We start from the raw sequence: 115,343 nt of genomic DNA, 5'->3' as shown, positions 1-115,343 counted from the left end.
CGCTGTTCCGTCTGCACGATCCCGGGCGCAGGGGCCACCTGTATAAAGCAGTCCAGTATATCTTTTACCCCGAAGTTATTCAGGGCACTGCCAAAGAAGAGCGGGGCCGTGCCTCCCGAAAGATAATCTTCCCTGATAAACTCGGGATACACCCCGCCGATTAGTTCCAGCTCTTCCGCCAGACGGGCGGAGTGCGGGGCGATATGTTTCTGAAACAAGGGGTCTTCGAGGTCGCGGAACTCCAGCAGCTTGCCAATAACCTGTTTGCTGCTGCTTTCGAAAGAACGAAAGGTTTGGTCGAAGCGATTGTAAACACCCCTGAAATCAGGACCCATACTTACAGGCCAGCTAAGGGGGTGGACACGGATTTCCAGTTCCTGCTCAATTTCATCAAGCAGTTCAAAGGGGTCCAGGGCCGGACGGTCCAGTTTGTTGACAAAAACCATAACCGGGGTTTCTCTCATCCGGCATACATTCATCAGTTTTCTGGTTTGCGCCTCTACTCCTTTGGCTGCATCGATCACAATAATAACACTGTCTGCAGCCGTCAGGGTCCTGTATGTATCTTCGGCAAAATCCTCGTGGCCGGGAGTATCCAGGATGTTTATTTTTTTACCACCGTATTCAAAGCCCATCACGGAGGTGGCCACAGAGATTCCCCGCTGCTTCTCAATCTCCATAAAATCGGAGGTGGCTGTTTTCTTGATCTTATTGGATTTTACGGCTCCGGCCACATTGATGGCTCCGCCAAAAAGCAGAAACTTCTCGGTCAGGGTGGTTTTACCTGCATCCGGGTGACTAACAATGGCAAAGGTTCTTCGCCTTTCTATCTCTTCTTTTAACTTCATCATTGAAAATGATGGCCAAAGATAATAATTCCTATTTTTGAGCACCCATTAAAACCAATATAAATGGACGATAAAAAGAAAGCAGGTCGCTATTTACGGATCCAAAGGCAACTGGAAGGACTGCTTCCCAAAACAGAGGATCCCCTGGCCAGGATGGCCACCATCTGTGCAGTATTGCATCATAAGATGGATGACTACTTCTGGACAGGGTTTTACCTGTACAAATCAGACAGATTGATTGTTGGACCCTACCAGGGTCCGGTGGCCTGCCAGGAACTGGAGAAGAATAAGGGAGTATGCTGGGCTTCCCTGAATGCCTCTGCCCCTGTTGTGGTTCCGGATGTCCATACCTTCCCCGGGCATATCGCATGCGACTCCCGGTCCAGATCCGAGATCACCCTGCCGGTCTTCAATCAACAGGGAGAGATCACAGCCATCTTTGATGTGGATTCGGACCGACCGGCTTCATTTAATAGTGTCGACCAGCTTGCGCTTACCAGGATATTGGGATTGATCCATAAAGCATTCTGAATGGAGCCTATGGGGCCAACTCCCTGATCTTGGCCTTAATTTTTTCTACGGAGTAAGGCTTGGTGACCAGCTCATCAAAGCCGGCATCGGTATAGTCTTCGAAGAACATATCCGGATTATGAGCGGTAAGTGCAATTACCGGAATGGCATTCAGGGGCGAAGGCAGTTCCTCCCGGATATACCGGGTTGTTTCCACGCCATTCATCACCGGCATCTCAATATCCATAAATACCACGTGAATCACCTGGTTCCTGAGAATTCCAATAGCCTCCTCCCCGTTCTCGGCTTGTACAGCTTCATTTCCGGTTAACTTAATGAGTTCGGAAAGCAGGTAGCGATTGGTATAAATATCATCAACGACCAGGATTCTAAGCATAGTCAGGTGCATTTCAAGAGTGACGGTAAAAATAGAAAATAATAACTAAATTTAGTGCTTACTGCAGCAGTGGATGATAGAACTGGATAAAAAGGAGATGATCATCCGTTACAGTGCAATTGCTTTTGTGCTGGGAGCGGTCCTGACAATCATCCAGTACGCTTTGCTGCTTTATGCCCGTGACGCAGTCTTTTCATTCCGTCTGATAGCCAGTCTGCACAACGATCTGCCTCTTCTCTATCTGCTCGACCTGCTTGCCCTTCCGTCTCTGTACTTCGGTGCCCGCATAGCCGGCTGGTGCTTTAAGCAAATGGATACGCTTGCACAAAGGATCCGGCAGGAAACAGCAAAAAATGAGGAGTTCAGGCAATTCACCAATGCGCTGATTGCCTGAGATCTTAAAAGCCAGATGGAGTTGAATCTTACCGATCAAAACCTGTCCGATACTTTGAATGAACTGAAGGCTTCGCTCTTAAGAAACCGGGAACTGGAACGCCAACGACGCCTGGATGACCGGCAGCGAAACTGGATATCGGAAGGGCTGGCCAGATTCGGGGATATCCTGCGTGAGCACTCTCTGGATATGGAGAGCATGACCTATGCCGTGATTTCGGGTCTGGGTAAAGCGAATCCCAACTTCCTTCTTATAGAACCCCTGATCTGGAATGACCAGGTATTCGGGATCATTGAAATGGCCTCGTTTAACAGACTGGAGGAGTATAAAATCCAGTTTGTGCAGCGTGTGGCAGAGAATCTGGCCACCACCATCAGCACCATGGAGAGCAACCTGAAAACAGAACAGCTCTTGAAAGAGACCCGGGCCCAGGCAGACCAGCTCCTCATTCAGGAAGAGCAGGTCAGACAAAACATGGAGGCCCTTAAGCTGGCCCAGGAGAAGGCGGCCAGGCAGGCCGAGATCTTTATCAGTTTCACCAATACGGTGAACCATACCCTGATGCGAGCCGATTACAATGCGGACGGCATTTTACTCTATGCCAATACGAGGTTCCTGAAAAAGATGGGATATGCCGGGAACAGAGAGCTTCAGGGAAAGCATATCTCCACGTTTATCCATGATAAGGACCGCAAGTGGTTTGATTCACTCTGGGAGGAATTATCAAAAGGGGGAAGGCACTTTGAAGGCTATATGAAGCATGTGACCAAAATGGGCCAGGACCTTTGGAGTATGGCCACATATACCTGCGTAAGGCAGGATGACGGGAGTGTGGAGAAGATTCTATTTCTGGCTATTGATTCCACCGAACAGAAAAAGCAGGACCTGGATTATGAAGGGCAGATCGAGGCCATCGACCGCCTCAATGCCAAGGCCGTCTTCTCTCCCGACGGAAAGCTTCAGTCAACCAACAGCCTGTTTGGCGAATCCCTGAAATACTCCATCATGGAGCTGGCCCGGATGAACGTTTTCGATTTCTTCTCCACGGCCGAGCAGGAACGATTCAGCGAGATCTGGGAGAATGTGATCCGGGGGGAAGCCTTCCAGGGACAGTTAAAGATGATTTCCAAGTTTGAAGAGGAGTTATGGTTCAGGGCCACCTTCCTGTCCGTGAACGATATGTACGGAGAGGTGGAGAAAGTGATCTACCTGGCCAGCGAGATCTCCAAAGAAAAGGAAATGGAGTTTGCTTCCAGGAAGCAGCACAAGAAACTGATCCGCCAGGAGGAAGAATTGTGTCTGGCCACCCTGGACTTAAAAAAGAAGCTTGAAGTAAGCAGGCTTCAGAGAAAACAGGAACTGCTAAGGTTTGAAAAGGAGCTGAAACAGTATGTTCATGTGCTGGAGGAGCTTCCCTACAGTCTGATCACCATAAACAATATGGGATTCGTTCGATTCTTCAACAGGCATGCTAAGAAGCGCTGGAAAATGAGACAGAAGGAGGTTCTTGACAGCCGGGTTGAAAAACTGTTCCTTGCCGGAAAATCCTCGGAAACCATTGCCGGATTTATCGATCCTGCCAGAAAAAAAGCAACGGGAATATTCAAAGACCAGGAGCTTCAGCTACCCGGAAGACCAGGTGAGAAAGTAAATCTGATGGTGATCAGCACAGACCTGGAGGATGAACTCCTCCACTCACTCCTTATTCTGCCCTGATCCGGGAAATAATCTCTTTGGAGTCAGGTTTTTTCCAGGGTGGAACATGCCCCGCCAGTGGCCCTCCCTCGTCGATCAGGCAGAAGAAAGCAAGAGAGCAGAAACTCAGTCAGTTGTTTCGGACAGGTCTCATGTTCGGTGGACTTTTACTCTTCCTGAAACAAGCGATGACAACGCTTGTTTATAATATTCTTTTAAATTTGATCAAGCATACTCATATGATCAGTCAGTTCGAGATTATCATTACCGGAAGAGTCCAGGGAGTTGGATTCAGAGCTGCCGCCAGAAGAGAGGCCCGGGCCATGCAACTGAAGGGTTGGGTAGAGAACCTGCCTGGTGGAACGGTCAGGGCAGTGATCTGCGGAGAAAGGGAACCTTGTACCCGTTTTATAAACTGGTGCAGGGAAGGAAGCGCTTATAGCTGGGTGGAAGGAATTGAACTCAGGGAGATGAAACCGGAACAACTGGGCCCATTCACCATTATCTATTAAAAGGATGCTTTTTCAGATGGATTCAAAATCCTGAGACATAATCCAGCCTTCTCGTCCGTCAATAAGCTTAATGTTCTGCCAGCCGGACACTTCTTCCTTGACCTTAATTTTTGTTCCCTCATGCAAAACAAACAGTTCTGTTCCACTGGTGCTGGGAGAGCTTCGGACAACCACCGATGGCGCCAGGATAATGCCTGTATCCGGACTGATAATATCGCGATGTCTCGATAGCGCAGAGGAGAAGGCGATAAGAAACAGCAGCAGAGCAATAAGACCACTGATGAAGCCGGTTTTTTTTATACTCATGTTTCTGGAGAACAGGAATATCAGAAGACCGGCAAGGATGATCGTAAAAAACACCAGGGCCAGGAGACTCCATGTCAGCTCAGGAAAAATCCGGACAAACCATCTGATCCACATACCAATAAACAGGCTGGGCACCTCTTCAAATGCATCCATGCGATATTGTGAAACAAAATCCAGGTTGTGAAGGGCATCTTCGTGAGCAGGCTCCATTTTTAATGCTTTCTCATAATAGAGAATGGCGTGACCGATACTGTTTGCGCGATAGGCTGCATTGCCCATATTGTAATACAGATCGGCTGACTCAAATCCGCTAAGGATCACGGCATTATATTCTTCCAGAGCCGATTCGAACAATCCTTGCTGATACAGGTCATTGGCATGGTCAAACAGCGAGTCTGTATCTGCCTGTTCCAGTTGAATCTCTGGTATATCGCTAAGAAAAATGGTATCTCCGGAGGCTTTCAGAAAAGAGCTCCAGAAAAACGTTAAAATGATAAATATGGATCCCCGTTTCATTTCAGACTGTTTTCAAGATTCTTGATCAATTGTGCAGCATCCTTGTAAAGGCTGCTCATATCACTTCTTTCAGAGGTGGGTGCAAACCTTGAGAATTCGCTTTCCTCCAGAATTCGGAGCAATTCATTTTGCTGTGCCTGTGGAACCTTACGTTTTGTAATTTGTTCCAGAACCACCTCCCTGGAAAGTCCGGAGGTCTCTATATTCATTTTATGAGAAAGGTAGCCCCAGATGGCTTTCCCGATTTCTTCATAGAATCTGTCCGGATCATCCGCTTTTCTGAAGCGATCCGCTTTCTTCAAACCGGCACGGGCCAGGCTGCCGGCTTTCCGGTTGCGTACCAGGGATAAATCTGCATTTCTGCGGGCTATCAGGCGAATCAGGATTATAAGCAACACTGTTAGCAGAAGGGAAAGCGGATAGAACCATCTGTACCAGACCGTTCCAAACAAAGAGCTGTTCACCTTGCTAAACACCGGGCTAAGTCGGGAAATATCCCGGATATCCGTTCCCAGATTCCTGACATTTTCCCGGACCACGCCCGGCGCATATACCTCCCCGGTATTATCATCAATCTCCCCCTTGAGCACGTTGAAACTGAATTCTTCAGTTAAGGTGGTTTTGTAAGACCCTGTAAGGGGATCAAACCATGCAAATTGCACCGGGGCAATCCTGAATCGTCCCGCATGCCGGGCAATGATGGGATATTCAAAAGTGACCGAACCGGAAATACGGTTCCCGGCTGTGCTGATCTGGAGAGACCGGGTCACATCATACAGGTCATGATCCGGCGGAAGGTTTACTTCCGGCTCACCCATCAGGGGAATATTACCAGCTCCGCTGACAGTGATTTTCAGACTCAGAGCCTCATTGACTGAAATCTCGCTGGCGGAGAGCTCAGCTTTCATGTCGAATTCACCCACCGCACCCGTAAATCCCACAGGCGCTCCTGCTGGTAAAGGTTTCACATGGATCTTTACCGGAAGAGTTGCCAGGGTGACAGGCACATCCTGATAGCTGTTAAAGAAGGGGTCGTCGAAAAAAGCATCTATGGGATTGTTACTTCTCTGACGCTCCACTCTTTGCTGAATCATCCAATCAGATGTATAGGGAGCAATTTCCAGATCGCCCGATTTCTGAGGGATCAGGATATGACGGTGTATAACCTGGCTTACGTATACCTGTCCGTTGATCTCCTGCTGCGCCGCATTCGCATCGGGTTCCAGGCTTTGCTTGTAAAAACCTTCATAAGGCAGATCACTGGCAGCCGATCCGGGCCTGGTATTTATCCGGGTGAAGATCTTTAAGCCGGAAACAAACTGCTCCCCGATATAGACCTCTTTTTTGGAAGGGATCACTCTCAGGAACACTGGCTCATCCGATGACGAATTCACCTCTGCCCCATCCTCAGTACTTTCCCGGCCAGCCTGTCCTGCAGATCCCTGCGCAGCACCGGTTCTGCCAGTAGTTACCGTAATTTCCACTTCATTGGTGAGGTATTCCTTTCTGCCCACTTTGAGAGCAAGGGCCGGAATGGTAAATGTGCCTTCCTGAACCGCCCTGAATACGTAGGTGTAAGAGACCAGGGTTTTCTGAGTCATCTTCCCGTTGATCCAGTTTGAATGAGACGAGTAAGATGAATATGGTCCGGCCAGCAACTCGAAATTATCGATGGCAGGCATCCTGACTTCGGCCCGTTCAGATCCCTCGATCACATACTGGAACTGCTCGCCCACCTGTACTGGCGATGGTGCCGATGCAGTGAATACAACATCCTGGGCAATCAGCAGCATGCTGAAAAAAGTAAGCCCGGTTACAAATGCCATTCTGTTTTTACCCATGATCTGAAATTACCAATCCTTTTCTGTTTTTACCTTGGCTGCCGCCGCTTTTTTCTCATCCACCTTCTCCTTCACCTCTTTTTCCTGCTGCTGAATAGCATTCAGCAAGCGCTCTGCATCCTCTTCGGATATCTCTCTGGGTTGAGTCTGCGGCTGGTCCCGGTTCTTTTCCTGATCCTGTTCTTGCTGGTCCTGGTTCTTTTCCTGGTCCTGTTCTTGCTGGTCCCGGTTCTTTTCCTGCTCCTGCTGTTGCTGGTCCTGTTCTTGCTGGTCCCGGTTCTTCTCCTGCTCCTGCTGTTGCTGGTCCTGGTTCTTTTCCTGCTCCTTTAACTTCTCCATGGCGTAAGCCAGGTTATACCTGGTATCCTGGTCAGCAGGATTTTTCCGCAGGCTGTTTTTATAGGCTTCAATGCTTGGAGCATACTGCCGGGATTCGAGGAGACTATTCCCGATATTGTGCCAGATCTGAGCCAGCTTTTCATCCTCACCTGTCTCCTGAAGCAAGGATTCGAACTGATTGACCGTCTCTTCAAATTTCTGTTGCTTATATAAGGCGGCACCCGTGTTAAATTCTGCTTCATAAGACTCCTGGTTGATACTCTCAGCTTTGCGAAACTGAACTTCAGCTTCTTCGAACTCGCCATCACCGTAAGCCCGGATACCATCACGAATCACCTTTCGTTCATTTTGCCCGTAGACAAGAATAAACGCCGTCAGCATCACCAATGTCAGAACAGATCTTTTCATACTGCTTTATTTTTCGTCTGTTTTAAACAAATTCAGTCGCAAAAGCAGCCAGCTTCTCCTGGAACGAAGAAAGAATTCGAGCACCAGGAAAAGGAGGGCAAAACCGGCAAAGTATTGAAAACGTTCGGCAAACTCAGCAAACACCCGGGTTTTCAGTTCAGCCCTTTCCAGCTTATCCAGTTCATCAATTAAATTGTTGATCCGGTCGCCTGGTATATAGGCTCCGCGGCCCTCCTGGGCCACCTCCTTCAATAAGCTTTCATTTAGCTTGCTTACCACCACATTCCCGTCGCGATCCCTCCTGGTGGCCTTGCTGCCGGGAGAAAGAGGTACTGGAACCCCGTTGGGGTCTCCCAAACCAACCGTATATACCTTAATCCCCTTTTCTGCGGCTTGAGCCGCCTCCCCCACGGCATCATCCTCATGATTCTCACCATCTGTGATAACCACTATGGCCTGGTTGGGCACACCCTCTCCGGTACGAAGCTCTCTCTCTTCCGTGGAAAATGAACGGGCGGCCAGATAGATGGCCGAACCAATGGCGGTGCCCTGTTTAGAAACCATATCCGGACCTGCTCCTGAGAGAAACATCTTTACACTGGGATAATCATCCGTGATGGGGATTTGTGTATAGGCTTCACCTGCAAAGACAATCAGCCCGATCTTATCATTGGACATGCGATCCACCATCCTGTTAATCATTTGCTTGGACCGCTCAAGCCTGGAAGGCAAAACATCTTCGGCCAGCATACTGTTGGATACATCCAGGGCAATAATAACCTCCCGCCCCTTGTGCTCCACTTCCTGCAGTCTCGATCCTATGCGGGGTCCGGAGGCAGCAATGATCAGCAGCACCGTACCCGTGAACAGAAGGATGAATTTCCAGTGCTGTGCCCAGACAGAAGTGTCCGGCATCAACTCCCTGAGCAAGTCCTGGTCTCCCATTCTGCGCAATGCGCGTTTGCGGTGCTGCCAGAAAAGTATATAGCCAAGAATCATTAGACCCGTGGCCAGCAGGACCCATAATATTTCCTTATGTGCAAACTGGATCATCCTTAGGGTATTGTTCTGAAAATGGTATATCTGAGTAAGATTTCAGCTAACAGCAGAATCAGGGCTGCCAGCAGGAAAGGGAAATACTCTTCTTTTTTCTTGCTGAACTGTTTTACATCCAGCCGGGTCTTCTCCAGCTGATCAATCTCCTGGTAAATCTCCCGTAGTTTGTTATTATCTGTCGCCCTGAAATAACTTCCTCCCGTAGTTTCAGATATTTTCCGGAGAACCTCTTCATCTATCTCAACTGGTACATCCCTGGTAAGCGTCCTTCCGAACATATCCTGAGCCGGAACAGGGGCTGTGCCTTTGGAGCCCACGCCAATGGTATAGACCCTGATATCAAAACCCGCTGCGATTTCTGCTGCTGTTACGGGCCCCACGTCCCCACTGTTATTAACTCCATCGGTCAGCAGAATGATTACCTTGCTTCTCGCTTTGCTCTCTTTGATACGATTCACTGCAGTAGCCAGTCCCATTCCAATGGCAGTCCCATCTTCGATCACTCCAAAGTCTATCTCGTTCAGGAAGTTTACGACCACCGCCCTGTCTGTGGTCATAGGGCACTGGGTAAAACTCTCACCTGCAAAAACGACCAGTCCAAAGCGGTCATCCTGCCTGGCATTCACAAATTCAATCCCTACATTTTTTGAAGCCTCCAGCCTGTTGGGCCTGAAATCCATGGCCTGCATGCTCCCCGACACATCCATACAGAGAACAATATCTATTCCTTCCGTGGTAACCTGTTCCCACTGGTTGGACGACTGTGGCCTGGCCAGCACAACAATGATCAATGTAACAACAGCCATTCTGAGAAAAGCCAGGAGATGCCTCAGCCAGATCCTGTAAGATCCGAGGCGTTCGTCCAGGTTTTCAAATCCGGATAATTTCATGGGTGCACTTCCTTTTCTTCCTCTCCAGAGATACCAGGCCAGCATCAAAGGGATCAGCACCAGGGCATAGAAGAAAGCCGGATATGCAAATTCAATACTGCTCATGGACGGTCTTCTTGTTTTTCTTCCTGACGATAAAAAAGCGGATAGGTTTTCTGTACAAAAAAATAGACATTGTTCAGATGCGTCTGATTATCTAAAGGAAGGGGATCCTCTCTGGCAAATTTAACCAGGTCGGCAAGCTCCAGCAATTCACTGAGCATCTCTTCAAGCAGCTTGTCTTCCAGATTGACCTTTCTGAAGGCGTAAAGTATCTCCTCTGTGGTGCTCTCCATGGCCGCAATGCCATATTGCCTCTCAATATACCGCCTGGTGATCTCCGTCAGTCTGGTATAATACTCTTTTACCAGGCCCCTGGCCCATATCTTCTCATTCTTCAGTCTGTCCAGCTCCCTGAATGCAATAATATGGGCAGGTTCCTGCGACTTTTGCATCTGCCCTTCCGGATCCTTCTTCCTTTTTAAAAAACGCAGCAGCAGCCAAACGACTGCCCCGACAAGCAACAGTCCTCCCAATCCTGCAGCTGCCCAGGGAAGCACTTCTCTCAGGGTGAGCGGCGTATTGACAGGAGGTTTGATGGGCTTAATCTGCCCGGCAGTGTCTACCTCCGGTGCATAAACACGGAGTACTAAAGGCATGCTTCTGGCCGTATCGGGCAAAGCACCCCTCATATAGATAACCTCCTGCGAAGGCACCATCTGCAATCCCGGTTCGAATACCGTTATCAGATAGCTTTGCTCCACCACCTTTCGGTCCCCCGACACTATGGTATCTGAGGAGAGCGGGGATAGCACTTCCAGGGCACGGTTCAGAGTATCTGAAATTGCAGGCAGAATAAAATCCACCGCACTATCGGCATCAACACGAAGGGTATACTCGATCTGGTCCCCGATCATTAGCGAGTCCCTGCTAAGCAGCGATTGCACCCTGATGAGCTGCCCCTCCGCCGGCAGGTTCAGCAGCAGGAACAGACTGCTTATCAGAAGTCCTTTGCTTTCTCTTATGGCCCTTACAATAAACATATCAGCGTTGTTTAAACAGGCCTATGAGGGGTTTTACATAGTCTTCACCCGTGCGGATCGATACCGAGTCCACACCGGCCCTTGAAAATATCTCCTTCATCATTTCCCGATGGCTCTCCCACTTTATGGCATAACTTTCCCTTAATTTCCGGCTGGAGGTATCGATCCAGCGTTCCTTACCCGTTTCGGCATCCAGAACCCTGAGAAGACCAACTGCCGGAAGTGAAGTTTCACGTCTGTCGTAAACATGGAGGGCTGCTACATCGTGTTTATTATTTGCAATCTGCAGGGAGCGGGCGTATCCCTTGTCCCTGAAATCGGAAATAAGGAAAGCTGTACACCGTTTCTTAATGGCATTGGTCAGGAATCTAAGACTCTCCGAGATATCGGTCCCCTGGCTTTCCGGTTTGTATTCGAGCAGTTCACGGATAATCCTCAGTATGTGTTTCCTGCCTTTCTGAGGCGGGATAAACTTTTCAATCCGGTCACTGAACAGGATCACTCCGATCTTATCATTATTCGCTATGGCAGAGAAGGAGAGAACTGCAGCGATCTCCGTGATCAGTCCGCGCTTCAATAGTTCCTGCGTGCCAAAATCGCCGGATCCGCTTACATCGATCAGCAGCATCACGGTCAACTCCCGCTCCTCTTCAAATACCTTTACATAGGGGTGGTTGAAACGGGCGGTCACATTCCAGTCAATGCTTCTGATATCGTCGCCATACTGGTACTCTCTCACTTCAGAAAAGGTCATGCCCCTGCCCTTGAAAGCGCTGTGATACTCCCCGGCAAAAATCTGCCGGGAGAGGCCCCGGGTCTTGATCTCGATTTTCCTTACCTTCTTTATAAGATCTTTTGCTTCCACCTATTATTTCCTTGCTTCTCTTACAGTAAAATACCATTCCTGCCGTGTCAGCGTTACATATATCATATCACGCTTCAGTTTATAGGCCCATTCCAATTCCCCGGTCTTTTCATATACCCCGTTTAACTCTTCTAGTACCTCATCAAATTCCCCGTAGTCACATACCAGCTTAGTACTCTTACAAATATCCTCCTTATTAAAATAGAGGATCCAGGTTCGCGTTTTAAGTCCGTTTACAAACTTCAGATAGTTGAACTGCTGGTTTACTACCGAATGGTCTTTCCTGAACTCCTTATGCTTGTTTTTCACCAGTACACGCACCTCCTCCTTGCTCAGTCCGATCATGGATTGCCCCTCTATGTTTCCGGGTGAAAACCACAGGAAACTGGCAAGCAATAAGATGTATGGGGAAAGGCTTCTCATAAGATGATCCGTTTAGGGCACCTCCACATGATTAAGAATCTCAGAGATGATATTCTCCGTGCTAATATTCTCCGCCTCGGCTTCATAGGTCAAACCAATACGGTGCCTCATCACGTCATGACAGATCGCCCGGATATCTTCCGGAACCACATAACCCCTTCGTTTTATAAATGCATATGCCTTTGCGGCCCTGGCCAGATTGATACTGGCTCTTGGAGAACCACCGTATTGAATCAGCGGCACAAATTGTGCCAGTCCGGCTTCCCTGGGTTCGCGGGTGGCAAATACAATATCCAGGATATAGTTTTCAATTTTCTCATCCAGATATACTTCCTTCACCACCTCGCGAGCCTTCATGATATCGGATGGCTTTAAGATGCTGCTGGCAACAGGAAACTCACTGGCAAGATTTTCCCTTACAATCAGCCGCTCCTCTTCCCTTCCGGGATAATTGACCACCACCTTCATCATAAACCGGTCCACCTGCGCCTCCGGCAAGGGATAGGTTCCCTCCTGCTCAATGGGATTTTGAGTGGCCATCACCAGAAAGGGGCGTTCCAGTTTATAGGTGGTGTCCCCGATGGTCACCTGCTTCTCCTGCATGGCTTCCAGCAAGGCGCTCTGCACCTTGGCCGGGGAGCGGTTGATCTCATCGGCCAGGATCAGGTTGGCAAAAACAGGACCTTTCTTCACCACAAATTCCTCCTTTTTCTGACTGTATATCATGGTACCCAACAAATCGGCCGGCAGGAGATCGGGAGTAAACTGGATTCTGCTGAATGAAGCGTCTATGGTTTGCGAAAGTGTACTGATGGCCAAAGTCTTAGCCAGTCCGGGAACCCCTTCCAGAAGGATATGTCCGTCGGAGAGCAATCCGATAAGCAGGCGGTCAACCAATCCCTTCTGTCCGATAATTACCTTCTGGATCTCCAGGGTAATCAAGTCCACAAATTCACTCTCTTTCTTTATCCGTTCGTTGAGTTCTTTAATGTTTATGTCCTGACTCATATGATGGATTCTTTTATGTTAATAATCATATTGTTAATCCTGTCCCATTCGCGGAGAACAAAAATAGCAGCGAAATTTACCAATCGAAAGGAAGTGGGGGTTAAAAAATGTTAAGAAAAGGGTAAATTTATCCACGGAACAACGATGCATGAGCAGGTATTTTATACATATGGCCTATGACGGCAGTGATTATTACGGCTGGCAGATACAGCCCGATAAACCCACGGTGCAGAAGGTGCTTGAACATGCCCTGTCCATATTATTAAAAAAAAAGACAGCTGTAACCGGCGCCGGGCGGACTGATGCTGGCGTTCACGCCACATACTTTATGGCCCACTTTGATCTGAAGCCGGAGATGCTTATAACCGGGTCCGGCTCTTCGGCCGATCCCGATCCATCGTCTGATCGCTTCCTCTTCAAACTGAACCGTTTTCTTCCTCCCGATATTGTAGTCTATAAGATTTTTCCAGTCCAGGAGGATATGCATGCCCGTTTTTCAGCCCTATACCGGACCTATCAGTACCATATTTCATCCATAAAACCGCTTTTCCAGCGGAATTACTGTCATTATGTCTACGGAGAGCTGGATACGGAGTCGATTCGACACTGCTGTCAAATAATCCTCGAAAACTCTGACTTTACAAGTTTTGCAAAGTTGCACACGGATGTGAAAACGAATAACTGCAAGCTGATCCGTGCCTTATGGAATGAGGTGGAGAATGGTTATGTATTTGAAATAACAGCAGACCGTTTCCTTCGGAATATGGTAAGATCCTTAACGGGCACCCTTCTGGACGTAGGCCTTGGAAAACTGGATGCAGATGCTTTTAAGAAGATTGTGGAGGCAAAGGATCGTGGTAAAGCAAGCTCGTCTGCTCCGGCACAGGGACTGTTCCTGGTGGATATCGGATATCCGGGCAATCGATTTTCCTAGCCTGGCAGGCCGTATTGCAGCGTTTATTCCCTCTTTATCCTGGCAGTGATGATTTCCTGACCATCTTCCTCACGGGTGGCCAGGAAAACTAGCTCACCACGCTCTGTTACGGTTCCTTCTAAGCGAATAAGGTCCCCGAACAAGGCTTCATGATTAAAATTGATCTCCAGTTCCCGAATCTCCTGCTCCGCGTTTTCAGCAGTGCTTAAGGCATCCATGCACCACTCCATATACTTGACGTTATTCACGTGACCAACAATATCCAGGTCGGAGAATACCACTGCATGCTGCTTCAGGAAGCTTAGCTCACCTGGGACAGCGATTTTATCCAGGGCTTCCTCAAACATCCTCTCATCATGGATAATGAGCTTAAACTGTTCGAGCATCTCCCTGGGCCGTACCAGCCGGTGTGTATCCAGATCCAGGATCAACCAGGCGGTGCTCGCCTTTCCGATCAATTCCCCCTGGCTGTCGGTCACCCTGAAGTCCCTGAGGGCAAACAGCCTCTCAGCACCACTTGGCCAGGTCTCCAGTTTTATTTGTTCATTCCAGACCGGATAGCGCTCCATACAGATCCGCATCCTTGAAAGCACCCAGGTGGTCTTTCTGCGCTTCATGTCATCATATCCCAAACCCAGATCACTGGCATGATGATAGGCCACTTCCTGGAAAAAATTGGCCATAGTGGTTAACCTGGCCTGTCCTTTCGGATTCAGATCATAGGATGAGATGTGAAACTCCCTGGAAAATGTAATTGCCATTATTGATTCTCCTCGCAGCTTGCTGCGAGGAATCATCGATTAATTGTTTATTTTAAATGTGCTCGCTTACCCCGCAGCAGAGCTACCTTTAGATTTACAACAAATATAAGATACTAACTTCTGATAATGTTAATGATGATGAAAAAGGGGGGTCAAGCGATCCCGTTCCATATCTTCCAGGATGCTTCGGCCTGGAAGATCAACATTTGATGACCATTTACAATCCTTGCCCCCTGCTTTTCTCCTTTGATCAGGAACAGGGTCCTGGCCGGATTATAGACCAGGTCAAACAGGAGGTGCTCAGGACTCAGAGCCCGGTAAGGGATATCCGGATAAGTCTCCGGGCCGGGATGCATCCCCAGGGGAGTGGTATTCACAATCAGGGGTGTTGCGGCCACCCGTTCTTCATCCAGTTCCCTGTAAGTGATGCAGGCCTTACCGGATGTCCGGCTTACGAGGGTGCAGCCGATGCCCAGTTGTTCAAGCACATAAATAACTGCTTTTGAGCTCCCCCCTGTCCCTAGCACCAGAGCCCTGGTATGGTGTGGTTTCAGATACTCTTCCAAACTTTGCCTGAAGCCTGTAACATCCGTATTATCGCCAATCAGTTCCATTCCACCCCTGTTTTTTCTGAAGGAAATGGTATTCACCGCCCGGACTGACTCTGAGGTAGGGCTCAGCGTATCGAGGAACGGGATAATTTCCTGCTTGTAGGGGACAGTCACATTCAGGCCCGAAAGGCCAGGTTCCCTGTGCAACAACTCCTTGAAATCTGCAAGTTGTTCCAGGGGGAAATTCCGGTAGTCAGCGTCGATGCCCTCCTGGTGAAATTTTTCCCGGAAGTAGGAAGCTGAAAAACTGTGTCCAAGTGGATACCCGATCAGTCCATACCGTCTCATGGGTCTGTTTTTCTGTTCCTTGCCAGTCCCATCTCGATAAACAGGATCAGCGAAACCCCGGTAGCAGCCAGGAGCAGCGCCATCCACAGCTGATCCCCGGCATTTCCTGCTGAGGGCAGGATATTCGTTTCTATCAGCGGTTTTAATACTCCCTCCACTTCAATGTATTCCAGAGTCTCCTTCCAGGGCCAGATTTTATTTAAGGATCCGATCATAAAGCCCACCAGCAGGGCAAAGGTCACATCGTGATACTTGCGGAGCAGCCACGAGAGCAGGTTTGCAAACAGGATCAGTCCGCCAACAGCACCCAGACCCAGTAAGAGGAGGTTGAGAATAATGCCTTCGTTCACCGCAGAAAGCGCAAAGGAATATTTGCCCAGCAGCAGCAGGATAAAACTTCCCGATATGCCCGGAAGGATCATGGCACAACTGGCCAATGCGCCTGAAAGGATCACAAACCAGGGAGCCTCCGTGGTGGTGGCGGGCGTGACACTGGTGATGATGAAAGCAATAGCGGTGCCTCCAGCCAGTGCGATAAACATGGGATACTTCCAGTGACTGATCTTCCGGGACACCACATATGAAGAGGCCAGGACCAAACCAAAAAAGAAGGACCAGATCAAAACAGGCTGATGTTCCAGAAGATATTCCAGAAGCCTGGCCAGAGACAGCACCGAGAGGAATATCCCGGCAAATACCGCCAGCAGGAAATTTCCGTTGATCTGCTTCCAGAAAGCACGCCAGCGCCCGGTGAAGAACAGTTTGATTGCATCCAGGTTTATCCCTTTGATGGAGTTTATTAACTCTTCGTAAATGCCGGTAATAAATGCAATGGTTCCCCCCGATACCCCAGGCACCACATCAGCTGCCCCCATGCCCATTCCCCTCAGTACAAGGAAGAGGTACTTCGTTGAGTTTTTCTTCAAAACGCTACTGTTTTCTGGAATGAAACAATTCCGGCAATACATCAAAGAAGGTATCTCCACGCATGCCACAACGCAGAGCTTCGAGCGAGACGACCTCATTGGGGGCAATATTCCCCAGGTTCACATTGGCCCCAACCAGCTGAATAAACATGGTCTGCTGGGCTTTGCCGGGTGCTTCCCACAGTACATCATTCACCGAAATTTCTTTTATAATGTCATCGATCAGGGCTCTGTTTGCCGATCCGTCGGACTGGTATATGCCTATGGTGCCACTCTCCCTGGCTTCAGCAATTACTTTCCAGGCTCCAGACTCCAGTTCGGTTTTCATATGAGATACCCAGATCTCGTTGGAGAGCTCCACCCCTTTTATTTTACTTCCGATTTCGGAAAGCACTTCGAAATCCTTCGCCAGCGTTGCAATACACTCCAGTTTCTCCTCGTGTTCCATTTTAATGGTTCCGTCTGAGACCTCCACATGGCCAAGTCCCGACTCTGAAACAAACTTTCTGTAGGCATCAAATTCGCCCCTCACAAAGAACATTTCAAAAAGAGTTCCCCCGAAATAGGGTTTGAGTCCGGCCGACTGGTACAGTTTTACTTTTTCTTTAAGATCGCGGGTGATCAGTGCAGTTCCAAAACCAAACTTAACCAGATCGGTAAAGGGGGCACTGGATTGAATAAAGTGTTCGGATTCTTTCAGACTAAGACCTTTGTCCATCATCATGGTAAGGCCATAATCGCGATTCCCCGAGGTTCGTTCAGGGAGATGTGTAAGTGGAAAATTCATTTGAGCTTTACTTTTTATACTGTTGGATAATACGCTCTACCTGGGTTTCTCTTTCCCCTTCAGGGAAAAAGTAGGAAAATTCTGATTCCAGATCACCGTCTGCTGAAAGAGCCTCTTCCAGAAACTTAACTGAAAGCTCCGTCTCTCCCTGCTTCAGATGGCATACGGCCATCTTCAGCCTGATCCCCGGATCCTCGGGATGATGCACAAAAGCTTCTCTCAAAAAGCCCAGTGCAAGCTCGTACTCTCCTTCCTTCATAAGCAGTCCGGTCAGGGCGATCCAGGCTTCCAGATCATTGGCATCGCTGTGAGTCACATAGGTGTAACACTTGATAGCCTCCTCGCTCAGCCCTGCATCTTCATTGGCATAACCCAGGTTGATCCAGTAATCCAGGTTTTTGTTATCAAATTCAATGGCCTTCAGTATGTAGGTAATGGCCTCCTGCTGTTGTCCCATCCGATGGTAGATCATACCGGCTCCAAACCACCCCTCCGGATCGCTGTTATCCAGCTCTATAACCTTACGAAAAGCTCCCAGAGCATCCTCCAGGCGGTTCATCTGTTCAAAGCAATCGCCCATGTAGCAGTAAGCCTGTGTGTTATCAGGCTCCACCCCCAGAAAATCCTTGTATGCCTCAATCGCTTTTTCATATTTACCTGCATTCACCCAGACACTGGCCTTATTGAAATAGGAGGAGGCATAATCGGGATTAATGGCAATGGAAAAATCATAGGCATCCACGGCCTCTTCAAAGTGTTCCATCTTATGAAAGACAATACCCATATTGTACCAGACATTATCCGAATAGGGATCCAGGTCCAGGTACTGCTGATAATATTTCAGACTCTCATCAAACTTATGAAGGCGGTCGTAAAAGTATCCCAGGTCATAGAGCACAGATAGATTTTCCGGCTGCTGGTGGTAGGCCTGGATCAGGTACTTAACGGCCTGTTCAAAGTGTCTGACATTCTCGTATGCAATGGAGATGTTGATAAGGGCCTCAAAGATATCACCACCGGATAGTTCCAGCCCCCTGTCAAACTGAGCTTCGGACTCTTTCAGCTTGCCGGTCAGACAAAGTGCCGTTCCCTTCAGAAAATAGCGCTCCGCATTGTTTTCCTCCCAGACCGGGATCTCCTCCAGGAGCGCTAGCGCCTTTTTGGGCTGGCCCTGCTCAATAAAAATATGGATAAACTTGTATTTAATTTCCACCGAGGCCGGATGCTGCCGTGTACCCAGATTTGCTGCTTCACGAGCCTCTTCATACTGAAAGTCGTCCAGATAATAATCGATAATCTGTTCGAATTCCTCCACATCAAAAAAGATTGGCTGTGCACCGCTCCTCATATCTTCATACTTCCTCAGCAGCACCTGGAACTCTTCATTTTCAAATACTTGTTCCATGTTATCGCTCATCTACATCCACAATTTGAAGAGGTAAAGATAAATGTTATTTATAATATATGCAGAAGCAAGGCCCTCAGATTCAATAAACAACTTTCATGCTCCGAAAGTTGCCGTGTATTAGCATCTTCTTCAAAAACTGATTAAATTCAACACAAAATGCACTTACATGCGATCCGGACACTTTCTGAACACAATCCTTTTTGCTTTATCCGCAGTCCTCCTGTTTTCCTGCTCCATAGAAAAAAGAGATTCTTCCCCCAAAGGCTCAGAGCTCACGATTATAAGCCACAATGTCTGGTATGGATTTACCCAAGTTCCTGACAGAAAGGAGAGCTGGATGGCCTGGATACAGGCACAGGATCCGGATATTGTGTTCCTGCAGGAGCTGAACCACTTTACCCCTTGCAAACTGCAGAACGACGCCAGGAGCTATGGCCATCCTTACAGTGTATTACTCAAGGAGGACGGTTTCCCCACCGGGATCACTTCCCGGTATCCCATAGAAGAGATTCAGCGGATCACTGCAGGTTTTCATCATGGCTTACTGCGGGTCAAAATAAAGTGGGTTTATTGCTATGCCATTCATCTACATCCCTCTGACTGGGAGATTAGGAATCGTGAAATCCAACAGATCATAGAAGATATCCAAACACTTCCGGCAAACTCAAGCCTGATTCTGGCGGGTGACTTCAATACTTTCTCTCCCCTGGATTCGGTTTATTATTCACACGGGAGGCTGGAATCATTTTTCGCGGAGCGGGATTCGCTCTACAAGGAAAATAACCTGAAAGCCGGAATGCTCGATTATTCAGTGATCCGGAAGCTCATGGATACCGGGCTGGTGGACCTGGAGGCAGGAAGGCGAAAGTCCGGCTACCGCTTTTCCGGCAGTTTCCCGACGCAAATAGAAAAGGAGGGTGAGCACGGGGATCAGCGCAGGCTCGACTATATTTTTGTTTCTGAAGACCTGGCCCGCCATGTGGGCAGGGCTGAAATTATCAGCTGCGATTCAGTTCAGATCCTGTCCGATCACCTGCCGCTTATTGCAGAATTAGGATTCAAATAAATACATGGCGCATTTCTGGCATAAAAGCAGTATTTTGTATCAAATAAAAACTGGAACGGATGAAAACAGACTGGCTTAAAACCCTGATCCTATCGATTTCACTTGTAGTTGCCGGATTCTTTGTAGGTAACATGCACAAAACCGGGAAGAAATATGATCGTTTTGTTCAGGTAAAAGGCTTATCACAGCGGGAGGTGAAAGCAGATCTGGCTGTCTGGCCGATCAACATCACCCTCACTGCCAATGACCTCAGGTCTCTCCGGAGTGAGATCGAAAAACAAAACAAGGAGGTACACAGCTTCTGTATTGATCAGGGATTTAAACAGGGGGAACTGACAAAAGGCAGCACCAATATCAGCGATACCAGGGCCGACCAGTATAATTCCAATTATCAGAACAACGAATTCAGATACCTGGCAAAATCCGAATTTACGGTCAGAACCAACGATATTGACAAGCTTCAAAAAGCGCTTTCGGAATCCCTGGAACTTATGTCGAAAGGGATTTTGCTTGGATCTAAAAACACCTGGAGGCCCATCGAGTATATATTTACCGGTTTAAACGAACTCAAGCCTTCTATGATTGAAGAGGCTACCATAAATGCCAGGGAGGTTGCAGAAAAGTTTGCCCGTGATTCCAACTCCGGGGTCGGAGAGATCAGGATGGCTAGGCAGGGGCTGTTTACCATAAACGACCGGGACGAAAACACGCCACAGATCAAGATCGTCCGGGTGGTTTCAACCATTGATTTCCAGCTGGAAGACTAGCATGAGACTTTTTATTAATTCACAGATTCTGAGCCTGAGTTTTCCCTGGGCTGTTTCGGCCCAGGAATTCACTGGTGAACTTGAGCAGATCATCGAAGTATATAAAATGCCAGGCTGGAAATAAAACATCCAAGGATAAACCATTGAGCAATATGAAAAAATTAAACCTGAATTTCGTGCTGGCTGTTATGGCACTCAGCACCGGAAGTTGTACCTTTAAAGAGATGAATTTTGATCATTTTCCATCCCTGACCATATCCAATGAAAAAGTGGAGATGAAAATTTATCTTCCGGATCCGGAAAATGGTCTGTATCGAGCCACCCGCTTTGACTGGTCAGGGATAATCGGCAGTGTGAAGTACCAGGGACATGAGTATTTCGGGTACTGGAAAGAGACCCACGACCCCCTGTTTCATGAAGATCTGACCGGACCGGTGGAGGGGTATATCAAAGCGGGACTGGGCTATGACGAGGCAGAACCGGGGGGGAAGTATGTAAGGATCGGCGTCGGAGTTATTGAGAAGCCGGATGAGGAAAGCTACAATTTCAGGAATTTTTACAATTTGCTTGACTCCGGGAAGTGGACCGTGGAACATGGTGCCGACTGGATCTCCTTCAGGCACGAGTTAATCAGCGATATAGGCTATAGTTATGTATACCACAAGATAATCAGGCTGAAGAGTAATGGGTTTTCCATGGAACACAGGCTTCAGAATACAGGGACAAAAGGGATCGAGACTGACCAGTTCAATCATAACTTTTTTATGATTGACGGCGAGCCAAGCGGAAGGGCCTTCAGCATCAGCTTCCCCTACCCTGTTTCCACCAGTGACGATGCTCTGGGTTTTGCTGAAATCCGGGAAAATGAATTAAGATTTATCAGGGACCTGAAAGGTGATGATTCCTTCTTCCTCTTACTTGAAGGTTATGGCGATGAGCTGTCTGATCATCAGGTTACCGTGCAAAACCATAAATCAGGAGCGGGTGTCACTTTTACGGTGGATAAGCCGCTGCATCGCATGGCATTCTGGGCATGCCGTACCACCCTGAGCCCGGAGAACTCAGTCTGGCTTTCTGTCAAACCCGGCGATACAGAGGAGTGGAAATCCGAGTACACACTTTTTGTGAAATAGTCGCCAGCCTTATGAAGTAATCATGAAAAAAAGAAACATCCTTCAACTCCGGCTTACTCTCTCAGTAATGGCTTTGTTACTGCTATCTTGCCCCTCGCTGTGCGATACCGTCAGGGTCTTCTTCCCGGATGGACAGTTCAGCAGGGATGGTCATGGCTATAACAAAGATCTTCTGCTTCCGTCAGGCATTTCAATACAGACCATTTAGTAAACTAAACTATGAAAAGGAGAACATTTATCAGAAACTCTGTAATGGGGGCAACGGCCCTGGCTACGAACCCCTTGATAGCAAACAGCAAGGAAGAAAAGGAACTGAAAATATCCCTGGCTCAGTGGTCCCTGCACCGGAGTTTCCGCAGAGGAGATCTGGATCCGGCCGACTTTGCCTCCATTTCTATGGACAAATATCAGATCGATGCCGTTGAATTTGTAAATGGTCTCTACCCGGGAAAGGCCAAGGATGAGGCCTTCTGGAACAGAATGAAAGTGCGTTCTGCAGATGCGGGGGTCAAAAACCTGGTTCTGATGGTCGATGATGAAGGAGACCTGGGGGCGGCCAGTGAAAAAACGCGACTGAAGTCGGTGGAAAATCATTATAAATGGGTCCATGCAGCAAAACTGCTGGGTTGTCCGATCATGCGTGTGAATGCCTTTGGTGATGCCGACCGGGAAATATACCGGATGGCCATCATGGATGGAATGTCGAGACTGGCCGATTATGCAGCAAAGGCCGATATCAGCATTGTGATTGAAAATCACGGTTTGTTCAGCTCCGATGCCGCCCTGATTGCAGGGATCATTGAAGAGGTGAACCGGCCCAATTTCGGGGCCTTCCCTGATTTCGGGAACTGGTGCCTGTCGGCCAAATGGGGATCCACACAGGGTGAGTGCGACCGGGTTTATGACAGGTATCAGGGAGTTGCCGGACTGCTGCCTTATGCCAGGGCGGTAAGCGCCAAATCATACAACTTCAATGAAAAAGGCGAGGTTACGAAAATAGACTATTACAGGATGATGAAGATTGTCAAGGAGTCCGATTACCGGGGCTACATCGGCATCGAGTATGAAGGAACAGAGAAGAGTGAGCATGAAGGGATCCTGCTAACTAAAAAACTGATGAAAAAGGCCTGGGAACTGGCATAAAAAACACTTTGAATATGAAAAATGCAATTTTTCTGCTGACCTGGTTGATCGCAGCCGGATGTAGTTCTGCAGTCAATTCCGAAAAAGCAACGGAAGCGGCCTTCCTTGAATTTCAAAAACCTGAAGAGAATCCCGTTCTGGGGGCCGATTCCACCTATACTTTTATTTGTCCCATTAAGAATGAGAGGGTGCAATGGCAGAAGGCGGATGTGTTCAATCCTGCTGCCATCGTGAAAGACAATAAGATACAGGTGCTTTTCAGGGCCGAGGACAACCCGGATGCGATTCTGGGTGGAAGAACCTCCAGAATTGGTCTGGCGAGCAGTGAGGATGGCCTGAATTTTGAAATATATCCCACGCCGGTACTCTATCCCGACAGTGGTGAATTCATGCAGTACGATTATCCCGGAGGATGCGAGGATCCCAGGGTGGTTGTCACTGACGACGGTCTTTACGTAATGGCTTACACTTCCTGGAACCGGGAAGTGGCCAGACTCAGCATCGCTTTCTCCAGGGATCTTGTGCACTGGGAGAAAAAGGGCCCTGCTTTTGCAAAGGCATATGAAGGCAAATTCCTGGAACACTGGTCCAAATCAGGATCCATAATTACCCGGCTTGAAGGTGAAAAGCAGGTGGTGACAAAAATCGATGGAAAGTACTGGATGTACTGGGGAGAACAGTTTATCAACCTGGCCTGGTCGGAGAACCTCTCTGACTGGTATCCCGGTCTGGATGAGGAAGGTGAACTGGCCGCAATTATTGAAACCCGCCCCGGGTTCTTCGACAGCAACCTGACAGAGTGCGGTCCGCCGGCAGTCCTGACAGAGGAAGGTATTGTCCTGCTGTACAATGGCAAAAATTCCGAGGGTGAGGATGCCTCTCCCGATCTGCCCAGAGGCAGCTATACGGTTGGGAAGATTGTCTTTGATCCGCTTCAGCCGGGAAAAGTGCTTTTTCGCTCAGATACCTGTCTGTTAAAACCCACTCTTCCCCATGAGCTGAGCGGACAATATAAATCGGGAACCACCTTTGCGGAAGGGCTGGTCTGCTTCCGCTCAAAATGGTTCCTGTATTATGGAACAGCCGATTCGTACGTGGGCGTGGCCATTGAAGACTGACACTAAAAAACCCGAACAACTTACCAAAGGAAATCAGAACATGAAGAGAATTCTATGCACCGGCGTTATTATTTTTACCGTGATACTGAGCATGAGTCTTGCTGCCCAGGAGATCCCCCTTCCGGAACATCCCCGCCCCGACTTTCAGCGTGACAACTGGATAAACCTGAACGGTATCTGGGAATTTCAGTTTGACAGTCTGGATACCGGCATGGAAACAGGCTGGCATGAGCGGCCCATGTTCACGGATAAGATCATGGTTCCCTTTCCCTGGGGATCGCAATTATCGGGTGTGGAAAACAAGGCCCACATGGCCTGGTACAGCCGGCGCCTGGATATTCCTGAAGAATGGAACGGACGAAGGACTTTTCTCATTATCGGCGCGTGCGACTGGCTTACCAAAGTGTGGATCGATGGAGAATTTGTGGGTGAACACCGGGGCGGGTATACTCCTTTCGAATTTGATCTCACTGAATTTACCACCCCGGGGCAGGCTCACCAGCTGGTACTGAGGGTGGATGACAGCCCGCAGCCTTTCAAACTGGAGGGCAAGCAGGGCTACGGAGAAGCCAAAGGAATCTGGCAGACCGTCTATCTGGAAAGCCGGGGGGCCATTGCCCTGAAGAGGATACATTTTACTCCCGATATCGATAAGGGCTCCGTAAAGGTATCTGCCCTGCTGGACCATCCGGCAGAGGAGGATTTGTTTATCAATCTTACTTTCCCCAATCAGGACATACCAGGGATGATCACCTCACCGAAAATCGGGAAAAAAATGCAGGAGGTGGAGTTTGAATTCAGCATTCCCAATCCCCAGCTCTGGGAACTGGAAAATCCTTACCTCTATGAGCTGAAGGTTCAGCTTCATAATAACCAGGGCATATTTGATGAGCTCTCCAGCTATTTTGGAATGAGAAAGATCAGTATTATGGATCTGCCCGGCACACCCTTTCCCTATGTGGCGTTGAATAACAGACCAGTCTATCTCCAGCTGAGTCTTGATCAGGCCTACCATGCCGAAGGCTTCTACACCTATCCCAGTGACGAGTTTATGAGAGACGAAATCATCAGGTCCAAGAAGATCGGTCTTAACGGTAACCGGATCCATATTAAGGTCGAAATACCCCGTAAGCTTTACTGGGCGGATAAACTGGGACTGCTGATCATGGCAGATGTACCCAATTTCTGGGGAGAACCCGATGAAAAGGCAAAGGAAGAATGGGAATATGCCATGCGGGAAATGATAGCCCGGGACTATAATCACCCCTCCATCTTCTCCTGGGTTCTTTTTAATGAAACCTGGGGGCTGTTTACGGGAGAAGGAAAAGAACGGGCCTATCTTCCTGAAACTCAGCAATGGGTCAGGGAAAAGTATGAGGAAGCCAAGCAGCTAGATCCCGGCAGGCTTATAGAGGATAATTCGCCCTGCAACTATGATCATGTGGTGACCGACCTCAACACCTGGCACGCCTACCTGCCTGGATACAGGTGGCGTGAATTTCTCGATCATGCAGTGGAAAATACCTATGTGGGTTCTGAGTGGAACTTCATCGGGGGGAATACCCAAACGCATGTTCCCATGTTTAACAGCGAGTGTGGAAACGTATGGGGCTACGATGGAAGTACCGGGGATGTGGACTGGAGCTGGGACTATCACATCATGATGAATGAATTCAGAAGGCACCCTAAAGTAGCCGGATGGCTCTATACGGAACATCACGATGTGATCAATGAGTGGAACGGATATTATAAGTATGACCGCAGCGAGAAGTTTCCCGGATTCAATGAGTTTATCCCGGACATGGAGCTACGGCACCTGCATAGTGAAGTATACCTCTCCACCGGATCTGAATTGTGCAAATCCGTCAGACCGGATGGTCTTGAAAAGGTACCACTCTACCTGTCCGTAATGACAGACCAGGTTCCTCCCGATCACTTTATCCTGGACTATGAACTGTCGGGGTGGGATTCGCACGGGAAATTCAGACATCTTCTGTTAAAGAGCGAAATACTGGAATCCATCCCCTATTTCAATGGCGAGGTAACACCACTCTATGTGAGAATGCCTCAGACTCCGGGGCTGTATCACCTTACTCTCAGGCTGCGTGATGAAAATGCCTATATCTATCATCTTAATTTCACCAGTTTCTTGGTGGAAGAAAGGGATGAACGGGATGCTGACAGTTCTGTAAAGAGGGGCGCGATTACCTTTGAACCTGCCTCCTTCAGCGAAGCCCGATGGTCCGATGGCCAGTGGAATATTCTAAATGGTTTAAAAGTGAACGGGGCAGGGAAAGGCTATTTCTCCTATGAGCTTCCCATCCCTTCGGAAATGAAGCTGCAGGAAGTTAAAAAGCTTACCCTGGTGTTTGAAGCCTCAGCAAAAAAACTGCATGGAAAGGACAGAAAGGACAGAAGCGAACTGGAAGGTGATTATATGCGGGGACGGGGCACTGTTGATCCCAGCAGGAACCCGAACTCCTATCCCATGACCGACAGCTATAAATATCCGACGCTGTTGAAGGTGAAGGTGAACGGGCAGGTGGTCGACCTGTTCTATCTGGAGGATGATCCGGCTGATCACAGGGGGGTCCTTTCGTGGTTTTCCCAGCCCCGGGACGGGAAACTCAGGGAAGCCGGCTCTTATGGTTACCTGCTCAAATCGAATATACCCCTTGATTTGCTCAGGAACTCACCGGACGGAAAACTGAATATTCGTTTCGAGGTTGATGAAGGGATGCCTGGCGGACTAGCCATATACGGAAAACTCTTCGGCCGTTATGCTCTGGATCCTACCCTGCTGTTTGAATAGAAATCCGTAAGCAGAACCCGGGGTACAAGGGCTCACTCTGGAACTGATGCCTGATAAACAGAGCCCGTATTAAGGCATAAGGTTAATTTTTAGTTTATTATCACAAAACTGATCCATGGCAAAACTAATTATCAATAGCTACAACGAGTTTGAACAATATGCAGGCAAAGATCTCGCAACTTCTGATTACCACAAAATTACTCAGGAACAAATCAACCTTTTTGCTGATGCCACCCTGGATCATCAATGGATACATGTGGATGAGGAAAGAGCTAAAAGGGAAAGCCCATATGGAGCAACCATTGCGCATGGATACCTGAGTGTCTCACTTCTTGCCTATCTTTGGTTCCAAAGCATCGAAGTAAACAACTGCAGCATGCTGGTGAATTACGGCATTGACAAGCTGAAATTCGGCCAGCCTGTTGTGGTCAACAGCGAAGTACGTATCGCTACAAAGCTGAAGGCTATTACCAACCTGAGGGGTACTGCCAAAACAGAAGTGGAAGTTACTCTTGAGATTAAGGGAAGTAAGAAACATGCCTTAAAAGGGGTCATCATTTTTCTTTATCAGTTTAAATAAGAGAAACTCACCTGGAATATAAAGCTGACGGAACCGCCGGGGGAAGCAGAAAACCGATGGGGTCCCCGGACAATTCGGGTTTATCATGAAGCCATTTTTCATCATTGTCGTTTCATTCTTTTTAGAATATGAAGCTTAACAAATATTGTGTGCAAATGACACATTAATTTGTATCTTTAACTTATGAATAATAAAATGCACTTTCCTGTCGGACTCGGCGATCCCGATCTGTTCTTACCGGGCGTCTCCATAGATTGTGTGGTCATCGGATTTGACCTGAATGAACTACATATTCTGCTGCTTAAACTTAAGGAGCATAATTACTGGATGTTGCCCGGAGGATTCATTCGCCTGGATGAGGATATGGATCAGGCAGCCACCAGGATCCTGGAAGAGCGTACAGGTATAAGACTCCCCTACCTGAAGCAGTTTCATACCTTTGGCGATGTAAACAGAAGGGAAAAAAGAGGCCTGCCCGAATTCAATCAGATTATGAGCGAGGACTTTACTAAAATGAAAGCATTTATTGAACAGCGATTTATCAGCTCTGGTTATCTTTCGCTGGTGGATATGCATTCCTGTGTACCCGCACCGGATTTTTTGAGTGACGAATGTACCTGGATCCCTTTAAGCGGGCTTCCCCATCTTCTGTACGACCACGAGGAAATAGTGGAAAAAGCCGTGGAACAGCTAAAAAGCAGGATCAATTATATGCCTGTCGGGATTTCCTTGCTACCTGATAAATTTACCATGAAAGAGTTCCAGACACTATATGAACAAATTCTTGGCAGAAACCTGGACCGGGGAAATTTTCAAAAAAAGATGTTGAAACTTGGCTTTCTGGACCGTCGTGAAAAACAGCTTACCGGTGGTGCGCATAAGGCCCCCTACCTCTATTCCTTTAATAAGAAGAGGTATGATGAACTTGTGGAGAAAGGGATTGGATACATCAGTTAAATTCTGACTGATGGTATTTTCTGAAACTTATATACGTATATTATAACTTAATAATATTATTATACATGGTATAATAATATTAAGTTATAATTATGAACAAAAACTCTGTTTTAAAAGATTAATTATTTTCACCGGCCATAAATCATCATGGAAGGTATGAGTACAACAAAACGGAATAATTTCTTGCAACGACTGCTGGACTGGACGGAAAAGGCAGGCAACGCGCTTCCCCATCCCGCCACACTTTTTGCTCTTTTTGCCCTTTTTGCCCTGCTGCTGTCCTGGCTCGGACACGTGCTGGGTTGGGAGGCCATTCATCCGGCCACCGGAGAAATGGTCCGGACTGTAAATCTTCTGTCGCACGATGGCATACACCGCATATTGCTGGAGATGGTTGAAAATTTCACCAGTTTTGCTCCTCTGGGTATCGTTCTGGTGGCCATGCTGGGTATTGGCATTGCCGAGCAAAGCGGACTGATCTCAGCTTTCATTCGTCTCCTTGTATTAAATGCTCCGGGTAAGATTCTCACTTTTATACTGGTCTTTACAGGGATTCTTTCAAATATGGCATCCGATGTAGGATATGTTCTGCTTATACCCCTGGCAGGGGTCATTTTTCTTGCTGTGGGAAGGCACCCGGTAGCCGGTATGGCAGCCGCATTTGCCGGAGTCTCGGGCGGATTCAGCGCCAATTTAATATTGGGAACTGTCGATCCCTTGCTGGCGGGGCTCTCTACGGAAGCGGCTCAGATTCTGGATCCGGCCTATGAAGTCAATCCCACTGCAAATTACTATTTTATGGTAGCCTCCACCTTTATCATCGCATTTACGGGCACTTTTATCTCCGAACGGCTCATTGAACCGAGGCTGGGAAAATATAAGGGAGGGATAGAGTCAAAGGAACAATCCTTCGAGAAGTTATCGCGTACTGAAAAAAAGGGGCTCCTGGCAACCGGGATCACCCTGGCTGTGATCATGGGAATCACCTTCGCGGGAATCATTCCGGAAAATGGTTTTTTCAGGGGAACGGACGGGGCATTACTCAGCTCGCCGCTGATCAAAGGGGTCGTCGCTATGCTCTTTTTCACGGCTGGGGCTGTGGGGCTGGCCTATGGTTTTACGACGGGAAAATTTAAAAACGACAGCGATGTGATCAATGGCATGGGGGACTCCATGAAAACCCTCGCCCTGTATCTGGTGCTGGTTTTTTTTGCTGCCCAGTTCGTAGCCTACTTCAAGTGGAGCAACCTCGGAATCATTCTGGCTGTGAAGGGTGCCAATTTCCTGATGTCCTCAGAGATCGGGCTGATCCCGCTGATGATCCTCTTTATCCTCTTTTCAGCAACCATCAATATGCTTATGGGAAGTGCTTCTGCCAAATGGGCTATTCTGGCTCCCATTTTTATTCCTATGTTCATGATTTTGGGCTATTCCCCGGAGCTTTCCCAGGTTGTATACCGGATCGGCGACAGCGTAACCAATGTAATCTCACCCATGATGAGTTTCTTTGCTTTGATTATCGCTTTTATACAAAAATATGAACCCAAAGCCGGCATCGGAACCATCATTTCTACCATGATGCCTTACTCCATTGCCTTCCTGGTAGTCTGGATATTACTGCTGGTTGTATGGCTGCTCTTCGATATTCCGCTTGGACCGAATGCCACCATCCATTATATACTTCCCGGATAAAGAAGATATTTGCCCGTTTTTTATTTAAATTTAATCCGATAAACGGTCTCTCCTTAATTTAATCATATGTCTGCGCTTAAGAAAGTTGTACAAACCCCCTTTCAGAAATTTATCCGCATTGAGAGTCTGAGCGGCATGTTGCTCTTCGGAGCCACTTTGCTGGCCCTGATACTGGCCAATTCACCCTGGGCCGGCAGTTTTCAGTCGTTTTGGCAATACAAAGTAGGAATAAGCACCACCGGGTTTGAGCTGATAAAACCGCTGATTCTGTGGATCAACGACGGTTTGATGGCCATTTTTTTCTTTCTGATCGGACTGGAAATAAAAAGAGAACTGCTAATCGGGGAACTGAACTCCGTAAAAAAGGCCTCCTTCCCCCTTTTTGCAGCAATCGGGGGCATGCTGGTGCCTGTTGCACTGTTTCTGGTCCTGAACAGAAATCTCGAAAACTCACATGCCTGGGGCATACCCATGGCTACAGACATCGCCTTTTCACTGGCCATTCTGAGACTTTTGGGGAACAGGGTTCCGCTGGGACTCAAAGTGTTCCTGACCGCCTTTGCCATTGTGGATGACCTGGGTGCCGTAATGGTTATTGCCCTCTTCTACAGCGGAAGCATCCAGTGGACGCTAATTGCCATAGCCTCTGTGCTTCTTGCCATTCTTTTCTTCCTCTCCTATAAACAGATACACGCCAAGGGGCTTATCTTCTTCTTTGGCATCATCATTTGGGTTTTGTTTCTGAAAGCAGGAATTCACCCCACCATCGCCGGGGTACTGCTGGCATTCACCGTCCCCATCCGGCAAAAGATAGGTGTGGCTACCTACTATGAGAAACTATGCGAAATTGTGGATGACATTAAAGCAAGCGACAAACCCGGTTCGCCTCTCCTTACAAAACAGCAGATTGAAAATATTGACCACCTGGAGGACTGGACCGAGAAGGTTCAATCGCCTCTGCAACTTCTTGAACACAGGCTGCACAACTGGGTTGCCTATCTGATTATGCCTCTCTTTGCCCTGTCAAATGCCGGGGTGGCATTTAAAGGGGGAGGAAACCTGGATCTTAGCCTGGGAGGCATCATCGTGATCTGTTTAGTTGCAGGCAAGCTCATCGGGGTTATACTCTTCTCCTGGATCGGGGTGAAGCTTGGCTTTGCAGAACTTCCTGCTGAAGTAAACTTCAAACAGATTACAGGCATTGCACTTTTGGCCGGAGTTGGTTTTACCATGTCGATTTTCGTCGCTAACCTGGCATTCGGTGATAATCCCTTTCTCCTCGAATCTTCTAAGGCTGGTATCCTGGTGGGCTCTTTTATCGCCGGGATATCCGGTTATCTTGTCCTGAGATTTAACAGCAAAAAGCCCGGAAAAACCTGAAATAATAAACCGGCCCACCAAAGACGATTCATCAGCGGGCCGGGAGGAAAACCTAATCCACAAGCCAGGATTAGTCGATATAGAATCCTAATCGTATTTCGATCCGGTTAAAAATATCTGTATAGTCATACTCCTGGTTGTTCCAGTCGTATATTTCCTTATAAGAGGTCTCCTGGTAGCGGTAAAGCAGCTCCATATCCCAGGCAAAATGGGTCCGGGTCCTTATTTTTAGTCCAAGTCCCACTCCAAGCAGGGGACCGCCCGAATATTCATAGACAATATCATATTCAGAACGACCGGAGCTAAGTGGCAGGGCATATCCGCCTTTGGCCATCAAGTAGGGAACCAGTTCCGTACCTGGCAGCTCATACCTCGCATCAAAATAGAGAGGCACATAGGTAGTGGAAAGGAATTCCACACCCGTTCCGATCCCTGCAAACAGGCCATTGGGGGCAAGGTATCCATTCACCATTAACAGACTGAAAGGGGCTGCCTGGGAGTTGTGTGAGGACCCGGCCAGAAAGCCAATGGAGGTCATGTTTACAAAACCGGCATCGAAACCCACGGGCCCCTGAGCCTTGCGTAAAGCCGATTCAAAGGGTTCGGAGCTTATCTTCTCTACATCGGAAATCTGATAGTACCACAGGTTACCGCACAAATCTTCAATCTTTACATGATTTACGGGGTCAATTTCGGTTATTTTCCCCCTGATCACACTTCCCGATTTCAGGTAGACATGGTCTGTATCCTGCGCCAGCAGCCATGGAGATAAAAAACCCGACAGCAAAATGATCAGGGGGATTCTTTTAGGTGCTTTATAAAAGCCGAACTTTATCATCAGGGCTTTATTTCTGTCAGGATGAAGCCTCACAGGGAAAGGTTGCGTGAGCACGCAACCACGTATCACGACTCTGCATCTTAAGAGCAAAACAAGCTAAATAAAAGGCTATATGAAGCAGCTTCTCCTGATATTTTCCATGGCCGGCATTGCTCTGTCCTCCTGCGAAGACAGGCGCTTACAAAGCTACCTGGCCAATGTTCCCGTATATATGTCCTATGATGAGCTCCGCTCCTCTTTCGCGGTGACTGGAGGAGCAGACATGGAAAAACCGGGGAAGATCAGTTTTTACGGGTCTCATATCTTTATTAATGAATACCAGAAGGGGATCCATGTGGTGGATCTGAGCGATCCTGCTCATCCGGAGGCTGAAGCGTTTATTGAAGTGCCTGGTAATGTGGACATGGCCATACGAAATAATCTGCTTTATGCCGAAAGTTATACGGACCTGCTGATCATTGATATTTCTGAGCCGGAGCAGCCCCGGCTCCGGGAAAGAATTGAGGATCTGTTCGAATATATCATTCCTTCCTACGATTATGACTATCCCCTCGATGAAATTGATGAGGAGAAGGGGGTGATCACCGGGTTTCAGGTGAAGAAAATCACCAGGGAAGTACATAACTATCCCCAACCCTGGCCCGTATACTGGGCCTATGCGCTTGAATCAGGCTTTGCTCCTGCCAGAGGCGGAGCAACAAACAATAGCTATGGGGTGGGAGGTTCCATGGCCCGTTTCATTACTTATGACGACTATCTTTATGCCCTTTCGGAAAGTTCCCAGAAGCTGAAGAGCATTAATATCTCCAATACAGACAAGCTGATGGTGGAGAGTGAGCTTTGGCTGTGGGGAGGAGTGGAAACTCTGTTTATTGCAGATGCTTTTCTCTATGTGGGAACATCCAGTGGCATGCATATTCTGGATCTGGCCAATCCCGGATCGCCGAATATGCTCTCCACCTATCAGCATATTACCGCCTGTGATCCTGTAGTTGTAGAAGGAGACAGAGCCTATGTGACCCTTCGTTCGGGAAATGCCTGCGGAGGAACCCTGGATCTGCTTGAGGTGGTGGATATCTCTGATAAACTGAAGCCCGAACGGCTCGCCTCCTTATCTATGACTGAACCCTACGGACTGGGAATCGATCAGGGAACCCTCTTTGTATGCGAAGGGGAATTTGGCTTGAAGGTGTACAACGCCAGGTATGAAAACAGCATTACTCCCCATTTAATCTCAGCATTTCCCGGGATTCACGCCTATGATGTAATTCCTCTGGAAAGCTTTCTGTTTATGATCGGGGAGGATGGTTTCTACATTTATGATTACTCTGACCTGGACCATATATCCATTCTGGGCAGCCTGCTGGTAAGCCCCTCGGAATAGAAGTGGAAATATGAGTGATTTTAGCTATTTTTGCAGCTTGATCACAGAATCGACTGCAAATGTTTGAAAATCTATCAGAAAGGCTTGAGCGCTCCTTTAAAATGCTCAAGGGACAGGGACGGATCACCGAGATCAATGTGGCGGAAACCCTGAAAGATGTGAGAAGGGCACTTCTGGATGCCGACGTCAACTTTAAAATAGCCAAACAGTTTACCGAAGAGGTCAAGGAAGCGGCACTGGGTCAGGAAATCCTGACTTCCCTGAAGCCCTCGGATATGATGGTCAAGATTGTCCATGACCATCTGAGCAAACTTATGGGAGGCGAAAATGTCGCCATCAATCTGAAAGGAAATCCCACAGTTATTTTGATTGCCGGATTACAGGGTTCCGGTAAGACCACTTTTGCTGGGAAACTGGCCAATCACCTGAAAAATAAGCAGGGAAAGCAAGCCCTGCTTGTGGCAGGTGACGTTTACAGGCCTGCAGCCATAAACCAGTTAAAAGTTGTGGGCGATCAGATCAGTGTTCCGGTCTACACGGAGGAGGGCAACATGAACCCGGTTAAAATTGCAAAAGCTGCTGTTAAAGAGGCGAAGCAAAAGGGATATAATACAGTGATTGTCGATACTGCAGGACGTCTGGCCATTGATGAAGAGATGATGAAGGAGATTGCTGCCATAAAAGAGGCGGTCAATCCCCACGAAATTCTTTTTGTGGTCGACTCCATGACCGGTCAGGATGCCGTGAATACAGCCAGAGAGTTTAATGACAGGCTCGATTTTGATGGCGTGGTCCTGACCAAACTTGACGGGGATACCCGTGGTGGAGCCGCTCTATCCATTCGCTCTGTGGTTGACAAACCAATCAAGTTCGTGGGAACGGGTGAGAAGATGGATGCCCTGGATGCCTTTCATCCGAAACGGATGGCCGACCGGATTCTTGGAATGGGAGATATCGTTTCGCTCGTGGAGAAGGCCCAGGAACAGTATGATCAGGAAGAGGCCCGTAAACTGCAGAAAAAGATCGCCAGGAATCAATTTGATTTTACTGATTTCATGTCTCAGATTCAGCAGATCAAAAAGATGGGCAATATCAAAGACCTGGCCGGCATGATCCCGGGCATGGGAAAAGCCATGAAGGACCTGGATATGGACGATGATGCCTTCAAAGGGATAGAGGCCATCATCAATTCCATGACCCCTGAGGAACGAACAAACCCGGCTCTTTTGAATGGAAGCAGGAGAAAGAGAATTGCCTATGGCAGCGGAACTACTGTTCCGGAGGTAAACCGGCTGGTCAAACAATTTGATGAGACCAGAAAGATGATGAAGATGATGACTTCCGGTAAAAAAATGCGCATTCCAAACATGAAATAATATGCATCTAATTGATGGCAAAGCCACCGCAAAGGCATTCAAACAAGAGATCAAAGCAGAAGTGGATTCTATGATAAGGGCCGGTCAGAGGCCCCCGCATCTGGCAGCCATCCTGGTGGGTCATGACGGAGGCAGCGAAACCTATGTGGCCTATAAGATCAAGGACTGTGAAGAAGTGGGCTTCCGTTCCACCTTGATCCGTTTCGAAGATGAGGTAGAAGAGAATCTGCTTCTGGATAAGATCCGGGAGCTCAACGAAGATCCTGAACTGGACGGCTTTATTGTTCAGTTGCCACTGCCAAGCCATATCCATGAACAAAAAGTCATTGAGACCATCGACCCTCGAAAAGATGTGGATGGTTTTCACCCTGTAAATGTGGGGCGAACAGTGATCGGACTCCCCTCTTTTATCTCGGCTACCCCTTTTGGAATTATCGAATTGTTGAAACGGTACCACATCGGGACTTCAGGCAAGCACTGCGTGGTGGTGGGCAGAAGTAATATTGTGGGAAGGCCCATGAGTATCTTAATGTCGCAGAAGTCAATGAATGCCACCGTCACTGTGGCTCACAGCCGCACACAGGATCTGGAAGGCCTCTGTAAATCTGCCGATATACTGATCGCTGCTCTGGGATCGCCGGGTTTTATCAAGGCCGGTATGGTCAAAGAGGGCGCCGTGGTGATCGATGTGGGAACAACCCGGGTCCCTTCCCCTGAAACCAAATCAGGTTTCCGCCTCAAAGGGGATGTGGTTTTTGATGAAGTTGCACCCTTGTGTTCCTATATTACGCCTGTACCGGGTGGGGTTGGGCCCATGACCAGGGTATCGCTGCTCAGCAATACAGTTCTCGCCGCCAAGGGAAATATATATAGTTAGCCATCCGTTAATCAAGCGGAATCTAAACACGCAAGAATGAAACAACTATCGTTGTTGGTGCTGGCCAGCCTGATGGCCTGTACCCTGTCAGCACAAATAAGAACCAATCCGGATTCAGGCAGCGCCGATTCTATCAAGAGCAGTCCTCAGTTCAGTACCCTAGCAGCCCAGGCCTTTGTGGAACAAGTGGTTCAGACGGATGCTCACTGGCAGGCAGAGGAGGATTCTTTAAGAAAAGCTCTCCAGCGCCTTCTGGATCACAGCATTGAACCCTTCGACTCGGTACGACACAGACTCCTGAAAGAAGATTTTAGGCTGATTGCAGTCGAGGCTGGAGAACCGGTGCTTTCCGGAAGCAGTGATGTGAAATGGGTGAATGATTCGACCTTTCTGGTGGATCCGGGTGGATGGAGCCCTGACCTATACCTGAGAAAAGAGATCCGGCTTATCTATCCCGGTCCCGGGACTCCGGATATATCTGAAGATACTGCTGTTGTATCTGATTCCTCACCGGTCGTCGAAACTCCTCTCCCGGTTCCCGATACGCTTATCATCTCGATTATTGACAGTTCCGCCCTGAAGTCCCTGGGGATTACCCTGCACTCCATCCGCAATAATCAGATTATTCCATCCCTGGATACGGAAAAAAAGCCAGGCCATTTGTCCGAGGATAAAAGCAAGGTTTTTTATTACATGCCCGGGCTGGTCTGGAAGGCTCCTGAGGATTCACCTTTTCAGTTTTTGGAAGGAGAAAACCAGCTCGATTCTCTGCAATATGCTGTGAACAAACTTCTTGATTATACCAGCGAACGTGACTCAAGTATCCTGTGGATAAATGATATGTATGGAAACAGGATCCCGTTCTGGCTCACCAGGGGAGACGAGGAAGCATACCGGGTCTGGGTGAAAAACTATAACAAAGACTCCATCACCATCTGGATCGGAAATCCCGGGCCCAATGAGATCAGCCTCCTGCTTGAAGACGATGTAAGTATCAGCCGCCTGATGAAAGAGGATATCCATTATCTTCCTGAATTTGTGCAAATGCCCGAGCTATCCCTGGTCACCATGGACCGGCTTGAACCGGACCCCGTTTACTGGAATTATGATTTCGGAAGTTCTTTCTCCCTGAACCAGAGCTACCTGAGCAACTGGACCAAAGGAGGAGAGAGCTCCTTCTCCACCCTGATAGACCTGCTTGGGGAAGCTACCTATAATAACAATGCGGCCAATACCAAATGGTTCAACTCCATACGGATCAATTTTGGAACTCTGAGTACAAAAGAGAACGGTTTTCGTAAAAATCATGATCTCTTTGAGATCAACTCCAAATTCAACAGAAATGCTTCCGGAAAAATCGGGATGAGTGCCACCTTTTACATGAAAAACCAGCTGGCCAAAGGTTATAATTACCCCAACGATTCGGTGGTGGTCTCCAAATTCCTGAATCCGGGCTCCCTGACTTTAGGTCTGGGTGTGGAATATAAACCCATCAAGAATACAAGTATAAACATGGCCCCCCTTTCCTACAAGAACACCTTTGTCCTTGACACCGCCCAGATCGATCAGACCAAGCACGGTATTGAGGAGGGCAGGAGAGCCAAACAGGAGATGGGGGCGCAGATCGTAGTTAACAACAAAGTAAGTCCATTCAAGGATCTGACCATAGAAAACCGAATCAGATTGTTTTCAGGCTACCTGGATAAACCCCAGAATGTGGATGTGGACTGGGAACTGATCCTGGATCAGAGAATCAATTGGTTCTTTACGGTCCGGATCAACCTCCACCTGATCTATGATGATGATATACGATTCGCGGTGCTTGATTCGGAAGGTTCGCCCATCCTCCTGCCCGATGGCAGCGGGAAGAAGGTGGCCCGGACCCAGTTCAAAGAGTTTATCGGTTTGTCGCTGCAGTTTAAATTCTGAGACATGGGTACTGTGCCGCAGGGCTTCTTCTGCTTACTTCATCTGAAGCTGGTTATAGAGCTGGAATAAGATGGAAGCTGCCTCCTCCTTTTGAGGGTTCAATTCATAGGATCTTTCCAGCCATTTGATAGCTTCCCTGAATTTTTCCAAATAGAGCTCCCTGGCACGGAGATATTCATTGTTTTCCAAAATATGAGAAGCCGATTCACGAAGTTCGATCCCGATATTGTAATAGCTCAAACCCAGGTGGTAATACAATTCTGCTTCATCAGGGTATATATTTACGGCCTTCAGGAAATTTTCTATGGCCTCCTCATTTTGTCCTGTCTGCTGGAAGACCAGTCCTCTTGCCCAGAGAAACCTGAAGTTGTCGGGCCTGACAACAATGGCACTGTCCAGAACAGTGATCGCAGTTTCGGCTCTGCCTCTGCTGACCAGATTATTGACCAGGTACATCACCATCGATTCCTCGTACCGGTAGATTTTCACCCCCTCCATCAACACCTCATCGCTGCCGATAGTATCTCCTACATTTAAAAAGGCCATGGACAGAAGCAGACTGGCCTTGCTTGAATAAGCATCTTCATGCAGTCCGCTTAAATACGCAGTGGCTTTCTCCCAGTTTTTACTTTCATAGGCGGCCATGGCCGTATTATAAACCAGGCTGGTATCCGTTTTAGCCGAGATCAGATCACTTTTCGCAAGTAAAAGTGCATGCTCGAATGCACGAAGGGCTTCCTTAAAATCCCCTTTTTTATAGAGCTTCTCCCCCAGGGACCTGAAATCGTTCGAAAGGAGATAATAATTCTGCCTGATGATGGTGTGCAGGCGCTCTCCTGCATCCAGCTCCAGGGCTTTCTCATAGGCATCGTAGGCCACGTAGAGCTGATCGGGGAAGAGATTGATCAACTTGGCGTCATTTTTTTTCACTCCGGCTTCATAAGCCGTCTGACATAACCATCCTTTGGTGTAGTAGGTCCGGGGCCATCGGGAGGTTTTATCGTTCCATATGGCCAGCTCGATAAACTCCTTAGCCTCCTCATACTTTTCACCATCTATCAGCTGCTTCACTGCCATCACCCTGCTTTTCTGACCTGCTACGGTGACTGCCATACCCATAATTAGTAATATCAGAATGCTCTGCTTCATCTTAGTAACTTACGATTGGGACCTACATTCGTTCCGGGACTTCAATACCCAGAAGCTCCATGCCCGATTCAATCATATTACCGGCAGCCTCTGCAAGCAGCAGGCGCTGAATAATTTGTCCCTTCGTCCCGGCAGTGAGAATACTGTGGTCGTGGTAGAACTGATTAAATTCTCTGGCCAGTTCATACAGGAAATTGGCAATAAGCGACGGATTCAGGGTTCTGGCTGCTTCGTTGAGTATTTCAGGAAAATCGTGCATCATACGGATCAGGGCAATCTCTTTATCATTCAGTTCCTCAGGCACTCCTCCCTTCTGCTCTCCGGCCCCTTTTCTCATAACACTACGGATGCGGGCATAAGTATATTGTATAAAAGGTCCGGTATTCCCGTTAAAATCAACAGATTCCCTGGGATCAAAGGTCATGTTCTTTTTAGGATCGACCTTCAGAATAAAATACTTCAGGGCCCCCATCCCCACCTGCCTGAAGATACGATTTTTCTCTTCTTCGCTGAAACCCTCCAGTTTACCCAGTTCTTCCGACATCTGCCGGGCGGTGAGTTCCATCTCATCCATAAGCTCATCGGCATCAACCACGGTGCCCTCTCTGGATTTCATTTTTCCTTCGGGCAGTTCAACCATTCCGTAAGAAAGATGATAAAGCTTATCAGCCCAGGCATATCCCAGTTTTTTCAAGACAAAAGCAAGAACCTGGAAGTGGTAATTCTGTTCGTTTCCAACCACATAAATATGCGAATCAAAGGCCGACTCCTTATACCGCTGGTGTGCAGTCCCCACATCCTGGGTCATATAGACCGAGGTTCCGTCGGAGCGAAGCAGCAACTTATGATCCAGTCCCTCATCCTCCAGGTTGGCCCAAACCGAGCCATCCTCTTTCTGATAGAGGGCTGCTTCCTGAAGCCCTTTCAGTACAATTTCCCTGCCCAGCTTATAGGTCTCTGACTCATAATATGTTTTATCAAAGGAAACCCCCAGACGCCTGTATGTTTCTTCAAATCCTGCATACACCCAGTTATTCATGGTGGACCAGAGTTTTCTGATCTCAGGATCTTCAGCCTCCCATTTTCTGAGCATCTCCCTAGCTTCCAGCAGAACCGGAGCCGAGGCCTCTGCCTCTGCCTTGCTTTTTCCCTGTTCCATGAGTCCCTGAATCTCTGCCTTGTATATCTGGTCGAACCTGACATAGTAGTCACCCACCAGATGATCGCCTTTCTTTCCCGTCGATTCCGGATCTGCACCCTTGCCCTCCATCTGCCAGGCCAGCATCGACTTACATATGTGGATTCCCCTGTCATTCACAAGGTTAACCTGCACCACACGCTTACCGGCAGCTTTCAGGATTCGCGCCACTGAATGACCCAGGAGATTGTTTCTGATATGTCCCAGATGCAGCGGTTTATTGGTATTGGGAGAGGAATACTCGATCATGACCAGTGGTGATTCCTGGTCCACCTGAAGGGTGCCAAAAGAATCGTCCTGCAGATCGCCTGCCAGGAAATCCTTCCAGTACTGCTGTGCTACCACCAGATTCAGGAAACCTTTGATCACATTAAATTGAGATACCAGGGCAGAATGCTCCAGGAGGTAAGTGCCAAGCACCTTTCCGGTCTCTTCCGGAGAAAGTCTGGAATGCCGGAGCAGCGGAAACACAACCACTGTGAAATCACCTGTAAATTCACGCTTGGTTTTCTGGATCTGAACGTTTTCCTCTTCCAATGGGTATCCCCACTTCTCCCTGATCGCCTCCACAACAAGGAGCCTGATGATTTGATCGATTTTCTGCATCTCTTTTTATGAAATGCAAAGATAAAAAATGAAACCAACTTAACGTGACAATCTTCCTTAAGCATGAACTCCGTTAAACACCATATATTTTTTATGGTTCCGAAGCTCCTTCAGGTAAAGCCTGACCAGGATGGCCAGGGTTGCCCTTAGCAGGATAAACATGGCCCAGCTTCGGTTTTCCTTTGGTATCCAGCTCCTGTGCCCCTCATACCCTTTCATAATTTCAGGGCTTATGTCTCTGGATGAAAGATAGTTCAGCTTGTTTCCGGCGGCATAGTTCCGGTAATCATTTTCGTGGGTATGGTGCAGCAACATGGTCTTTTTCCACCACCATAGCGACCTTCCGCGATCTCCCGTTCGCCGCAGGATATCCGCCACCACAAATCTGCCGTCTGGTTTCAGAACCCTTTTGATCTGATTAAAAAAAGCATTCTTATCCGGATAATGCAAGGCACTTTCAATGCAGATAAGAATATCGATCGAAGAATCCTCGATATGTTCCAGTCTTTGGGCATCATCCTGGAGGAATATTGTTCTGGAGCTTCCCATATGCGCCCTGGCGATCTCCAGATTCTCTTCATTCAGATCAATCCCAATGATGTTTACCGTTTCATTTAATGTGGAGATATATTTGCAGTTTGCACCGTTTCCGCAACCCACCTCCAGCAGAAGTTTATCTGACAAATCACCCAGATTTTCAAGGCAATGATTTACCAGATTGATCTGCCGTTGAACAAAAGATTCATTCTCCTGAATATAGAAGGGGAAATGCAACATCAGCTCCCTGCCATAGACGGTTCTGTAAAGATCATTCAATAACCTGTAGTACCACTTAAATGAGCCGGCACCCAACAAATATTTAATAAGTTTCATAGTAAATATTTTCAGCAAGTTATTGATTATTCGCCTAAGCAAGAAATCAGAACAAAAAAGACCCCCCGGCGGGCGCCAGGGGATCTTAAAACTAAACTAACCCTAAAACTAAATCTATGAAAAGAAATGTAGAATTTAAAGAACGAAATTATCTATTTGATAATCAATAATGTTTCTACATTTTTATAACGTGCAAATTGCAAAAAAGTTGCACTAAATTTTGAAAATTTTCTTTAAAAATTGTTAATATTTTTTGCTGTATCTTTAACAGTTAGACACGCTCTGGATACCAGGGTTTAAAATGTCGTCGCAATATCTTCATATAATCTCCTTCAATATCCCCTATCCGGCCGATTACGGAGGTGTCATAGATGTTTATTATAAACTGCAGGCTCTCTCACAGGCCGGGATCCGGATTATTCTCCACTGTTTTCAATACGGGCGAAAATCTTCCAAAGAACTTGAAGATCTTTGTTTCAAAGTTTATTACTACCCCAGGAAGAAAGGGATAAAATACCTTTTGAACTCGGATCCTTATATTGTAATTACAAGAAAATCAAATACCATGCCAAAGAATCTTCTCGGAGATGCATTTCCTGTACTTTTTGAAGGACTTCATACTACCGGCATGCTGCTTCTGGCCATTCAGGCCAGGAAGAAAACCCTGGTGAGGGCACACAACATAGAGCACGAATACTACCGGGGACTGGCCCGGTCGGCCCGGAATCTCTATCATAAGCTTTTCTTCCTGTCGGAGTCCGTGAAGTTAAAACCTTATGAGAAAATAGTCCGGCATGCCGACCATATCCTTTCCATAGCCAAACATGAAACCCGATATTTTAATAAGCAGTACGGGAATGCCACATTCATCCCGGCATTTCACCGCTTTGAAGAGGTATTGTCCTTACCCGGACGGGGTACCTACATCCTCTATCATGGAAATCTGGGGGTGGCCGAGAATTCTGAGATGTTTCTATCTCTGGCCCGGGAGAGCCTGGCTGGCCTGCCTTACCCGGTAGTGGTTGCAGGAAAAAATCCTTCCCGAAGATTTCGCAGGCGTCTTTCCCGATATAAGAATATCCGGCTGCATGCGGATCCCGGGGACCAGGAACTGGACAGCCTGATTGCCCGGGCACAAATCAATCTGCTTTTCACTTCCCAGGCAACAGGAATTAAACTCAAACTGCTGCATGCACTTTTCATGGGCAGACACTGTCTGGTAAATCCGGAAACAGTCGAGGGAAGCGGACTGGAAAAACTGTGCACGGTGGCCACATCGGATCACGAACTGGAACTGCAGCTTCATGATCTTATGATTCAGCCCTTTGATGAAGAGCAGATCAGAGAAAGGGAAAAGGCCCTGAAGGAGTTTTCCAACAGAGCCGGTGCGGAAAAGATTCTCAGATTACTTTCCTAATTTTCTTCCGGTTCATTTCTGAAGGGCCGGTCGGGTCTGTCCAGAATTGAGAATATCAGTACGATGACAGCCGCAGCAGCCAGGATTACCATCAAAGATTTGAACATCCTGGCGATCAGATACTCTATATCGATCACATCCCAGATGCCGAGAATGGCGATTAGAGAAAAAAGAAGCACAAGGACCGATAAAGTATAAGCAATAGTTCTTTTGATCTTCATAATCCGGATATTTAGTTTGCGGACTTAAATTACTGAATAATTATTCTTGTATCAAGAACCGGGCCATGGAATAAAGGTTTTCAAAGCGAAGAGGACTTCCCTTTCCATGTAAAATCCAGGACAGCCCGCCCGGTGAGGAGCTGATATGTATTTTCAGAACGGATTCCTTATCCACCCGGTATCCCAGTCTTTCCAGGGCACTGCGGGTCCATATAAGGGCCTCCCCCTGTTCGCCCGACAGGCTTATACTGCCTTTCTGCAAGGCCGAAAAGAGGAACCTTCCGGCGCGCTCATCAAAGGTGATCCCCGAACTGGAAAAAAGGACATCGAACAGACCTGAAAGTCCAAGGTCCTCGGGGGCACCCTCCTCTACCCTGTCCTTGTGAATAACCCACATTTTATCGACACACTGCATGGCCGTTTCCAGATCATGGGTGGAGTAGATAATGGATTTACCACTATCCCTGAAACGGCTCAGAAGACGGACCAGCTCGTAAGTATTTGGAATATCAAGGAAAGCGGTGGGCTCATCCAGGACCATGACCGGAGTATCCTGAACCAGTGCACGGGCAATCATGGCCCGCTGCCTTTCGCCGTCACTCAGATTCTCCAGGCGTCTCCCGGCAAAGGGGAGAAGCTGCACTTCCCGAAGAGCTTCCTGAACCAGCATTTTATCTTTGGAGCTTAGCCTTCCCATCCATCCGGTATGGGGCATTCTGCCCAGGCCAACCAGTTCTCTCACGGTCAGGGAGGGAATTTGCGTGAGCTGGGAAGAGACAAAGCTGATTCTTCTGGCTCGCTGCGGCAGACTGTATTCTTCAAAAGGGGTCCCGTCAAAGACACAAGCACCTTCCAGAGGCTGCATTAAGCCGATCATCGATTTTAAAAGAGTGCTTTTCCCTGTCCCGTTCCTTCCGATCAGTGCGACCATCTCACCCCGGTTGACCGACAGGCTCAGTTCTCTCAGAAGTGCATGATCCTTCCTGTAACCAATGGCAAAACAATCGAGCGATATAATTGGATCGGCCGGGGAGTTCATGATCAGAGTGATTGAGCTTTTCTGTTCATCAGTACCAGCCAGATCAGCACCGGGATTCCAATCAGTGAGGTAACCGCATTGATGGGTAAGATTTGCTCCGTACCGGGCAGTCTTGAAACAATATCACTGAACAGCATGACCACCATCCCGGTCAGCATACTGGCAGGTACCAGCACCCTGTGGTCGGAACGTTTCAGCAGGAATCTGGCCATATGCGGGACTGCAATGCCTATGAAGCCGATGGGACCGCAAAAAGCAGTGATGGTGCCAGCCAGTATACTGGTAGTCGCAAAGATAACAAGACGGGTACGTTGTATACGCACCCCCATGCTCAGCGCATACTCTTCTCCCAGCATCAGGCCGTTTAATACTTTTGAGTATACCAGGGTTACCAGCAAGAGCGGAAGGATGGCCCAGGCCATGATGCTTAATTGAGCACCGCTCACATTTCCAAGGCTTCCCATGCTCCAGATCACAAAGGATTTCAGGGCCGAAGCCTGGCTGAAATACTGCATGATACTGATGATGGCAGCTAATCCGCTTGAAAACATGATGCCCAGGATCAGGATGGTCATCACATCCTTAATCCTGTAAGAGACAAACAAGAGAAGCAGCATCACAGTCCCCGCTCCGGTCCAGGCGGCAATGGCCAGACTCCAGGTGCCCACTATACCGGTGGCTCCCGCACCCAGCACCACCAGAGCAGCTCCAAAACTTGCACCAGAACTAATCCCCAGCACATAGGGGCCTGCAAGCGGATTCCGGAAGAGAGTCTGCATCTGCAATCCGCATACAGGAAGGGCAGCTCCGGCCAACAGGGCAGTCGCCACGCGTGGAAGTCTGAATCTGGTTAAAATGAGCAATTGCTGATCGGAAAGCACCGATTTTCCAATTAACTGTCCCAGCATATCGGCCAGGCTTATGGAGATGCTGCCCAGGCCTATGTCCAGGACAAACAGGAGTATTAAAAGCAACCCCAGGGTATAGAGAACAATAACACTTCTGGACCAGATAATCACCTCCTACTTTTTTAAATCCTCCACCACTTCGGCAAGCTTCAGGAGATCTAGCTCAATCTGCTTGTAATGTGCCTTCAAAGTGGTGGATTCGGCATCTGTTTCAGGATGGTTGGTCCTCAGAATAAGATCATTTCTTAAGAGCACCAGCTTACTGATCACATCATCGAATTTATCTTCTGAAAGATCATCCGTATAGTGCCGGTAGGAAAAACACTCCTGCAAAAGATCAAATGCAAACTTGTTAATATCCTTTTTCAGTATTCTGATGCTTGCCATGGGTAGTGGTTTTGAATTACCCAAAAGTAAGGATTATTTTAATTGCCTGTAGTAAACAAAGCGATGATCTGGCAATAAATCAGGATGAAACACCCTGATCATATCCGCCAGAACCAAGTCGGGCCTTACCGTACCTGACTCCCAGTAGTCGTTTCCGCCACCCTCGCTGATTCGGGCATTGTTATTAAAAACGCTCCCTTCCCCCAGGACACTCAGATCTCCGAAACGTTCGTCCAGCAAGAGGATGTCAGCCAGGCTGTTCGCAGCACCGGGATTGATCCAGATATCCGCGTCCACGGCTTTCAGGTAAACCGATTCCAGGTCCATGGGAAGCGCCTGGGTGGATGGATTGTCCTTCCAGAGATAAGCCCCTCCGGCATCCTGTATCAGCCTGGCGGCAAAGCTATTCCCTCCGGCCATATACCAGGTATCTTTCCATGGAAGACCGGTCAGAACATTTGGTTTGGGGATCACCCTGGAGGCCCGGGCTGAAAGAGAGCTGTAGGCAGAGTCTATCTGGTTAAAAAAGCGGGTCGCTTGTTCCTCCCTGTCATAAAACAAAGAGAAAAACCTGATCCATTCAGCTTTACCCAGAGGGTGCGCTTCCAGGTACTCTCCGCAAAAGACTGCTGGGATGCCCAGGTTTTTAAGTTTTTCCAAAACACTGATTATATGGCCTTCCACACCATAAAGAAAAAGCACATCCGGCTCAAGTTCCACAATGGTCTCAAAATCGAGTCCCTGTCCGTAACCCACATCCTTCACCGCCCCCGATTCGATTCCTTCCCTGATGAATGGGTCATAAATAAATCCTGTACCGGAAAGCCCCACAATGGATCCGGCAGTTCCCAGTTGTTCAATCATGGCCACATGGGTCGTGGAGAGCGCAATCACTCTTTTTACGGGAGTCCTGATAAAAGGAAAACTCTTCAGCGAATCGGGAATCAGCTCCCTGTCAGGCCCCAGTAAATAGGTGAAAATGACATCCCGGCTCTGTTGCCAGGGGTCGGTCACTTCCACCCGTGTAAAGGATCCCTGATCAAAAACTCTGAAACCGGCAGCATAACGGGTATATGAATCCTCAGCCCTGCGGTCAGCCAAAGGATCTGACCGTTTGACGCAGCTTAAAAACAGCAGGACCGGCACCAGGACCATACAAATAACTCTCATCGGCCGCTTACCAGTAGTTTATGATGTTCACGGTGATCGTCAGCTTCTATCCGGATCAAATAGAGGCCCGGGGGCAGTACGGAGGTATGAATTTCGGCCCGGCCCTCCCTGTCGAGCTCCCCATGGATCAGAAAAGCTCCCGAGAGATTTACGACACTATAACGCCCCTTCTCCCGCAGGGGCTCCCTGGTTGTAATATAGAATAACTCTCCGGCCGGATTGGGGAATACACGGAATTTTTGTGCCAATGCCTCCTCGACAGGCTCCGTGCCGGATGGATTATATCCTCCAAGGACCTCCACCCCTGAGTTAACAGGATCAAGCCAGGGTTTCAGTGCATTTCCCTTGCTCGCCTCATAGTCCCACGCCATTCCAAATTGAGTGAAATAGTCGTCATAGTTAGGGGCCGGGTTGTAAATGGTACGGCCCGTTTCGTAATTATAATCAATGGAATCGCCACAGGCCGCATTTCCCCCGCTCAGGATACCGATCACACGGCGGGCCTGATTAAAAAGCGGACCACCGGAAGAACCTCCTTCGGTAGAGCCCACATCCCATTGTTTGACCCACCAGAAGGAGAAGTAGTGATAGTCCTCCAGGCCGCTGTAAGGAACATCCCCGGGCTGGAGCGGGATGGAGGGTATATCTTCATCCAGGGAGATCTTCTTCACATCACCGAAGGGATGATGGAGAGTAACCGTGGAATTGGTCTGGAACCGGGTCCGGTCCCATCCTGCATAATAGACCCCATAGGAAGGAGGCGGGGTATGTGCCAGTTCAATCAGGCTGAAATCAATACTATCCCCGTGTGCGATCATGGTGGCCCCCTCCAGAGACATATCCAACGGTCCGTTCTCCCCGAAACAGGCTGCGCTCTCGTAGTTAAACTGGAAAACAGAACGATCCGCATAATACTGACTGTTCAGGCAGTGCTCGGCCGTGATCACATAGGGGGTCCCGTCGTAGGAAGTATTGTTCACAAGAACTCCGGTGCAGAAAAAATTGGTAGTGTATATCCTTACTACGGAAGGCTTGACCCTCCACCAGTCATCCCCCTCCGTGCAATTCACATCGATCTCACATTTCTGCGAACACCCGAACTCCCCGGCCGGACAGTCATCCGCTTCAGAAGACTGAAAACCTGTTTTCAGAAAGGCATGTGACAGAGATTCCAGCTCCAGATCCCCATAATTATGCATCCCTTCGGGTACCTGCATTTCAATCAGCAGCTCCTCACCCTGAATATGTCCCACCGGCATGATACGGGAAGGTTTGTTATTGCCCGAAGTAAAGGCCCCTTTTACTTCTTTCATGAAAGGATCATACACAAAAAGTTTCACACCCGGCATCAGCTCATAGTCAGCAAAAACCAGCCCCAGAGAGTAGGCTTCGGGCGACAATATATGCACTCGCCAGACAAGGAGACCTGCCTCATGACTCCAGCTTCCATGAGTCTCGGGAGTCAGGTTCACCGGGCGTTCAACCGCAAAGCGCAGGGGCTTGGAGTGGCTGATCCTGTTCAACTCCTTTTCAGCTTCAATCTCCAGCGGATCCACGGGCGGAAGGACATACATGACTTCTGCGGCTTTCAGGCCGGAGTTAAGCCCCAAAGCCTTCCCCGAAAACTGGAGCTGTCCCGCAAGCGGCAGGCTCCCCGTCGCAAGTAGCAGCAGCAAAAGCACCTGGATATGCAGAACGATAGCTTTCATCTGTCTAAATGTAGAGAATAAAACTTAAAGGTGAAATATTTTATACTTTTGTTAAAAGTTCTTCTGATGACCCCGGACCAGGCGAAAATAAGGATTGAGGAATTAAGGAAAGTGCTGTACCGGCACAACTACCTGTACTATGTAAAAGCTGAACCAGGTATTTCTGATTTCGAATATGACCTGCTGATTAAGGAATTGCAAGGCCTGGAATCCGATTTTCCACAGTTCGATGATGAAAACTCTCCATCGCGTCGGGTAGGCAGTGATCTGAACAGGGAATTCCAATCGTTCAGTCACCGCTATCCCATGCTTTCGCTGGGAAACACCTATAATAAAGAGGAACTTCACGAATTTGACCAGCGAGTCAGGAAGGTAGTCGGTGAGAAGGTCTCCTATTTCTGTGAGCTCAAATATGACGGGGTGGCAGTGGCCCTCACATACCGTAACGGCAGACTGTTCAGGGCTCTCACCAGGGGCGATGGCACCCGGGGTGATGAGGTCACCCATAATATCCGCACGATTCGAAGTATCCCCCTCCAGCTAATGAGCAATAATGTTCCTCCCGATTTTGAGATCAGAGGAGAGGTCATTCTTCCTGCCCGTGGCTTTAAGAAACTGAATGAGGAACGGATAAAGAACGGGGAAGCTCCCTTTGCCAATCCGCGTAATGCAGCATCCGGAACCTTGAAAATGCAGAACTCTTCCCTGGTGGCCCGGCGCCCCCTCGAGTGCCTGTTCTACTATATTCCCGGAGAACAGCAGCTGTTTGAATCCCAGCATGAAAGCCTGAATGCTGCACGATCCTGGGGTTTTAATGTACCTGAGTACAATGTAATGGCCCCTTCCATGGACGAAGTGTTTGACTTTATCGCTTACTGGGAAGAGGAACGGGTCAGCCTGCCCTTTGAGATTGACGGGGTGGTGATCAAAGTAGATTCCATTCCACTGCAGAAACAGCTGGGTTTTACCGCTAAAACCCCGCGCTGGGCCATCTCCTATAAATTCAGGGCCGAGCAGGCCATCTCCCGCTTACTATCCGTTGATTTTCAAATAGGCCGTACCGGTGCGGTTACACCGGTTGCCAACCTGGAGCCCTTACAACTGGCCGGCACCACCGTGAAGCGGGCCTCCCTGCATAACGCAGATCAGATTGCCCTGCTTGATATCCGTTTGGGTGATTATTTGTATGTAGAGAAGGGCGGAGAAATTATTCCGAAGATTGTAGGGGTGAATAAAGAGCTCAGGGATGTCTTTAGTGAGGACTTTCGGTTCATTACGGCCTGTCCCGAGTGTGGCAGCACTCTGATCCGGCACGAAGATGAAGCTGCTTTTTACTGTCCCAACACCACCGGATGCCCCCCCCAAATCAAAGGCCGCATTGAACACTTCATCAGCAGGAAAGCGATGGAAATCAATGCAGCGGAAGCTACCATAGATCTGCTATTCCGAAAAGGGCTGGTGAGTGACGTATCAGATCTCTATACACTCCGTATCGGGCAGATCGCCGAACTGGAAAGATTTGGGGAGAAGTCGGCCCGCAAGCTGATCCAAAGCATCATGAATTCCAGGAAAGTACCCTTCCCCAGAGTGCTTTATTCACTGGGAATCAGATATGTGGGGGAAACCGTGGCCCGAAAACTTGCTGAAGCATTTCTAAGTATGGATGCCTTGATGAAAGCCGGTCAGGATAGTCTTGAGCAGGTAGATGAGATCGGAGAACGCATTGCGAAATCAATCCTCTCCTATTTCAGTGATGAGAAGAACCGGCAGTTGGTGGAAAGGCTTAAATCGGCAGGTCTGCAGATGGAAATGAAGAGCATGGCCGGACCCTCCAGTGAGATCCTGAAGGGAAAATCCTTTGTTATATCCGGAATTTTCAGCGGCCACTCCCGGGAAGAACTCAAAAAGATAATCGAGCAGAATGGCGGAAAAAATAGTGGCTCCATCAGTGCCAAAACCGATTACCTTCTGGCTGGCGAGAATATGGGACCCGGCAAATACCAGAAAGCGCAGAATCTGGGAATACCCATAATTTCGGAAGAACAGTTCATGGACATGTTAACTCGATAACATCCAATTTTAATTGTATTTTTGTTCACATGTCAGGAATAAGAGAGAAAATCGGGAACAGGATACTGAAGAAAAGGAGCAGGAGTTTCCAACGGGAAACCCGGGTATATAATTTCGAATCTGCCAAAACGGCTGTCGTCCTGTTTGATGCTCAAAAAAAGGATGCTCTTAAAATCATCTGGGAATTCCGTGGTTTTTTGAAAGATCATGAAATTGATTGCAAAATTTTCGGCTATATCAATCAAAAAGAGGTTCCTCCGGATATGCTTTTCTGGAAGGACCTCTATATGATAAACAAAAGCAACCTGAACTGGTATCTGCGGCCTAAAGGAGAAGCCGCAGAGTTATTCAGGCAGGAAGATCCCGATATCTTGATTAACTTCCATACATCTTACCTGCTGGAAATCCAGTTCCTGGTGCAACTTTCAACGGCCCGTTTCAAAATCGGGTGCTTTACAGAAGAGAAGAACGATTACGATCTGATGATCAATCTTTCAGAAAAGAACGACATGGCTTATTTCTCTGAGCAGATCAAGCACTATGTTTCCATCTTAAATCCCTCAAAATAGCATTCATCATGGCTGAAAAAAATATTTTCAAAGGTACCGGCGTGGCGATGATTACCCCTTTTAAAAGGGATGGAGAGCTTGATATCGACCATTTAGTGATTCATACCAACAGATTAATTGATCAGGGAATTGCTTACCTGGTAGTGCTGGGCACAACAGCCGAGACCCCAACCCTTTCGGCCGGAGAGAAGGAGGATGTCATCCGCAGCGTAAAAGATACCTGTGGTGGAAGAGTACCCCTGATGCTGGGTGTCGGCGGAAATGATACCAGGGAAGTCATTGAGGCAGTCAGGAGAGCAAACAGTCTTGGGATACAAGGAATACTGAGTGTCTCCCCCTACTATAACAAGCCTTCCCAGGAAGGCATTTACCAGCACTATGCTTCCATTGCGTCTGTTACTGAACTGCCGGTAATGCTCTACAATGTACCGGGAAGGACCGGTTCTAATATATCAGCGAAGACCGTCCTCAGACTTGCATCAGATTTCGGGGGAATTATCACGGGAGTTAAGGAGGCTTCGGGCGATCTGGAACAGGTGATGGAAATCATTCAGAACCGTCCCGAAAAATTCCTTGTAGTTTCGGGCGATGACGCGATTACCCTGCCCATGATTGCAGCTGGCGGCGACGGAGCTATCAGTGTTATAGGGAATGCATACCCGGCACTTACTTCTCTCCTGGTGTCTGCCGCCCTGGATGGCTCCTATGAAAAGGCCCGGGAACTGCACTACATGCTTTTCCCGATGATAAAGGCCATATTTAAGGAAGGAAATCCTACAGGAGTTAAAGCTGCCATGGAGATCCGCGGATGGATTGAGAATACGGTCAGGCTCCCCTTAATTCCTGCCACGGCTGCACTGCAGGAGGAGATTGCTCTGCTGGACCGAAAACTTTATTAAAAAGCTTTCTTCCTGACTCAGGCACCGGGCCTGCCGTGACAGTTTTTGTATTTTTTACCACTGCCGCATGGACAGGGATCATTCCGGCCCACCTTCTTTTCCACCCTGACTGGCTGATGTGCCTGGGTTCGTCCATCTTTTGCCTTACCGCCACCTGAGGGATCATTATAACTGTTCAACTCATCCTTGTTGGCTTCAAACTTACTCAGGTCCAGTTTTTTGGGAGCCTCCGCCCGCTTCACACTATTGGGGTCCTTCAGAGGAATATGGGCCTTCATCAGAGTGGAAACCACATCTTTGTTTACCTTATCAATCATAGCAGTAAAAAGCTCAAAAGCCTCAAACTTATAAATCAACAAAGGGTCTTTCTGCTCATACTGGGCATTTCGTACCGACTGGCGCAGATCGTCCAGTTCGCGAAGGTGCTCCTGCCAGGATTGATCGATGGTGGCCAGGATAATGCTCTTTTCGTAGGAACGGACCAGTTCCTTACCCCCCGAATTATAGCATTTTTCAAGGTTTGCCAGGACCTGAAAAACCCGGGTCCCATCAGAGACAGGAACTACAATATTTTCATATACCTGGCGCTGATGTTCATAGACCTGGTTGATTACCGGCATGGCCTGTTCTGAGATGCTTTCCTGCTTCCTTTTGTATGCTATCAGCAGGTCCTCGTAAATCTTATCGACCAGCTCGTTGCTGGTCAGGCGTTTGAATTCATCAGCTGCCACCGGTGATTCGATCGAAAGAAAGCGGATCAGTTCCAGTTTGAAACCATCAAAGTCACCGCTGCTGTGATATTCATTTACAATACTTTCGGTCACATCGAACATCATATTCGCAATATCGAGACCGAGTCTCTCTCCATAAAGGGCATGCTTTCTGCGCTTGTAGATCACCTCGCGCTGAGAATTCATCACATCATCATACTCCAGCAAATTCTTACGAATACCAAAGTTGTTCTCCTCCACCTTTTTCTGGGCGCGTTCAATGGATTTGGTGATCATGGAGTGCTGGATCACCTCTCCCTCTTTTAGTCCGAGCTTATCCATCATACCCGCGATGCGCTCCGATCCGAACAGGCGCATCAGGTCATCCTCCAGACAGACATAGAACTGGGAGGAGCCCGGATCACCCTGCCGGCCCGACCGGCCGCGCAGCTGCCGGTCGACCCGCCTCGACTCGTGCCTTTCGGTTCCGATAATAGCAAGTCCGCCCGCCACCTTAACCTCCGCGGACAACTTGATATCGGTACCCCGTCCTGCCATATTCGTGGCGATGGTAACCGTGCCTGCCTTGCCTGCCTGGGCAACCACTTCGGCCTCCCGCTGGTGCAGTTTGGCATTCAGGACATTATGCGGAATCTTTCCAATCTTAAGCATTTTGGAGAGCAGCTCAGACACCTCTACGGTGGTAGTACCCACCAGTGCGGGACGTCCCTCCTTGTTAAGCCGTACCAGCTCATCAATCACTGCGTTATACTTTTCCCGCTTTGTTTTGTATACCAGATCCTCACGGTCGTCCCTGACAATAGGCCGGTTGGTCGGTATAACCATAACATCCAGTTTGTAGATATCCCAGAATTCACCCGCTTCTGTTTCAGCTGTACCGGTCATGCCGGCCAGTTTATGGTACATCCGGAAATAGTTCTGCAGGGTAATGGTGGCCCAGGTCTGTGTGGCGGCTTCCACCTTAACATTTTCCTTGGCCTCAATGGCCTGGTGCAATCCGTCGCTGTACCTACGGCCCTCCATAATACGACCTGTCTGCTCATCCACGATCTTCACCTTATTGTCCATGACCACATACTCCACCTCCTTTTCAAACATGGCGTATGCTTTCAACAACTGGTTAACGGTATGGATCCTTTCCGATTTTACTGCATAATCCTGAAGCATCTTATCTTTAATCTCCAGCTTCTTCTTATCCTCCATGTCGGAGCGTTCAATCTCGGCCACTTCCGACCCGATATCAGGAAGGATAAAGAAGTCCGGATCATCAGAAGACCCTGTGATCAGGTCGATCCCCTTCTCTGTAAGCTCCACTGAATTGAGTTTTTCCTCAATAGTAAAGTAAAGTTCATCGGTCACCAGGTGCATATTCTTGGATTGCTCCTGCATATAGTGATTTTCTGTTTTCAGCAGCAGGGACTTGTTCCCCTCTTCACTCAGAAGCTTGATCAATGCCTTATATTTGGGTAAGCCCTTATGAGCCTGAAGCAGTTTAAAACCTGCCTTTTCAGTATCGCCCTCAGCAAGCAGCTTCCTTGCTTCCGTAAAGATGTTATTAACCAGATGGCGCTGGACCGTGACTAGTTTTTCCACCTTGGGCTTGTATTCTCCGAACTCCTGGTCATCCCCCTTTGGAATGGGGCCGGAAATGATCAGAGGGGTCCTGGCATCATCCACCAGAACCGAGTCAACCTCATCGACGATGGAGTAGTTGTGTTTTCGCTGAACCAGTTCAGCCGGACTATGTGCCATATTGTCGCGCAGGTAGTCAAAGCCAAACTCATTGTTGGTTCCGAATGTAATATCGCTGTTATAGGCCTTCCTCCTGGCTTCCGAATTAGGCTGGTGTTTATCAATGCAATCCACCGTAAGACCATGAAACTCATAGATGGGTCCCATCCATTCCGAATCCCGTTTGGCCAGGTAATCATTCACGGTAACCAAATGCACACCTTTTCCGGAGAGTGCATTCAGAAAAACAGGCAGTGTGGCCACCAGGGTCTTTCCTTCACCGGTAGCCATCTCCGCGATTTTCCCTCTGTGCAGCGCCACTCCGCCAATAAGCTGCACATCATAATGGACCATATCCCAGGTGATTTCATTTCCCCCCGCCATCCAGCGGTTCTTCCAGATGGCCCTGTTGTCTCTGATCTCCACCGATTCCCTGCTGGCAGCCAGTGTCCTGTCATGGTCCAAAGCCGTTACCTCAATCTCATCGTGTTCCTTAAAGCGACGGGCGGTATCTTTAATCACTGCAAAAGCCTCCGGGAGTATTTCATCCAGAATCACCTCATACTTCTCATCAATCTCCTCTTCCAGTTTATCGATCTGTTTATAAATGGCCTCCTTTTCGCTCACATCCACTTCCGGATCTTCTGCTCTGGCTTTCAGGGCTTCCATCTGCGATTTTTCTTCGGCAACAAAATCAGCCACCCGCTTCTTAAGCATAGCTGACCGCTCTCGTAACTGGTCGTTACTCAGCCGGGGCATAGGCTCATATGCAGCTTTTATCTTATCCACAACAGGCATCACCTCACGCATATCCCTGTCCGCCTTATTACCTAGAAACTTCCCTAGTATTTTGCCTACATCCATGATCCGATGTGATTATCTTGATTTATACCAATTATAGTGAAAGGACAAATTTACCCTTTTTTATTGGTCCACTAGTTTCAAATAGTATACCAATATTAAAAAGCGGCTATATTGTCAGAAAGAAAGAAATACAGTAAATATTATTCTGCCGGGGCCTCTTCAGCACCGCGCATGGACATGATATCGCGGTCGAACATATAAAGGTTGTTCTTACCCACAAGATTCAGTTTATCGATAATTGCCCTTACCGAAGCCTCCTCCTCGATTTGCTCGTTTACGAACCACTGGATCCAGTTCTGGGTCGTATAATCATTCTCCTTCATGCAAACACCCACGATCTCATTGATAGACTCCGAGATATACCTTTCGTGTTTCAACACTTCGTTAAACATACCAAAGATATCTCCAAAATCGACGGGGGGAGTTTCCATGCCCGGAATTACCGCAACGCCATCCCGTTCATTTACATATCTGACCAGTTTAAGCATATGGGCACGCTCTTCTTCAGACTGGGCGTAAAGCCAGTTTGAGACTCCTTCAAATCCTTTGTTTTCGGCCCATGAAGCCATGGAGAGATAGAGTTGTGACGAATAGTCTTCCTTTTGAATCTGCTGATTCAGGATCTCTTCAACTTTTTTTGTTAACATATTGTAGCTTATTAAGTTAATTATTTATTTGTATCCCTTCGGCGAAGCGTACATTTTAAACCTGCATATTCTCAATAATGGCTGAGCTAAATTCTGAACACTTCAATTCAGTAGGGTCGTCCATCAGCCTGGCAAAGTCATAGGTAACTTTCTTCTTCATAATGGCTTCCTGCAATCCCTTTACAATCAAATCGGCCGCTTCATCCCATCCCATGTATTGCAGCATCATCACCCCGGAAAGAATAACTGATCCGGGATTCACCTTATCCAGTCCGGCATATTTGGGTGCGGTTCCATGTGTAGCCTCAAAAATAGCATGACCGGTCTCATAATTTATATTGGCGCCTGGTGCGATCCCTATGCCCCCCACAATAGCAGCCAGGGCATCAGAAATATAGTCGCCATTCAGGTTCATAGTGGCTATGACAGAGTATTCGGCCGGCCGGGTAAGTATCTGTTGCAGGAAGGCATCGGCTATCACGTCCTTGATTAAAATTTTTCCATTCTTAAGGGCATTATCCTGTGCCTTATCTGCCTCCGCTTTACCTTCTTTCGCGGCGATTCTGTCGTACTGGTTCCAGGTAAATACCAGGTCGCCAAATTCCTCTTCAGCCAGCTCATATCCCCACTGCTTGAACTGGCCTTCAGTAAACTTCATGATATTCCCTTTATGCACCAAAGTTACAGATGGCTGCTTCTTGCGGACCGCATACTGGATGGCAGCCCTGACCAGCCGGTAGGTTCCCTCTTTTGAAATGGGTTTGATGCCAATGGAGGTACTTTCAGGGAAGCGCATGGTGGACACACCCATCTCATCCAAAAGGAATTTCTTGATTTTTTCCCCTTCCGGGGTTCCGGTCATCCACTCAATGCCGGCATAGATATCTTCTGAGTTCTCGCGAAATATGACCATATCCGTGGTCTCCGGCTTTTTTACCGGAGAAGGGACTCCTTTGTAATACTTGACCGGCCGAAGGCATACATAAAGATCAAGTATCTGCCTTAATGCCACATTCAGTGACCTGATGCCCCCGCCAACCGGAGTTGTCAGGGGTCCCTTGATGGCCACCAGGTGCTCGTGTATGATATCCAGGGTCTCTTCCGGCAGCCATTTACCGGTCTTGTTGTATGCCTTTTCACCGGCATAAACCTCTTTCCATATGATCTTTTTTTTGCCCTGGTATGCCTTTTCGACGGCAGCATCCAGTACCCGGACAGATGCAGCCCAGATATCGGGCCCGGTACCATCTCCTTCAATAAATGGAACAATTGGAAAATCGGGTACTGTAATTTTCCCCATTTGCTTGTTGATCTTTTCTCCGGTCATGATTCTATGTTATGGTTTATGTTATTAATTACAACTGATATTTTTTAATGTTCAATCGTCAAAATCCAGATTAAACCGGGATTTCAGCTTAGCCAGTTCAGAGTTTTTCTGAAGCAGAAATTCCATCTTATCCTGTTCGGTGTAGATTTTTTTTCCATTTTCCTCGTTTTCAGACACTTCAGTAATAATATCCAGGGACTGGAGACCGGTGGTTTTCTGAATATGCTTCACCAGTTCTGACCTGATCTTCTTTACAAAATGATCCCGCTGTGCCTCACTGTTCAGCAGCACCATGACCGTGCTTCCTCCACTGACAATGGGTTTGTGATGGATCAGGGTGCTGTATATACGGGGTTTGCTTTTCTGGATGGAGGTGGCATAATCGTTCCATGCCTGTATGATGGTTTCCGGATCCGCCTCTTTTGCACGCTCCTCCGTTCCTGAATCCTGCCCGTCAGTTTCAGCAGAAACAGCTTCCTGATCTGCATTTTCCGACTTCAGGTAACCTGGCGACCAGCCCCTCAGGCTGTCCTTAATGGAGATGCCTGAAGTTCTGACCATCGAGCTGATCCCATTCTCAGACAGGGCATCAGGAGGTGCAGGGGCCTCTTTTACTTCAGGTGCAGGGGCTTCCTTTACTTCAGGTTCAGGCGCAGGTTTCGGTTCCTGCTTAGTTTCAGTGACTATTTTTTTTTTTGAAACCCCGGAAAGGTTGGCCAGCTTAACCAGTGCCAGTTCAATAGTCAGCCGCTGGTTCCTGCTGCTTCTGAACTGGATATCGGCCTGGTTGCATATTTCCAGTCCCTCATAAAGAAAAGATAAGGAGACCTGTTCGGATTGGGTCAGGAATTTCTCCCTGATCCCGGCACCAACTTCCAGCAGCTGGACAGTCTCCGGATTCTTGCATACCATCAGATCCCTCAGGTGTGCTGCATATCCATTGATAAAATTCCGGGCATCGAAGCCCTTGGTAAGAATTTCATTGAACAAGAGCATGGCCGATGCCACATCACCATCAATCAGGAAAAAGGTGAGTTTGAAAAAGTACTCAGAATCCAGAATGTTCAGATTACTGATCACATCCTGGTAGGTGATTCTCCCCCTGGAAAAACTAACAACCTGGTCAAAGATGGAGAGTGCATCCCGCATGGCACCATCTGCCTTTTGGGCAATCACATGCAGGGCATCCTCCTCGTACTCCAGACCTTCTTTATCGGCAATCTGCTTCAGGTAATCCACCGCATCTTCGACCCTGATCCGGTTAAAATCGAAGATTTGGCAGCGCGAGAGGATGGTCGGAATAATCTTATGCTTTTCCGTGGTGGCCAGAACAAAAATAGCATGGGCAGGGGGTTCTTCCAGCGTTTTCAGAAAAGCATTAAATGCAGACTGGGAAAGCATGTGTACCTCATCAATGATATAGATACTATAGTGACCAATTTGTGGTGGGATCCGCACCTGCTCTGTCAGGTTCCTGATATCATCCACCGAATTATTGGAAGCTGCATCCAGTTCATGAATGCTGTAGGAACGATTCTCATTAAAGGAGATGCACGATTCACACTGGTTGCACGCTTCACCTCGCTCAGAAATATTTCCGCAGTTAATGGTTTTGGCAAAAATCCGGGCGCAGGTTGTCTTTCCTACCCCGCGCGGACCGCTGAAAAGATAGGCATGACCCAGGTGCTCATTGATTACAGAATTCCTGAGCGTTCCTGTGATAGAGGGCTGACCCACCACATCATCAAAACTTGCAGGCCTGTACTTTCTGGCCGAAACAATAAACTTCTCCATTTGCATCTGCTAAGATAACAAACTACTCTATAATGTCGAAGGTCAAAATGACCGAAACAGAGATCAGGGAAAGCAAATTGAAAAGAAACGGTCTTTTTTTGGCTCTTATTCAAAAACTTGCTACTTTTGCAGTCGATTTTTTATTAACTAAATATTTATATATGTTGAATCAATACGAAACCGTTTTCATTGCTACTCCCGTTTTGTCTGAAAGCCAGATGAAGGAAGCGGTTGCAAAATTCAAGAAGATTATCACCGACAGCAAAGGTGAAATCGTTTATGAAGAAGACTGGGGGCTGAAGAAGCTGGCCTACCCCATTCAAAAGAAATCCACCGGGTTTTACCATCTGATCGAGTTCAGGGCAGAACCCAGCCTGATCGCGAAACTGGAAATTGAGTACCGCAGGGATGAGCGAATCATTCGCTTTCTGACCATGAAAATGGAGAAATATGCGGTTGCTTATGCAGAGAAGAAAAGAGCAAGAAAATCAGAAGAACAAAAACAGGAGAACGAATAATGGCACAGGATAATTCAGAAATCAGATATTTAACTCCGCCTACGGTAGAGATTAAGAAAAAAAAGTATTGCAGGTTCAGAAAAAACCGGATTAAGTATATCGACTATAAAGATCCCGAATTCCTGAAGAAATTCCTGAACGAACAGGGGAAAATTCTTCCGAGGCGCCTGACAGGTACTTCGCTTAAGTTTCAGAGAAAAATTGCAGTGGCTATCAAGCGTGCGCGTCATCTGGCCCTGCTTCCTTATGTAACTGACATGCTAAAGTAAAAGGAGGAAGAAAAATGAATGTGATCTTAAAACAGGACATGCCCAATCTGGGACATAAGGACGACATTGTTATGGTGAAGGATGGATATGCCAGGAATTACCTGATTCCGAAAGGCTATGCCATCAATGCCACGGCACAGAACAAAAAGGTCCATGAGGAGATTCTCCGGCAACGTGCTCACAAAGAAGAGCAACTGAAAGAGGCCGCTATGAAACTGGCCGAAGAACTGAAGAAAGTGAGTCTGACCATTGGTGCCAAAACCAGCACCAAGGGAAAAATCTTTGGTTCTGTAAATACCATCCAGATAGCCGAAGCCCTGATAGAAAAAGGATTCGAAGTGGAACGCAAGAACATTTCCATCAAAGATGATCTGATCAAAGAGATCGGAAGCTACTCAGCCACCGTCAAACTCCATAAAGAGGTGCTGGTGGATATTCCTTTTGAAATCGTTTCCGAATAGAATTTACCCTCTTATCCATTTATCCATATGAAACCGTCCGGATGATCCGGGCGGTTTTTTTTTAGTCTCAGAAATTATCCACCCAGGATTTTCTTTTGTTCCATTTCAGATCAGACAGAATAGCCGACTTGGCATTGATCTGGAAATTGTAGGATTTGTAGTTTCCAAAGGGAACCACCGAGATGCGCATCTCCCAGCAATGCAGATCCCGGTAAATACTCAGGTTGGTGGTCGTGAATTGTTTCGTGTTCAGATCATAGCCAGTATTAAATCCGATTTTCCAGTTGGGTGAAAGACTGAAATCGCCGGAAGTCCTCAGCGTCTGAATAATCTTGCTCTCATCCAGTTTTTTGGAATAACTGAAACTATAGTCCACCCGGAGCGACCAGGGAATATCAAAATCCACATAGTCGCCGTAAAACTCCTCCACATTGGGATCATAGGTTCCCAGGGGGTCTTCTCCATCCATACCCCGGCTGTTAAGCTGTGACTGGCCGTCCAGATCCTCCTGTCCCGGCTTGGTGCCGTTCTTCTCCTTCTTTGATTTGAGTGTAAAACCTGTCGACATACTGACTGCGGTAAGGCGAAGCGGTTTGCCTGTCTGGGAAAACCAGGTTTCTGCGGTGCGACTTCTGTTGGTTGCGGTATCATATCCGAAGGGATCCAGTACTCCCCGGAAAGTAAAGTTCAGTTTATTATCAAATAATTTGGTGCTTCCGTTGAAATTGATCGGGGTCCATGCGGGCGTCAGTGTGTCTGTATGAAAGAGATTCAGGCTGGTGCTTAAACTCAGGTTATCGAGCAATTTCACCTTCTCCAGTTCATCAATGGTGTCGTTTTTGGAGCGCATCTTTGCCTCCAGATTGTTACGCAGGGAAAAATTAAGCGAACCGGATGCTCCCCTGGTGGAGGGGGTTCCATAGATCCCGTCTTCGTAAATAGAGTAAATTGCAACGGTATCCCCGCTCTCTTCATCCACCAGGGTTCGGTAGTAGTCGGGTTGGAAGTTACCCATATCGGGCACATAGGAGAAGCCGGCCGTTGGGGTCATCACATGCCTGATCTGCTCCAGCCTGCCCTTTCCCTTAAAAGTATACATGCCGTAAATCTTGGGGGAGATGCCCGAACCAATACTGGGAAAGAGGGAGTGGGCATAAGATATCTTACTGATGGTGTCCTTAATAATAGTAGTGCTGTAGCCGGTGATGTTCCCCAGTTCATCATACTCATCTTCATAGCTGAGATATTTCCGGGTCTGCTTGGTATAGAGCATCCCATTGTAATTCAGGGAAGGGGTAATGGCAAAACTCTGCAGCATGGGCGTTTTCCGGAATGGTTTGATACTTAAACTCAGGGGAATGCTGTGATTGTATCCGTTTTTCATATCATCCCACACCTGGCTGGTGAACAGCAGAGTATCCGTAGTGGAAATCCGGTTCTCCAGCAGACTGGTATAACTCAACTGTATATCCTCATAAAAACGTTTGGGACCCACTCCCGATTTACGTTTGAAAGGATTGATCCTGGCCATGTTGAAGGAGACCTTAGGCAGAGTCAGACTAACCGATTTATTATTGCTGTTCTGCGAGTGGTTCAGGGAAGCACTCATATTAAAGGGGCTGTTGGGCCATGATTTTGTGTAGGAGATACTGGACTGCTTGGTGTTTCTCATCACACTGTTGATATTCCTGGTATGGTTCTGATCGTAGGAGGAGCTGGATAAGTTTACACTGGCCCTGAACGAACTGTTGGGATTAGCCCTGGAGTCCTGGCTATGGCTCCAGCCAATGGCATAATCCCTGCTTACTGTATAAGTATCTTCAATATTCTTATATCCGTTCACATTCTTAAAATAGCGCACATTCAGATTTCCCCCGAAACGATAGTTCCATTTATAATTACTTCCGACCCGCACCCCCCAGGTACCGTTGGTATAGATATCTCCGGTTACACGCAGGTCCATATAATCGTTCATGGCAAAATAGTAGCCTCCTTCCCGGAGGAAAAAACCCCGCCTGGCTTCCTCCCCGTATTTGGGAATCAGGATTCCCGAAGTTTTGGTAGTTGAATTTGGAAAAAAACCAAAGGGAAGTCCGATGGGAAGCGGCACATCGGCCAGGACAATGTAGGCAGGTCCGAAAACTATCTTATCTCCCGGCATACTGATCGCCTTGGTCAGGGCGATATAGAAATGGGGGTGGTCCAGATCGCAGGTGGTATATTTCCCGTCCTTCAGGTGCACATGCCCGTTATTCTGTTTCTTGGTCTGCTCCGCATGCAGGTAACCTCCCTCCTGCTGGGTGATCACCTCTTCGATATAGCCTTTCTGAGTTTTAAAATTATATCTCAGGTTCTTGGATTCAAATGAATTGTTTGCATCCGTAAAGACCGGATTTCCCGCCATATTTCCCGCGCTATCGGGCAATCCGTTTGCAATGACCAGGTTCAGGTCCATCTCATAGCGGATATAGTCAGCCTCCAGGGTGATGTCTTCATAGGTGATAATCGCCCCTCCGTAAAGCTCCACCATTCCATCGTCCAGCCAAAATATAAGAGAGTCATTGGCATCGTACACCACTTCCGATTCCACATCTCCCCCGCCTGAGGGAGGGATAGTCAGTGTGTCGGAGCGAAGAGAATCGGCCATCACCATGCTATCCGATATGGCCTCGAAAAAAGAATCCAGAGCCGGATGAGCTGCCGCTACAACAGTATCGGCCTGCTGAGCATGCAATACAGGGCAAGACAACAGAGTTAGTAAGATGATGAAAAATATCTTAGACCGATCGTAAAGCAATATGGATAAACTTATATTTTTGTGATAAACGCAAAGGTAATGCCAATATATATAAAACGGCTATTTCATACGTTTCTTGTATCAACATTTTTAGCGCTTATTTCTATCCCATCCACAGGGAGAGATCCAGGGAAGGATCCGCCCAAGGGAATCCGGACCATTGTGATTGATGCAGGGCATGGCGGAAAAGACCCCGGTGCGGTTGGCAAGCGGGGCAAGGAAAAAGACATTGCCCTTGCCATTGCCCTGAAAGTAGGTTCCTATATCGAAGAGAATATTCCGGATGTCAAAGTGATCTATACCCGGAAATCAGATGTATTTGTTGAGCTGCAGCAGCGGGCCGAAATTGCTAACAAAGCCAAAGCGGATCTCTTTCTGTCCATCCATGTAAACGCGCACAGCCGGACCACGGCGCATGGAACCCTCACCCTGGTCCTTGGTCAGCACCGTGCAGATGAAAATTTTGAAGTGGCGGTCAGAGAGAACTCCGTCATCCTGCTGGAGGAGGATTATGAAACGGTTTATGAAGACTTTGACCCCAAATCGGCCGAATCCTATATTATGTTTTCCCTGATGCAAAAGACCTATTTTAAACAGAGTATCGAGTTCGGCGATTTTGTGCAGGACCAGTTCAGGGAGCGTGCGCAGAGAAATGATCTGGGTGTCAGGGAGCAGGGTCTTCTGGTGCTCGCGCAGACTTCTATGCCGGGTGTTTTGGTGGAGACCGGTTTTATTTCCAATCTTGAAGAGGAAAAATACCTGCTTACCCCATATGGGCAGGAGATTATTGCCTCTGCCATCTACCGGGGATTTAAAAACTACAAAGAGCTTATTGACCGCCGGAGCAATCTTACCGTGGTCGTGGGAGATAAACCTGCCGGCGGTAAGCTTAGCCCTGAAGAAAACAAAGAGCTTGCCCCTGTGGCGGACAGGATCATTTTTAGCGTTCAACTGGCTTCTTCCAAGAACAAAATTGCCGCAGAACCGTCATCCTTTAAGGGCTACGATAGGGTCATGGTGATCGAGGATGGCAGGTGGTTCAAATACCTGGTGGGCAGAGAGTCCAGTTACCACGCGGCCCTGGAGAGATGTACTGCAATAAAATCTGATTATCCAGACGCTTTTGTTGTGGCATCGAAGGGCGGGAAGATCGTTCCGCTCAGCGTTGCCCTGGAGGAAATAAATCAATCATATGAAAATCAGCAGTGAAGCCAAAGTCGGCATCATCGGTCTAGCAACTCTGATTGTCTTAATCTGGGGCATTAACTACCTGAAAGGCAGGAATATACTTAACAGCACCTATACCCTGCATGCATTTTTTGAGGATTCAGGTGGCATCGAGTCCTCCGCACCTGTGCTGATGAACGGAGTGAAAATCGGGTTTATAGATGCCATTGATCTTCTGCCGGGCGTGAAGCCCCCCATCCATGTAAAATTGCATATCGAGAAACGCTACCCTGTCCGGAGAGGTTCCACCGCCATCCTCTACAGTGCGGATCTCCTGGGCAGCAAGGCCATCCGCCTGGAGGCATCCGGACAAGGGGACCGGCTTCAGCACCAGGATACCATCCAGTCTTTAACTGAAGAGAATATGTTTTCCTCCGTCACCGACCAGATCCTGCCCGTCGTCGAGCAGATCGGAGGGCTCGCAGAATCCCTTGACAGCGTGGTCTTAAAACTTGACGGGCTTTTGAAAACAGAGGATCCGGCCGAAACCCTCCGCCACCTTGCCGGGATATCGGCATCCCTTTCCCGTTCTCTGAAGCAGGGCGGACCGCTGTACGAAAGCTTTCAAAACCTGGAGAGTTTTACCTCCATGCTTGAATCTCAGGAAGAGGAGATTGATTCAATGACGGGGCACCTTAACTCCATCGCTGCCTCCCTGGACAGAGCCGGCATTGACAGGATCGCCGAAGAATTAATAGCAGCGTCCGGCGCCTTTACACAGCTGATGAATCAGTTGAATTCCGGTGAGGGTTCCGCAGGCAAACTTATTTACTCAGACAGCATATACACTCAGCTTCAAAATCTTCTTAGTAACCTGGACAGCCTGGTGAACGATCTGAATGAAAATCCGCAGGATTATGTTCATTTTTCACTGTTCGGAAAATAACAGCAAAAACCACCCCGGAAGCGAAGATTTTCAGGTGAAATAATTTGATAAAAGTTGTTTTTTTTTGTTGAAAGAAAACCCTGAGTTTGGATGTATATTAAATAAAAAATTGAATTGGAAGGACTAAAGGTTTAATTAACAATTCATTAAGATTAGAAAGAATAAGAATTATGATAACTATTTGATATTGTGCATGTTACAAATAATCTGTTTTTTTTTATTCTATAAATAATTGACCCTAAAAACAATATAGTCTTTCTGTAACTTTCAAGGCTTCTTCAGTTTTTTTTTAACTTTTTTTTCACAATCTTTGCTTTTAGTATCCCGCTGGCTAAAAACTTAAAATTCTAATACTAAATCGACGTTTAAAATGCATGAACGTATCTGGAACAACTGTCTTAACGTGATCAAAGACAATGTGCCCTCCATAAGTTTTCGTACTTGGTTTGAGCCGATTGTTCCTCTGAAGCTTGAAAATGACATTTTGACTATCCAGGTTCCCAGCCCCTTCTTCTATGAATACCTCGAGGAACAGTATATTGATATACTGCGAAAAGTGATCAAAAAAGAAATGGGCCCGGAAGCCAAGCTTGAGTACAACGTGATCATGCAGAATAACTCCTATAATAACAGCAAGCCCTATACGGTCAAATTCCCGGCCAGAAACAATAAGGAGATCCGGAACACTCCCGTTTCCGTTCCTCTGGATGCCAGCGAAAATACTATAAAAAACCCTTTTGTAATTCCCGGATTGAAGAAGCTGGATATTGATCCCAGGCTCAATCCGGAGAACTCATTTGATAACTTCATCGAAGGTGAGTGCAACAGACTTGCCCGCTCTGCCGGTTATGCCGTCTCTAAAAACCCCGGGGGTACCGCGTTTAATCCTTTGCTGATTTATGGCGACAGTGGCCTGGGAAAGACTCATCTGGCACAGGCCATAGGCATTGAAGTTAAGGCGCTGTTTCCTGATAAAACAGTTCTTTACGTAAATGCCAACAAATTCCAGACGCAGTTTGTAGATGCCATCAGGAATAACAATAAAAATGATTTTCTCCACTTCTACCAGATGATTGATGTGCTGATCATTGACGATGTGCACGAATTCGCAGGAAAGGAGAAAACGCAGGATACCTTCTTTCACATATTCAATCATCTTCATCAAAGTGGCAGGCAATTGATTCTCACCTCGGACAAACCCCCGGTAGAGTTACAGGGAATGGAGTCCAGGTTGCTCAGCAGGTTCAAGTGGGGGCTTTCGGCCGATCTTCAGGTACCAGATTTCGAAACCCGGATGGCCATTCTGAAAAAGAAAACCTATAATGATGGGATCGAGCTTCCTGAAGAGGTATTGGAGTGTATCGCCACACATATCTCAGATAATATCAGGGAACTGGAGGGCGCACTGATATCCCTGCTTGCCCAGTCAACACTTAACAAGAAAGAGATTACTCTCGATCTCACCAAAGAGATGATCGATAAGCTCATCAAAAGCACCAAGCGGGAGATTTCCATTGACTATATTCAGAAAGTGGTCTGCAATTACTACAACATCGGGCTCGAACAGCTACAGTCAAAGACGAGAAAACGGGAGATTGTTCAGGCACGCCAGGTAGCCATGTTCTTCTCCAAGACCCTGACAAAATCATCTCTGGCAACCATTGGCTCCCAGATTGGAGGAAAGGACCATGCAACAGTATTACATGCCTGTAAAACAGTGAATAACCTGATAGAAACTGATAAACGCTTCCGGCTCCAGGTCGATGAAATTGAGAAAAAACTTAAAATGTAGTTTCAACAGGAACAGGTTCTCAAGGGACCTGTTTTTTTTTAATATGAAGTTCTGAATGCATTTTCTTATTCTCTGCATACTCTCCTCCACAGGCATTTTCATCATTTTCAAAAGTATTAGCCGGTTATATATCCCGGTCTTCCCGGTAATTGTTATTAATTACCTCGTTGCCACTCTGCTGGGTCTTATCATCAACACCGGCGATGCAGGACTTCCAGCCATATTGGATGCCCGATGGCTGCCTGTCAGCATCATCATTGGAATCCTGTTTATTCTGATGTTTTTCCTGGTGGCCCATTCCACAAAAAAAGCCGGACTATCGGTCACCACCGTTGCCAGTAAAATGTCGGTCATTTTCCCCATTGTCTTCTCCCTGATTATCGACCCTTCCGATCAGCTTACCCAGATGAAGTCGACCGCTGTGATTATCGCGCTGGGTGGAGTGGTGTTAACGGTATATAAACCTGAAAACGGTAGTTTTGGAAGGAGTGCCGTCTTTATCCCCCTCCTGCTTTTTGTGGGTATGGGGGTCGTGGATTCCCTGGTGAAACTGGCACAACAGCAATATGTGGATGATGTCGAAACCGCTCTTTTCAGCGCCATTCTCTTCCTGAATGCTTTTCTCTCAGGATTACTGGCCATGCTTATATTCAGGAAAGACAGGCGACAGTTTTTCAAAGGCAGGGTATGGGCCTGGGGAGGCTTGCTGGGAGCCGTGAACTTCGGTTCCATCTATTTTATGGTAAGAGCCCTGCACTATAGCCCGTCTGATGGCAGGAGCTTAGACAGTTCGGTTATTTTCGGGGCCAATAACATCAGTATAGTGGCCTTGAGCGTGCTGGTGGGACTTTGGGTTTTTAAAGAGGAACTGAAACTGATCAACTGGATAGGAATCGGACTGTCGGCACTGGCTCTGTTGCTTTTTATGCTGGTCTAGATGAAAGATCTGTATCTGACCATACAAGGCCCTTCGGAAGGGATTTATAAAGAGAAAGGAAGCAAATTTCTCGCATTCGCTTATCCGCTTGATCATGAGGAGGGCATAAAGCAGCAACTGGCCGGGCTTAAAAAGATGTATCACGATGCCCGGCATCACTGCTTTGCATGGCGTTTGGGGCCCGGGCTGACACGGTACAGGGTGAGCGATGACGGAGAACCGTCGGGAAGTGCCGGTAAACCCATATACGGACAAATTATATCCAGGGAACTAAGCGATCTGCTGGTGGTGGTGGTTCGGTATTTCGGAGGGACCAAGCTGGGTGTGGGTGGATTGATAAATGCCTATCGGTCGGCTGCCGCGGATGCACTGGATCAGAACAGTTGTATCGAGCGAAGAGTGTATGACCGCTTAAGAGTGGAGTTTAAATACGATTGTATGAATGCCGTCATGAAGGTGATCAAGGAGTTGGAGCTAGATATCGAGGAGCAGGAGTTTGATTTGAATTGCTCACTGACTTTGAAATCATGGAAGCGGCATAGCAATAGGGTGTTTGATAGTTTTTCAAAAATCACAAGCTGCAGGATAGCACTTATAGAAGAATAGTCACTATATTAAATTCGAAATAAATCCTCATCGTATGAAGAACAAACATCTTGTTTCAATCACAGATTTCACCCGGGAAGAGTATCTGCGTATCCTGGATCTGGCTGCCGAATTCGAAGCGAACCCACGCCAGGAAATCCTCAATGGATATGTGATCTCTACCCTGTTTTTTGAGCCCTCCACCAGAACCCGGCTGAGTTTTGAAACTGCCATCAACGGACTGGGTGGCCGGGTTGTTGGATTCAGCGATTCAGGGGCCACCAGTGCTTCCAAAGGAGAAACCCTGCACGACACCATTAAAATGGTAAGTAATTATGCCGACCTGATCGTGATGCGCCACCCCCTGGAAGGGAGTGCCCGCCTGGCCAGCGAGGTTTCTTCTGTACCCATTGTGAATGCAGGAGATGGTGCTAACCAGCATCCCACCCAGACCCTGCTGGATATGTATTCCATCCTGAAAACTCAGGGTACCCTGGAGAACCTGAAGATCTTTATGGTAGGAGACCTGAAATACGGACGAACCGTTCATTCCCTGCTTCAGGCCATGTCCAAATTCAATCCAACCTTCTATTTCATATCACCCGATGAGCTTAAAATGCCCCCTTCCTATAAACTTTATCTGGACAAAATCGGATTAAATTATATCGAAGGAAAGGAACTGACTGAATTCCTTCCGGAAGCCGATATTATTTATATGACCAGGGTTCAGCAGGAACGATTCACCGATCCCATTGAATATGAAAGAGTTAAAAACGCATACATCCTGTGCAGGGCGATGCTGGAGGATTGCAAGGAAAGCATGAAAGTGCTGCATCCCCTGCCCCGGGTAAACGAGATCCATACAGATGTGGACGGAAGCCCCCATGCTTACTATTTTGATCAGGCAAGGAACGGAGTCTATGTGCGTATGGCCATCCTGACCTCCATCCTGGGTATAAAATAATTTCATTCCAACTGAACAAGCCAATAAGATGAAAGATAAACAACTATCAGTCAGTGCGATTAAAGAAGGAACCGTTATTGATCATATCCCGGCTTCTGCCCTCTTTAAAGTGGTATCCATCCTGAACCTCGATAAACTCGATACCATGATAACCATCGGCAACAGTCTCGGAAGTAATAAGCTGGGAAAAAAAGGGATCATCAAACTGTCAGAGGTTTTCTTTAAAGACTCGGAAATCAACAAGATTGCCCTGGTGGCGCCCAGTGCCAAGCTAAACATTATCCGCGAGTACGACGTGGTCGAGAAAAGGGTGGTTGAAATTCCCGATGAAATCTACGGCATCGCGAAATGTGTGAATCCCAAATGTATCACCAATAACGAAAAGGTCAGCACGCGTTTCGAGGTGATCTCCAAAGTGCAGGTGAAGTTGAAATGCCACTATTGCGAAAAGATAACCGACCAGGACAACATTGTGATTATCTGATCCTGTCGAAAGCCTTTACAAGCAGCTCATCCCTGCGGATTCTCCGGAAGGCGAAATAGAGGAGAATAATGCATACGGGAGGTATCACAAACCTCCATTGATGCAGGACCAGGGCTCCCTCCAGCTGACGCTTCGACATAGCTGTATAGAAAAACATCATGGCTACCATACCCGCATGGAGCAGGATGAGGAACACGGCGATCCTCATCTGCCGCATACGGTTCCTGTACAGGAAAATATTTAGAAATGCAAGCACCGCAACGGAGATACAGAGAACGGAAAGCGGCCAGGTGGCCACTTCCAGTTTCTCACCGGCCTCATTAAACAGGCCGGAATACTTCAGTACAAACTCGCTTCCTTCCAGTGTAAAACGTGTGACAGGGCCCGTTAATAAAAACAGGCTCAGGATAAAGACTCCCAGAAGAAAAAGAGTCTGTGATCGCTGCAACATGATTCTTTTGCTTTAGTTTCCTCCCAGGATCAGCGGCAATCCTTCTTCCCCGCCTCCAATGACCACCACCTTGCTATTTGCTGAATTTGCCAGCTCCAGGGTAGCATCAATACCCTTTTGCCTTAAAATACGATCGGTCAGAGAAGCGCTGATAATGGCATTGTAATCAGCAATACCCTGTGCCTGGATCCGGAGACGATCGGCCTCACTCGTCTCACGCTCGAGCCGGTATTGGTAGGCCAGGGCCTCCTGCTGCTGCTGCAATTTACTCTCAATCGCAGCTTTTATCTTTTCGGGCAGGGTAATGGCCCGGATCAGCAGGTCTTTCATCTCTATACTTTTATCGGCAAGTGCTTTCCGGGTAGCTGCAATAATCTCTTTCTCCACTTCGCCACGCATGGTGGAATAAATCTCCTCGGCGGTGTAGCGGCCTGTTACCGCCCGAACGGCCGATCGCACGTTGGGGATCACCATAACGGATACATAATTGGCTCCGATGTTTTCATGCAGATAACCGATTCTTTCATAAAAAGGATTAAAAATAAGGGTCACATCCACATTGATGGACAGTCCGCCTTTATCCAGTACATCCATGGTCTCTTCAATCTTTTGTTCCTTGACATCGTAGCGTATCAGGTCATTCCATGGAGCAATTACATGAAATCCGGGAATATAGATATTATCCTTATCCAGTCCCATTCCGAATTTCTTAAAAACCACGCCACGCTCACCCGGTTTCAGAACATAAAACATCTGACTTCCGAATATAAGCAGCAGTACCACGATGGCTACCACGCTAATAATTAAGTATTGAGCTCTTTTCATATTATGGTGTTTTGTTTGTGAGTAAGTATTTTCAAAGCAGCTGTAAAAATACACTATTTTTATGGAATAAGCGAAATAGCAGCGTGTATGAATCCGATTTCCCGTACAGATCTGATCCTGAATCCGGATGGAAGTATTTACCACCTGAAGCTACTGCCTGAGGATATAGCCGATCATGTGATCCTTGTGGGTGATCCCGGAAGGGTTTCTATGGTTTCGGCGCATTTCGACCATATTGAGCTGGAGAAAGGTAACCGGGAATTTGTTACCCATACAGGCAGTTACCGGGGTAAAAGAGTGACCGTACTCTCCACAGGTATTGGGATTGATAACATAGATATTGTCCTGAATGAGCTGGATGCCCTGGTAAATGTGGATCTGGACCGGCGCATCCCCCGGGTACGGAAAAAGAGTCTGAACCTGATCCGGATCGGGACCAGCGGAGCACTTCATGCCGATATCGCTCCCGGTGGACAGATCCTCACCAGGGTGGCCGGGGGATTTGACGGGCTTTACCACTTCTACAGGGATCCCGATGAGCATAACCTGCTCTCCCTGTCCGACTCCTTCAGAGATCACACCTCATGGAAAAGCACCCTGGCCGAACCCTACTTTATCAAAGGCTCAGAGAAGTTGCACAAGCTGCTGTCCGGACCCGGGGTGCTATCCGGGATCACCCTCTCCACTCCCGGGTTTTATGCGCCGCAGCTCAGGAGTATCCGGCTTTCCCCTTTTGACCCAGAACTGGTTTCAAAAATCAACACCTTCCGGTTTGAAGGCATGCGCATCAATAATTTTGAGATGGAAAGTTCAGCGCTTTATGCTTTATCTGCTTTTTTGAACCACCAGGCCATTACCATTTGTGTCGCAATTGCAAACCGCATATCCCTTGAGTTTCTGGAGGACTATCACGGGGCCGTTGATGCATTGATTCGCATGGTCCTGGAAAAACTGCTTCCGGATGACTGAAAACGGACATAAAGAGCTGGAAGCCCTGATCAGTCTTCTGGAAGATCCTGATAAACTCGTATTTGACAATGTATCGAATCGCCTGATAGAGCTTGGCGAAGCAGTGGTCGCTCCCCTGGAGAAAAGATGGGAAATCACGCTTAAATCCGATTTGCAGATTCGGATTGAAGATGTGATACGGAAAATCCAGTTTAATTCTCTGGAAAGAGGAATGAACAACTGGAGATCAGGTGGTGGCAACGACCTGCTTTACGGGGCCTTCCTGGTGGCACGTTTCCAGTATCCTGAACTGGAATATGAGCTTTTGAACAGGAAAATGGAGAAGATAAAAAAAGATATCTGGCTGGAGCTGAATAACGAGCTGACTGCCCTTGAAAAAGTAAAGGTGATCAACTATTTTCTCTACGAGATTCATAAGTTCGATAAAAGTCTGAAGAAGGCACACTCTCCGCAACTTTATCTGATCAATCATGTGATGGATACTTATAAGGGGAGCCCGGTATTGCTGGGACTGATCTATGCGGAGCTGGCCAGGAGACTGAACCTGCCGATCTACGGGGTGAATCTGCCCAGGAACTTCGTTCTGTGCTATTACGATCCGGACTACCATGAAGATCCAAACAACATCCTCTTCTATATCAATCCCTCGGATAAGGGATCGGTATTGGGCTTGAAGGAGCTGAAACACTTCCTGCGTCATCTGAAGATTGAAGAAAAGGAGTATTACTTCTCTCCCTGCTCCGGAATTGAACTTATTGAAAGGTTAATTATCAACCTGCAATTTGCCTACGAACGGTCGGGACAGACAGATAAAGCTCAATCGCTGAAGAACTTACTTCACCCCGGTAAGTGATTTCCCCGGCCCTATACTTTGTAATACATCCTGTACCAGGCAATAAACCGTTGGATTCCGGTTTCCACCGGGGTGTCCGGATTGTAGTTATAATCTCTCCTTAAGGAAGTGACATCGGCCCAGGTCTTTTCCACATCCCCGGGCTGAATGGGCATCATTTGCCATTCAGCCTTTTTCCCCAGTGCTTTCTCAATGGCCTCAATAAAGGCAATCAATTTAACGGGGCTGCTGTTCCCGATGTTATGGATCTTGTAGGGTGCTGAGGAGAATGAAGGATCCGGAGTTTCAGGCTTCCACCCCTCCCCCTTTACATGACCCAGGCTGACCATTCTTTCGATCCCGCCCACAATATCATCCACATAGGTGAAGTCCCGTTCCATCATTCCATGGTTAAACACCTGGATCGGCTCGCCGGCCAGGATCGCTCTTGTAAAGAGAAACAGGGCCATGTCGGGTCTGCCCCAGGGACCGTAAACCGTAAAAAAGCGTAAGCCTATGCTGGGCACTCCAAAGAGATGACTGTAGGTATGGGCCATCAGCTCGTTGCTCTTCTTACTGGCGGCATAGAGACTCACGGGGTGATCCACATTGGAACTCACAGAAAACGGCATGTTCTTATTCAGCCCGTAAACGCTCGAACTGCTGGCATAGATCAGGTTCTCAACGGGATGATGCCTGCATGCTTCCAGGATATTCAGAAAACCGGTGATATTACTATCCACATAGGCCTGAGGGTGGGTAAGGCTATAGCGCACACCTGCCTGGGCGGCCAGGTTCACCACGACATCAAATTGATGCCTGGCGAACAAATCGAAAAGGGCATCGCGGTCCTCCAGTTTTAACTGGATGAACTGATAATTATCAGAATTACTGCTTGTTACTTCCTGGTTATAGGCAATACTGCTGCGTGCTATCCCGGACAGCTCCAGCCGGTCATATTTCAGCCCCACATCGTAATAGTCATTGATGATATCCAGCCCGGTTACATGGAATCCCTGTTCCACCAGTTTCCTGGCCAGATGAAACCCAATAAAACCCGCTGTACCCGTAACAAGAACTTTTTTCACTATTTGGCGTAACTTATGGCACGTGTTTCACGAATAACAGTCACTTTTACCTGTCCAGGGTAGGTCATTTCATCCTGAATTTTCCTGGCAATATCAAAGGAAAGGCTCTCCGCATCCTTATCTGTTACTTTTTCACTGCCCACAATTACCCTTAGCTCTCTGCCTGCCTGAATGGCATAGGTTTTCAAAACACCAGGATAGGAAAGGGCCATGGCCTCCAGTTCCTTCAAACGCTTGATATAAGACTCTACCACTTCACGTCGGGCGCCCGGTCGGGCCCCTGATATGGCATCACAAACCTGTACAATGGGTGCAAGAAGTGTGGTCATCTCCACTTCATCATGATGCGATCCGATGGCATTGCATACTTCCGGTTTCTCCTTGTATTTCTCAGCCACCTTCATTCCATAAACTGCATGGGGAATCTCAGGCTCATCATCGGGCACCTTCCCAATATCATGCAACAAACCAGCCCTCCGGGCCAGTTTGGCATTCAAACCGAGTTCCGTTGCCATAATGGCACAGAGATTTGCAACTTCCCGGGAGTGCTGCAAGAGGTTTTGCCCATAGGATGAGCGGTATTTCATCTTTCCCACCATACGGGTAAGTTCCGGGTGCAGGCCATGAATCCCCAGATCAATGGCTGTGCGCTTTCCGACTTCAATGATCTCCTCCTCGATCTGTTTCCGGGTTTTGGCCACTACCTCCTCAATCCTGGCCGGATGAATACGTCCATCGGTAACCAGCTGGTGCAAGGATAGCCTGGCCACTTCCCTTCTGACAGGGTCGAAGGCAGAAAGAATGATGGCTTCAGGAGTATCATCCACAATCACCTCCACACCCGTGGCAGCCTCCAGGGCACGGATATTTCTTCCTTCCCTTCCTATAATCCTGCCCTTAAGCTCATCCGATTCGATATGAAAGACCGTCACAGCATTCTCAATGGCCGTTTCACTGGCCACCCTCTGAATGGTTTTGATAACGATATTCTTTGCCTCCTTGTTCGCAGTCATCTTGGCTTCATCAACGATCTCATTGATCAGTGACATGGCCTCTGTCCTGGCCTCCTCTTTCAGAGATTCAACCAGTTGCTCTTTTGCCTCTTCGGCTGAAAGACCCGATATGGTCTCCAGTTGCTCCACCTGCCTGCGGTGGGATTTTTCCAGTTCTTCTTTTTTCTTTTCAATAAGCTCCAGCTGAACATTCAGATTTTCCCGAATAGCATCTACCTCCTTCCTCTTCCGTTGAATATCCTCATATTTCTGGCTGGCAGAAAACTCTTTTTGTTTTACTTCATTCTCTAGCTGATTCAGCTTTCCATTCTTCTCATTGATGAGCTTCTCGTGTTCTTCCTTTAGCTGAAGAAACTTCTCCTTGGCCTGCAGTATCTTCTGTTGCTTAATCATTTCTGCTTCACCTTCTGCCTCTTTGAGCATCCTGGAGCTCTTTCTTCTGGTAATTACACCAACAAGGACGAAGCCAGCTCCCACTCCCAATAACAGTGAAGCACCTCCTATAACAAGATACATGACCATGGACGACTGCAGCATCAATAAATGCGTTAACAGTTCCATATCTAGTTCATTTTAGAAAATAAAAAAACCCGCACATTCCCTCAAAATTTTATTAAACCCCATAAAACACGGGTGGAACTGCCAGATCATATCAAGTGTCCAATGACTGAATACTTCAGTATCCCGGCGAACCGGAATTTTGGCCTGCTTTTCTTAATCTGAGCTTTGCTCCAATATGATAAATGTTGAGTTCAAAAAATAATTGAAGAAACAATGCGGGCAAACTCATTAATATGTATAAGAACGTCTTACTCTATTTCAATAACTCATCCAGCTCACTACTCAAATTCCCCAACTCCTCTTCCAAAGATACAACATTTTGTTGTTGTTCGCAATCGATCAGGTTTATAACAAACTGAAGAGTAGCCATGGCCATAAAATCCTGCGTATCTTTATCTGTATATCTCTGTTTATACTGCAGTACTTTATCATTAATCATTCTGGCCGCCTGCCGTATTTTCTCTTCATCCCGGCGTTTTATCTTCAGGGGATAAAAACGTTCAGCAATCTGAACCTTTATAGAAAGCATATCTTCCGTCATCCCCGTCCTATCTGTTTAATAGAGCAATACACTTGTCAATCTCCCGCACAATTCTATTTATCTGTATCCTGGCATCCTGTGAATCTTCACCATCGGCCAGAATCCCTTTTAACAGAGACAATTTCTGGTTTTTTTGTTCCAATTCATTAATTACTGACTGTTTTTGCTGAACCGATTTCTGAAGATGCTCATTCTGTGTTTTCAAGCGGACATTTTCGTCCAGTTGTTCCTGCAAGCGGACTTTTGCCGATTGAATTTTCTTCCTGATTCCTTCAAGTATTTCGGTCTGTTCAGCACTCATTCAACAGAGATATATAATACAAATATAGAATTATTTTGATCCGTTTAAAACTTTCAATTCCGAAACTGTTGAGCTTAAAAATAAAAGCATAGTTTTGAAATTTTAAGATCCCCGAGATAATGATGTCCAGAGCCATTACCCTGATTTTGTTACAATTCCTTATGCTTTACAGCATCGGACAGGATGGAATAAGCTTCCATCCTCCCCTGAAGATCCCCCTGTACCTCTCCGGTAATTTTGGGGAGATCCGGAGTGATCATTTCCATTCGGGGATTGATATTAAAACACAGGGGAAAACCGGCCACCAGGTGTTTTCCGTGGATGAAGGATACATCTCGAGGATCAAGGTTCAAGCCAACGGTTACGGGAAATCCATCTACATCAGCCACCCAAATGGCTTCACTTCTGTGTACGGGCACCTGGACAGGTTCCGGGACGATATAGCCACTTATGTAACCCGCATGCAGTACAGGCAGCAGTCCCATACAGTAGATCTTTACCTGAGCGGAGAGACCTTTCCATTGAAAAAAGGGCAATTAATAGCCTTTTCAGGAAACTCAGGCAGCTGCTCAGGGCCCCATCTTCATTTTGAGATCCGCAGCTCGGCCAACCAGCATCCCGTGAATGTGCTCAAATACAACTTTGATATCAGGGACCAGACGGCTCCAAGGTTCTATTCGCTTCATTTGTATCCCATGGATAGCCAGAGTTATGTAAACAATCAAACTGAAAAGTTTTCGAGCCGCATTGTGAGGGACAATGGAGTTTACACCATCCCTTACGGCACCGGTATTTCGGCTTATGGAAATCTGGGTATCAGTGTTGAGGTCTTTGATTATCTGGATGGGGCTTCCAACAGGTGCGGCGTGTATACCCTGGAGATGTTTGTGGACAATAAGCTCAAATACAGCCATGCGATGGACGAATTCGCCTTCTCGGAAACCAGGTACATCAATGCACACATCGATTACCGGGAACTGATCAGATCGGGAATCAGGGCACACCGTCTTCATCGTCTCCCCAACGACAGGCTTAGAATCTACAATAAATCAGCGGATAACCAGGCCCTGGTGGTAAATGAGCCCAGGACCTACCCCTTCAGGATCGTGGCCACCGATGTGGTCGGAAACAGCTCCGTTCTGGAGTTTACCCTTCAGGGAGCTGAAGACAGGCCTGCCCCTGCGGGCAAAGACTCCATCTACGTGTCCACCCTGAAATCTGACAGGGTCAACCGCTTTGACAGGGGCCCGGTGCGGGTAGAGATTCCGGCCAACGCCCTTTACCAGGATATCGACTTCAGCTTCCATATGTCCCCTCAGAAAGAGGGAACACTCAGTCCCCTGTATCACCTTGGCAATAAAGAGGTACCGGTACACTCCTCCTATACCCTTTCTGTGGACAGTCCCGAAGTTGATCCCGGGCTTCGAAACAAACTGTTGTTCATTACCGTCAACGATGAAGGGAAATTTGAGTCGGCAGGCGGCGAATACAGAGATGGTGCCATGGTAGCCAGACTTAAAAAGTTCGGGGTATTCAGTGTGGCAATCGACTCTGTTTCTCCCGAAATCATCCCTCATAAGAACCATGGAATCGATTATTCTGGCAATGAAGAGCTTCGCTTCACCATCCGCGATGAATTGTCTGGTATCGGCAGATACGAGGGCTATATTGATACGCATTGGGCCTTGTTCGAATATGATCCGAAGAACGAACTCCTTATCTACAGATTTGACCCGGAGCGAATTGCCAAAGGAACGCTTCACGAACTGGAACTGTATGTAAGCGACCAAAAGGGAAATGTTAAGCTCTTTCAGACTACTTTTGAATGGTAAAAAATAATTCATGAAAAAGACTTACCGGGTTACGGGATTAATGTCAGGGTCATCCATGGATGGGGTCGACCTGGCATGCTGCGATCTGATATGGAAGGATGGCTTGTGGGATTTCAGGATTTTGGAGGCCGAAACCTTTCCTTACCCGGAGGAGCTTTATTGTAAACTGGAACAAGCCTGTAAATGGAGCAAAAAGAACATCGATGAACTCGATCTGGAACTGGGCCATCACTATGCCCGGCTGCTCTCTGTCTTTCACAGAAAGACGGGGCTGTTCCCGCAATACATTTCTTCACACGGACATACGATCCTGCACGAACCAAAGCGGGGGATTACCTTCCAGGCAGGAAATGGCAGGATTATGGCCGACCAGACAGGAATCCCGGTAATCAATGATTTCCGGAGCGAGGATGTGGCCCAGGGAGGACAGGGAGCTCCCCTGGTTCCCCTGGGCGACAGCTTGCTCTTTCACGAGTATGAAGGCTGTCTGAACCTGGGAGGATTTGCCAATATCTCCTTCGAAAACAGTCGGGGGGAGCGGATCGCTTATGATCTCTGCCCCGCCAATATGGCACTCAACCATATAGCCGCCATGGAAGGACTGCCCTTTGACAGGGATGGGGAGATGGCCCGTTCGGGACAGGTGCATAAGGAGCTGCTAGAGAAGTTGAACGGCCTGGATTTCTACTCAAAAAGCGGACCCCGATCCCTGGGAAGGGAGTGGTTCCTGGAACAATTCCTTCCTTTTATTCGGCCCGGCAATCTGGCCGCCAAAGATATTATGGCCACCGTGCTGGAGCATATTGCCTATCAAATTTCCAGGAACATCCATGAGGCAGGGATAAAGTCTCTCCTGATAACCGGGGGCGGAACACTGAACCTTATGCTGCTTGAACGGTTAAAGAAACTGACAGGCACATCCCTGGTGATCCCTGAAGAGAAATTGATCCACTATAAAGAGGCGCTTATTTTTGCCCTGCTCGGAGTTCTGAGGATCCGGGGAGAGATCAACTGCCTGGCCAGCGTAAGCGGCGGAAGGAAGGACCTGTCGGCAGGCACAATTTATAACATCTAAAACATCTTGCTATGTACAATTTTATCGCTTATAATCCGGTGAAACTCCATTTTGGAAAAAATGTGGTCAAAGAACTTGGGCCCGGTGCGGCAAAGCTTGGGAAAAAGGCCCTGCTTGTTTATGGGGGCGGTTCTGTGCTCCGGAACGGCAGCTACCGGGATACCCTGGAGCAACTGAAAAACCAGGGTATTGATATCACTGAATTTAATGGAATTAAACCCAATCCCAGAGTGGAAGATGTGATGGAAGCAACCAGGATTGGAGTGGAAGCCGGAGTAGATATGGTGGTGGCTGTCGGGGGAGGAAGTGTGATCGACTCCGCAAAGATCATAGCCATCTGCATCGCCGAGGAATGTGATGTTTGGGAACTAATGACCGGCAAGTATGCGCCCCTTACGGCCAAACCTCTGCTTGCGGTTCTGACCCTTGCAGCGACCGGGACAGAGATGAATGCCGTTGCGGTTCTGCAGAATGAGGCAACGAAAGAAAAAATCGGCTATAGAAACGAACTGATCTACCCCGTTCACTCCTTCCTGGATCCTTCCTATACCCAATCGGTGCCGGCCAACTACACCGCCTACGGGATTGCGGACCTGGTGGCCCATTCCCTGGAAGCCTGGTTTGGCAAAGGAGAAGCCACCCTTTCCGATCGATTTGTTATTTCAGTCATTCAGGAAGCCCTGGAGTTTGGTCCTTCCCTGATGAAGGATCTGGAATCATATGAACTGCGGGCCAGAATTATGTGGGCAGCCACCAACGCCCTGAACAATATCACCCTGTATGGAAGGGCATCGGGCGACTGGGGCGTGCATGCGCTGGGTCATATACTCTCCTTTTTGTATGATACGCCCCATGGCGCCACCCTGTCGATTATCTACCCGGCCTGGATGAAATTGATGAAAGAGAGAGCCGGGGGGCGGATTCTTCAACTGGGCCGCGAACTATTTGGAGTCAGCTCCGCGGATGATACAATCAGCGCCCTGGAGTCCTTTTTCAGGTCGCTCGGAAGTCCGGTTAAATGCCAGGAAGCAGGAATTGATAAGTCCAGGAAAGAGGAGATCCTGAGTCTGATGAACCGAAACAGAGCGGAAGGAACCAATTATGGCTTATCTGATCGGGAAAGAGAAGAATTGCTGACGTACATCTTCTGACAAAAGAAAAGGGTTCAACCTGGCGATTGACCCTTTTCTACAACACTAACTAAAACTACCAACTAAACTACCCTATATATCTTTTACTGATTTGATACAAATAATATGCCACAAAGATAATCACTTTCGCTCTTGCTGCAACCATATTTATATATAATTTACGTTAAATTATGTTTAATATGATAATTGGACATTACACCCCCATATTTAAGGGGGTGTATTCATATTATCAGGTTATTTATGAAGAACCTCTTTGATATATGCAGGGGTGTTCATATTAATATATCTTTTAATATTCCTTCCTTTTTTTTTGTTTTTTTCCGATAAACCATGTTATTCGATACCTTGTGTTGGTAGTTTGACAGAAAAATGAAATCTTGCAGGCGCATCGCTTCGGTGTGAATGATTAAGTCTTATAACCAAAAGAATGAATATGAGTAAGAAACATGTTTTTAGCGCGATACTTGCACTGGCCATCTGGAGCAGCAACATTTTGGCATGTACCAATTTCCTGGTTACTCCCGGCGCATCGGTGAACGGCACGACCATGATCACCTACGCTGCAGATGCCCATGTACTTTATGGAGAATTATACTTCAGACCGGCGGCAGACTATCCCCCGGGCACCATGCTGGATGTCTACGAGTGGGATACCAATAAATTTCTGGGTAGGATCCCCCAGCTTTCTCACACCTTTTCCGTGGTCGGAAATATGAACGAGCACCAGGTGGCTATCGGGGAAACCACTTATGGAGGAAGGGGGGAACTTCGCGATTCCACCGGGATCATCGATTACGGCAGCCTGATTTATATCACCCTGCAGAGGGCCAGAACGGCCAGGGAAGCCATTAAAATCATGGGCGATCTGGTCGCTGAACACGGGTATGCCAGTTCCGGGGAATCCTTCTCCATCGCAGACGCCAACGAGGTCTGGATTATGGAACTTATTGGCAAAGGGATGAAGATGGCAACTGAAAACGGTAAGACCTACAACAAAAATAAAGGGGCCGTCTGGGTGGCCGTAAGGATTCCGGACGGATACGTGTCGGGCCATGCCAATCAGGCCAGGATCCGGCAGTTTCCCCTGGATGATCCGGAAAACTGTATTTATGCACCCGACGTGATCTCCTTTGCCCGTGAAATGGGCTACTATGAAGGTAGCGATGAGGACTTCAGTTTTTCTGACACCTACGCACCTGTCGATTTTGGTGGTGCCAGGTTTTGCGATCTGCGGGTATGGTCCTTTTTCAAAGATATAAACGACGACATGGACCAGTACTTTGATTATGTAAAGGGAGAAGATCTGGATAACAGGATGCCGCTCTTTATCAAACCCAAGCGGAAACTTTCCAACAAGGACCTGATGGACTTTATGAGAGACCACCTGGAGGGAACGGAACTGGATATGAGCAAAGATGCCGGAGCCGGACCTTTTGGTCTCCCCTATCGCTGGCGTCCGCTCACCTGGGAATATGATGGAAAAATGTATGTGAATGAACGTGCCACGGCCACCCAGCAGACAGGTTTCTCTTTTGTGGCCGAAAGCAGGCCCATGAAACCCGACTGGCTGGGAGGAATTCTGTGGTTCGGCATAGATGATGCTGCAGCCACCACTTATGTTCCCATGTATTGCGGTATGACCCGCGTTCCCGAATCATATGCTGTAGGGAACGGCGATCTGCTCACCTATTCAGAAACAGCCGCCTTCTGGGCCTTCAGCTTTGTCTCCAACTTCAGCTATCTGAGATACAATGTAATGATGGAAGATGTCTGGAAAGTACAGGCGGAGCTGGAAGAGAAGTTTATCACGGAAATTGCAGCCATAGATGCTGCTGCTGCCGTCCTGAATGAAACCAACCCGGAAGTGGCCCGGGAATTTGTCACCAATTACTCGGTGAATATGGGGGATTATACCGTTAAACGATACAAGGAGCTGGGACAGTTCCTGCTTGTTAAATACATTGACGGGAATATCAAAAAGGAGGAGAATGGTCAGTTTCTCCGCAGCAAAGATGGCTATCCGCTGAGTCCGGATCAGCCCGGTTATTCCGAACAGTGGAAATCTGTGGTTGTAAAGGATGCCGGCAAGAAATTAAGGGCCCCGCAGGGGGATGCCCATTAATAAAACAGGGCTGTTAATAAAACGGGGAATATTTTATTATTAACTGGATTTTTTTTGTACTTTTGCGACCTGTTAAATCGAAGCATAGAATATAATAAAGAAATAGAATCATGGATTTAATGAAGGTTGTTGACCAGGAATATGCTGCTGAAAGGGAACTTCCCAAATTTAGTGCGGGTGATACCATCACTGTTCACTATAAGATCAAGGAGGGAAACAAAGAGCGTATTCAGCAGTTCAGGGGAGTTGTGATCCAGAGACGGGGAAAAGGAAATACCGAGACTTTTACGGTTCGTAAGATGTCGGGGAATATCGGTGTGGAAAGGATCTTCCCTTCTGCTTCCCCCTTTATCGATAAAATTGACATCAATAAGCATGGCCGGGTAAGAAGGGCCCGTATCTTCTACTTCCGTGATCTGACGGGTAAAAAAGCACGTATCAAAGAGAAAAGATTCTAGATACGACTCACAAAAAAACCAACAGGCTGTTTCGATAGAGGCAGCCTGTTTTTTTTGTATGGCGGAAAAACTAAATTCTGCCGGCTTCTTCGCGGGCTTTCTGAATAAGAGCTGCTGCTTTCAGCTCAGCTTCACTCACCAGGCTGGCGGACTGCTTTTCAGCCTGACGTTTCAGTTCCCCGGCTGCCGATTTTGCAGCCACCTGTTTCAAGGGATTGCTGCCAGCCTCTTCCATCAGCTTCTCACCCTGAAGCTCCGCCTCCTTCATCAACGCTTCACCAGCCTTCCTGGCCTCTTCAATCAGCCTGGCAGCCTCTGTTTCGGCATCGGTAATTAATTTTTCGGCTTCCTCCCGGATCTCCTCTTCCACCTTCTTTATCTCCCCGGTGACCTTTTCTTCCAAGGCTTCCTGAATCGTTTCCCCTGCCGATTTCATATTCCCGCTCAGGTCGGTGCTCAGTTTCGGATGATTGAATGTTCCTTCTATACGGGCCAGAACTTTGATATAATCTGATTGTGGAATCTTCAGACCTGCGCCGGCAGCAAGCAGGGTCATGCCCTGGAACATTTCATTGGCCCCACTGCCCAGGTCTGTTCTGGCAATCTTCATATCCAGGGTATAGTCCATGCTCAGATCAATCCCGTGAGAGCCGGAAACGGTCATTTCTGAATCATAGAAATCCATGGTGAAGGGATTGAATATCACCCTTCCCTCCTTTACGGTGAACCCAACATAAACCTCATCCGGTGCCATCTCATTGAATTTCTCATTTTTCAGGATCTCCGTCAGGGGTAAAAATTCCGCCATGTTGTAAAACTGAAGGCCCTCTGTTTTTGCCTGTCCTTTTGCATTCATAGATTCGTAGAGTGGAGCAAAGCTTACGTCCATCAGCGAATGGAATTCCATATCCACATTTGCTTTCCCCCTGAAGTATCTGGCAATGGGAGCCAGCTTCCCCACAGACACGAAGGTTTTGTAGGCAGCAGGAATATCCACGTTTTTCATATCCACCGTGAAATCCGCTTCGGCATACTCACCGCGCGTATCAAGCCATCCCGATGTGAGCATACTCCCCTCCAGCAGATCCATCCGCAATGGATCCATTCCCGCCACACCTTCCTTCAGGTGCATCTCTCCCTTGATATTTTCAAATAGAATTTTGGCATACTCCACCCGGCGCATATCCACGCTCATGGCAAGGTCCATATTTTCCGGAATTCTCACCCTTATCGGCTCAGCCAGGGAATCAGGCAGCACAGGGACCAGGGTATCGCCGCTTACCTGGTCCATCTCAGCAGTCTCCTCCAGCTCAGGCATAAGCTCATTGGCATCCAGAAGCGCAGATCTTACGGCCAGTCGGCCCGATATGGTCTGACCGTCAAAAACGTAGGGGATGAAATTCACCAGTTCGCCCTTTATATGAAGATCGGAGGCCCCCATCTTCAAATCCAGGGACGTAAGCTCAACAATCCTGGGACTGAACAACATGTTCATTGTCTCCAGCACCAAAGGCACCGGGAGCTCAGGGGCCTCCAGCAGCATTCCCTCTATCAGCAGGGAACCATCAAGGTCCACTTCCTCAAAATTTTCATTCTCTATGTATGACATTCTTGTATCCCACCTGAGATCCGCTTCAAGCCTGCCGCCGAGACTCATATCTTTCATGGGAACTATGTCCTGCAGCGAGGCAAAGTCAATGCTGCCAATGGCTTTACCGGCCACATGCATATCACTGATTGGATGATCGACCTGCATGCTTAAATCAAATGGATTCCCACCCAGCAAGAGATGAAAGTTCTGGAGATCGACCAGGGTCTTGTCCATGTCGGCTCCCCTGTAATCCACCATCAGGGATATCCGGACATCGGAAACATCCCTGGGGAGATCCGGATAGGAGAAATAGCCGTCCCTGACCTGCAGGTTCAATGTAGCATCGGGAAGAATAGAGTCTTTCATTACTCCACTTACTGTTCCATCCAGTTGCAGAGTCCCGCTGGTCTTCAGGCTCTCGAAATCCTGCAGATAAATGGCCGGGACCAGGGAAAGAAGCGTTTTAAAAGTAGTCTCACGCGAGAAGAACTTCAGATCCAGTTCCATGGCATCATCGTCCAGCAAAAGCACATCACCCTCCACGCCCAGCGTAAGACCGTTCAGGCTAATCAGGTTCTCTTTCAGGCTGTACCTGTTTTCCGCCAGGTTGGCAGCCACAATCAGATCCAGCTTAAAGACCCCATCCCGGAGATAGCGGATCCCATCCATCTTTGCATTGATCCTGTCAATACCGCCGGATATGATTAATTCTGTCTGCTCCATGGAAAGGTCCCCCCGCAGTTCCATCTGAAAGCCCTCCAGGGAAGTTTCCATATCAACGGTCTCGTCGAGATAGTAAATACGTCCGTCTGTAATCGCAAAACGCTTCAGGGAGACAGACAAGGAAGAGGCTTCAGCACTTTCCTCAGCTTCATCCTCCTCCTCGATGGCCGCAGCGCTGATATCCCAGTTGGCCGATCCATCCTCCAGCACGATGGCATTGATCAGCGGACGTTCCACAAGAATGGATTTTAGCACTATATCCTTCCGGATGGCACTGAAAGGATTCACCCGCAATTCAAAACGCTGAAGCCCGGCAAGGGTATCCCCCTCGAAGGCCTCCACCCCCACCACCGATACCTGGTGCAGATTAATGCTCAGGTCGGGAAAGCCCCGGAAGAAAGAAAGACTGAACCTGGACCAGTCCACCCGGGCATGAACCTCCTCGTTCACCTTCTCCTTGACCTCCGCTTCAATTTTCGACTTGAAAAGAATCGGAGTCACAATCAACAAAACGAGAATCACTCCCAGGGTGATTACCAGTATCTTCAGCAGCTTTTTCATCTGTACATTTTAAGTCAAATTTACTATATCTTCAACGGTAAAAGAGTTTTGAAATTATAGGGAAATGATTAAATTTGCACTCCCGTACCGGACGAGTAGCTCAACTGGATAGAGCACCTGACTACGGATCAGGAGGTTGGGGGTTCGACTCCTCTCTCGTTCACCTTGAATATGAGGCAGTTACACAATAAAACGTGTAGCTGCTTTTTTTATTATTTCACCTGCATTTCTCTCTGTCCCAGAACGCAAGCATTCTGAACTTTTTATCACTAATTCCAATTCCAGTTCGCACTTGCGGGCTCCTGAGTCTGCCTGAGCAAGCTCAGCAAAATCAATAATCCTCCGGATAATCGTAATCCAGAATAAACCCCATTGATTTTATCTTCTTAACTTGTATTCAGTAAGCACTACAATATTTGTTTGCTACTATGTTCATGCTGGGAGACAACTACATTATAATGAGAATAGAATCAAATGATTAAAGATAAGGGATATAAAAGTTTGCCATTAACATGTAACAGACGAGCAGTAATTGCATCTGCAACTGTTACGAAAGAGAAAAATACAATCCATAGTTTCTCGGAGGTTGATATTACAGAACCTCGAAAAAAAATAACAAGGCAATTTGAAAAGACTGGAAAAAAACTGTCACTAACGGCATATATTGTATCCTGCTTAGCTCAGACAATAAAAGAATATCCCGAATTTAATTCTTTTATTAAAGGTCGTAAACTTATTGTACTTGAAGATATTACCATTAGTGTTTTAGTCGAACGAGATATACAAGGAGAAAAAGTCCCCGAACCGATAGGAATAAAAAGAGCACAGGAAAAATCACCTAATCAAATTCAGACAGAAATAAAGACAGCAAAAGAACAGATAAGTGATAAGCTTGGAAGTTTATCTGGGAAGACTTGGCTTAATCTAATACCGACTTTTTTATTAAAAACATTTATTAGGATTGCTGATAAAAATATAAGAATGTCAAAAAGTTATGGTAAAGTCGCCGTGACTTCTGTTGGAATGTTTAGTAAAGAAGCTGTATGGTTTATACCGCATGGAAGTGCAACAGTACTAATAACTGTGGGGAGTATTGGAAGCAAAGTTGTGGAGATAAATAGGAAATTTGTTTCAAGAGAGCATCTTTGTTTGACCGCATCATTTGACCATGCTATTATAGATGGTGCACCTGCGTCTCGATTTATGAATAAATTGCTTGAAACTATAAAAAGTGGACATTTGATAAATGACAAAACAGATTAATATAAAAATAAGCACGAAAGCACAACAAATGGTATAGTGCATGCGGGTTTCAGCGGTTTACGAGAGTTTGTGGCTCGTAAAAAAGGTCGGTGTAAACTGATAGGAAATCGCTTCGTAATCCCGCACGACACCATACCATCAACCGTTAGCGGCAAGCAAAGACACGCCAAGACAAAAACATAAAAGGAGTAAAAATGAAGACAGATGATTTTAAATTTTTAGTTGAGTATGCTGTAAAAGCACTTTCAGGGCATAATACGCAACCCTGGAAATTTGAAAGCACTGAAGATGGTGTTGTTACCCTCATAGCAAAAGCATTGTTTGCGATTATCCATTTTTCAGGCAGCGAAAGCCTCTCTACCATATTCCGGTTCACAACGCGCTGAATCTCCAGTATCCAATCTTTGTTGCGGATATATGCGGGCTATTCCCAGGACTGTTTTATTTCTGGGGCATTTCCACTAATTTTGGTATAAATATCCAGCTGATGATCGGTGAGAAGTTTCAACCCAGAGTGGCCTACCGTGCCCTGAAAATTATTTTCTATGCCATGAATACCGGATTGCTTCTGTTTTTTGTAGTGGCCATCTACCTCAATGAGATGAATATTCCGGAATTTAAGGAGGGAATTGATATCCTCACCTACGTGAATGTGTTTCTGCTGGTATCCATCCCGGCCGGATATACCATTTCTTCGCGAAAAATGGAGACCATCGATGCCGGGGACTCTTTCGCCAGAAAATTCGAGCAGTTTCAGTCGGCCATGATTGTCCGCTGGGCCGTGATCGAGGGAGCGGCCCTGTTCTCCCTGGTGGGACTTATCGTTTTACAGGATTCCAAGCAACTCATCCTGTTTGTGATCTGCATCCTGGTACTCTCTTCCAATACCGTGACAAAAGAGAAAGTAACCCGGATGGCGAAACTGAACCCGGAAGAGTCTAAGGCTTTGGAATAGCAGCCGGGGATGCTTAATTCCCGTTCAGCCTGATCAGCACCTTTTGCTTGTAACTGCGGCTGATAGGCAGCTCCTTATCCCCCACTACTACAAACTCTCTGGAAAAGGAAGAGATTTTTGACTGATTAACAATAAAGGAGCGGTGGATCCTGAGAAATCCCTCAGGCAGGTTTTTTTCCATAAAACTGATCTTCTCTTTGGAAGAGATGCTGGTCCCGTTTGCCAGATGAAATTCAATATAATCCCCCAGGCTTTCCAGGTAGAGCAGGTCCCCATATTTCACTTGGGCGGTCTGCCGGTTTGATCGGACTGTGAAATAACCCTGGTCCAGTTGTTTTTGTTTTTTTTCAAGTTCTGCAATCGCTTTTTGATCCATCAGGTAGTGTTTGATCAGCAGGATAAAAGACATCACCAGTACGACCAGATAGAGAGTTCCGGCCATGATAAATACATCTGTAATAAGCATGCCGTTCTCATTAATATTGTAATACGCTACCAGTAAAACGGTCAGGATACTTGCCTGCATTTCCAGGCAGAGTGAAACCACCAGCATATAAAAGGTATAAAGACCGAACAGGAAGAATCTTCGTTTAAACAGGTAACGGGGAACCAGGAAATAGTTAAAGAAATAGGAGGTGGCAATAATGACGGGCATTAACAGGGAAACAAAAAAGAATGCCTCCACGATCACATGGGTCCACCTGGTAAAAACCAGGGTAAGGGAGGTGTAAACAAAAATCCAGAATAATATGTGATGCCAGGTTTTCATTTGCTATTTCATCTAAATATCGCAAAAATTCACACTCGGAAGTTCGAATGTCGGCAGAATGCAGGTTTCGGACCGGATTCGACCTTGCGCTGTATGCCCTGTCCCAGCTAACTTTGTCGTGTAATTAAGTTTCATTTAAAATTTATCATCATGAAAGAATGGTTTATTATGGGTGGTTCTCTGTTTATGAGTATTCTCACCATTTTATTGGTTATTATCGTGGCCGTTTCTGTCTATTTCGTCCTTTCAATTTCCAGCGGAAAGGCAGTGAGCAAAGAAGGTTTCAGGTACCAGCTGAAGTATGTAAAATCCCTCGGTTTGTTTACCATGATCACAGGCATCCTGGGACAGTTGATCGGCCTCTTTTCTGCTTTTACCGCCATCGAGGAAGCCGCAGATGTTTCCCCGGCCATGCTGGCGGGCGGACTGAAAGTTTCTATGATCACTTCTCTTACAGGTATAATTATCTACCTGATATCAATTCTCATCTGGTTCTTACTCGACCTCTGGTATCAAAAAAAGCTGGTCTCGTGATAAACAAGATTCGTATATTTATAAACGCAATTCCCGGGCTTGAACAGAATTCTGATATATATCGTTTGCGTTTTTCTGCTGGCAGGCTCCCTCCGGGCTCAGGACACCACCTTCATTCATGAAGAATTATGGTTTCCTCCCCTGACACTCTCTGCCGTAAATTCCTCCCCGGGGGTATTATCAGGAATCTGCGGGACTACGCTAAGCTCTCCAATTGAGGTCCTGGTTTCGGATGCCTCGGGTCAACCGGTTCAGGGCATACAGGTAGAATTTCGTCTTTTGGCACAGCCGGAGGAGAGTGAGAATCCAATGCTCAGTCCCATGCTGGTTATCACGGACTCCTCCGGCCGGGCCAGGACGAAACTTACCCTGGGTTCGAAACCGGGCAGCTATCAAATCTCCGCCAGGATCGCCGAGGGATTCCCCGATAATGAAGTTTTCTTCACGGCCAAAGCCGCCCGGAAAAACTGGGTTTTAATACTGCTGATCAGCTTGTTCGGAGGCCTGGGGTTATTCCTTTTCGGGATGCACTCCATGAGTGAGGGAATGCAGCAATCGGCCGGTGAACGATTGCGTTCGATCCTGGAAAATGTCACCCGGAACAGGATCGTGGGCGCGGGCATCGGCACCTTTGTTACGACCATTATTCAGAGCAGCAGTGCAACATCGGTTATGCTGGTAAGCTTTGTAAATGCCGGGTTGCTTCAGTTCAGGCAAAGCATTCCGGTGCTGCTTGGTGGGGCCATTGGCACTACCATCACCGCTCAGCTGATCGCCTTTAAAATCACCGAATACAGTCTGCTGCTTGTGGCCGTGGGATTTTTTATTCAGGCATTTTCGAAAAAAGAGAGATTCAGGGCAGTGGGATACTCGCTCTTTGGATTCGGACTCCTGTTTTTCGGCTTGGAGATCATGTCCGGTGCCATGGCTCCGCTCAGGGACTTTGCTCCCTTTATCGATTTGCTGCTCCGGCTGGAGAGCCCTTTGCCTGGCATCCTGGTGGGGGCCCTGTTCACGGCCATTATCCAGAGTAGCAGCGCATTTATCGGAATTATGATTGTGCTGGCATCACAGGGCCTGATCTCACTGGATGCCTGCATTCCACTCCTCCTTGGTTCCAACCTGGGCACGCCGGTCACAGCTCTGCTGGCCAGCATGAGAGCGGATAAGGAGGCAAAAAAAGTGGCACTGGCTTTCATTTTAATTAAACTGATCTCCGTGCTCATCTTTGCGGGATGGACCGTACGCCTGGGTCACCTCCTGGAACAGCTGACTCCGGAAGCCCCCCTGCCACGGCTGATTGCCAATGCACACACCCTGATCAACGGGGGTCTGATGCTGGTGATTCTCCCCTTTACTCCGCAGGTCGCCCGATTCGTGGACTGGATTGCTGGCAGGGAGAAGGAGGAGGGCAAAAATGCCTTCCGCACCCTGTACCTGGATCCGGGCATGATCTCGACCCCCTCCCTGGCCCTTAATCTGGCCAAACAGGAGATCATCCGGATGGGAATGATAGTCCGGACCATGTTTTCCCTGATTCAACTCCCCTTTCTGGAAAAGGATGCCTCTAAACTGGGCGAGCTATATGTTCACGAGCAGGAGGTAAATTTCCTGGCCGATGCCATCAAATCCTATTTTTTAAAAATTAAAAGGGAGTCCATGAACAACAAACAACAAAAAGAGACCTTCCGGCTCTTGTACTCTCTCAATGAATTTGAGAAAATCGCAGATATCATTTCCGGAAACCTGGCCACCCGGGCCGAAAAATGGTGCTTAAAGGATTATGATTTCTCCGACCAGGGCAAAAAAGAGCTCCGTGTATTTCATGAAAAGATTGAGAAGCAGCTGAAGCGCTCTCTGATGGTGTTTGAGGAGGCGAATCTACAGACTGCCGCAAAAATGAAGGCCAAGCACAAGGAGTACCGGGCCCTCTCCAGAGAGCTGGAAAAACAGCACTACGACCGCATTTTGGAAGGCATGGCCGAATCCATTGAAAGTAGCAAGACCCACCTGGAGATCCTGGCGCTCTATTCCACCATTGACAGTCATGCCACCAGCATTGCCCGGAATGCTCTGGAATGGGAGCAGTAGCCCTGTGGGGGGATCAGCATGGAAGTTCTTAACCGTCATACAACCATCGGGAAAATCAACGAATTAGCAGGCAGGGAACTTCCTTTTGTGTTCCTGATCAGCTTCAGCGGAGAAGAGAACCTGGTCTGTACTCCGGAAGAAGCTGCCAGCAATGGATTCTTCCTGGAAATGCCGGGGATGGTGAATCATTCCCTGAAAAGTATCCGTGGATCTGACATACGACTGACTTTGACCCCACCCGATCCGCAACAGTACCATCAGGCCTTTGAACAGGTCATGAAGGATATCCTCTATGGAAACTCCTTTCTCCTGAACCTGACCATGCCCACAGCAGTGGAATGCAACTACTCCCTGTCTGAAATATTCACGAACAGCAGGGCCCCCTATAAACTTTACCTGGAGAATAAACTGGTGGTATTCAGTCCCGAACGTTTTATCAGGATCCTGGACAGGAAGATCTCTTCCAACCCCATGAAAGGCACCATGGATGCCGGGATCCCAGGCGCGTACAAACTGCTGGCCTCCGATCCCAAGGAAGATGCTGAACACCATACCATTGTGGATCTGATCCGGAACGATCTGAGTACCGTAGCCAGCCAGGTCAGAGTTAAGCGCTTCAAATACATTGAAAAACTGAAGACTCACCGGGGAGAGCTTCTGCAGATGAGTTCTGAGGTCACCGGCCGCCTTCCCGAAAATTTTAAAAGGAATTTGGGAGATATTCTTTTTCGCCTGCTTCCTGCCGGATCCATCTGCGGGGCTCCTAAAAAGAAGACCCTGGAGATCATCCGGAAGATTGAGACTTATGAAAGAGGTTATTATACCGGGGTTTTTGGCTATTTTGACGGCAGTAAGCTGGATACAGCAGTCGCCATCCGGTATATGGAGAAACAGGGAGAAAAACTGGTGTTTAAAAGCGGAGGGGGAATCACCCATCAAAGTTCCTGGGAGCAGGAGTATGATGAAATGCTAAAGAAAGTATATGTCCCGGTATATTGAAACCATACAGCTTTCTCAAGGTACACTGATGAATCTGGAATTCCATCAGGAACGCTTTGAACGGACCCGGACCGAAGCACTTGGTTTGAAGGTGCATCCCCGGCTTGCCGAAGTTCTCCAGGTCCCGCGGGGACTGGAACAGAATACATATAAATGCCGGGTAATTTATGAGAAAGAGGTCCTGCGCATTGAATATGAAGCCTATCACCCACATCTGGTTCGCTCGCTCAGAATGGTTCATTCAGATTCCATCCAGTATCCATACAAATATGAGAACCGCTCGGCACTGGAAAAGCTGTTCAGGCAACGCAGGGATTGCGATGATATCCTGATTGTTAAAAATGAATGCATCACGGACAGCTTTTATGCCAATGTGGTTTTCTGGGACGGAAAGCGATGGGCGACTTCCGACACGCCCCTGTTGCCAGGAACCATGCGAGCCTCCCTGATAAAATCGGGATTGATCGTGGAAAGCAGGATCACCCGCGGGGACCTTTCCGGGTACCGGAAACTGAAATTGATCAATGCCATGAATGATCTTGAAAATGCTGTTGAAATCCCGATAGATTCAATATATTAGCAGCAGACAAGCACAAAACCAAAACCAGAAATGATGAAACTTCAACATAGCCTTATTACTTTAGCCATGCTCTGCATGACCTCATTGAATGCCTTTTCCCAGGAAGCTGAAAAGGGTTCGCTCCCCTACCTGTGAAATGAACTCACGGCTCCCGATTTTGTAAAAGCCGTGGAACTATCCAAAGGAGTCTGCATTCTTCCCGCCGGCATCATGGAGAAACACGGGGCCCATCTGCCGCTCTCCACGGATATAATCCTGGCCCGGGAGATCTCTTCCAGGGCAGCAGGACTGGAATATGCCCTGGTTTTCCCGGAGTTCTATTTCGGACAGATTTTTGAAGCCCGGCACCAGCCCGGCACCATGGCCTACAGCGCTGAACTGGTATGGAGAATACTGGAAGAGACCTGTGAAGAAATGTCGCGGAACGGAATTAAAAAAATCGTCATTGTAAATGGTCACGGCGGCAATAACAACCTCTTCTCCTATTTTTGCCAGACCCAACTGGCGAAGCAGAAAGATTACACGGTGGTGTTTTTCCGCCCCGATGACTCCAAATTGGACCAGGAGCTGGAGAAACTGCGGAATACCGATTACGGGGGACATGCCGATGAGGTCGAAACCTCCGAGGTATTTGCAGTCCGGCCCGACCTGGTGCATGCAGACCGTGCTGCCACTCAGTCGGGAAGCGACCAGGCCCGCCTGGACATTCCCTATGGATATACCGGGATCTGGTGGTATGCCAGCTTTCCCAATCACTATGCGGGAGACGGTTCAGCCCCCAACCGGGAGATCGGTGAAATGAGTCTCGACAGCCAGTCTCAGCAGCTGGCCGAGTTAATCAGTTTCCTGAAATCAGATGAAAGCATCTCTTCCCTGGAGGAGAGCTTCCACAGGGAAGCAGCGAATCCACTGAAAACAGAACAGTAAACAGGCATATCCCAGGATCAGGCGGTGAGGTTTTCCACAATCTCCACCGCCTTTTTTATACATCCGGCACAAACATTCTCCATGATCTTCTCTTCCCTGAATTTCCGGGATCCCTCTGGAGTATTCAGGTCACAGCCGATCAGTTCCCTGCACTGCGTGGTTTTATATTCCGCAAAAAAGTCGCTATGCAGCTCCTTGACACTTCCATAGGCAGCGGCCTTCAATTCCTCGTTATTATTCACCTCTTCTCCCTTCAGCATGCCAAGTACCATGATGGCGCCGGTCACTGCCCCGCAGGTCTCCTGCTGTTTGCCCATTCCGCCTCCGAACCCTGCGGCAATTTTCTGGGCCAGTTCTTTGCTGTATTTCAGGTCATCCGCAAAGGACAACAGGACCGATTGGGCACAATTGAATCCGGAGAGAAACAGTTCTTCAGCATACTGCGAGCGCTTCATCTTAATAAGTTTTTAAGTTCCCTTCAAGTTACGCAACAATTACCGAAATACAGTAATCGGAAGTGTGAACTTCAGAAAAAAGGCATCGGCTTGTGCCAGGTCGCTCATGATCCCGGCCTCCTGGTCACGAGAGTAGATCAGGTATACAGCTCCGAATGGAGGATTGAATCGCCATCCGGCCAGTCCATAAATATATATCTTGCTGTTTCCGGTGCTGTTTTGCGCAAACAACTTGATCCAGAGATCGCTCGTAAAGTTATAGTCGACTGAAAGCACATTGATAAGTGTAGACATATGGTCTTCATCGGGTGTGAACCTGATCAGGTCACCACCATACTCCAAAGCCATCTTATACGTGATTTTCATTCTTCCGCCCAGGGAATACCGTTGAAAATCACGGTCAAAATTGTGGCCAAAGGAATATTCGGCAAAGGCATGACTCCATTCAGCTGTATTATAACCCAGGCTAAAGGTATGTCGATGGTTGTAGTAGTCTTTCTCGAACAGCTTGTATTCGTTGTTGTACAGATAGGTTAATGAAAATCGGTTTTGGAAGTAGAATACCACCGATTCGTTAATATTCCAGCTTCTGAGCACCCCGCTAGTTCTCGCCCAGAACACATTGTTCCTGGTTTCAAACTCCATATAGCGGAATACTTTGTTCCGGATCCACCATCGGTAACTCAGATCGCTGTCCACCTCCCTGCGGTCGTCATCCACTACATATCCAGCCTGGTTGATATTCTCCCTGAAGTGCTCACCCATCTCTGTATAGCGGACATGCATGTGGTAGAAGTTATTCTCTTTGGCAAAGCGCATGAACCAGGCGGAATGCGAAAGCAGATCACCGGGAACAATGGCCACAAACTGTCCGGTGAGCTTCCATGTCTCACCCAGGTTTAGCACATAGTTCCCGCTTATGGAGCTTACATAGCTGGAATCATTGCGTTTATCCACCAAGGAGAGACCAAGGGAGCTTGATCCCAGAAAATCCCGCTTAACCCTGGCAGTGGTAAAAAATGAGGGGGCCTCATCCTCCTCGTCCATCTGCAACGAACGCACATTCATGGCATTGAAATTATATTTGCCGGCTTTTCCGTTTAGCTTGCCTCCGTACATAATATCCTGTATGCGCCTGGAATAGAAGGTTCTGATCCGGGTTCCATACATCTCGTTCCCTTCCTGAAAGAAGAGTCGCTTTTCGGGGTAATTCAACTCATAGCGGGTCAAATTTATCCTTTCCTGATCTGCTTCCACAGTGGCGAAATCATGAATTATAGTAGCATCGGCTGTTAAATTGGGGGATATCTGCCATTTAATATCTCCACCGGCATCCGGTCTTACCCTTTTGTTTACTCCGGTAAATTCATTGTTTTCATAGCGAATGGTTGCATAGGGATAAAGGGAAAGCTTACTCGCAGAGGATGGAATTCTGATCCCTGTGAGCTTTCCCCCCCTGCGAAACTCTAAAATCATCACTTAGTGTGCCCGACCAGTAAGTAGTCTCCAGATTGGCGAGGTATATCCTGCTAAAGTTAAGTCCCCAGGTATCGTTTCCCGGTTTAAAGCGCAGACTTCTAAATGGAATAGACATCTCCAGGGTCCAGCCCCATTCGGACTTTGTGGATGCAGTCTTCCACTCCGCATCCCAATTCACATCAATGCTCTTTCCATCGTCGTTAATTCTGAAGTCGGTCTGTGTTCCCAGTGGATTGGTCCAGAATCCATATCCCGAGCGATTGTCGTTATATGGATAAATCACCAGGACAAAACAGTCATCTCCCTTTGTGAGAATATCCCGGTTCATCACCTTTGCCAGTACTGCCGTCTCCTGGTACAGGAGTGCACTGATGTATAAATTAATGCTGTCATATCCGATATGTGCTATCGTTGTTTGCGAAGAGGGCTCCCCGGGCAGAGGCGCCATTTGCACAAAACCGCTTGCAGAATCGGCCCCTCTCCATTTTTCAGGTTCATGAATCCCATCAATGACGATGGCCGACTCCATGGGATGGGCAACCATGGAGCGCTGTGCGCAAAGTCTGCCATGCATGCTGGTAAGTAAGAGTGTTGCAAGTACAAGAAGGCGCCCCATACTGAAGGATTAGTACTCTAACATGTAAAATATAAGGAGAACCCTTAACTTTCAGGGACCGATTATTGGCCCGTCCATGATCAGCGCTGCCCCTTTATAGAGACTGAAAGCACTGAAACTTAAAATAACGTGGCTGATGTCCTGGTGGTTGAACCAGGGGCTCAATCCCCATCCAAAACTAAAGATGACGGCAGAGAGAAAAGCAATGCCCACCGCTCCCATCAGTTTCAGCATAGCCCGGTTTCCGGTCTTGTGGTAGATATAATAGCTCAGAGAACCCACGACCATCAGCATTCCAAAGATGGTATAGTACTTGACCGGGGAAAATGCCAGGGTCCAGAGGGTATAGAAGAGTGCAATCAGGAAGACCAGTAAGTTAAACCTGGAGATCAACCTGGTAATCCCTGGTCTCACATGCGGTCTTGCCACTTCCAGCAGGGCATGGGCCATCAATGCCACGGAACCCAGAGTCAGAACCCAGGACACCAGTTTCCATTCCTCTGAAAGCCGGTACTGAAAAGCGTGGCCTAAGATCCCCCCAAAAGTAGCCCCAAGTCCGAGCGTTAGAAAATAGTATTTGAAATACCATTTCACTTTCCCTTCACTTTCCAGCCGGCGGATTCTGAAAAACGCATAGAAACAAATGGCCGCCAGGATCAGATCGGTGGCCGTTGTGATGGGTTCATCAATCCTGAGATCCAGTATCTCTATGGAGGGTTGAATGAGCTTTATCTGCACACTCAAAGTTATCATATTTTTAAAATATCATAACTTTATATGTATTAACAAATACAGAACTCATGAAACTGACTGTTCTTCATCTGATCATTACAAGCCTGGCCCTGGCCTTCTTCTTCGACTCCGGGGCCCAGTCCCTGCTCGGGGAAGATATCCATAGCCCGGATTCTTTTTTTGAAGCCATGGAGACCAACCGGCAATGGCCGTCTTACCGGGGTTTCTTTGCTTCAGGCTTTCTGGATGATGCCCATCTTCCGGATAGTTTCCATATCGAATCTTCCTACCAGGTGAAGTGGAACATCCCGGTACCCGGCCTGGGCCTTTCCTGCCCGGTTATCTGGGACAAGCGGGTATTTATTACCACAGCGGTCAGCGAAGAGGACCGGGAAGGCTATCTGCCGGGGATGTATGGAGATATCACCCCCATAAATGACTCCTCTGAACATGTATGGAAGGTCTTATGCATCGATAAAGGTTCCGGCAGGCTGGTCTGGGAACAGGATGCCTGCCAGGGCATTCCGAAGGTCAAACGCCACCCAAAATCATCGCATGCCAATACGACCATAGCCACTGACGGGATCCATGTTATCGCCTTTTTTGGATCCGAAGGGCTCTATTGCTACAATGTAGAGGGAAAACTACTCTGGAAACGCGATTTTGGCCTGATCAAATCCGCCTGGAATGTGGTTGAATCAGCCGAGTGGGAATTCAGCAGCTCACCACTGATATTTCAAGACAAAGTGATCATCCAGGCCGATGCCCTGAATACCGCTTTTGTGGCGGTCCTGGACCTCCAAAGTGGTGCTACCGTCTGGAAACAGCAAAGGGATGAAATATCCACCTGGTGCACTCCCAATCTCTATTTTGAGGGAAGTTCGCCCCGTGTGGTGCTTAATGGTTTTAAGCACCGGGGGGCCTATGACCTGCATACCGGAGAGGAGATATGGCGCATGTCCGGAGGGGGGGATATCCCGGTTCCTTCTCCCATCATATGGAAAGACCTGATCTTTTTTAATAGTGCACACGGTTCCCTGGCTCCTTTAATGGCTGTAAAAAACAGTGCCCGGGGTGAAATACCCTACCCGCCAAGAGAAGATTCGCCGGGAGAAGATTTTGCCTGGTATTATAACAGGCAGGGAGCCTACATGAGTTCGGTCCTGGTATATGACAGTCTCCTCTATCGCCTCCGGTGGAACGGGAATCTGAGCTGTTTTGATGCAAGAACCGGGGAAATCATTTACCGGGAAACTGTAAATCCCGCCAGTTTTATTGCCTCGCCCGTAGCTTCTGACGGCAAGCTTTACCTGGTTTCCGAGGATGGTGATCTGTACATCGTGAAAGCCGGAAAGGAATATGAGCTTCTGAAGAAGATTCCATTGGGGGAGGTTTCCCTGGTCACTCCGGGCATCACGGATGGGATGCTGATTTTCAGAACAGCAAGTCGCCTGATAGCCATATCGAAATAGACTTTTGATGAAAAAAGTACTTGCATCCGTATTCCTGTTCACTCTTTTTCTCAGTGGCTACACGGAGGTGCCGGGGAAATATATTCCTAAAAGCGACAGAAAAAAGGAGAAACTGGCCACGGCCGAACCCGGCACCTATCTGAAACCGGCCGCCCTGATGGTCCTCAAAAGGATGACCCGTGTGATGGAGGAAAGTACCGTAAAAGAACCCGCGCCCTGTATGTTGAACCTGTTCACTCCTTCCCAGAAAAAACTGGTGGATACGACTCTCCTGTTCAACGAAGTGGAAATTCCGGTCAGGATTTATTATCCCACCAGGGAAAGCCTTCAGGGCCACCAGCCGGCATGCCTGTTTTTTCATGGAGGAGGTTTTGTTCTGGGGAGTGTGGAACAATACCATATCATGGCCAGCAAGCTGGCCAGAATGACCGGACAGATTATTGTATCAGTGGATTACAGGCTCGCTCCCGATCACCCCTTCCCAGCAGCTATCAAGGACTGCTATTCTGCCTTCCAGAGCTTGCTTAGAAACGGATCCTCCCTGGGCATCGATACCACCCGGATTTCGGTGATGGGTGATAGCGCCGGAGGGAACCTGGCCACGGTAGTGACTTTGATGTGCCGGGATAAACAAACCCCGCAGCCCCGCTGCCAGGTCCTTCTTTACCCTGCAGTCACCTTTGTGGACAGGGAATATCCCTCCATAAACCACTTTCTGAAGAATGCCGACCGGAGCTATGTTCTCAGCGAAGCATTTCTCAAAAGAGTTCGTAATGCATACAAGGGGACGGAAGGGAGAGATGACAATCCCTATATTTCCCCGCTTGAAGCGGAACTAAGTAACGATCTTGCTCCCGCCCTGATTATTGCCGCTGAGTGTGATCCGCTCAGAGACAGTGATAAGGAGTATGCCCATAAACTGGAAGCTGCTGGTGTAAAGGCGGAGTACCTGGAATATAGCGGAATGATCCATGGATTTATGAGTTTCCAAATGATCCTGGGTGATGCGGTGGATGCCATGAGAGCGGCAGAAGAGTTCCTGGGTGAAAATTAAAGGCATGCTGCTGCCCTGAATGAGGCTTGAATGGTTATATTTGTTTCAGCCATGATTCAGATATGACAGGGAAGCATCTCTTACTGACCATACGCAGCCTCAAAAAAAACCTTCTTTACGCCATATTTGTGGTGACCGGACTGGCAGTAGGAATAAGCACCTTCCTGGCCACTTTTCAGTGGTCGGCCTGGCACCTCACCTTTGACAGAAGTTATCCGGACAGGGAACAAATTTACAGGCTCACCTTTGAAGAGGATTATGAGGGTTTTTTTCGCCATACAGCCAGGATCCTGCATGGAAGTGCACTGAATAAAATCGCATTTGCCGAGATAATTTCAGGCATCGAAGCTGTGGGGCGAATTGCTCCCTTCAGAAAAGCAGCCTTCAGGCTGGGCGACCGGTCGTTCTACGAAGAGTATGCGTATAGCTGCGATCCGGAGTTCCTGGATATTTTTAAGCCGGAGGTGGTTAAAGGAGCATCAGAAGACCTTTTGTCCGAGCCTTTTACCGTGGTATTGAGCGAAAATACAGCCAGAAAATTCTTTGGAGAGCTTAATCCGGTGGGCAGCTCCGTGGATCTGGTGCATCAGTTCGGGGTGGACCCGGTCACCTATACGGTTGTAGCAGTTATTAAAGACTTTCCGGAAAATTCTCACTTCAGGATTTCAGCCCTTAGCTCTTTTGAAAATCCCGTTGAATACGAGGGTACCGCCTGGGCCTACCTGAAGCTAAAACCTTCAGTCGACCCGGAGGAGATGGAAGCACAGCTGAAACGCTTTATCGAGAACCATGTGGATGAGTCCTATTCCAGCCAGATCTCCCCCCACCTGCAAGCTGTTTCAGATATCCATCTGCGTTCTCATAAGGCCAGAGAGATACAAAGCAATGTAAGGTTCCGCACCGTATTAATCGTCATGGTAGCCGGCATGCTGGTTTTTGTATTGGCGTGGTTCAATTTCACCCTGCTTGCTTATAGCAAAAGTCAGTTGCAGATACAAAAACTGGTCATCCAGTGGCAGATGGGAGCCGGGAGATCGGTTTTCTTCAGGCAGTTCCTGGTCGACAGCCTTTTTATTGGCAGCATCGCTTATGTGATTGGAATACTTTTTACCATTCTGATTGCCCCTTCCATTGAGAAACAGGGTGGCACCTATTTGTTTAGCAACCTGGCCATGGTTATACTCCCCCTGATCGTATTATTGATATTGAACATATCCGGTGCGCTGATCACTTCCCTGATATCCACCGGAAAGTTGTACCGGCATCTTCAAATAAAACATATCTCCTCCAAACCCGGAGTTCCGGGAGATCATGCAGGACGTAATCTCTTTATCAGATCGGTCATTGTGCTTGAATTCATCATCACCTTTGTTCTTCTTTCCAATCTGATCCTGATTTCCCGTCAGACCAGTTATGCCATGAACCGGCAGCTGGGAGCATCCCGGCAGGAAGCCATCCACCTGCACCACCTTCATCGCGAAATTGTAAACAACTTTGAAGTTTTCAAAGAGCGAATGCTGGAAAGTCCGCATATAGCCAATGTAACCGGCAGTATGGAGGAACCCACGGGTCAGGCCATGGACGCCAATACCTTTGAGATAGACGGGGTGGATGAAGGCGAAAAAAAATTATTCCTGTTCCCTGTGGATCAGGAGTTTTTCCGGTTTTATGATATCAATGTCCTTTATGGTTCAGATTTTCCGGTACAATATAAGCCTTCGGATTCCATAGAGTATTTTGTTCTGAATGAAACTGCTGCCAGGATGATTTCGGATGATCCCGGAGATCTGATAGGAAGAGAGTTGCAACTTAATTTTCCTCATCCCGGGTTTATCTGGCCGGGCCCGCTGACCGGAGTGGTCGAGGATTTCCATTTGTCGGGGCTTGATTACGAAATCACCCCCATGGTTATATTTCCCAAGTATACCTGGTTATGGTGCTTCTCCATCCTGCCTGCAGGCAGTCCGGAAACGGCCCTGGAGCATTTAAGATCCGTATGGGATGAGTTGTTTCACGCCTACCCCCTGGAATACTATTTCACCTCATCCCTGATTGAGGAACTCTACGAGTCGGAACTGATCCAGATCCATCTCTTACTCATTTTCAGCATACTCTCAATTATAATTTCCGGCCTGGGCCTGTTTGCATTAAGCGGTTTTTTCATGCAGAAACGGATCAAACCGGCTGCACTGAAAAAAATCAATGGGGCCAGGGTCCATCAGATTATTTTTCCGGAGCTGCTGTATTACCTGTGGCTGGCCATTCTCTCCTCTGCTCTCTCCATACCAGTCTCCCTGTTTATGATGGAGCGCTGGTTGCGAAATTTCAAATACCGGGTCGATATCCCGGTCTGGGTCTTCCCGGTCTGTGCAGCTATCCTGGTTGTCTTTAGCTGGATTGCCGTTTTCTACCATACCATTCGTCTGGCCCGGACCAATCCTGTGGAATTTATTCGGGAACAGTAGCATGGAACGGACGTTTACATACTGTTCTCATATACAAGAGATTTCCCGGATCCGTAAAGATCTGGTATTTCTTGATAAAGAGTGGACTGTACCCAAATCAGAAATCAGGCAGATCCAGCTGATCATTGAAGAGTTATTTTCCAATATCATCCGTTTTGCTTTTGATGATTCGAAGGAACACCAGATTTTTATCCGCCTGGGTTTAAGGGAAAGCCATATTGAAATCGAACTGATCGACGACGGGATTCCCTTCAATCCCCTGGAATATGAAAAGGAACCACATACAGATCCGGTTACTTCAGACCCGGGTGGAATGGGAATAACTCTTATCAGAGCCTTCACCAGCAACATGGAGTATTGGCGAAGAGCGGAGAAAAACCATCTTCTTATCACTAAAAGTCTTAAGCGTAAATAAGCTCCATTGGAGCTGCCTGCTATTTAGGCATGGTCCTTTTGATTGCTTAATTTTATTATTTGAAAGCCTGCAGAGCAGAGAATACCTCGGAAAATCATTGTGTGATTTTTACAATTTAAAGCGAGTCTAACTTATTTTTATTACAATAATGGTTAAATTCGCCTGTCGATAATTATTACCCCAATTTTTCTAACTATATGATAAAAGATAAAGATTTCTCAAAATGGCAACTCTGGTCCCTGGTGATCCTGCGTGTTGCCATCGGCTGGCACTTCCTCTATGAAGGAATTGTCAAACTGCTGAATCCGAACTGGTCGTCCATGGGTTATCTGATGGATTCCAAAGGGCTTTTTGAAGGAGTATTCCATTCAATTGCAGCTAATCCGGCCTTGTTAAATGTCATGGATTTCGCGAATATGTGGGGACTGATTCTTATAGGAGCGGGACTGATCGTTGGCCTGTTCACCAGAATTGCTTCTATCGCCGGGATGGTTCTTCTGGCCTTCTACTACCTGTCTCATCCGGCCATCATCGGGGTGAACTTTGCGATGCCCACAGAGGGAAGCTACCTCTGGGTTAATAAGAACCTCATTGAACTGCTTACCCTCTGGGTAATTTTGCTGTTCCCCACCTGGAAGATCATCGGGATGGATCGATTTCTGTTCAATAAGAAATAGATAACTGATATGACTGACAAAGATAAAAATGCAGGCGGTAGCAAGATGAACCGCAGGGATGTACTTAAAGGACTGGCCACTGTACCGGTTCTGGGTGCCATGGCTTACGGCACCTGGAGAAAAACAAGACAGGAACACATCCGCAGCCACAAACTGGCCAAAGAGCTCAATATGAGCGCCGGGGAGAAGGAATATCTTCCTTATAAACACGACGGGGATACTATACGGATCGGTATCATTGGATATGGAATCCGTGGAACTCAGTTGATGCAGGCCGCAGGATTCGTTCAGCCGGCAACCATTGACACCTGGAAACAGAACGAAGCAAAGGATTCAAATAATAACCGCTTCTCAAATTTCCTGGAACAGGATGACCTTAATATTCGGATAACCGGGGTCTGCGACCTCTTTGATGTTCATGCAGAGAGGGCCATGTCCGCTGCTTCCAATATTGGCCGGGAGGGTGCAGAAGGAAAAATGGGAGAGCAGGCTAAGCGGTACAGAAACTACCGCGATCTGCTGGCTTCCAATGATATTGATGCCGTGATTATTGCGACACCCGACCACTGGCATGCCCAGATGACCATTGATGCTGCCAAAGCAGGCAAACATGTATTTGCGGAAAAGGGATTCAGCCTGACCATGGATGAAACTTATGCCATCCGTGACACGGTTAAATCAAGCGGGATTACATACCAATTGGGTCACCAGGGACGACAGACCGAGAGTTACCTAAAGGCCAAAGAGGCCATCGACAAAAAGCTTATTGGAAAAATAAACCTGATAGAGGTCTGCACCAACCGGAACTCGGCCAACGGTGCCTGGGTCTACGACATCCATCCCGATGCCAATCCCAATACGGTCGACTGGGCACAATTTGAAGAACCCTGCGAAGTCAAGCATCCCTGGAGCCCGGAACGTTTCTTCCGCTGGAGATGCTGGTGGGACTATGGTACCGGATTATCGGGCGACCTGCTCACGCACGAATTTGATGCCATTAACCAGATCATTGGAATGGGTATTCCTGCCTCTGTATCAGCTTCAGGTGGAGTATATTTCTGGAAAGACAAGAAACGGGGCGATTATGTCAACGAAATCCGGGAGGTTCCGGATGTCTGGAACGCCGTTCTGGAATATCCGGATCAGGATTTCAGCCTGCTTTACAGTGCCACACTGGCCAGTAACCATGACCGGGGCAAGGTCATCATGGGGCATGATGGATCCATGGAACTGGGGAATACCCTGACGGTATATGCGGACAGGGAGAGTACCAGGTATGAAGAGCAGATCAAAAGCGGACTTATTGATCCGGAGCTTCCCATTTACACCTATATACCCGGACGCAAGAACGTGGATTCCATTGCCACCGCCACGGAGCAATATTTTGCGGCCAGGGGACTCCTTTATACCTATCGCGGAGGACGACGGGTGGATACCACTCACCTGCATATCGCCGAATGGATCCAGGCCATCCGGGAAAACAAACAGCCCAGTTGCAACATTGACCAGGCCTTCGAAGAGGGAGTGGCTGCTGCCATGGGCATTATCGCTCAGAAAGAGGGCCGCAAGGTCTATTGGGACAAAGATAAAGAGCTGGTGGTCTGAGGAGGAAAGGCCTGATTGATAATCTCATACAGAGGGAGAAGCGTCTTACATCTCCCTTATTTTTATTTCCCGGGCCTCTTCCAGCATCCCCTTTTCATCCTGCTCCCGGAAAATTTTCCAGAGTCCGTGAATCTCCTGATAGATTTCAAACTCAGAACTATTCAGATCACAGACCATCCGCCTGGAAAGAAAGAGTATAAACTGCTGAAGCTTTAACCCGCTCAGGCCGGTTAATTCTGAAAGATTCTCCCCGCTTACAATCGCATCAAATTGAGCCTGATTTTCCCGGTTCTTTTTTAACCAGTATACTTTCCGGGCCGACCTGGCATGCTTGTTAAAATTATAATAGATAAAAGATACGGGTGAGGTCAGAAGCAAACCCGCGCTTTTTACGGCCTCTTCGTCCATCTCCAGGGGAACTTTGTCCGGATCCTGGCGGGGAAGCCCCAGGGAAGCTCCCAGGCTTTGTTTCATAGGCATGTCCAGGAAGGCTTCACGAAAATCTTCATAACTGGCACCCCACTCAAAGATCCGGGCCTCCTGCAACTGGTAAAGTCTCCTGTTCAAACGGACATTCCTGTTTGCCTGCATTTCTGCCACAGGGACAAGTGTATCACGAAAAGCGATGTTTCGAATCAGAAGGGTGTCACTCAGCCTGACAGGCAGGCTGAATATCCCCAGGCTATCTGTAACATCACCTTTGTGACTGTTCATGTTGATGACATGGCTTGCCGGAACAGGCAGGAATGATTCGTCATAGATAACCGCAGAAAGCTGGAAAAGAGTATCGGCCGGTTGCGCCATTACAGGAAGCCGCATCAGACAGAGTGCACAGGTAGCCGGAATCAGGATCCTTAACTGCATATGATATAAAAATATCCAATAATTTCGGGAAAAAGGAGCATTTAACAATCCTTAACCCTGTACCGGGGTTTTAGAGGCTCCTGTTGAACCAATTCAGAAAAGATATGTTAATTGAAGGTAAAACAAGAATCATGACCAACATTGTATTCCTCGACAAAAAGACCATAGGGAAAGTAGATAATCTGAAACAACTCTCCAAGCTGGGTAATCTTGAAATCCATGAATCTACGGAGCCTGACCAGGTGATTGAAAGATGCCAGGGTAAAGAGATTGTTATTGTGAACAAAATTCAGATGAATGAGGAGGTACTCAAACAGCTTCCGGATCTGAAGTTGATCTGCGTGGCAGCTACCGGAATCAATAATGTGGATCTGAACTATACAGAAAGTAACGGAATTGAAGTGAAAAACGTGGCCGGCTATTCAACCGATTCTGTGGCACAGCTCACCTTTACCATGTTGTTATATCTGATCAACAAGCCCTATTACTACGACACCTATGTAAAAAGCGGAGCTTATTCCAAAAGTGCTTCATTCACTCATCACAATGAACCCTTTTGGGAGCTGAAGGGAAAACGGATGGGGATCATAGGGCTCGGAACCATCGGCAGGCAGGTGGCCAGAATTGCTGAATCCTTTGGAATGGAGGTAATCTTCTACTCCACCACCGGACGCAACAATCATATAAGTTATAAGCGCTTTGAGCTGGATGATCTGCTCAAAAGCTCTGATGTGGTCTCGATCCACGCTCCCTTGAATAATCATACCCGCAACCTGATCACTTATGACAAAATGAAACTGATGCGGCCCTGCGCTATCCTGCTCAATCTTGGCAGAGGAGGAATTGTAAACGAAAAGGACCTTGCCAGAGCATTGAATGAAAATGTAATTGGAGCAGCAGGCATCGACGTGATGGAGCAAGAACCCATCAACGCCGATAACCCTCTACTTAGACTTTTCGACAAGGAGAAAATCCTGATCACCCCTCATATGGCCTGGGCCTCTAAGGAGTCCAGGGAACTGCTGGTAGAAAAGATCGCACGCAATATTGACGTTTATCTGAAAAGCAGGTAATTATACCTCCATAACTGCTTTACCTGCTTTGATCAACAAATCCCTGGTAGCCATGATACCTTCATCCTGACTTAGTTCCCTGCCTTCATATTCAATTCCAATATACCCCCTGAAGCCTGCATCCTTAACTATTTTCAAAAGCCTGTAGAAATCTTTATCCACCTCATTCCCTTCTTCGTCAAAGTTGTGCGATTTGGCGCTCACACCCTTTGCCAAAGGCATTAGCTCCTTCATTCCAAGGTATAAATCATATTTCTCACCACCGGGCCTGCGGTCTATCACAAAATTACCAAAATCGGGAAGCACCCCGCAATTGACCATTCCGGTATTCCTGATTACCGAGGATAACCAGCTGGCTCGTGAGGAGTAACCTCCATGATTTTCAACAATAACACTGATCCCGTAATCGGCTGCAAACTGACTTAAGGTTCTAAGGCTCCTGGTTGCCGAGAAAGCCACTTCTTCTTCAGTGCCTCTACCGCCCGCATTCACCCTGATAGCATGGCAACCCAGTATATGAGCATGTTCCACCCACCGGTAGTGGTTCTCAACCGCCTTTTTCCTTTGCTCCTCATCGGTATCCCCCAGATTTCCCTCTCCATCAATCATGATCAACACATTCTTAACTCCAATGTCCTGAGTACGCTTCAAAAGCTCCTTGATATAATCTGTATCAGCATCTTTGAAAAATTGATTTACGTATTCAACGGCATGAATATCAAAATTCTTTTGGGCATATGCTGGAAAATCCAGATTATCCAGTTCACCTCCGAATAGCTTTTTATTCAGCGACCACTCGGCCAAAGAGATATCAAAAAACACCTCACGGTTTCCATGCTCCTGCACGACCGGAATACCGCTGCTTTCTCTAGCACTTGCCACACTACTTGCGGAAATGGCTGCAGCCGCAAGGGCCGTACTCTTCATAAATGTCCTTCTGTTTTGCATCTTGTATGTTTTATAATTCCTTGATTTTAATATTCCTGAACCACACATTGTTTCCATGATCCTGGAGACCGATAAAGCCTTCTTCCTGTAAATTGGTCCAGTCGGGATTTAAACCCGGGAACTTGGAACGAGACACCAGGGCATCCCACATCTGAGTTCCATATTCATACTCCACAACCACTTCACCGTTTTGGATGTGTTTCACATGCTTATCCTTCACAATCAGTTCAGCGGTGTTCCATTCGCCCGCACCTGCGAAATTCTGGGGATCAGCAGGAATCAGGTCATACAGTGATCCGGCCTGACGGTTACCATTCGTTCCCATCTTGGCATCGGGATGTGCGGCATTGTCCAGCACCTGCATTTCAGGGGCTGTCATGTAAATAGCATTATATTTGGGGTCCTCAGAGCCCAGGTAAAGGATACCTGAATTGCCAGCTTCTTCGATCTTCCACTCCAGCTTCAGATGAAAATCAGAGAATTTCCGGTCAATCATAATATCTCCGCCGTCACCCTTCGCCCGGGGGTTGAAATGGAGTGTTCCATCTTCCACCACCCATTTAGTCGGAGCATGGTCTTTCTGAAATCCCCTCCAACCGTCGGTAGATTCTCCGTCGAAGAGCAGCACAAAGCCATCCGTTTTCTCCTCTTCAGTCAGCGCGTTCTGAGCCTGAAGGCCGGCAGTGAAAAAAACCGCTAAAAAACCGGCAAATACATGTAATAGAAATTTTTTAGTCATCTTATTGATTTTTGAAGTTTAATACTGAATTTATTAAGAGATTTAAAATTGTGAAAACTATTCCATATTCGCAAGTTGATTCGTACCGGATAATTTTGTAATTTACTGCAAATTAAGTTGCTCAGTCAATGAAAATCGGGGAAAATACCTTCGATCCTGACTATTTCATGTATGATCTGGTTCAACTGCAGGAGCAGCTCTTTTATTACGCCCTGCAGCTTACAGAGGACCGGGAAGAGGCCCTGGACCTTGTACAGGAGACCAGCTATAAGGCCCTGAAAAACCGCAACAAACTTCACAATAATGATCACATCAGGGCCTGGCTCTATACCATTCTCAAGAACACTTATATCAACTATTTGAGAAGCAGTCATTGCCGGCAACTGACTCACGACAGCGAAGAACTTGCCGGCTTTGCAGCGCAAAGCGGCAGTCCGGACGGGTCGCCTTACAATCAGCTTGAGCAAAAAGAGCTGTACGAGGTTATTGAAATGTTACCCAGCGCATATGAGAAGCCAATTAAAATGTTTTTGGCTGGCTATTCGTATAAGGAGATTTCAGAGCGCATGAAAATTCCAATCGGTACGGTCAAAAGCAGGATTCACCTCGGTAAGAAACAGCTGCGAAATGTATACACGGCCTGATCAGGTCAGATCGCAGGCATCAGCGGGCATCCAGTGCTTATCCTTTCCATGCCACTTTATATTACATCCGATGGGATTGGTCACCGGCACGGATACGGCTAAGCCGGCAGTTACTTCCTCCAATACCCGCTCCAGGTCATTAACTGTGATTCTGGATGAATCCTTAGGCTGATCCACTCCCCTGCCTGTATACAATAAATTGCGCTCATGATCGAAAAGATAAAAGTGAGGGGTACGAAGTGCCCCGTAGGCCAGAGCAACCTCCTGACTTTCATCATAAAGATAGAGCCATGGAAAATTATGCTCCTTCATGCGACTTACCATATGCGGGAAATCATCCTCCTGATAGGTTCCGGCACTGTTTGAATTGATACCTACAAATTTCACCCCCTTTGAAGAAAACTTATTGGCGCTTAGTCTTGTTAGCTCATCCGATCCGATTACATAAGGACAGTGGTTGCAGGTGAAAAAAATCAGCAGGTAATCCTCTTTGAAATCCGAAAGTGCATAGTTATTTCCATCGGTTGCCGGAAGATTGAACTCCGGTGCTTTTGCTCCTATTTCCAGTGTAAATGACATGGGCTTCTAAAATTGGTTCATGCGTATTTTACAACTGAAAGTTAAAATTGTTTATAAAAAGTCAATTCTTCCAAACAAAACAGGCTCTCTATTGTTTTTGCGACAATGAGATACGTAATTATCACCATACTTGCTTCCATGCTGATCTTCAGCCATAGTCAGGGTCAGTCCGTGAAGGAAATCGACAGTGATTTACTGGCGGCTCTATGCAGTAAGCAAAATGATACTACGTATGTGATAAATTTTTGGGCTACATGGTGTTCCCCCTGTGTAAAAGAGATATCCTATTTTGAGGAACTTCACAGGCAATATGATTCCAGGGAGGTGAAAGTAATCCTGGTAAGCCTGGATTTTCCCGGCCAGACAGAAAAACGGGTTCTCCCTTTCCTGAAGGAAAAAGAGATCAGCGCCGAGGTACTTCAGATGACTGACCTGGATTATAACTCATGGATCGACCGGATAGAACCCTCCTGGTCAGGAGCCATCCCTGCCACGCTTATTTATCACAGAGAAAACAGGGTATTCCTGGAACAGGAAGTGGCCCGGGATGAATTATTCAGTCTTGTTTCACAAATAAAACGATGATATGAAAAAAATGGTTCTTACCTGGATTTGGGTACTAATAGCTGTCCTGCAGGTGAATGCAGGAGTAAAACCTGGCGATAATGCCATTGAGTTTTCATTAAAAAATGTGGATGGAACCACCGTTTCGCTCTCTGACTATGACGATCAGAAAGGCGTGATCGTGGTATTTACCTGCATTCCCTGTCCTTACGCAAAAGCTTATGAAGAAAGGATCATAAAACTCCATAAGACTTATGCCGTGAAGGGCTTTCCGGTAGTGGCTGTCAATCCGAATGATGAGGAGCTTTCCCCTGAGGATACCTTTGCCAATATGAAGGCGAAGGCGGAGGAGCGGGAATATCCTTTTCCCTACCTGAAAGACGAATCCCAGGAAATATATAAAGCCTATGGCGCCACCAGAACTCCTCACATATTTTTGCTGAAAAACGAAGGGGGTCAATTTAAGGTGGCCTATATAGGGGCCATTGACGATAATGCCATGGATGTTGCATCTGTCCATATAAAATACCTGGAGAATGCCATCTCGGCCCTGTTATCCGGCACCAATCCAGATCCGGCCACGACCAAGGCCATAGGCTGTTCGATTAAGACGAAGGGCTGAACACAGGGAAATTAGACCTTTATGGTCAATTAAACCCGGCAGTATTAGCATCATCCGGTCTAAAATTGCTATTTTGATCTTGTGAAAAAAGCAATACTGGTGTTTCTGCTTTTCATGGCCGCCAGGCTGTGGCTCTTTGGCGGTCTGAAGCCCGGGGATAAAGCAGTCGGATTCGCCTTGCTGAGTGTGGACAGCTCCATGGTATCCCTTTCCGATTACTTGGATCAGAAAGGTCTGATCCTGGTATTCACCAACGTACCCTGCCCCTTTTCAAAGGCCTACGAGCAGCGAATTATTGACCTTCACAATACCTATGCAAACCTGGGCTTCCCGGTAGTGGCCATTAATTCGAACAATCCGGATATGTCTCCCCAGGACAGCTTTGAACATATGCAGCTGCGTGCAAGGAAGATGGCCTATCCCTTTCCCTACCTGAAAGACTCCACTGAGGAGGTCTGCAGGGCTTATGGGGCTACCCGGACCCCACAGATCTTCCTGCTGGAGAGGAGCGGCAATGGTTTCACCGTGGCCTATCTGGGAGCAATAGATGACAACTCCCTGGATGCCAGATCAGTTTCAAACAGGTACCTGGAAAACGCCATCCGGGCCCTTACCCTGGGAGAGCGACCCGAACCGGCCACCACCCGGGCCATTGGTTGCCTGCTTAAAATCAAAGACCGATAAACCATCCGTGTTTTGCTTGTAATCCCCTAAAAAGATAGCATATTTGCAGTGCTGAATTCCAAATGGCAAATAATGCAGATGATGCACCTCAATATGGTAGAAATCCTGGCAGCCTTTATGGTGCTGTTTGCGATTATTGATATCCTGGGATCGATTCCCATTATTCTGGATATCAAGACAAAGACCGGAGCCATCTTCCCTGGTAAAACAAGCCTGGTGGCCTTTGCAATTATGCTGCTGTTCCTGTTTATTGGTGAACCTTTGCTGGCAATTTTTGGCGTGGATATATCGTCCTTTGCCATTGCAGGATCTATCATCTTACTGCTGATGGGACTTGAAATGGTACTAGGAATTCAACTTTTTAAACACGAATCTGGAGGCTCCGGGGCTATTGTTCCCATTGCTTTCCCCCTGATTGCCGGAGCCGGTTCAATTACAACACTTCTTTCCTTAAGGGCTGAGTATCATAGTATAAATATTCTTGTGGCACTTTCATTAAATATGATTATTGTCTATCTTGTACTCCGGCTCACAACCTTTTTTGAACGGATACTTGGACTAAACGGCCTGCACATTATCAGGAAATTCTTTGGAATTATCCTACTGGCCATTGCCATCAAGCTATTCTTATCAAATACGGGGATTGAGATACCTAAATGATTGAATATGAGGGTATTTATTTGGATAATTGCATTTATTGCCCTGGCCGGATGTGCCAATGATGATCTTTCGTGGATCTCTATTAAGAATGATACGACCACACCGATTTATGTGCTTCCATACTCCTCTGAATTCGCCAATGCAGAGTGGATTCAACCAGGCGTTTCAGACGACTTTTATTCTATTGGCTGCGACTTAATTGACGCTTATTCCTATTTTTCTTTCTACTACGACAGCCTGATTGTGCTCCTGAAGGATTATGAAGACGAGCCCATTAAATTTTACAAAGATGGCACTACGGTGAATTATGATCCTGAATTTAATCCCTTTACCAATCCTGATGTTTGGCAGATACAGGATTTTAACAGGGCTGTATCCGGAAAAGCGTTCAATACCCTGGAGGAGAAGCACATTTTTGAACACTATTTTTGCATCAGGCAAGAGCGTGTAAAATCCCTGAGCGTTGAAGAAGAATCAGATCCTGGTCTTTAGAACCTGAACCATCTGTTCATGGCTAAGCTTCACTGGATGATACTTATAAGAAGTGCAGTCAATCACCTTTTGAATGCCTTCCTCGTTTAATCCAAAATCAGACAGAAGGGGCATTTCCAAAAGAGTGGCAATATGAATCAGCTTTTCTTTGAAGGCCTGAAGATACTCCAGATTCTGTTTATACTTAAAGTCGGCAAAGACCTTGCTGACAATGATTAATTTATTTATGGCAGGATGATCGGGCTGTTCCAGCAGATTGTCTATGGTCTGAGCGAAAACAGGAGCCATCAAAGAACCGCATGCCACTCCGTGAGGGATGTGGTAAAAACCTCCCAAAGGAGAAGCAAATCCGTGCACCAGTCCCAGTCCCGCATGTGCCAGTGTAATTCCCGAAAACAGAGCTGCCAAAGCCATTCCTGAACGAGCTTCAAGGTTCTGTTCACCCTCCAGAAATGCCCGGAGCAAATATTTTTTAATATGCTTCAGACCCTGCAGAGCCAGAGCATCGGTCATGGCATTGGCTTTGGTTGACAAATATGATTCCAGCAACTGCGAAAAGGCATCCATCCCAGAAGTAGCCGTTAGCCTGGCGGGACAGGAGAGCATCATTTCCGGATCAATAATAGCCAGTTCAGGAATGAAGTTATCATGTCGCAGGGACTTTTTAAAACCTGTTTCTCCAACTTCTGAAATCACTGCATTTTTTGTCATCTCGCTGCCTGTGCCCGAGGTTGTGGGCATGGCAATGAACGGGATTTTATGGCCAGGGTGCGTTTTCTCTCCAACACCCTCCAGATAGTCCCGGATACTCCCCTCCACCGGAATCATGGCAGAGACAGCTTTCCCTGCATCCATCACACTTCCGCCCCCCACAGCAGCAACCACTTGGATCCCTGAGGGCCTGTACTTCTCTACAATATGATCAATAAGTGCAGGGGATGGCTCATGTGCGATCACCTCGTGCTTCAGCTCCAGCTTTGCAGCTTGCAGACCGGAAATAATTTCTTCTCCATGCCCGGAGTCATGAATGGAAGAGGATCCGGTAAGAAGCAAAACCCTGTTACCCCAGGCTTTTACGGCGGCAGGCAGTTCGTTTCTCTTCCCCTGACCAAAAATAATCTCCGGAAGAGAAGAAAACTGAAAAGAGTCAATCATGGAATAAATGTTTACGTAAATATAAAAAAAGTAGTAACTAATCAACCTTTTCTCAAAAATAGGGGGTTATGAACAATTTTCCGCGGTTTTACACGGATTTGGCTGTGATGCATTTGTGGATTTCTCAGATTCAGTGGATATTAACAAAATCAGGTTGTTGATATTGATAGTTGGCTGATTAAATATTTGACTATGAACATCTTCTCTTATTGCTTAGTGATAAAGCAAAGCTGAGTGACAACGAATTCAAAAATAGCTCCATTTCACCCCCGAAGGATGAGTACAGGGCTTTCAATATCCAGAGTAGCGCCCGACAACAACGGAAGTGAACAGGCCATAGGCCATGTGAAAGTCAAACTAAAGTTCAAATCCTGGAAAGTAGTAAACTACTTCCTAATCCTGCGAAGCATCACGGATACGGATTAGAAAAACAAGCAGCCTGTGTTGAATGCTCTCAATCATATCGCTAAATTGGCAGGGACTGATTAGTTACGTATTTTCTAATACCACGGTTCAGATTCTCTATTGTATTGGTAGTGTATATTATCTTTCTGATTTCCATGGGGTAATCAAAATAATGTGTTAGGTTTTCCCAGTTGTTTTGCCAGGACTGTATGGCGTATTTGTATTTTGTACCCCATTTTAAATCCATGGAAACCAGGGCTTTTTCGGCGATTTCTACATTAGTGGCAGCATAAATGCATTTCAGGTCGGCACAAAATTCTTTACGGTCTTTCCAGAATACAAATTTACAGCTATTCCTTATCTGATGGATGACGCATAGCTGCGTTACTGCATCCGGAAATACTCCTTTTATGGCTTGGGTAAAACCGGTAAGGTTATCGGTACAAGCAATGAGTATATCCTCTACGCCACGAGCTTTTAGATCTGTAAGGACGGTAAGCCAAAATGCCGCAGATTCATTTTCTGCAATCCACATGCCGAGCACTTCTTTTAAACCGTCGTTTTTCAGCCCTATTACAATGAAAATGCACTTATTAATGTACTGAAGTTTCCTAGTGGATAAATTGTTGATAATGAAATAGATAAA

Annotated in this window: 110 protein-coding genes, 1 tRNA gene and 1 pseudogene (1 of these 112 running past the window's edge); 63 read left to right on the top strand and 49 right to left on the bottom strand. The window is 47.5% G+C overall.

Features of this window, described 5'->3' with window-relative positions; all coding sequences use genetic code 11:
- Positions 1-851 carry the 5' portion of a peptide chain release factor 3 gene (locus P1P86_04405; GenBank protein MDF1574418.1) on the bottom strand. 730 nt of this gene lie to the left of the window's left edge, so only the first 851 of its 1,581 coding nucleotides appear in the window; its start codon is at positions 849-851; its stop codon lies off the left edge, out of view.
- 60 nt (positions 852-911) lie between these two features.
- Here P1P86_04405 and P1P86_04400 point away from each other — a divergent pair, with 60 nt between their 5' ends.
- Positions 912-1,379: a GAF domain-containing protein gene (locus P1P86_04400; protein ID MDF1574417.1), complete on the top strand. Its 468-nt coding sequence runs from the start codon at positions 912-914 to the stop codon at positions 1,377-1,379.
- A gap of 7 nt (positions 1,380-1,386) precedes the next feature.
- Here P1P86_04400 and P1P86_04395 read toward each other — a convergent pair whose 3' ends face one another.
- Positions 1,387-1,755: a response regulator gene (locus tag P1P86_04395; protein ID MDF1574416.1), complete on the bottom strand. Its 369-nt coding sequence runs from the start codon at positions 1,753-1,755 to the stop codon at positions 1,387-1,389.
- 73 nt (positions 1,756-1,828) lie between these two features.
- Between P1P86_04395 and P1P86_04390 the strand changes: the two genes are divergently transcribed.
- The 3 genes from P1P86_04390 to P1P86_04380 all read left to right on the top strand — a co-directional run bounded on the left by P1P86_04390 (position 1,829) and on the right by P1P86_04380 (position 4,356).
- The gene (locus P1P86_04390; protein ID MDF1574415.1) at positions 1,829-2,149 is read left to right on the top strand and encodes a hypothetical protein; all 321 of its coding nucleotides are present in this window, start codon (positions 1,829-1,831) and stop codon (positions 2,147-2,149) included.
- A 15-nt stretch (positions 2,150-2,164) separates the two neighbouring features.
- Positions 2,165-3,865 carry a PAS domain S-box protein gene (locus tag P1P86_04385; protein MDF1574414.1) on the top strand — a complete coding sequence of 567 codons (1,701 nt, stop codon included), beginning with the start codon at positions 2,165-2,167 and terminating at the stop codon, positions 3,863-3,865.
- A 218-nt stretch (positions 3,866-4,083) separates the two neighbouring features.
- Positions 4,084-4,356, top strand: a complete 273-nt coding sequence (locus P1P86_04380) for an acylphosphatase (GenBank protein ID MDF1574413.1) — start codon at positions 4,084-4,086, stop codon at positions 4,354-4,356.
- Between the two features lie 12 nt (positions 4,357-4,368).
- Here the strand turns inward: P1P86_04380 and P1P86_04375 are convergent, their stop codons facing one another.
- The 9 genes from P1P86_04375 to P1P86_04335 are packed head-to-tail and all read right to left on the bottom strand — an operon-like array spanning position 4,369 to position 13,090.
- Entirely contained in the window at positions 4,369-5,178 is an 810-nt protein-coding gene (locus P1P86_04375; GenBank protein ID MDF1574412.1) for an SH3 domain-containing protein, read from the bottom strand.
- On the bottom strand, positions 5,175-7,019 hold the full coding sequence (locus tag P1P86_04370) for a BatD family protein (protein MDF1574411.1): 1,845 nt from the start codon (positions 7,017-7,019) through the stop codon (positions 5,175-5,177). The genes P1P86_04375 and P1P86_04370 overlap by 4 nt, the downstream gene beginning before the upstream one ends.
- A 9-nt stretch (positions 7,020-7,028) precedes the next feature.
- Positions 7,029-7,766, bottom strand: a complete 738-nt coding sequence (locus P1P86_04365; protein MDF1574410.1) for a hypothetical protein — start codon at positions 7,764-7,766, stop codon at positions 7,029-7,031.
- A gap of 6 nt (positions 7,767-7,772) precedes the next feature.
- Complete coding sequence (locus tag P1P86_04360) at positions 7,773-8,819, bottom strand: VWA domain-containing protein (protein ID MDF1574409.1); 1,047 nt, start codon at positions 8,817-8,819, stop codon at positions 7,773-7,775.
- A gap of 2 nt (positions 8,820-8,821) precedes the next feature.
- Complete coding sequence (locus P1P86_04355) at positions 8,822-9,808, bottom strand: VWA domain-containing protein (protein ID MDF1574408.1); 987 nt, start codon at positions 9,806-9,808, stop codon at positions 8,822-8,824.
- Between the two features lie 5 nt (positions 9,809-9,813).
- Positions 9,814-10,794, bottom strand: a complete 981-nt coding sequence (locus tag P1P86_04350) for a hypothetical protein (protein ID MDF1574407.1) — start codon at positions 10,792-10,794, stop codon at positions 9,814-9,816.
- Position 10,795: 1 nt separating this feature from the next.
- On the bottom strand, positions 10,796-11,659 hold the full coding sequence (locus tag P1P86_04345; protein ID MDF1574406.1) for a DUF58 domain-containing protein: 864 nt from the start codon (positions 11,657-11,659) through the stop codon (positions 10,796-10,798).
- A 3-nt stretch (positions 11,660-11,662) separates the two neighbouring features.
- Positions 11,663-12,082 (bottom strand): hypothetical protein, encoded by a 420-nt coding sequence (locus P1P86_04340; protein MDF1574405.1) that lies wholly within the window; start codon positions 12,080-12,082, stop codon positions 11,663-11,665.
- A gap of 12 nt (positions 12,083-12,094) precedes the next feature.
- Positions 12,095-13,090 carry an AAA family ATPase gene (locus P1P86_04335; protein ID MDF1574404.1) on the bottom strand — a complete coding sequence of 332 codons (996 nt, stop codon included), beginning with the start codon at positions 13,088-13,090 and terminating at the stop codon, positions 12,095-12,097.
- A gap of 148 nt (positions 13,091-13,238) precedes the next feature.
- Between P1P86_04335 and truA the strand changes: the two genes are divergently transcribed.
- The gene (gene truA, locus P1P86_04330; protein MDF1574403.1) at positions 13,239-14,024 is read left to right on the top strand and encodes a tRNA pseudouridine(38-40) synthase TruA; all 786 of its coding nucleotides are present in this window, start codon (positions 13,239-13,241) and stop codon (positions 14,022-14,024) included.
- 23 nt (positions 14,025-14,047) lie between these two features.
- Here the strand turns inward: truA and P1P86_04325 are convergent, their stop codons facing one another.
- The 5 genes from P1P86_04325 to P1P86_04305 form a co-directional block, all read right to left on the bottom strand.
- On the bottom strand, positions 14,048-14,785 hold the full coding sequence (locus P1P86_04325) for a thioesterase (protein MDF1574402.1): 738 nt from the start codon (positions 14,783-14,785) through the stop codon (positions 14,048-14,050).
- A 152-nt stretch (positions 14,786-14,937) separates the two neighbouring features.
- A complete protein-coding gene (locus P1P86_04320) occupies positions 14,938-15,684 on the bottom strand; it encodes a shikimate dehydrogenase (GenBank protein ID MDF1574401.1) in 747 nt (248 codons plus the stop codon).
- Complete coding sequence (locus P1P86_04315) at positions 15,681-16,610, bottom strand: DUF368 domain-containing protein (GenBank protein ID MDF1574400.1); 930 nt, start codon at positions 16,608-16,610, stop codon at positions 15,681-15,683. The genes P1P86_04320 and P1P86_04315 overlap by 4 nt, the downstream gene beginning before the upstream one ends.
- Before the next feature lie 4 nt (positions 16,611-16,614).
- A complete protein-coding gene (locus P1P86_04310; GenBank protein ID MDF1574399.1) occupies positions 16,615-17,397 on the bottom strand; it encodes a phosphosulfolactate synthase in 783 nt (260 codons plus the stop codon).
- Between the two features lie 7 nt (positions 17,398-17,404).
- Positions 17,405-18,814: a tetratricopeptide repeat protein gene (locus P1P86_04305; protein MDF1574398.1), complete on the bottom strand. Its 1,410-nt coding sequence runs from the start codon at positions 18,812-18,814 to the stop codon at positions 17,405-17,407.
- 157 nt (positions 18,815-18,971) lie between these two features.
- On the opposite strand from P1P86_04305, the gene P1P86_04300 reads away from it, so the two are divergent.
- The 11 genes from P1P86_04300 to nhaA all read left to right on the top strand — a co-directional run bounded on the left by P1P86_04300 (position 18,972) and on the right by nhaA (position 31,453).
- A complete protein-coding gene (locus tag P1P86_04300; GenBank protein ID MDF1574397.1) occupies positions 18,972-19,871 on the top strand; it encodes an endonuclease/exonuclease/phosphatase family protein in 900 nt (299 codons plus the stop codon).
- A gap of 59 nt (positions 19,872-19,930) precedes the next feature.
- Positions 19,931-20,638, top strand: coding sequence for an SIMPL domain-containing protein (locus tag P1P86_04295; GenBank protein MDF1574396.1), 708 nt, complete (start codon positions 19,931-19,933; stop codon positions 20,636-20,638).
- 152 nt (positions 20,639-20,790) lie between these two features.
- Positions 20,791-21,771 carry a hypothetical protein gene (locus P1P86_04290; GenBank protein MDF1574395.1) on the top strand — a complete coding sequence of 327 codons (981 nt, stop codon included), beginning with the start codon at positions 20,791-20,793 and terminating at the stop codon, positions 21,769-21,771.
- Positions 21,772-21,793: 22 nt separating this feature from the next.
- On the top strand, positions 21,794-21,979 hold the full coding sequence (locus P1P86_04285; protein MDF1574394.1) for a hypothetical protein: 186 nt from the start codon (positions 21,794-21,796) through the stop codon (positions 21,977-21,979).
- A gap of 11 nt (positions 21,980-21,990) precedes the next feature.
- Positions 21,991-22,914 (top strand): TIM barrel protein, encoded by a 924-nt coding sequence (locus P1P86_04280; GenBank protein ID MDF1574393.1) that lies wholly within the window; start codon positions 21,991-21,993, stop codon positions 22,912-22,914.
- 14 nt (positions 22,915-22,928) lie between these two features.
- Positions 22,929-24,032: a glycoside hydrolase family 130 protein gene (locus tag P1P86_04275; GenBank protein ID MDF1574392.1), complete on the top strand. Its 1,104-nt coding sequence runs from the start codon at positions 22,929-22,931 to the stop codon at positions 24,030-24,032.
- 40 nt (positions 24,033-24,072) lie between these two features.
- The gene (locus P1P86_04270) at positions 24,073-26,844 is read left to right on the top strand and encodes a glycoside hydrolase family 2 TIM barrel-domain containing protein (GenBank protein MDF1574391.1); all 2,772 of its coding nucleotides are present in this window, start codon (positions 24,073-24,075) and stop codon (positions 26,842-26,844) included.
- A 115-nt stretch (positions 26,845-26,959) separates the two neighbouring features.
- Positions 26,960-27,424, top strand: coding sequence for a MaoC family dehydratase (locus tag P1P86_04265; protein MDF1574390.1), 465 nt, complete (start codon positions 26,960-26,962; stop codon positions 27,422-27,424).
- Between the two features lie 183 nt (positions 27,425-27,607).
- Complete coding sequence (locus tag P1P86_04260) at positions 27,608-28,381, top strand: NUDIX domain-containing protein (protein MDF1574389.1); 774 nt, start codon at positions 27,608-27,610, stop codon at positions 28,379-28,381.
- Between the two features lie 156 nt (positions 28,382-28,537).
- On the top strand, positions 28,538-30,073 hold the full coding sequence (locus P1P86_04255) for an AbgT family transporter (protein MDF1574388.1): 1,536 nt from the start codon (positions 28,538-28,540) through the stop codon (positions 30,071-30,073).
- Between the two features lie 66 nt (positions 30,074-30,139).
- Positions 30,140-31,453, top strand: a complete 1,314-nt coding sequence (nhaA, locus tag P1P86_04250; protein ID MDF1574387.1) for a Na+/H+ antiporter NhaA — start codon at positions 30,140-30,142, stop codon at positions 31,451-31,453.
- A 70-nt stretch (positions 31,454-31,523) separates the two neighbouring features.
- Here nhaA and P1P86_04245 read toward each other — a convergent pair whose 3' ends face one another.
- Positions 31,524-32,291, bottom strand: a complete 768-nt coding sequence (locus tag P1P86_04245; GenBank protein ID MDF1574386.1) for a hypothetical protein — start codon at positions 32,289-32,291, stop codon at positions 31,524-31,526.
- A 112-nt stretch (positions 32,292-32,403) separates the two neighbouring features.
- Here P1P86_04245 and P1P86_04240 point away from each other — a divergent pair, with 112 nt between their 5' ends.
- Genes P1P86_04240 through P1P86_04225 form a run of 4 tightly spaced genes read left to right on the top strand, consistent with a single transcriptional unit; the run spans position 32,404 to position 37,857 of the window.
- Positions 32,404-33,675: a hypothetical protein gene (locus tag P1P86_04240; protein MDF1574385.1), complete on the top strand. Its 1,272-nt coding sequence runs from the start codon at positions 32,404-32,406 to the stop codon at positions 33,673-33,675.
- A gap of 59 nt (positions 33,676-33,734) precedes the next feature.
- Entirely contained in the window at positions 33,735-35,051 is a 1,317-nt protein-coding gene (gene ffh / locus P1P86_04235; protein MDF1574384.1) for a signal recognition particle protein, read from the top strand.
- A 1-nt stretch (position 35,052) separates the two neighbouring features.
- Positions 35,053-35,928: a tetrahydrofolate dehydrogenase/cyclohydrolase catalytic domain-containing protein gene (locus P1P86_04230; protein MDF1574383.1), complete on the top strand. Its 876-nt coding sequence runs from the start codon at positions 35,053-35,055 to the stop codon at positions 35,926-35,928.
- A 36-nt stretch (positions 35,929-35,964) separates the two neighbouring features.
- Positions 35,965-37,857 carry a DUF3078 domain-containing protein gene (locus tag P1P86_04225; protein MDF1574382.1) on the top strand — a complete coding sequence of 631 codons (1,893 nt, stop codon included), beginning with the start codon at positions 35,965-35,967 and terminating at the stop codon, positions 37,855-37,857.
- 33 nt (positions 37,858-37,890) lie between these two features.
- Here P1P86_04225 and P1P86_04220 read toward each other — a convergent pair whose 3' ends face one another.
- Genes P1P86_04220 through P1P86_04210 form a run of 3 tightly spaced genes read right to left on the bottom strand, consistent with a single transcriptional unit; the run spans position 37,891 to position 41,683 of the window.
- Complete coding sequence (locus tag P1P86_04220; GenBank protein MDF1574381.1) at positions 37,891-39,006, bottom strand: tetratricopeptide repeat protein; 1,116 nt, start codon at positions 39,004-39,006, stop codon at positions 37,891-37,893.
- A 22-nt stretch (positions 39,007-39,028) separates the two neighbouring features.
- Positions 39,029-40,810 (bottom strand): arginine--tRNA ligase, encoded by a 1,782-nt coding sequence (gene argS / locus P1P86_04215; GenBank protein MDF1574380.1) that lies wholly within the window; start codon positions 40,808-40,810, stop codon positions 39,029-39,031.
- A gap of 57 nt (positions 40,811-40,867) precedes the next feature.
- A complete protein-coding gene (locus P1P86_04210) occupies positions 40,868-41,683 on the bottom strand; it encodes a class I SAM-dependent methyltransferase (protein ID MDF1574379.1) in 816 nt (271 codons plus the stop codon).
- Between the two features lie 301 nt (positions 41,684-41,984).
- Between P1P86_04210 and P1P86_04205 the strand changes: the two genes are divergently transcribed.
- Positions 41,985-43,100 (top strand): glycosyltransferase family 1 protein, encoded by a 1,116-nt coding sequence (locus tag P1P86_04205; GenBank protein MDF1574378.1) that lies wholly within the window; start codon positions 41,985-41,987, stop codon positions 43,098-43,100.
- On the opposite strand, the gene P1P86_04200 is transcribed toward P1P86_04205, so the two are convergent.
- The 6 genes from P1P86_04200 to P1P86_04175 are packed head-to-tail and all read right to left on the bottom strand — an operon-like array spanning position 43,097 to position 48,534.
- Positions 43,097-43,321 carry a hypothetical protein gene (locus P1P86_04200; protein MDF1574377.1) on the bottom strand — a complete coding sequence of 75 codons (225 nt, stop codon included), beginning with the start codon at positions 43,319-43,321 and terminating at the stop codon, positions 43,097-43,099. The genes P1P86_04205 and P1P86_04200 overlap by 4 nt on opposite strands.
- A gap of 40 nt (positions 43,322-43,361) precedes the next feature.
- Positions 43,362-44,360 (bottom strand): ABC transporter ATP-binding protein, encoded by a 999-nt coding sequence (locus tag P1P86_04195; GenBank protein MDF1574376.1) that lies wholly within the window; start codon positions 44,358-44,360, stop codon positions 43,362-43,364.
- A 2-nt stretch (positions 44,361-44,362) separates the two neighbouring features.
- The gene (locus P1P86_04190; protein MDF1574375.1) at positions 44,363-45,373 is read right to left on the bottom strand and encodes an iron ABC transporter permease; all 1,011 of its coding nucleotides are present in this window, start codon (positions 45,371-45,373) and stop codon (positions 44,363-44,365) included.
- Between the two features lie 9 nt (positions 45,374-45,382).
- Complete coding sequence (locus tag P1P86_04185; GenBank protein MDF1574374.1) at positions 45,383-45,655, bottom strand: hypothetical protein; 273 nt, start codon at positions 45,653-45,655, stop codon at positions 45,383-45,385.
- 33 nt (positions 45,656-45,688) lie between these two features.
- Positions 45,689-46,825, bottom strand: coding sequence for an ABC transporter substrate-binding protein (locus P1P86_04180; GenBank protein ID MDF1574373.1), 1,137 nt, complete (start codon positions 46,823-46,825; stop codon positions 45,689-45,691).
- A complete protein-coding gene (locus P1P86_04175; GenBank protein ID MDF1574372.1) occupies positions 46,822-48,534 on the bottom strand; it encodes a trypsin-like peptidase domain-containing protein in 1,713 nt (570 codons plus the stop codon). Before P1P86_04175 ends, P1P86_04180 begins: the two co-directional genes overlap by 4 nt.
- Positions 48,535-48,600: 66 nt before the next feature.
- On the opposite strand from P1P86_04175, the gene ligA reads away from it, so the two are divergent.
- The 3 genes from ligA to dapA are packed head-to-tail and all read left to right on the top strand — an operon-like array spanning position 48,601 to position 52,072.
- Positions 48,601-50,604, top strand: a complete 2,004-nt coding sequence (ligA, locus tag P1P86_04170; GenBank protein MDF1574371.1) for an NAD-dependent DNA ligase LigA — start codon at positions 48,601-48,603, stop codon at positions 50,602-50,604.
- Positions 50,605-50,633: 29 nt separating this feature from the next.
- Positions 50,634-51,173: a hypothetical protein gene (locus P1P86_04165; GenBank protein MDF1574370.1), complete on the top strand. Its 540-nt coding sequence runs from the start codon at positions 50,634-50,636 to the stop codon at positions 51,171-51,173.
- Positions 51,174-51,181: 8 nt separating this feature from the next.
- A complete protein-coding gene (dapA, locus tag P1P86_04160) occupies positions 51,182-52,072 on the top strand; it encodes a 4-hydroxy-tetrahydrodipicolinate synthase (protein MDF1574369.1) in 891 nt (296 codons plus the stop codon).
- Between the two features lie 17 nt (positions 52,073-52,089).
- Here the strand turns inward: dapA and secA are convergent, their stop codons facing one another.
- From secA to P1P86_04140, 4 genes are all read right to left on the bottom strand, one after another.
- Positions 52,090-55,398 carry a preprotein translocase subunit SecA gene (gene secA, locus P1P86_04155; GenBank protein ID MDF1574368.1) on the bottom strand — a complete coding sequence of 1,103 codons (3,309 nt, stop codon included), beginning with the start codon at positions 55,396-55,398 and terminating at the stop codon, positions 52,090-52,092.
- A 140-nt stretch (positions 55,399-55,538) separates the two neighbouring features.
- Entirely contained in the window at positions 55,539-56,045 is a 507-nt protein-coding gene (locus tag P1P86_04150) for a ferritin (protein ID MDF1574367.1), read from the bottom strand.
- A gap of 55 nt (positions 56,046-56,100) precedes the next feature.
- Positions 56,101-57,372 carry an NADP-dependent isocitrate dehydrogenase gene (icd, locus tag P1P86_04145; protein MDF1574366.1) on the bottom strand — a complete coding sequence of 424 codons (1,272 nt, stop codon included), beginning with the start codon at positions 57,370-57,372 and terminating at the stop codon, positions 56,101-56,103.
- Positions 57,373-57,423: 51 nt separating this feature from the next.
- Complete coding sequence (locus tag P1P86_04140) at positions 57,424-59,166, bottom strand: DNA polymerase III subunit gamma/tau (GenBank protein ID MDF1574365.1); 1,743 nt, start codon at positions 59,164-59,166, stop codon at positions 57,424-57,426.
- Positions 59,167-59,330: 164 nt separating this feature from the next.
- Between P1P86_04140 and rpsF the strand changes: the two genes are divergently transcribed.
- The 3 genes from rpsF to rplI are packed head-to-tail and all read left to right on the top strand — an operon-like array spanning position 59,331 to position 60,414.
- Positions 59,331-59,684: a 30S ribosomal protein S6 gene (rpsF, locus tag P1P86_04135; protein ID MDF1574364.1), complete on the top strand. Its 354-nt coding sequence runs from the start codon at positions 59,331-59,333 to the stop codon at positions 59,682-59,684.
- Entirely contained in the window at positions 59,684-59,953 is a 270-nt protein-coding gene (gene rpsR / locus P1P86_04130; protein ID MDF1574363.1) for a 30S ribosomal protein S18, read from the top strand. Before rpsF ends, rpsR begins: the two co-directional genes overlap by 1 nt.
- Positions 59,954-59,967: 14 nt before the next feature.
- Positions 59,968-60,414 (top strand): 50S ribosomal protein L9, encoded by a 447-nt coding sequence (gene rplI / locus P1P86_04125; GenBank protein ID MDF1574362.1) that lies wholly within the window; start codon positions 59,968-59,970, stop codon positions 60,412-60,414.
- 67 nt (positions 60,415-60,481) lie between these two features.
- Here rplI and P1P86_04120 read toward each other — a convergent pair whose 3' ends face one another.
- A complete protein-coding gene (locus P1P86_04120) occupies positions 60,482-63,163 on the bottom strand; it encodes a putative LPS assembly protein LptD (GenBank protein ID MDF1574361.1) in 2,682 nt (893 codons plus the stop codon).
- 210 nt (positions 63,164-63,373) lie between these two features.
- Between P1P86_04120 and P1P86_04115 the strand changes: the two genes are divergently transcribed.
- From P1P86_04115 to pyrI, 7 genes are all read left to right on the top strand, one after another.
- The gene (locus tag P1P86_04115; protein MDF1574360.1) at positions 63,374-64,420 is read left to right on the top strand and encodes an N-acetylmuramoyl-L-alanine amidase; all 1,047 of its coding nucleotides are present in this window, start codon (positions 63,374-63,376) and stop codon (positions 64,418-64,420) included.
- Complete coding sequence (locus tag P1P86_04110; GenBank protein ID MDF1574359.1) at positions 64,404-65,324, top strand: MlaD family protein; 921 nt, start codon at positions 64,404-64,406, stop codon at positions 65,322-65,324. Before P1P86_04115 ends, P1P86_04110 begins: the two co-directional genes overlap by 17 nt.
- Before the next feature lie 370 nt (positions 65,325-65,694).
- A complete protein-coding gene (gene dnaA, locus P1P86_04105) occupies positions 65,695-67,116 on the top strand; it encodes a chromosomal replication initiator protein DnaA (protein MDF1574358.1) in 1,422 nt (473 codons plus the stop codon).
- Positions 67,117-67,171: 55 nt separating this feature from the next.
- Positions 67,172-68,053 carry a DMT family transporter gene (locus tag P1P86_04100; protein ID MDF1574357.1) on the top strand — a complete coding sequence of 294 codons (882 nt, stop codon included), beginning with the start codon at positions 67,172-67,174 and terminating at the stop codon, positions 68,051-68,053.
- A complete protein-coding gene (locus tag P1P86_04095; protein ID MDF1574356.1) occupies positions 68,054-68,659 on the top strand; it encodes a YigZ family protein in 606 nt (201 codons plus the stop codon).
- Positions 68,660-68,693: 34 nt separating this feature from the next.
- Positions 68,694-69,602, top strand: a complete 909-nt coding sequence (pyrB, locus tag P1P86_04090) for an aspartate carbamoyltransferase (protein MDF1574355.1) — start codon at positions 68,694-68,696, stop codon at positions 69,600-69,602.
- 28 nt (positions 69,603-69,630) lie between these two features.
- The gene (gene pyrI, locus P1P86_04085; protein MDF1574354.1) at positions 69,631-70,086 is read left to right on the top strand and encodes an aspartate carbamoyltransferase regulatory subunit; all 456 of its coding nucleotides are present in this window, start codon (positions 69,631-69,633) and stop codon (positions 70,084-70,086) included.
- On the opposite strand, the gene P1P86_04080 is transcribed toward pyrI, so the two are convergent.
- Positions 70,079-70,537 (bottom strand): DUF4293 domain-containing protein, encoded by a 459-nt coding sequence (locus tag P1P86_04080; GenBank protein ID MDF1574353.1) that lies wholly within the window; start codon positions 70,535-70,537, stop codon positions 70,079-70,081. The two genes, pyrI and P1P86_04080, sit on opposite strands and share 8 nt — an antisense overlap.
- Positions 70,538-70,549: 12 nt before the next feature.
- Complete coding sequence (locus tag P1P86_04075) at positions 70,550-71,362, bottom strand: prohibitin family protein (protein MDF1574352.1); 813 nt, start codon at positions 71,360-71,362, stop codon at positions 70,550-70,552.
- Positions 71,363-71,449: 87 nt separating this feature from the next.
- On the opposite strand from P1P86_04075, the gene P1P86_04070 reads away from it, so the two are divergent.
- Together P1P86_04070 and P1P86_04065 are read left to right on the top strand one after the other, a co-directional pair.
- Positions 71,450-72,331, top strand: coding sequence for a nucleoside phosphorylase (locus tag P1P86_04070; GenBank protein MDF1574351.1), 882 nt, complete (start codon positions 71,450-71,452; stop codon positions 72,329-72,331).
- Positions 72,324-73,184: a transglutaminase-like domain-containing protein gene (locus tag P1P86_04065; GenBank protein MDF1574350.1), complete on the top strand. Its 861-nt coding sequence runs from the start codon at positions 72,324-72,326 to the stop codon at positions 73,182-73,184. The genes P1P86_04070 and P1P86_04065 overlap by 8 nt, the downstream gene beginning before the upstream one ends.
- Before the next feature lie 11 nt (positions 73,185-73,195).
- On the opposite strand, the gene P1P86_04060 is transcribed toward P1P86_04065, so the two are convergent.
- The 4 genes from P1P86_04060 to P1P86_04045 form a co-directional block, all read right to left on the bottom strand.
- Positions 73,196-74,251, bottom strand: a complete 1,056-nt coding sequence (locus tag P1P86_04060) for an NAD-dependent epimerase (GenBank protein MDF1574349.1) — start codon at positions 74,249-74,251, stop codon at positions 73,196-73,198.
- Positions 74,251-75,786: a ribonuclease Y gene (gene rny / locus P1P86_04055; protein MDF1574348.1), complete on the bottom strand. Its 1,536-nt coding sequence runs from the start codon at positions 75,784-75,786 to the stop codon at positions 74,251-74,253. The genes P1P86_04060 and rny overlap by 1 nt, the downstream gene beginning before the upstream one ends.
- A gap of 292 nt (positions 75,787-76,078) precedes the next feature.
- Positions 76,079-76,366 (bottom strand): cell division protein ZapA, encoded by a 288-nt coding sequence (locus tag P1P86_04050; GenBank protein ID MDF1574347.1) that lies wholly within the window; start codon positions 76,364-76,366, stop codon positions 76,079-76,081.
- Between the two features lie 7 nt (positions 76,367-76,373).
- Complete coding sequence (locus P1P86_04045; GenBank protein MDF1574346.1) at positions 76,374-76,667, bottom strand: hypothetical protein; 294 nt, start codon at positions 76,665-76,667, stop codon at positions 76,374-76,376.
- 122 nt (positions 76,668-76,789) lie between these two features.
- Here P1P86_04045 and P1P86_04040 point away from each other — a divergent pair, with 122 nt between their 5' ends.
- The 5 genes from P1P86_04040 (at position 76,790) to rplS (ending at position 83,305) form a co-directional block, all read left to right on the top strand.
- Positions 76,790-78,499 (top strand): M23 family metallopeptidase, encoded by a 1,710-nt coding sequence (locus tag P1P86_04040; protein ID MDF1574345.1) that lies wholly within the window; start codon positions 76,790-76,792, stop codon positions 78,497-78,499.
- Positions 78,500-78,509: 10 nt separating this feature from the next.
- The gene (locus tag P1P86_04035) at positions 78,510-79,574 is read left to right on the top strand and encodes an anhydro-N-acetylmuramic acid kinase (protein ID MDF1574344.1); all 1,065 of its coding nucleotides are present in this window, start codon (positions 78,510-78,512) and stop codon (positions 79,572-79,574) included.
- 11 nt (positions 79,575-79,585) lie between these two features.
- On the top strand, positions 79,586-80,725 hold the full coding sequence (locus P1P86_04030; protein MDF1574343.1) for an iron-containing alcohol dehydrogenase: 1,140 nt from the start codon (positions 79,586-79,588) through the stop codon (positions 80,723-80,725).
- A 433-nt stretch (positions 80,726-81,158) separates the two neighbouring features.
- Positions 81,159-82,847, top strand: coding sequence for a C69 family dipeptidase (locus P1P86_04025; GenBank protein MDF1574342.1), 1,689 nt, complete (start codon positions 81,159-81,161; stop codon positions 82,845-82,847).
- Between the two features lie 110 nt (positions 82,848-82,957).
- Positions 82,958-83,305: a 50S ribosomal protein L19 gene (gene rplS / locus P1P86_04020; GenBank protein ID MDF1574341.1), complete on the top strand. Its 348-nt coding sequence runs from the start codon at positions 82,958-82,960 to the stop codon at positions 83,303-83,305.
- Between the two features lie 70 nt (positions 83,306-83,375).
- On the opposite strand, the gene P1P86_04015 is transcribed toward rplS, so the two are convergent.
- Complete coding sequence (locus tag P1P86_04015) at positions 83,376-86,180, bottom strand: AsmA-like C-terminal region-containing protein (GenBank protein ID MDF1574340.1); 2,805 nt, start codon at positions 86,178-86,180, stop codon at positions 83,376-83,378.
- Positions 86,181-86,269: 89 nt separating this feature from the next.
- Here P1P86_04015 and P1P86_04010 point away from each other — a divergent pair.
- The 4 genes from P1P86_04010 (at position 86,270) to P1P86_03995 (ending at position 88,398) form a co-directional block, all read left to right on the top strand.
- A tRNA-Arg gene (locus P1P86_04010) sits at positions 86,270-86,343 on the top strand.
- A gap of 311 nt (positions 86,344-86,654) precedes the next feature.
- Positions 86,655-87,443: a 2-oxo acid dehydrogenase subunit E2 gene (locus P1P86_04005; GenBank protein MDF1574339.1), complete on the top strand. Its 789-nt coding sequence runs from the start codon at positions 86,655-86,657 to the stop codon at positions 87,441-87,443.
- Positions 87,444-87,637: 194 nt separating this feature from the next.
- Positions 87,638-87,829, top strand: a complete 192-nt coding sequence (locus P1P86_04000) for a hypothetical protein (protein MDF1574338.1) — start codon at positions 87,638-87,640, stop codon at positions 87,827-87,829.
- Positions 87,830-87,930: 101 nt separating this feature from the next.
- On the top strand, positions 87,931-88,398 hold the full coding sequence (locus P1P86_03995; GenBank protein MDF1574337.1) for a hypothetical protein: 468 nt from the start codon (positions 87,931-87,933) through the stop codon (positions 88,396-88,398).
- A gap of 13 nt (positions 88,399-88,411) precedes the next feature.
- Here P1P86_03995 and P1P86_03990 read toward each other — a convergent pair whose 3' ends face one another.
- Complete coding sequence (locus P1P86_03990; GenBank protein MDF1574336.1) at positions 88,412-89,167, bottom strand: LytTR family DNA-binding domain-containing protein; 756 nt, start codon at positions 89,165-89,167, stop codon at positions 88,412-88,414.
- Between the two features lie 150 nt (positions 89,168-89,317).
- Between P1P86_03990 and P1P86_03985 the strand changes: the two genes are divergently transcribed.
- From P1P86_03985 to P1P86_03965, 5 genes and pseudogenes are all read left to right on the top strand, one after another.
- Complete coding sequence (locus P1P86_03985) at positions 89,318-89,701, top strand: MotA/TolQ/ExbB proton channel family protein (GenBank protein MDF1574335.1); 384 nt, start codon at positions 89,318-89,320, stop codon at positions 89,699-89,701.
- Between the two features lie 39 nt (positions 89,702-89,740).
- Positions 89,741-91,792 carry a Na/Pi symporter gene (locus tag P1P86_03980; protein ID MDF1574334.1) on the top strand — a complete coding sequence of 684 codons (2,052 nt, stop codon included), beginning with the start codon at positions 89,741-89,743 and terminating at the stop codon, positions 91,790-91,792.
- Between the two features lie 18 nt (positions 91,793-91,810).
- Positions 91,811-92,791 carry an aminodeoxychorismate synthase component I gene (locus P1P86_03975; GenBank protein MDF1574333.1) on the top strand — a complete coding sequence of 327 codons (981 nt, stop codon included), beginning with the start codon at positions 91,811-91,813 and terminating at the stop codon, positions 92,789-92,791.
- Entirely contained in the window at positions 92,775-93,371 is a 597-nt protein-coding gene (locus P1P86_03970) for an aminotransferase class IV (GenBank protein ID MDF1574332.1), read from the top strand. The genes P1P86_03975 and P1P86_03970 overlap by 17 nt, the downstream gene beginning before the upstream one ends.
- Before the next feature lie 150 nt (positions 93,372-93,521).
- A pseudogene (locus P1P86_03965) lies at positions 93,522-94,298 on the top strand (creatininase family protein).
- Between the two features lie 17 nt (positions 94,299-94,315).
- Here the strand turns inward: P1P86_03965 and P1P86_03960 are convergent.
- From P1P86_03960 to P1P86_03945, 4 genes are read right to left on the bottom strand one after another with little or no spacing between them, the layout of a single operon-like run.
- Complete coding sequence (locus P1P86_03960; GenBank protein ID MDF1574331.1) at positions 94,316-94,753, bottom strand: C-GCAxxG-C-C family protein; 438 nt, start codon at positions 94,751-94,753, stop codon at positions 94,316-94,318.
- 39 nt (positions 94,754-94,792) lie between these two features.
- On the bottom strand, positions 94,793-96,229 hold the full coding sequence (locus P1P86_03955) for a DUF5916 domain-containing protein (protein MDF1574330.1): 1,437 nt from the start codon (positions 96,227-96,229) through the stop codon (positions 94,793-94,795).
- Entirely contained in the window at positions 96,165-96,848 is a 684-nt protein-coding gene (locus P1P86_03950) for a carbohydrate binding family 9 domain-containing protein (protein ID MDF1574329.1), read from the bottom strand. Before P1P86_03950 ends, P1P86_03955 begins: the two co-directional genes overlap by 65 nt.
- Positions 96,849-96,899: 51 nt before the next feature.
- Complete coding sequence (locus P1P86_03945) at positions 96,900-97,592, bottom strand: hypothetical protein (protein ID MDF1574328.1); 693 nt, start codon at positions 97,590-97,592, stop codon at positions 96,900-96,902.
- 56 nt (positions 97,593-97,648) lie between these two features.
- Here P1P86_03945 and P1P86_03940 point away from each other — a divergent pair, with 56 nt between their 5' ends.
- From P1P86_03940 to P1P86_03915, 6 genes are all read left to right on the top strand, one after another.
- A complete protein-coding gene (locus P1P86_03940; protein ID MDF1574327.1) occupies positions 97,649-99,052 on the top strand; it encodes a PQQ-binding-like beta-propeller repeat protein in 1,404 nt (467 codons plus the stop codon).
- Between the two features lie 7 nt (positions 99,053-99,059).
- A complete protein-coding gene (locus tag P1P86_03935; protein ID MDF1574326.1) occupies positions 99,060-100,106 on the top strand; it encodes an alpha/beta hydrolase in 1,047 nt (348 codons plus the stop codon).
- Positions 100,107-100,168: 62 nt separating this feature from the next.
- Entirely contained in the window at positions 100,169-102,571 is a 2,403-nt protein-coding gene (locus P1P86_03930) for an ABC transporter permease (GenBank protein MDF1574325.1), read from the top strand.
- Between the two features lies 1 nt (position 102,572).
- Complete coding sequence (locus tag P1P86_03925) at positions 102,573-102,986, top strand: ATP-binding protein (GenBank protein MDF1574324.1); 414 nt, start codon at positions 102,573-102,575, stop codon at positions 102,984-102,986.
- A gap of 197 nt (positions 102,987-103,183) precedes the next feature.
- Complete coding sequence (locus P1P86_03920; protein ID MDF1574323.1) at positions 103,184-103,663, top strand: DoxX family protein; 480 nt, start codon at positions 103,184-103,186, stop codon at positions 103,661-103,663.
- A 9-nt stretch (positions 103,664-103,672) separates the two neighbouring features.
- Entirely contained in the window at positions 103,673-105,268 is a 1,596-nt protein-coding gene (locus tag P1P86_03915) for a Gfo/Idh/MocA family oxidoreductase (GenBank protein ID MDF1574322.1), read from the top strand.
- Between the two features lie 45 nt (positions 105,269-105,313).
- Here P1P86_03915 and P1P86_03910 read toward each other — a convergent pair whose 3' ends face one another.
- Positions 105,314-106,132 carry a hypothetical protein gene (locus P1P86_03910; GenBank protein ID MDF1574321.1) on the bottom strand — a complete coding sequence of 273 codons (819 nt, stop codon included), beginning with the start codon at positions 106,130-106,132 and terminating at the stop codon, positions 105,314-105,316.
- 131 nt (positions 106,133-106,263) lie between these two features.
- Here P1P86_03910 and P1P86_03905 point away from each other — a divergent pair, with 131 nt between their 5' ends.
- On the top strand, positions 106,264-107,205 hold the full coding sequence (locus P1P86_03905) for a D-2-hydroxyacid dehydrogenase (GenBank protein MDF1574320.1): 942 nt from the start codon (positions 106,264-106,266) through the stop codon (positions 107,203-107,205).
- Here P1P86_03905 and P1P86_03900 read toward each other — a convergent pair whose 3' ends face one another.
- Together P1P86_03900 and P1P86_03895 are read right to left on the bottom strand one after the other, a co-directional pair.
- On the bottom strand, positions 107,206-108,153 hold the full coding sequence (locus tag P1P86_03900; protein MDF1574319.1) for a sugar phosphate isomerase/epimerase: 948 nt from the start codon (positions 108,151-108,153) through the stop codon (positions 107,206-107,208).
- 10 nt (positions 108,154-108,163) lie between these two features.
- Positions 108,164-108,892, bottom strand: a complete 729-nt coding sequence (locus P1P86_03895; protein MDF1574318.1) for a DUF1080 domain-containing protein — start codon at positions 108,890-108,892, stop codon at positions 108,164-108,166.
- Positions 108,893-109,020: 128 nt separating this feature from the next.
- On the opposite strand from P1P86_03895, the gene P1P86_03890 reads away from it, so the two are divergent.
- A complete protein-coding gene (locus tag P1P86_03890; GenBank protein ID MDF1574317.1) occupies positions 109,021-109,536 on the top strand; it encodes an RNA polymerase sigma factor in 516 nt (171 codons plus the stop codon).
- On the opposite strand, the gene P1P86_03885 is transcribed toward P1P86_03890, so the two are convergent.
- Positions 109,537-110,115 carry a thioredoxin family protein gene (locus P1P86_03885; GenBank protein MDF1574316.1) on the bottom strand — a complete coding sequence of 193 codons (579 nt, stop codon included), beginning with the start codon at positions 110,113-110,115 and terminating at the stop codon, positions 109,537-109,539.
- 105 nt (positions 110,116-110,220) lie between these two features.
- Here P1P86_03885 and P1P86_03880 point away from each other — a divergent pair, with 105 nt between their 5' ends.
- The 5 genes from P1P86_03880 (at position 110,221) to P1P86_03860 (ending at position 113,137) form a co-directional block, all read left to right on the top strand.
- Positions 110,221-110,700: a TlpA family protein disulfide reductase gene (locus P1P86_03880; protein MDF1574315.1), complete on the top strand. Its 480-nt coding sequence runs from the start codon at positions 110,221-110,223 to the stop codon at positions 110,698-110,700.
- Position 110,701: 1 nt separating this feature from the next.
- A complete protein-coding gene (locus tag P1P86_03875; protein MDF1574314.1) occupies positions 110,702-111,301 on the top strand; it encodes a thioredoxin family protein in 600 nt (199 codons plus the stop codon).
- Positions 111,302-111,382: 81 nt separating this feature from the next.
- Positions 111,383-111,985, top strand: a complete 603-nt coding sequence (locus P1P86_03870) for a thioredoxin family protein (GenBank protein ID MDF1574313.1) — start codon at positions 111,383-111,385, stop codon at positions 111,983-111,985.
- A 93-nt stretch (positions 111,986-112,078) separates the two neighbouring features.
- The gene (locus P1P86_03865; GenBank protein MDF1574312.1) at positions 112,079-112,645 is read left to right on the top strand and encodes a MarC family protein; all 567 of its coding nucleotides are present in this window, start codon (positions 112,079-112,081) and stop codon (positions 112,643-112,645) included.
- Between the two features lie 6 nt (positions 112,646-112,651).
- On the top strand, positions 112,652-113,137 hold the full coding sequence (locus P1P86_03860; GenBank protein MDF1574311.1) for a hypothetical protein: 486 nt from the start codon (positions 112,652-112,654) through the stop codon (positions 113,135-113,137).
- Here the strand turns inward: P1P86_03860 and P1P86_03855 are convergent.
- Together P1P86_03855 and P1P86_03850 are read right to left on the bottom strand one after the other, a co-directional pair.
- Positions 113,120-114,292 carry an iron-containing alcohol dehydrogenase gene (locus tag P1P86_03855; protein MDF1574310.1) on the bottom strand — a complete coding sequence of 391 codons (1,173 nt, stop codon included), beginning with the start codon at positions 114,290-114,292 and terminating at the stop codon, positions 113,120-113,122. The genes P1P86_03860 and P1P86_03855 overlap by 18 nt on opposite strands.
- A 466-nt stretch (positions 114,293-114,758) precedes the next feature.
- On the bottom strand, positions 114,759-115,343 hold a 585-nt coding region (locus P1P86_03850), incomplete at its 5' end, for an IS256 family transposase (GenBank protein ID MDF1574309.1).

The sequence above is a fragment of the Bacteroidales bacterium genome (genome assembly GCA_029210725.1).
Classification (GTDB): domain Bacteria; phylum Bacteroidota; class Bacteroidia; order Bacteroidales.
The sequence above is the reverse complement of the archived record's forward strand: the minus strand, read 5'-3'. Positions and strand labels throughout refer to the sequence as shown.

What these genes read in the sequence shown, in the direction of transcription:
- P1P86_04285 (MDF1574394.1), top strand. Translation starts at nt 21,794, where the DNA reads ATGAAAAAAAGAAACATCCTTCAACTCCGGCTTACTCTCTCAGTAATG.
- P1P86_04260 (MDF1574389.1), top strand. Translation starts at nt 27,608, where the DNA reads ATGAATAATAAAATGCACTTTCCTGTCGGACTCGGCGATCCCGATCTG.
- P1P86_04380 (MDF1574413.1), top strand. Translation starts at nt 4,084, where the DNA reads ATGATCAGTCAGTTCGAGATTATCATTACCGGAAGAGTCCAGGGAGTT.
- P1P86_04195 (MDF1574376.1), bottom strand. Translation starts at nt 44,360, where the DNA reads ATGAACTCCCCGGCCGATCCAATTATATCGCTCGATTGTTTTGCCATT.
- P1P86_03865 (MDF1574312.1), top strand. Translation starts at nt 112,079, where the DNA reads ATGGTAGAAATCCTGGCAGCCTTTATGGTGCTGTTTGCGATTATTGAT.
- P1P86_04390 (MDF1574415.1), top strand. Translation starts at nt 1,829, where the DNA reads ATGATAGAACTGGATAAAAAGGAGATGATCATCCGTTACAGTGCAATT.
- P1P86_04325 (MDF1574402.1), bottom strand. Translation starts at nt 14,785, where the DNA reads ATGGCAATTACATTTTCCAGGGAGTTTCACATCTCATCCTATGATCTG.
- P1P86_03855 (MDF1574310.1), bottom strand. Translation starts at nt 114,292, where the DNA reads ATGATTGACTCTTTTCAGTTTTCTTCTCTTCCGGAGATTATTTTTGGT.
- P1P86_04225 (MDF1574382.1), top strand. Translation starts at nt 35,965, where the DNA reads ATGAAACAACTATCGTTGTTGGTGCTGGCCAGCCTGATGGCCTGTACC.
- P1P86_04175 (MDF1574372.1), bottom strand. Translation starts at nt 48,534, where the DNA reads ATGAAAGCTATCGTTCTGCATATCCAGGTGCTTTTGCTGCTGCTACTT.
- P1P86_04395 (MDF1574416.1), bottom strand. Translation starts at nt 1,755, where the DNA reads ATGCTTAGAATCCTGGTCGTTGATGATATTTATACCAATCGCTACCTG.
- P1P86_04300 (MDF1574397.1), top strand. Translation starts at nt 18,972, where the DNA reads ATGCGATCCGGACACTTTCTGAACACAATCCTTTTTGCTTTATCCGCA.
- P1P86_04245 (MDF1574386.1), bottom strand. Translation starts at nt 32,291, where the DNA reads ATGATAAAGTTCGGCTTTTATAAAGCACCTAAAAGAATCCCCCTGATC.
- P1P86_04220 (MDF1574381.1), bottom strand. Translation starts at nt 39,006, where the DNA reads ATGAAGCAGAGCATTCTGATATTACTAATTATGGGTATGGCAGTCACC.
- P1P86_04310 (MDF1574399.1), bottom strand. Translation starts at nt 17,397, where the DNA reads ATGAATTTTCCACTTACACATCTCCCTGAACGAACCTCGGGGAATCGC.
- P1P86_04040 (MDF1574345.1), top strand. Translation starts at nt 76,790, where the DNA reads ATGTCCAGAGCCATTACCCTGATTTTGTTACAATTCCTTATGCTTTAC.
- P1P86_03975 (MDF1574333.1), top strand. Translation starts at nt 91,811, where the DNA reads ATGGAAGTTCTTAACCGTCATACAACCATCGGGAAAATCAACGAATTA.
- P1P86_04295 (MDF1574396.1), top strand. Translation starts at nt 19,931, where the DNA reads ATGAAAACAGACTGGCTTAAAACCCTGATCCTATCGATTTCACTTGTA.
- P1P86_04320 (MDF1574401.1), bottom strand. Translation starts at nt 15,684, where the DNA reads ATGAGACGGTATGGACTGATCGGGTATCCACTTGGACACAGTTTTTCA.
- P1P86_03985 (MDF1574335.1), top strand. Translation starts at nt 89,318, where the DNA reads ATGAAAGAATGGTTTATTATGGGTGGTTCTCTGTTTATGAGTATTCTC.
- P1P86_03925 (MDF1574324.1), top strand. Translation starts at nt 102,573, where the DNA reads ATGGAACGGACGTTTACATACTGTTCTCATATACAAGAGATTTCCCGG.
- P1P86_03860 (MDF1574311.1), top strand. Translation starts at nt 112,652, where the DNA reads ATGAGGGTATTTATTTGGATAATTGCATTTATTGCCCTGGCCGGATGT.
- dapA (MDF1574369.1), top strand. Translation starts at nt 51,182, where the DNA reads ATGGCTGAAAAAAATATTTTCAAAGGTACCGGCGTGGCGATGATTACC.
- truA (MDF1574403.1), top strand. Translation starts at nt 13,239, where the DNA reads ATGAGCAGGTATTTTATACATATGGCCTATGACGGCAGTGATTATTAC.
- P1P86_04305 (MDF1574398.1), bottom strand. Translation starts at nt 18,814, where the DNA reads ATGAGCGATAACATGGAACAAGTATTTGAAAATGAAGAGTTCCAGGTG.
- P1P86_04140 (MDF1574365.1), bottom strand. Translation starts at nt 59,166, where the DNA reads ATGGAGAAGTTTATTGTTTCGGCCAGAAAGTACAGGCCTGCAAGTTTT.
- P1P86_04200 (MDF1574377.1), bottom strand. Translation starts at nt 43,321, where the DNA reads ATGAAGATCAAAAGAACTATTGCTTATACTTTATCGGTCCTTGTGCTT.
- nhaA (MDF1574387.1), top strand. Translation starts at nt 30,140, where the DNA reads ATGTCTGCGCTTAAGAAAGTTGTACAAACCCCCTTTCAGAAATTTATC.
- P1P86_04180 (MDF1574373.1), bottom strand. Translation starts at nt 46,825, where the DNA reads ATGAGAGTTATTTGTATGGTCCTGGTGCCGGTCCTGCTGTTTTTAAGC.
- rny (MDF1574348.1), bottom strand. Translation starts at nt 75,786, where the DNA reads ATGGTCATGTATCTTGTTATAGGAGGTGCTTCACTGTTATTGGGAGTG.
- P1P86_03970 (MDF1574332.1), top strand. Translation starts at nt 92,775, where the DNA reads ATGTCCCGGTATATTGAAACCATACAGCTTTCTCAAGGTACACTGATG.
- P1P86_03960 (MDF1574331.1), bottom strand. Translation starts at nt 94,753, where the DNA reads ATGAAGCGCTCGCAGTATGCTGAAGAACTGTTTCTCTCCGGATTCAAT.
- P1P86_04270 (MDF1574391.1), top strand. Translation starts at nt 24,073, where the DNA reads ATGAAGAGAATTCTATGCACCGGCGTTATTATTTTTACCGTGATACTG.
- secA (MDF1574368.1), bottom strand. Translation starts at nt 55,398, where the DNA reads ATGGATGTAGGCAAAATACTAGGGAAGTTTCTAGGTAATAAGGCGGAC.
- P1P86_03890 (MDF1574317.1), top strand. Translation starts at nt 109,021, where the DNA reads ATGAAAATCGGGGAAAATACCTTCGATCCTGACTATTTCATGTATGAT.
- P1P86_03955 (MDF1574330.1), bottom strand. Translation starts at nt 96,229, where the DNA reads ATGATTTTAGAGTTTCGCAGGGGGGGAAAGCTCACAGGGATCAGAATT.
- P1P86_03880 (MDF1574315.1), top strand. Translation starts at nt 110,221, where the DNA reads ATGAGATACGTAATTATCACCATACTTGCTTCCATGCTGATCTTCAGC.
- P1P86_03935 (MDF1574326.1), top strand. Translation starts at nt 99,060, where the DNA reads ATGAAAAAAGTACTTGCATCCGTATTCCTGTTCACTCTTTTTCTCAGT.
- P1P86_04110 (MDF1574359.1), top strand. Translation starts at nt 64,404, where the DNA reads ATGAAAATCAGCAGTGAAGCCAAAGTCGGCATCATCGGTCTAGCAACT.
- P1P86_04035 (MDF1574344.1), top strand. Translation starts at nt 78,510, where the DNA reads ATGAAAAAGACTTACCGGGTTACGGGATTAATGTCAGGGTCATCCATG.
- P1P86_04025 (MDF1574342.1), top strand. Translation starts at nt 81,159, where the DNA reads ATGAGTAAGAAACATGTTTTTAGCGCGATACTTGCACTGGCCATCTGG.
- P1P86_04360 (MDF1574409.1), bottom strand. Translation starts at nt 8,819, where the DNA reads ATGATCCAGTTTGCACATAAGGAAATATTATGGGTCCTGCTGGCCACG.
- pyrB (MDF1574355.1), top strand. Translation starts at nt 68,694, where the DNA reads ATGAAGAACAAACATCTTGTTTCAATCACAGATTTCACCCGGGAAGAG.
- P1P86_04050 (MDF1574347.1), bottom strand. Translation starts at nt 76,366, where the DNA reads ATGACGGAAGATATGCTTTCTATAAAGGTTCAGATTGCTGAACGTTTT.
- P1P86_04100 (MDF1574357.1), top strand. Translation starts at nt 67,172, where the DNA reads ATGCATTTTCTTATTCTCTGCATACTCTCCTCCACAGGCATTTTCATC.
- P1P86_04365 (MDF1574410.1), bottom strand. Translation starts at nt 7,766, where the DNA reads ATGAAAAGATCTGTTCTGACATTGGTGATGCTGACGGCGTTTATTCTT.
- P1P86_03885 (MDF1574316.1), bottom strand. Translation starts at nt 110,115, where the DNA reads ATGTCATTTACACTGGAAATAGGAGCAAAAGCACCGGAGTTCAATCTT.
- P1P86_04000 (MDF1574338.1), top strand. Translation starts at nt 87,638, where the DNA reads ATGAAGACAGATGATTTTAAATTTTTAGTTGAGTATGCTGTAAAAGCA.
- P1P86_04280 (MDF1574393.1), top strand. Translation starts at nt 21,991, where the DNA reads ATGAAAAGGAGAACATTTATCAGAAACTCTGTAATGGGGGCAACGGCC.
- rplS (MDF1574341.1), top strand. Translation starts at nt 82,958, where the DNA reads ATGGATTTAATGAAGGTTGTTGACCAGGAATATGCTGCTGAAAGGGAA.
- P1P86_04095 (MDF1574356.1), top strand. Translation starts at nt 68,054, where the DNA reads ATGAAAGATCTGTATCTGACCATACAAGGCCCTTCGGAAGGGATTTAT.
- P1P86_04005 (MDF1574339.1), top strand. Translation starts at nt 86,655, where the DNA reads ATGATTAAAGATAAGGGATATAAAAGTTTGCCATTAACATGTAACAGA.
- P1P86_04275 (MDF1574392.1), top strand. Translation starts at nt 22,929, where the DNA reads ATGAAAAATGCAATTTTTCTGCTGACCTGGTTGATCGCAGCCGGATGT.
- P1P86_04070 (MDF1574351.1), top strand. Translation starts at nt 71,450, where the DNA reads ATGAATCCGATTTCCCGTACAGATCTGATCCTGAATCCGGATGGAAGT.
- P1P86_04030 (MDF1574343.1), top strand. Translation starts at nt 79,586, where the DNA reads ATGTACAATTTTATCGCTTATAATCCGGTGAAACTCCATTTTGGAAAA.
- rplI (MDF1574362.1), top strand. Translation starts at nt 59,968, where the DNA reads ATGAATGTGATCTTAAAACAGGACATGCCCAATCTGGGACATAAGGAC.
- P1P86_04240 (MDF1574385.1), top strand. Translation starts at nt 32,404, where the DNA reads ATGAAGCAGCTTCTCCTGATATTTTCCATGGCCGGCATTGCTCTGTCC.
- P1P86_04065 (MDF1574350.1), top strand. Translation starts at nt 72,324, where the DNA reads ATGACTGAAAACGGACATAAAGAGCTGGAAGCCCTGATCAGTCTTCTG.
- dnaA (MDF1574358.1), top strand. Translation starts at nt 65,695, where the DNA reads ATGCATGAACGTATCTGGAACAACTGTCTTAACGTGATCAAAGACAAT.
- pyrI (MDF1574354.1), top strand. Translation starts at nt 69,631, where the DNA reads ATGAAAGATAAACAACTATCAGTCAGTGCGATTAAAGAAGGAACCGTT.
- P1P86_04150 (MDF1574367.1), bottom strand. Translation starts at nt 56,045, where the DNA reads ATGTTAACAAAAAAAGTTGAAGAGATCCTGAATCAGCAGATTCAAAAG.
- P1P86_04385 (MDF1574414.1), top strand. Translation starts at nt 2,165, where the DNA reads ATGGAGTTGAATCTTACCGATCAAAACCTGTCCGATACTTTGAATGAA.
- P1P86_03895 (MDF1574318.1), bottom strand. Translation starts at nt 108,892, where the DNA reads ATGACTAAAAAATTTCTATTACATGTATTTGCCGGTTTTTTAGCGGTT.
- P1P86_04370 (MDF1574411.1), bottom strand. Translation starts at nt 7,019, where the DNA reads ATGGGTAAAAACAGAATGGCATTTGTAACCGGGCTTACTTTTTTCAGC.
- icd (MDF1574366.1), bottom strand. Translation starts at nt 57,372, where the DNA reads ATGACCGGAGAAAAGATCAACAAGCAAATGGGGAAAATTACAGTACCC.
- P1P86_04255 (MDF1574388.1), top strand. Translation starts at nt 28,538, where the DNA reads ATGAGTACAACAAAACGGAATAATTTCTTGCAACGACTGCTGGACTGG.
- P1P86_03995 (MDF1574337.1), top strand. Translation starts at nt 87,931, where the DNA reads ATGATCGGTGAGAAGTTTCAACCCAGAGTGGCCTACCGTGCCCTGAAA.
- P1P86_04165 (MDF1574370.1), top strand. Translation starts at nt 50,634, where the DNA reads ATGTCAGGAATAAGAGAGAAAATCGGGAACAGGATACTGAAGAAAAGG.
- ffh (MDF1574384.1), top strand. Translation starts at nt 33,735, where the DNA reads ATGTTTGAAAATCTATCAGAAAGGCTTGAGCGCTCCTTTAAAATGCTC.
- P1P86_03910 (MDF1574321.1), bottom strand. Translation starts at nt 106,132, where the DNA reads ATGCAGTTAAGGATCCTGATTCCGGCTACCTGTGCACTCTGTCTGATG.
- P1P86_04375 (MDF1574412.1), bottom strand. Translation starts at nt 5,178, where the DNA reads ATGAAACGGGGATCCATATTTATCATTTTAACGTTTTTCTGGAGCTCT.
- P1P86_04265 (MDF1574390.1), top strand. Translation starts at nt 26,960, where the DNA reads ATGGCAAAACTAATTATCAATAGCTACAACGAGTTTGAACAATATGCA.
- P1P86_03905 (MDF1574320.1), top strand. Translation starts at nt 106,264, where the DNA reads ATGACCAACATTGTATTCCTCGACAAAAAGACCATAGGGAAAGTAGAT.
- P1P86_03920 (MDF1574323.1), top strand. Translation starts at nt 103,184, where the DNA reads ATGATAAAAGATAAAGATTTCTCAAAATGGCAACTCTGGTCCCTGGTG.
- P1P86_04290 (MDF1574395.1), top strand. Translation starts at nt 20,791, where the DNA reads ATGAAAAAATTAAACCTGAATTTCGTGCTGGCTGTTATGGCACTCAGC.
- P1P86_04205 (MDF1574378.1), top strand. Translation starts at nt 41,985, where the DNA reads ATGTCGTCGCAATATCTTCATATAATCTCCTTCAATATCCCCTATCCG.
- P1P86_03915 (MDF1574322.1), top strand. Translation starts at nt 103,673, where the DNA reads ATGACTGACAAAGATAAAAATGCAGGCGGTAGCAAGATGAACCGCAGG.
- P1P86_04185 (MDF1574374.1), bottom strand. Translation starts at nt 45,655, where the DNA reads ATGGCAAGCATCAGAATACTGAAAAAGGATATTAACAAGTTTGCATTT.
- argS (MDF1574380.1), bottom strand. Translation starts at nt 40,810, where the DNA reads ATGCAGAAAATCGATCAAATCATCAGGCTCCTTGTTGTGGAGGCGATC.
- P1P86_04335 (MDF1574404.1), bottom strand. Translation starts at nt 13,090, where the DNA reads ATGAGTCAGGACATAAACATTAAAGAACTCAACGAACGGATAAAGAAA.
- P1P86_04230 (MDF1574383.1), top strand. Translation starts at nt 35,053, where the DNA reads ATGCATCTAATTGATGGCAAAGCCACCGCAAAGGCATTCAAACAAGAG.
- P1P86_03900 (MDF1574319.1), bottom strand. Translation starts at nt 108,153, where the DNA reads ATGCAAAACAGAAGGACATTTATGAAGAGTACGGCCCTTGCGGCTGCA.
- P1P86_03990 (MDF1574336.1), bottom strand. Translation starts at nt 89,167, where the DNA reads ATGAAAACCTGGCATCACATATTATTCTGGATTTTTGTTTACACCTCC.
- P1P86_04210 (MDF1574379.1), bottom strand. Translation starts at nt 41,683, where the DNA reads ATGAAACTTATTAAATATTTGTTGGGTGCCGGCTCATTTAAGTGGTAC.
- P1P86_04350 (MDF1574407.1), bottom strand. Translation starts at nt 10,794, where the DNA reads ATGTTTATTGTAAGGGCCATAAGAGAAAGCAAAGGACTTCTGATAAGC.
- P1P86_04015 (MDF1574340.1), bottom strand. Translation starts at nt 86,180, where the DNA reads ATGAAAAAGCTGCTGAAGATACTGGTAATCACCCTGGGAGTGATTCTC.
- P1P86_04045 (MDF1574346.1), bottom strand. Translation starts at nt 76,667, where the DNA reads ATGAGTGCTGAACAGACCGAAATACTTGAAGGAATCAGGAAGAAAATT.
- P1P86_03940 (MDF1574327.1), top strand. Translation starts at nt 97,649, where the DNA reads ATGAAACTGACTGTTCTTCATCTGATCATTACAAGCCTGGCCCTGGCC.
- P1P86_03950 (MDF1574329.1), bottom strand. Translation starts at nt 96,848, where the DNA reads ATGGGGCGCCTTCTTGTACTTGCAACACTCTTACTTACCAGCATGCAT.
- rpsR (MDF1574363.1), top strand. Translation starts at nt 59,684, where the DNA reads ATGGCACAGGATAATTCAGAAATCAGATATTTAACTCCGCCTACGGTA.
- P1P86_04080 (MDF1574353.1), bottom strand. Translation starts at nt 70,537, where the DNA reads ATGTTGCAGCGATCACAGACTCTTTTTCTTCTGGGAGTCTTTATCCTG.
- P1P86_04340 (MDF1574405.1), bottom strand. Translation starts at nt 12,082, where the DNA reads ATGAGAAGCCTTTCCCCATACATCTTATTGCTTGCCAGTTTCCTGTGG.
- ligA (MDF1574371.1), top strand. Translation starts at nt 48,601, where the DNA reads ATGACCCCGGACCAGGCGAAAATAAGGATTGAGGAATTAAGGAAAGTG.
- P1P86_04075 (MDF1574352.1), bottom strand. Translation starts at nt 71,362, where the DNA reads ATGAAAAGAGCTCAATACTTAATTATTAGCGTGGTAGCCATCGTGGTA.
- P1P86_03875 (MDF1574314.1), top strand. Translation starts at nt 110,702, where the DNA reads ATGAAAAAAATGGTTCTTACCTGGATTTGGGTACTAATAGCTGTCCTG.
- P1P86_04400 (MDF1574417.1), top strand. Translation starts at nt 912, where the DNA reads ATGGACGATAAAAAGAAAGCAGGTCGCTATTTACGGATCCAAAGGCAA.
- P1P86_03930 (MDF1574325.1), top strand. Translation starts at nt 100,169, where the DNA reads ATGACAGGGAAGCATCTCTTACTGACCATACGCAGCCTCAAAAAAAAC.